The organism is Streptomyces sp. NPDC034103, assembly GCF_055575395.1.
In genome coordinates, this window is record NZ_JBVISS010000005.1 from 57,672 (window position 1) to 171,360 (window position 113,689).

Consider the following 113,689-nt stretch of genomic DNA (forward strand, 5'->3'; position numbering starts at 1 on the left):
TCGACCTCGGCTGCGGCCGGGCGATGACCTCGGTCTTCCTGGCCAGGGAGTACCACGCCCAGGTCACCGCGGCCGACCTGTGGGTCACGCCGGACGAGAACGCGCGGCGCGTCACCGAGGCCGGTTTCGCCGACCGGGTGCTGCCCGTGCACGCCGAGGCGCACGACCTGCCGTTCGCCGAGGGCGGCTTCGACGCGATCGTGAGCGTCGACGCCTACCAGTACTTCGGGACGAACGATCTGTATCTGCCCACCCTGACCCGGCTGCTGAAGCCGGGCGGGCGGATCGGGGTGGTCGTGCCGGCGCTGCGGGAGGAGCCGGCGGGGGTCGAACCGCCGGAGCACCTCAAGCCGTACTGGGACCCCGGTTACTGGGCGTTCCACTCCGCCGAGTGGTGGCGTCGCCACTGGACCCGCTCCGGGGCCGTGGAGGTCGAGGCCGCCGACTGGCAGGAGGACGGCTGGCGGGACTGGCTGCTGTGGTGCGACGTGATCGCCGAGGAGAGCCCGGAGGAGTTCCATCGCACCATGGCCCGCGAGGTCGGCGAGATGGTGCGCGTCGACCAGGGCCGCACGCTGGGGTTCGTACGGGTCGTAGGACGCCGTAAGTAGCGAACGCCACGGCCCCGGAGGGGATCCCTCCGGGGCCGTACGCGGGTGAGGGCTCAGCCCTCGCTGACGCCCAGCTTCTCCAGGATCAGTTCCTTGACGCGGGCCGCGTCGGCCTGACCGCGGGTCGCCTTCATGACGGCGCCGACCAGGGCGCCGGCCGCGGCGACCTTGCCGGAGCGGATCTTGTCGGCGATGCCCGGGTTGCCGGCGATGGCCTCGTCGACGGCGGTGCCCAGGGCGCCCTCGTCGGAGACGACCTTCAGACCGCGCTTGTCGACGACCTCGTCCGGGGTGCCCTCGCCCGCGAGGACGCCCTCGATGACCTGACGGGCCAGCTTGTCGTTGAGGTCACCCTTGGCGACGAGCTCGGTGACCCGGGCGACCTGCGCCGGGGTGATCGCCAGTTCGTCGAGCGCCTTGCCCGACTCGTTGGCGCTGCGGGCCAGTTCACCCATCCACCACTTGCGGGCGGAGGCCGCGTCGGCACCGGCGTCGATGGTGGCGACGATCAGGTCCAGCGCACCGGCGTTGAGGATCGCCTGCATGTCCAGGGCCGTGATGCCCCACTCCGCGACGAGCCGGTTGCGGCGCACCAGCGGCAGCTCGGGCAGAGCCGCCCTGATCTCCTCGACCCACTCGCGCGAGGGGGCCACCGGGACGAGGTCCGGCTCGGGGAAGTACCGGTAGTCCTCGGCCTCCTCCTTGACCCGGCCCGAGGTCGTGGACCCCGTGTCCTCGTGGAAGTGCCGGGTCTCCTGGACGATCGTCCCGCCGCTGCTCAGGACCGCGGCGTGCCGCTGGATCTCGAAGCGGGCCGCGCGCTCCACGGACCGCAGGGAGTTGACGTTCTTCGTCTCCGAGCGCGTGCCGAACTTCTCGCGGCCGTGCGGGCGCAGCGACAGGTTCACGTCGCAGCGCATCTGGCCCATCTCCATGCGGGCCTCGGAGACGCCGAGCGCCTTGATGACCTCGCGCAGCTCCCGGACGTACGCCTTGGCGACCTCGGGGGCGCGCTCGCCGGCGCCCTCGATCGGCTTGGTGACGATCTCGATGAGCGGGATGCCGGCGCGGTTGTAGTCCAGCAGGGAGTGGGACGCGCCGTGGATGCGGCCGGTGGCGCCGCCGACGTGGGTCGACTTGCCGGTGTCCTCCTCCATGTGGGCGCGCTCGATCTCCACGCGGAAGGTCTCCCCGTCCTCCAGCTGGACGTCGAGGTAGCCGTTGAAGGCGATCGGCTCGTCGTACTGGGAGGTCTGGAAGTTCTTCGGCATGTCCGGATAGAAGTAGTTCTTCCGGGCGAAGCGGCACCACTCGGCGATCTCGCAGTTCAGCGCGAGACCGATCTTGATCGCCGACTCCACGCCGGTCGCGTTGACGACCGGGAGCGCGCCGGGCAGGCCGAGGCAGACGGGACAGGTCTGCGTGTTGGCGTCCCTACCGAGTTCGGTCGAGCAGCCGCAGAACATCTTGGTCTTGGTGCCGAGTTCGACATGGACCTCAAGGCCCATGACGGGGTCGTACGACGCGAGTGCGTCCTCGTACGACACCAGGTCGGTCGTGGTGGTCACGGTGAAACTTCCCTCTCAGCCCAGCAGGACGTCGTCGTCGCCCAGCCGCTTCAGCTCGCGGTACAGGATGGCGAGGCCGGTGACGATCGCGACCGCGGAGACGGTGGCGTCGATCAGGACGAGCGTGTCCTTCTCGGCGCGGGCCTTCCTGAGCCGCTTGGCGACGCCGATCGCGCCGAACGCGGTTCCGGCGATGGACAGGTACGTACCGGACTTGGACTTCTTGAAGTCCTTCGCCTTGGTCAGCTTGCTCACAGCGACGGTGCCTCCTCCAGGAGCGGGTGCCCCCACTTTTCCACGAAGGCGGCCTCGACGGCGGCGCCGACCTTGTAGAGCCGGTCGTCCTTCAGGGCCGGGGCGATGATCTGGAGACCCACGGGCAGGTTGTCCTCGGGCGCCAGACCGCACGGCAGCGACATGGCCGCGTTGCCCGCCAGGTTGGTCGGGATGGTGCACAGGTCGGCGAGGTACATCGCCATCGGGTCGTCGGCGCGCTCACCGATCGGGAAGGCGGTGGTGGGTGTCGTGGGCGACACGATCACGTCCACCTGCTCGAACGCCTTCTCGAAGTCGCGCGTGATGAGCGTGCGGACCTTCTGCGCGGAGCCGTAGTAGGCGTCGTAGTACCCGCTCGACAGGGCGTACGTGCCGAGCATGATGCGGCGCTTGACCTCGGGGCCGAAGCCCGCCTCACGGGTGAGGGAGGTGACCTCCTCGGCCGAGTGGGTGCCGTCGTCGCCGGTCCGCCGGCCGTAGCGCAGGCCGTCGAAGCGGGCGAGGTTGGAGGAGCACTCGGAGGGCGCGATCAGGTAGTACGCGGAGAGCGCCAGGTCGAAGGACGGGCAGTCCAGCTCGACGATCTCGGCGCCCAGCTCCTTGAGGAGGGCGACCGACTCGTCGAAGCGCTGGATGACACCGGCCTGGTAGCCCTCGCCGCGGAACTGCTTCACGACACCGACGCGCATGCCCTCGACGCTGCCGTTGCGGGCGGCCTCGACGACCGGCGGGACCGGGGCGTCGATGGACGTGGAGTCGAGCGGGTCGTGCCCGGCGATGACCTCGTGCAGGAGCGCCGCGTCCAGGACCGTACGGGCGCAGGGCCCGCCCTGGTCGAGGGAGGAGGAGAAGGCGACCATGCCGTAGCGGGAGACCGCGCCGTACGTCGGCTTCACACCGACCGTGCCGGTGACCGCGGCCGGCTGGCGGATGGAGCCGCCGGTGTCGGTGCCGATGGCGAGGGGGGCCATGTGCGCGGCCAGCGCGGCGGAGGAACCGCCGCCGGAACCGCCGGGGATGCGGGTGAGGTCCCAGGGGTTGCCGGTCGGGCCGTAGGCGCTGTTCTCCGTCGAGGACCCCATGGCGAACTCGTCCATGTTGGTCTTGCCGAGGATGACCACGTCGGCGGCCTTCAGACGCTTGGTGAGGGTGGCGTCGTACGGCGGGATCCAGCCCTCGAGGATCTTCGAGCCGACGGTCGTCGGGATGCCCTCGGTGGTGAAGATGTCCTTCAGCGCGAGGGGCACACCGGCGAGCGGACCGAGCTTCTCGCCCCGCTCGCGCTTGTCGTCGACGGCGCGGGCCTGCGCGAGGGCGCCCTCGCGGTCGACGTGCAGGAAGGCGTGCACCTTCTCGTCGACGGCCTCGATACGGGCCAGGTGGGCCTCGGTGACCTGGACCGCGGTGAGCTCGCCGGAGGCGATCTTCTCGGCGGTCTCGGCGGCGGTGAGCTTGATGATGTCCGTCATGACTTCTTAGTCCTCCCCCAGGATCTGCGGCACCTTGAAACGCTGCTGCTCCTGGGCCGGGGCGCCGGAGAGCGCCTGCTCGGGTGTGAGCGACGGACGGACCTCGTCAGCCCGCATGACGTTCGTCAGCGGGAGCGGGTGCGAGGTCGGCGGTACGTCTTGGTCGGCGACCTCACTGACGCGTGCGACCGCGCCGATGATGTCGTCCAGCTGTCCCGCGAAGTGCTCGAGCTCTTCGGGCTTCAGCTCCAGACGCGCCAGCCGTGCGAGGTGGGCGACCTCCTCGCGCGTGATGCCAGGCATGCAGCGATCCTCTGGGTGAGTGCGTGTGGTTCGGGCGGGGCTAGCCGTGACGGCTGGTCCCAATCCTATGGGGCGCCGCTGTGTGCCCGTGAAACGGTTTCCCCGGGATCAGTGCCGCCCGTCCCAGGTCTCGCTCCTCAGGAAGTGGTTGTCGTAGAGCTCCTGGACCTCCAGCAGGCTCTCCGGACGGGCCTCGCCGAGGCGGATGCGCTGGAGGTGGCGGAAGTACTCGAAGCGTTCGACGCCCGGGGTGATCACGATCAGCAGGTCGGCGGTGGCGCCGGGGACGGCGGCGAAGGCGTGGGGTCTGCCCGGCGGGACGATGACCAGGTCACCGGCCTCGGCGGTGACGATGTCATCGCCGGACAGGAGCTCCGCCGCACCGTCGAGCAGGAAGAACATCTCGGCGGAGTGGTGGTGCAGATGCGGTTTCGCGCCGTCGGCCCCCTCGCCGAGGGTGACCCGCACGGTGGACAGCGCGCCGCCGGACGCACTGCTGTCGGCCAGCAGCTTCACGGCCACGGGAGCGCCGCCGAGGGTCTCGGCCTCGGCGTCCCGCACGATCACGGACTCGTCGAACTTCGGTACGAACAGCGACATCTGTCATCCCCCTGGTGACCGGTGCGGACTCGACGCCCACCACCAGGATCCCCGGAAGGTGCCGCCGGGTGCTACTCGTCGGCGGCGGCCGCCGGCAGCGCCGCCCTCGGCCGCTGCCACCCGCGCGAACCGCGCGCCCGCAGCCAGGCCGTCGCCTCCTCCGCGGGCATGGCCGCCGCGACCAGCCAGCCCTGTACGGCGTCACAGCCCAGGTCGCGCAGCCGCTCCCAGGTCTCGTCGTCCTCGACGCCCTCGGCGACGACGAGCAGGCCCAGCGAATGCGCGAGGTCGACCGTGCAGCGCACGATCGCGGCGTCCTCGGTGTCCACGGCCAGCCGGGCGACGAAGGAGCGGTCGATCTTCAGCTCGCTGACGGGCAGCCGCCGCAGATGGACCAGCGAGGAGTAGCCGGTACCGAAGTCGTCGAGGGACATCTTCACGCCGTGCCCGGTCAGGCCGGCGAGGGTGTCGGCGGCGCGCTGCGGGTCCTCCAGGAGCACGTGCTCGGTGATCTCCAGCTGGAGCGAGCCGGCGGGGACGCCGTGCCGGGCGAGCCGGGCGGCGACCGAGCCGGCGAAGCCGGGGGTGTGGACATCACGAGGGGAGACGTTCACGGCGACCGGGACGTACAGGCCCTGGGCCCGCCATACGGCGACCTGCGCGAGGGCGGTGTCGAGGACGTACTCCGTGAGGTGCGGCATCAGCCCGGAGGACTCGGCGATCGCGATGAACTCGTCCGGGGGCACCCTCCCGCGCTCCGGGTGCACCCAGCGCACCAGGGCCTCCAGGCCCGCCACCTGTCCGTCGAAGCGGACCTTGGGCTGGTAGTGCAGTTCGACCTCGTGCGCGTCGAGGGCCCGGCGCAGGTCGCCCAGGAGACCGAGGCGGTCCGGGGTGTTGGAGTCCCGCTTGGACTCGTAGACCTCGACGCCCGTACGGTCCCGCTTCGCCTGGTACATCGCCACGTCGGCCCGGCGCAGCAGCCCCTCGGCCTCCAGGGCGTGGTCGGGGAAGACGGCGACTCCGGCGCTGGCCTCCAGGACGAGGGTGAGCCCGTCCAGGTCGAGCGGTGAGCTGAGGGCCGCGACGAGGCTCCGGGCGACGCGGGTCGCGGACGTCGTGGAGTCGGCGACGGGAAGTAAGACGGCGAACTCGTCACCGCCGAGCCGCGCGGCCTCCGCTCCGCGCGGCAGGGCCCGCTGGAGCCGGTCGGCAATCTGGAGCAGCAGCCGGTCGCCGGCCAGGTGACCCAGGGTGTCGTTGACCGAGCGGAAGCGGTCGAGGTCGATGAGCATCAGGGCGGACCGGGCGCCAATGCGCTCGGCGTCGTCCAGGGCGCTCCAGGTGCGTTCCAGCAGCCACTGCCGGTTGGGGAGCCCGGTCAGCGGGTCGCGCAGTTGCTCCTCCGCCCGGGCCCGCGCTATCCACAGGGTGGAGTCGAGGGCGATGAGCGGGATCGCGAACAGCGGCAGCAGCACCGGTTTGGCGACGGCGACGACGCAGACCAGCGGTGCGATACCGAGCAGCGCGACCGCGACCAGGCCCTGTCTGACCAGGGCGGTACGGGCGACGGTGGGCACCGCGCCGGTGCGCGGCGCGTGCAGGTGCCACAGCAGGGTGCGGGTGACCGCGAGATAGGCGACCGCGACGAGGATCACCTCGGGGGCGGTGTAGAGCGACCAGCTGTCCGGGTTCCAGGGGGTCTCGACCGACGGGACACGGCCGAAGACGGCCAGCACCAGGGCCCCGGCACCGATGCCGAGGATGTCCACCGCGCCGTGCAGGACGCCCTGCCGCCAGCGGTGGCGTCTGGCTGTGCCGACCAGGACGACGACGGTGAGGCTGACCATGCCGGCCGGCACCCAGCCGTACAGCACCAGCACGGCGAGGGTGAGGGCGGCGCCCGAGCCGGTGCCGCCCCACCAGCGGGCACGGCCGAGCGCGACCAGGTGGCCGACGATGACGCCGGTCAGCACGGCCAGGGACCAGCCGACGGTGCCGGACGGGAAGAGCGCCTGGCTGCCGGTGAAGGCCCGGTAGAAGCCGGCGCCGAGGACGAACCCGGCGACCGCGACGACCGCCGTGGGCAGGGCGGGCCAGGACAGGTGCCGTTCGGGTCCGACGCCCGGGATACCGGAGACGTGCTCGGCGGTGGGCGGGGCGGGCGGGCGTTCGGCCACGGCGGTGTACGGTCCGGCGACGCGTGCCTCCTCGCCCGGACGTGTCACGGACCGCGGCGCTCGCCGGCTCCCCCGCCAGGCGCCGGTCATCCGGCGCAGCCGTGAGTCCGGGGCGGCGCTCTCGGTCGGTTCCATTCCCGTCCCTCTCACAGCCGGCGGTGCCCACGCCACACGGCCCGTTGCCCGACAAACCCGCTACGGCGCCGCGTTGGAAAACCCTTCCCTCTGCTCCTGAGGAGCAAAGGGATGCCCCCACCGCAGCTGGGCACGGCAGGCGCACATCTCAACAGTAGGCCGCAGAAGGCTTCCACGGGCAGCGGTCGTCGACGGTTGCCCGAATGCGCCCCGACCACCCGTATGCATCTGGTATGCGCCGATCGGGTGGCCTTCAACCGCTGCTCCGCCTGTTCGTCGACTGCTTCTCGCCTACTCCTGGATCGCCAGCGCGACGTCGGCGGCGGCCTCGGGACCCTGTTCCAGCAGGACGTCGAAGCCGTCCTCGTTCAGAACCGGCACCTTGAGCTGCATCGCCTTGTCGTACTTCGAGCCAGGATTGTCACCCACAACGACGAAAGACGTCTTCTTCGAAACCGAACCGGTCACTTTCGCCCCACGGCTTTGCAGGGCCTCCTTGGCGCCGTCGCGGGTGTAGCGCTCCAGGGTGCCGGTGACGACGACCGTGAGGCCTTCGAGCGGACGCGGCCCCTCGTCCTCGCCCGCGGTCTCCTCCTCCATGCGGACGCCGGCGGCCCGCCACTTGCGGAGGATCTCCTGGTGCCACTCCTCGGCGAACCACTCCTTGAGCGACTTCGCGATGATCCCGCCGACGCCGTCGGTGCCGGCCAGCTCCTCCTCCGTCGCCTGCTCGATGCGCTCGATCGAGCGGAACTCACGGGCCAGCGCCTCGGCCGCGACCGGGCCGACATGCCGGATCGACAGCCCGGTGAGAACACGGGCGAGCGGGCGCTCCTTGGCCGCGGCGATGTTCTCCAGCATCGCGACCGCGTTCTTCTTCGGCTCGCCCTGCTGGTTGGCGAAGACCGTGGCGATCTTCTCCTCGCCGGTCTTCGGGTCGCGCTTGGGCAGTCCGCTGTCCTGGTCGAGGACGTACGCCTTGATGGGGAGCAGCTGCTCGATGGTCAGGTCGAACAGGTCGCCCTCGTCCTTCAGCGGCGGCTCGGCGGGCTCCAGCGGCTTGGTGAGGGCCGCCGCGGCGACGTATCCGAAGTGCTCGATGTCCAGCGACTTGCGGCCGGCGAGGTAGAACAGACGCTCGCGCAACTGGGCGGGGCAGCCCTGCCCGTTGGGGCAGCGCAGATCGACGTCGCCCTCCTTCATCGGCCGCAGCGCCGTGCCGCACTCGGGGCACTCGCTCGGCATCACGAACTCGCGCTCGTCGCCGTCCCGCAGGTCCACGACCGGACCGAGGATCTCGGGGATGACGTCACCGGCCTTGCGGATCACCACGGTGTCGCCGATCAGCACGCCCTTGGCCTTGACGACGTCCTGGTTGTGCAGGGTGGCGAACTCCACCTCCGAGCCCGCGACCGTGACGGGTTCGACCTGGGCGTAGGGCGTGACCCGGCCCGTACGGCCCACGCCCACACGGATGTTGATGAGCTTGGTGTTGACCTCTTCGGGCGCGTACTTGTAGGCGATCGCCCAGCGCGGCGCGCGCGAGGTGGAGCCGAGGCGTCCCTGGAGCGGGATCTCGTCCAGCTTGACGACCGCGCCGTCGATCTCGTGCGCCACGGAGTGCCGGTGCTCGCCGAAGTACGCGATGAACTCCCGTACCCCGTCGAGGTCGTCGACGACCCTGTTGTGCTGGGCGGTGGGCAGGCCCCACTCCTTGAGCAGGTCGTAGGCCTGGGACAGACGGGTCATGCCGTCGAAGCCCTCCAGGGCGCCGATGCCGTGGACGACCATGTGCAGGGGCAGGGTCGCCGTGACCTTCGGGTCCTTCTGCCGCAGCGAACCCGAGGCGGAGTTGCGGGGGTTGGCGTACGGCTTCTCACCGGCCGCCAGGCGGCGGGCGTTGAGGCCCTCGAAGGCCTCCATCGGGAAGTAGACCTCGCCGCGGATCTCGACGAGGCTCGGCACCCGGTCGCCCTTCAACCGGTGCGGGATCTCGGCGATCGTCATCACATTGGGCGTGATGTCCTCGCCGATCCGCCCGGTGCCCCGCGTGGCCGCGCGGGTGAGCCTGCCGTTCTCGTAGGTCAGATTCACCGCCAGGCCGTCGATCTTGAGCTCGCACAGGAAGTGGTGGTCCGAGGTACCGACGTCCTTGTGGACGCGCTCGACCCATGCGGCGAGCCCCGCGTCGTCGAAGACGTTGTCGAGCGACAGCATGCGTTCGCGGTGCTCGACCTTGGCGAGGTCGGTCTCGAACTCGACGGCGACCTTCTGCGTCGGCGAGTCCGGTGTGCGCAGCTCGCTGTACTCCTCCTCCAGCGCCTCGAGCGACCGCAGGAGCTGGTCGAACTCCGCGTCGCTGACGACCGGAGCGTCCTGCACGTAGTACCGGAAGCGGTGCTCCTCGATCTGCTCAGCGAGCTTCGCGTGCTGCTCCCGTGCCTCGGCGGGCACCGTCGTCTCCGCTTGCTTGTCGCCGGCCACCGTGTGGTCCTCCCGTTACTCTGGGTTGTCCGCGAGGGATCTCGCCGCCTGGGCGCAGTGGGCGAGAGCCTCCCGCGCGTAGCTCGGGGAGGCGCCCGCGAGCCCGCACGCCGGAGTGATGGTGACCGCCTCCGCGAGAAGCCCGGGATGCAGCCCCAACCTGCGCCACAGCGTTCTGACACCCATGACGCTACCGGCAGGGTCTGACAATGCCGTGTCCGTGCCGGGTACGACACCGGTGAAGAGCCGGGTGCCGCTCTCGACCGCCTCACCGATCGCGTCGTCGTCACGCTCGGTGAGCAGACCGAGGTCGAAGGAGACGGCCGCCGCGCCCGCTCTGCGCAGCAGCGCGAACGGGACGTCCGGTGCGCACGAGTGGACCACGACGGGTCCGTCACCGTGAACCCCGACGACATCGCGGAGGGCGGCTTCGATGACCTGCCGGTCGACGGCGCGGTGGGTCCGGTAGCCGCTGGCGGTCCTCACCTGGCCGCGGAGCACCGCGACGAGGGAGGGCTCGTCGAGCTGGAGGACGACCTGGGCACCGGGTACCCGGCGCCGTACTTCCGCGAGGTGCTCACGCAGGCCCTCGGCGAGGGAATCGGCGAGGTCGCGGCAGGCGCCGAGGTCGGAGAGAGCGGACTCGCCGTTCCTGAGCTCCAGCGCGGCGGCGAGGGTCCAGGGACCGACGGCCTGCACCTTGAGCGGGCCCTCGTAGCCCTGGGTGAACTCCTCCAGCGCGTCCAGGTCTTCATTGAGCCAGGACCGGGCGCGCTTGGTGTCCCGGCCGGGCCGGTCCCCGATCCGCCAGCCGCTGGGCTCCACGCGCGCGAAGACCTCGACGAGCATCCCGGCGGTCCGCCCGATCATGTCCGCGCCGGGTCCGCGCGCGGGCAGCTCGGGCAGGAACGGGAAGTCCTCGAAGGACCCGGTGGCCGTCCTGGCGGCCTCCCTGGCGTCACCGCCGGGCAGGGAGCCGATGCCGGTGGCGGGGGCGAAGGTGAACTGACTGTCTGCACTCACCGGGACAGCGTATGCAACCCTCCGACCGGACCCGGTCGCCGGAGCACGGAAGGCCTCACCCCGGGTACGCGCCGTACCGTGTCAGGAAGTCCAGCAGCCGCTCGGGCTCGGCGACCTGGAGGTTGTTGCCGTAGTCCGCCCAGGAGACCTCGGTGCGGCCGTGGTAGCTGCCGCTGCCGATGAACTCGGCGTCGACGTCCAGCAGGGCGATGGTCAGGGAGCCGTGGCAGCGGCAGCGGTCGTCGAGGAAGTTCCCCGCCGTGGTGAGCGCCCGCAGCTCCCCGAGGTCCGCCGGGTCCATGACCTCGCCGAGCACCCGGCGCCCGGCGAGCGGACTGCCGTCGTCCCCGCCCTCCAGGATCAGCGCGGCCTCGGTGCGGTCCCACACCCGCGCCAGCCAGACCCGTATCTCGTCGCCGCCCGTCACCTCGGGCATCCACCACTGGGTCATCGGCCGGGGCGGACCGTCAGGTCGTTGATCTCCGCGTCGCGGGGCAGGTCCAGCGCGGTCAGGAGGGCCGTCGCGACCGACTCGGGGTCGATCCACCGCGAGGCGTCGTACTCCTTGCCCTCCTGCTGGTGGACCTTGGCCTGCATGGGGCTGGCGGTGCGGCCGGGGTAGACCGAGGTGACGCGGACCCCGTGCGCGTGCTCCTCGTGGCGCAGGGAGTCCGCGAGGGCCTTCAGGCCGTGCTTGGAGGCCGCGTACGCGGACCAGTCGGCGTGGGCGTTCAGTCCGGCGCCCGAGTTCACGAAGACCACATGGCCGCGCGCCGCGCGGAGTGGGGGCAGGAAGTGGCGGGTCAGCTCGGCGGGTGAGACCAGGTTCACGTTGAGCTGGTGCCGCCAGGACTTCGGGGTGAGGTCGCCGACCGGACCGAGGTCCACCACGCCGGCGATGTGCAGCAGGGAGTCGACCCGGTCGGGCAGCGACTGGTGGGAGAAGGCCCAGGACAGCTTGTCGGGGTCCGCCAGATCGCCGACGAGGGTCCGCGCGCCGGGGAACTGGGCCGCCAGTTCCTTCGCCCGGCCCGCGTCGCGCGCGTGCAGCACGAGGTCGTCCCCGCGCGCGTGGAGGCGGCGGGCGACGGCCGCGCCGATGCCGGAGCCCGCCCCGGTGATCACATGAGTAGCCATGGGCGTCATCGTCGCATCACGCGACGCCCTGGCTCTCCTCCAGATAGGCCAGCGCCCCCACCGGCTCCTCCGCGAAGAACACCAGCTCGGTCAGCGGGCGCGGCAGGAAGCCCTCGTCCTCCATGCGCCGGAACTGCTCCTTCAATCCGTCGTAGAAGCCCGCGGTGTTGAGCAGGACCACCGGCTTGTCGGTGTGACCGTGCTTCTTCAGCTCCAGGATCTCCGTGGCCTCGTCGAGCGTGCCCGTGCCGCCCACCATGATCACCACCGCGTCGGACTTCTCCAGGAGGAGCCTCTTGCGCTCGGCGAGGTCCTTGGCGATGACCATCGCGTCGACTCCCGGGCGGACCTTGGCGGACAGGAACTCCACGGAGACGCCGACGAGCCGGCCGCCCGCCTCCTGCACGCCGTCCGCGACGACCTTCATCAGCCCGACGTCCGAGCCGCCCCACACCAGCGTGTGGCCGCCCTTGCCGAGCAGTTCGGCGAACTCCCGCGCGGGTCGGGTGTACCGCTCGTCGAGGTCGGCGGCCGAGAGGAAGACGCAGATGTTCATGGGCCCACCGTACGGGCCCGGTCGGACATCGCGGTCAGCCGCATCCTGGACTGCCGGTGCGGCATCCGCTCCCAGTCGTCCATGAACCGCGCCTTCAGGCCGTGCCGGGCGGCGAGCGCGGTCAGGGTGCGGGTGCGGTAGGAGAAGTCCTCGCGGGGCACCTGGTGTTCGCGGCCCTCGGTGCGGTTGAAGGTGAAGTCGAAGAAGCCGCCGGGCGCGAGGATCCGGCCCACATGCGCGAAGCACTGCTCGATGACCGGCCGGGGCGAGTGCGAGAAGACGCTGTGCGCGTGGACGACGTCGAAGCACCCGGCGGGCAGGAAGCCGAAGGCCAGGTCGTCGACGAGCATCAGATGCGGCAGTTTGGCCTGTAGGCCTTCGCGGGCGAGGGTGTCCTGGGCGGCGCGCAGGACGGCGGGTGAGATGTCGATGCCGTAGTAGTGGCCGGGGTCACTGCCCCGGAGCCAGGCGTCCCGCGCGGCCCGCCGGGTGTGCGCGGGCACCCGCTCGGGGTGACGCAGGGCGTAGCGGAACCGGTGGACGAGGTGGTGCCGGTCCATGGACGGATCTGCCGCTCCCATGAGGACCTCCCCGGGAAGAACTCGGGCCCGGCGCGCGCTGCACCTTCCACAACGGCTACCCCTGAGGAGGCAGATCGTGACCCAAGGGCACCGCATCACCGTCGAGCGGAGCACCGAGCACGTGCGCGTGGTGCACGGCGACCATGTCCTCGCGGAGACCGACCGCCCGCTCGTCCTGCGCGAGACGGGCTGTCCGGCGCGCTACTACATCCCCGCCGAGGACGTCCGCCTGGATCTGCTGACCCCGTCCGACACGCACTCGTACTGCCCCTTCAAGGGCACGGCCTCCTACTGGTCGCTGCCTGACGCGCCCGACCTGGTGTGGGCGTACCCGGAGCCGAAGCCGGACGTGGCCGAGATCAAGGACCACCTGTGCTTCTACGAGGCGGAGGTCACCGGCTAGGGGCGGTTGCGGTCACCGGCCGGGCGGATCTCGAACGGCCGGCTCGGCCGGCGGCGGGCGACCGCGTCACGCCGTGGCGCCCGCCGTCGCGCGCGTGGTCGAGGCGATCGTCGCCGAGCCGACCACGCGCGTGCCGTCGTAGAGCACGATCGCCTGGCCGGGGGCGACCCCGCGGACGGGCTCCGTGAACGACACCCTCAGCTCGCCGTCCACCAGTTCCGCCCGGACCTCGGTCTCGCCGCCGTGGGCGCGCAGCTGGGCGGTGTAGGTGCCGGGACCGGTCGGGGCGGCGCCGCACCAGCGGGGCTTGATCGCGGTGAGCCCGCTGACGTCGAGGGAGGCGGCCGGACCGACGGTCACGGTGTTGTTCACCGGGGAGATGTCGAGGACGTAGCGCGGCTTGCCGTCGGCGGCCGGGGTGCCGATCCTGAGCCCCTTGCGCTGGCCGATGGTGAAGCCGTACGCGCCCTCGTGGGTGCCGATCCTGGCGCCGGACTCGTCGACGATGTCGCCCTCCGCCTTGCCGAGGCGGTTCGCCAGGAAGCCCTGGGTATCGCCGTCGGCGATGAAGCAGATGTCGTGGGAGTCGGGCTTCTTGGCCACCGCCAGGCCCCGGCGCTCGGCCTCCGCGCGGATCTCCTCCTTGGTCGTGACGGTGTCACCGAGCGGGAAGAGCGCGTGCGCGAGCTGCCGGTCGTCGAGGACGCCGAGGACGTACGACTGGTCCTTGGCCATGTCGGAGGCGCGGTGCAGCTCACGGGTGCCGTCCTCGCGGACGATCACCTGGGCGTAGTGGCCGGTGCAGACCGCGTCGAAGCCGAGCGCGAGGGCCTTGTCGAGCAGGGCGGCGAACTTGATCTTCTCGTTGCAGCGCAGGCACGGGTTGGGGGTGCGGCCGGCCTCGTACTCGGCGACGAAGTCCTCGACCACGTCCTCGCGGAAGCGGTCGGCGAGGTCCCAGACGTAGAAGGGGATGCCGATGACGTCGGCGGCGCGGCGGGCGTCGCGGGAGTCCTCGATGGTGCAACAGCCACGCGCGCCCGTGCGGAACGACTGCGGGTTCGCCGAGAGGGCGAGGTGGACGCCGGTCACGTCGTGGCCGGCTTCCGCGGCGCGGGCGGCGGCGACGGCGGAGTCCACGCCGCCGGACATGGCGGCGAGGACGCGGAGGGGGCGCTGCGTGGAGTTCGTCATAACCCTTCCAGGGTACGGGGGCGCGGGAACCGCAGCCGCCGGATATCCGTTGACGGTCACATGGGGGCGGGAACGGCATCCGAGGACGGCGACCGGCACATCGGCCGGCGCGCGCTGATCGTGGGCGGGGCGGCCGCCGCGGTGGGCACCGGTGTGCTGGCCCGCGACGAGCTGGCGCGCCTGTGGTGGCGCACGCCGGGCGTGGCGAAGCCCCGCAAGAAGGGCGAGGTCGACTACACCGGCGCGCGCTGGATCGCGGCCTCGGACGCCAACTGGCGGCGCGCGGACCGGCCCGACGACTACGGCATAGACATGGTGATCGTCCATGTCACCCAGGGCAGCTTCGCCAGCGCGGTCAAGGCCTTCCAGGACCCGGGGCACCGGGCGGCGGCGCACTACATCGTCGGCCAGGACGGCCGGGTCACGCAGATGATCCGAGAGCTGGACGTGGCGTACCACGCGGGCAACCGCGACTACAACGAGCGCAGTGTCGGCATCGAGCACGAGGGGTTCGTGGACCGGCCCGAGGACTTCACCGACGCGATGTACAAGGCCTCGGCGCGTCTGACGGCACGGATCTGCGCGCGCTACGACATCGCCGTGGACCGCGAGCACATCATCGGGCACGTGGAGGTGCCGGGGACGGACCACACGGATCCCGGCGAGCACTGGGACTGGGACCGGTACCTGCGCCTGGTGCGCGCGGCACGCACGAGAACCGCCTGACACCGGGCCGCCCGCCCGTCTCCCGTTACGTCAGTCCTGCCGCGCGGGCGCGTTCGACCGCCGGGCCGATCGCCCGGGCGAGGGCCTCCACGTCGGCCTCGGTGGAGGTGTGGCCGAGGGAGAAGCGCAGGGTGCCGCGGGCCAGGTCCGGGTCGGTGCCGGTGGCGAGCAGGACATGGCTGGGCTGGGCGACCCCGGCGGTGCAGGCGGAGCCGGTGGAGCACTCGATGCCCTGGGCGTCGAGGAGCAGCAGGAGGGAGTCGCCCTCGCAGCCGGGGAAGGTGAAGTGGGCGTTGGCGGGGAGCCGGCCCCCGGGCGCGGGGTCGCCGCCGAGGATCGCGTCCGGGACCGCCGTACGGACCGCCTCGACGAGGGCGTCGCGCAGGGCGCCGATCTCCCGGGCGAACCACGCGTGCTGCTCGGCGGCGAGGCGGCCGGCGACGGCGAAGGACGCGACGGCGGGGACGTCGAGGGTGCCGGAGCGGACATGGCGCTCCTGACCGCCGCCGTGCAGAACGGGGACGGGGGTGTACTCACGGCCGAGCAGCAGGGCCCCGATGCCGTAGGGGCCGCCGATCTTGTGGCCGGAGACGGTCATCGCGGCGAGTCCGGAGGCGGCGAAGTCGACGGGGACCTGGCCGTACGCCTGGACCGCGTCGGCGTGCAGGGGGATGCCGAACTCCCGTGCCACGTCGGCCAGTTCACGGACCGGCATGATCGTGCCGATCTCGTTGTTGGCCCACATCACGGTGGCGAGGGCGACGTCGTCGGGGTCGCGGGCGATGGCCTCGCGCAGGGCCTCGGGGTGGACGCGGCCGTGGGTGTCGACGGGGAGGTACTCGACCGTGGCGCCTTCGTGCTCGCCGAGCCAGTGCACGGCGTCGAGGACGGCGTGGTGCTCGACAGGGCTGGCCAGGACGCGGGTGCGGGCCGGGTCGGCGTCGCGGCGGGACCAGTACAGGCCCTTCACCGCGAGGTTGTCGGCCTCGGTGCCGCCGGAGGTGAGGACGACCTCGCTGGGGCGGGCGCCCAGGGACTCGGCAAGGGTCTCCCGGGCCTCCTCGACGGTGCGCCGGGCGCGGCGGCCGGATGCGTGGAGGGAGGAGGCGTTGCCGGTGACGGCCAGCTGTGCGGCGAGTGCCTCGACCGCCTCGGGAAGCATCGGGGTCGTCGCGGCGTGGTCGAGGTAAGCCATGGTGACCCGATTCTACGGGCCCGGCCGGTCGGCCTCGTGTGCGGTCCCGGCCTAGAAGCTCCAGGAGACGGTGCTGTCCATCTGCATGAAGGCGACCAGGACGAGCAGGTCGGCGACGCCGAGTCCGAGGCCGAGGAAGGCGCGGCCGCGGCGGGCGGTACCGCGCCACAGGGCCACCGAGGCCAGGGCGATGGCGACCGGGCCGAGGAAGACGTTCAGGACGAGGAGGCCGACGAGGCCGAGGATGAAGGAGGCCACGGCCATGCCGTCGGCGTCGCGGACTCCGGTGCGCTGGGTGGCCTGGGTGGCCGGGGCGGTGAGCTGCATGGTGATCAGTCCCCTGAGGTCGATGGGTCGGGCGGGCCGGCGGTCAGCGGGTCGACGCGTGGCGGCGGGAGTTCCGCTCGCGGAGCGCGAAGATGCCGAGCCAGGCGGCGATCACGGCGGCGGCGACAGCGGTGAAGGCGAACGGCGCGTGGGCGACGGTGCCCAGGACGGCGCCGAAGAGCAGGAGTGCGGCGACGAGGAACAGCATGGGATGAGATCCCCCTCCGAGATGCTTGCGTGGGTGCTTCTCGTGACAAGTCGGTGAACAGTTGTAGTAACAGTTGTTCACCGAGTGCCCAGTCTAGCGCTCCCGATGACTTCTCAATTCCAGAGAACAGTTGTTTACTGCATGGTATGAGTCACACCCTCGGCATCCGGCAGGCCCAGAAGCTCAAGACCCGACAGGCGCTCCTCGACGCCGCGTTGGGGTTGCTGGAGGAGCAGAGCCTGAGCAGTCTGGGTCTGCGCGAGGTCACGCGCGCCGTCGGCGTCGCGCCCACGGCCTTCTACCGGCACTTCCGCTCCACCGCCGACCTCGGCGTCGCCCTCGTCGAGGAGGCGCTGGGCAGCCTGCACCCGATGATCCGCACCACGGTCACGGTGGCCGACACCGCCGGCGAACGCATAGACCGCGCCGTCGAGTTGATCTCCCACCATGTCCGCACGCACCCCGCCCACGTCCGCTTCATCGCCCGGGAGCGGCACGGCGGCGTCCAGCCGGTGCGGGAGGCCATCCGCGGCCAACTGGCCCGGTTCGCGGAGGAGGTGAAGGAGGAACTCGCCAAGGACCCGGAGTCCGAGGGCTGGAGCGACGACGACCTGCTGATGCTGGCGCACCTCTACGTCGACCAGATGCTCATCACCGCCTCCCTGTTCCTGGAGGCGCTGGAGGCCCCGGAGGAGGAGCGGGAACGGGTCACACAGGTCGCCACCCGCCAGATGCGCCTCATCAGCATCGGCCGGGAACACTGGCGGGACTGACCGGCCGGCCGCGACCCTCCGGCCCCACACCGAGGGACGTCAGCTCCCGGTCGCCTCCGAGGTCGCCGCCCGGCTCGGGGTGTAGCGCTCCCTTGAGGACGCGCTGTCCCCTGCCTGTGCGCCGGGCAGAGGCCGCCTAAAGCGCCCCGTCCGACCTGCGGTTCTCCTCCGCGCCGCCTGCTGGTCGCTGGTACAGGTCCGTGACAGAGGCGGCCGCCCGGACCAGTTCCGCGCGCACCTCGGGCGGCGAGAGCACCTCGATCCGGTCGGAGAACTGCAGCAGTTGACGGGTCTCGCCGAGCACGCCGTACGACAGCCGGACCGTCACCCAGTCGTTGGGCCCCTCGTCCTCGGGGAGTTCGGCCAGATAGGGGGCGTTGAGGCGCAGGAAGAGGTCGAGGCGGTCACGCCGGACGCGTACGACGACGTCGATCCCGCCGGGGCGTTCCTCGACCTCGCGGCGCAAGGCCTCCCAGACCTCGGCGAGTTCGACGCCCCGCCGCCGTCGCACGGGCTCGTCGAGGACGGTCGCCGTACGCACCCGGTCCGCGCGGAACAGCTGTGGCCTCGCCCGCCGGTCGGCGACCAGGTACCAGACACCCGCCTTGGAGACGAGACCGTACGGGTCGACGGTGTACGTCCGCGGCTCGCGCCGCCCGCTGTGCCGGTAGCGCAACCGCAGCCGGCGGTCGGCGAAGACGGCGTCCTGGAGCACCTCCAGGTCGACGGCCGGCCGGGGCCCGCCCTTCCAGCGGGTGGCGTCGACCAGGATGCGGCGGGAGGCCACCTCGGCGGCGGGGCGGTGCGGGGCCGGAAGGGCGGCCATCACCTTGCGCAGGGCCGAGCCGAGGGCCGCGTCCAGGCCGAGCGCGGCGTGCGCGCCCTGCGCCGCCAGGATGAACAGGGCGCGGGACTCGTCCGCCGTCAGTCCGGTGACGTCCGTGCGGAAGCCCGCGAGGAGTTCGATGCCGCCGTGCCGCCCACGCTCGGCGTAGACGGGGACGCCCGAGGCGGAGAGTGCCTCGATGTCCCGGTAGATCGTGCGGACGGACACCTCGAGGCGGTCCGCGAGTTCGCGCGCCGGGACACGGCCGCGGGTCTGGAGGAGCAGCAGGATCGACAGCAGGCGGTCGGACTTCACCCCACCAGGATCCCCTCACCGGGGCGCCGTCCGTGCCGGGCGGGCGCCGCTCAGCCGAGCCGGGCGCGGGCGAGCTGGCGGGACTGGGCCACCAGACGGTCCGCGCTGTCCCAGACCTCGGCGTCCTCCTCCAGGAACCCGTGGGCGAGGTTGCGGGTGGTGATGGAGACGCGCAGGGGGCCCGGGGCGGGACGGCAACGGACGTGGACCGTCAGCTCGACCGTGGGCACCCAGCCCTTCAGGCCGATCTCGAAGGCGGTGGGCGGCAGCGCGTCCACCGCGAGAAGCAGCGAGAAGGGGTCCGGGTCGCGGCCGTCGGCCAGACCGAACCAGGCGCGCATCTCCCCCTTGCCGGAGGGGGCGCCGAGAGCCCAGCCGAGCGTGCTCGGGTCGAGCTTGAGCATCAGGCGCTCGGTGAGGGCGGAGCTGCCGTCGACGGGGGCCGGCCCGTCCTCGGGGCCGAAGCACTGGTCCATGGGCGGGATCGCGGGCGGCGTCGCCGTCGTACGGACGTCGTCGGGCAGCGCGTCCAAGTCGCCGTACGACGCCAGGACCCGGATCCGCTCGATCTCGTTGCCCTGCTCGTCGTACTGGAAGAGCGAGGCCTGGCCGGTGGAGAGGGTGCGGCCGGTGCGGGCGACGTCGGTGCGGACGACCGCGGGGCCGGGCTGGGACGCCGTCAGGTAGTGCGCGGAGATCGTGAACGGGTCGGTGTGCGGCAGGGCGTCGGCGAGGGCGCGGCCCAGCACGGCCAGAAGGTAGCCGCCGTTGACGGCACTGATGATCGTCCAGCCGGCGGACAGGTCGATGTCGTAGACACCGGGTGCGCGGCGGGTGAGTGCGGTGTCCCGGTCGAACTCGCTGTCGCCGATCGTGGCCTGCGTGGCGGTAGCTGCTTCTGGCATGGCTGAACGCTACAACAGATAACTACTAAGCGGTAGCTTTTCTCGGCCGGAGGGCGGTCGTCACTCCTCGCTCACGGTCGAACGCCGGTTCCAGGCCCGCGGCGCTCGCCAGTGGTATCGCATCGCCAGCAACCGCAGCACGAAGGCGGTGACGACCGCCAGTCCGCTGGTGACCGGATTGAGGGCGTCGTAGCGGATGCAGAGCACGACCAGGGTGGCGCCGACCATCGCCGGGACCGCGTACAGGTCGCGGTCCCAGCGCAGCAGTGACGGCACCTCGTTGGCGAGCACGTCCCGGAGCACACCCCCGCCGACCGCGGTGGCCAGTCCGAGGGTGGCCGACTGGGTGAGACCGAGCCCGTAGTCGTACGCCTTCGTCGTGCCCGTGACGCAGAAGAGGCCGAGGCCCGCCGCGTCGAAGACGTTCACGCCGAACTGGATGCGCTCCACCTGCGGGTGGAGGAAGAACACCAGGGCGGCGGCGAGCAGCGGGGTGATGAAGTACCCGAGATCGGTGAAGGCGGCGGGCGGGACGGCGCCGATGATCAGGTCGCGGAACAGTCCACCGCCCAGGGCCGTGACCTCGGCGAGGACGGCGATGCCGAAGACGTCGAAGTTCTTGCGGACGGCCAGCAGCGCACCGGAGATGGCGAAGACGAAGATGCCGACGAGATCGAGCGTGTGCTGGACGGAAGGGGTGAACAGGTTCTGGAGCACCCGTACATTCTCACCCAGCAGCGAGCCCCCACCTTGCAAATGAAGGCGGGGGCTCGCTGACAGGACCTACTGAGGGGCTTATGCGTCCTTCGACGGAGCCTCGGGCTCGTCGGTGGCCGCGGCGCTCTCAGCCGCTTCGGGAGCCTTGGGCGCTTCGGGAGCCTTGGGCGGCTTGGGCGCTTCGGCGGCCCCGACCTCCGCCGCCACCGCGGCCGACGTCTCCGCCGACTCCGCGAGCACCTCGTCCGCGACCAGTTCGGCCGCTTCCTTGGCGACCGTCAGCAGGACGGTGTCCTGCGGAGCCTGGTCCTCGAAGTTCTCCGGGTGGTGGCAGGCCACCTGCTGACCGGGCTTGAGCTCGGTGAGCTTCGGCTCGGTCGTCGTGCAGATCTGCGTCGCCTTCCAGCACCGGGTGTGGAAGCGGCAGCCGCTCGGCGGGGAGATCGGCGAGGGCACGTCGCCCTTGAGCAGGATGCGCTCGCTCTTGGCGTTCTTGCGCCGCGGGTCCGGGATCGGCACCGCCGACATGAGCGCCTTGGTGTACGGGTGCATCGGCGCCCTGTACAGCGACTCGCGGTCGGCCAGCTCGACGATCTTGCCGAGGTACATCACCGCGATCCGGTCCGAGACGTGCCGCACCACCGAGAGGTCGTGCGCGATGATCACGTACGTCAGACCGAGTTCCTGCTGGAGGTCGTCCAGCAGGTTCACGACCTGGGCCTGGATCGACACGTCGAGCGCGGAGACCGGCTCGTCGGCCACGACCAGCTTCGGGTTCAGGGCCAGCGCGCGGGCGATGCCGATGCGCTGGCGCTGACCGCCGGAGAACTCGTGCGGGTAGCGGTTGTAGTGCTCGGGGTTGAGACCGACCACCGACAGCAGCCGCTGGACCTCGGCCTTGATGCCCCCCTCGGGCGTGACGCCCTGGAGCTTGAAGGGGGCGCCGACGATCGTGCCGATGGTGTGGCGCGGGTTCAGCGACGAGTACGGGTCCTGGAAGATCATCTGCACATCGCGGCGCAGCGGACGCATGCCGCTCACCCCGAGGTGCGTGATGTCCTGGCCCTCGAACTCGACCGTGCCGGCCGTCGGCTCCAGCAGGCGGGTGATCAGCCGGCCCATCGTCGACTTGCCGCAGCCGGACTCGCCCACGACGCCGAGGGTCTCGCCGGACTTGACCTCGAAGTCGATGCCGTCGACCGCGCGCACCGCGCCGACCTGCCGCTGGAGCAGGCCCTTCCTGATCGGGAAGTGCTTCTGGAGCCCGGTCACCTTGAGCAGGGTCTCGCCGGGGGCGGCACCGCTCTTGGTGATCACCGTGCCTTCGCTCGGCGCAGGGATGCTCACTTTGTCCTCGCTCACAGCTTCGGCGCAATCTCTTCGGTCCAGATACGCTCCCGCTGCTCCTGGGTCATGTGGCAGGCGGCCCAGTGCTGGCTGCCGACCTCGGTCAGGTCGGGGCGGACCGTGCGGGTGACGTTGTCCTTGGGGACGTCCGCGTACGGGCAGCGCGGGTTGAAGGCGCAGCCGGACGGGATGTTGATCAGCGAGGGCGGGGAGCCCTTCACCGGGATGAGGCGCTCCTGCTGGTCGCGGTCGAGGCGCGGCATCGAACCGAGCAGACCCCAGGTGTAGGGGTGACGCGGCTCGTAGAACACCTTCTCCGCCGGACCGCGCTCGACGCAGCGGCCGCCGTACATCACCAGGATGTCGTCGGCCAGCTCGGCGACGACGCCCAGGTCGTGGGTGATGACGATGACCGCGGAGCCGAACTCCTTCTGCAGATCCCGGATGAGGTCGAGGATCTGCGCCTGGACGGTCACGTCCAGGGCGGTCGTCGGCTCGTCCGCGATGAGCAGTTCGGGGTTGTTGACCAGCGACATCGCGATCATCGCGCGCTGGCGCATACCGCCGGAGAACTCGTGCGGGTAGCTGTCCACCCGCTTGTCCGGCTGCGGGATGCCGACCCGGTCGAGCATCTCCACCGCGCGGCGCTTGGCGGTCTTCTTGTCCACGTTGTGGTGGATGCGGTACGCCTCCACGATCTGCTGCCCGATCGTGTAGTACGGGTGCAGCGCGGACAGCGGGTCCTGGAAGATCATCGCCATCTCGCGGCCACGCAGCTTGCGCACGTGGTCGGGGTCCGCGGAGAGCAGCTCGGTGCCGTCCAGCCAGATCTCGCCGGAGATCTGCGCCTTGCGCTTGCCGTACTGGCCGGCGGTGTGCAGGCCCATGATGCCGAGCGAGGTCACCGACTTGCCGGAGCCGGACTCGCCCACGATGCCGAGGGTCTTGCCCTTCTCCAGCTGGAAGCTGAGCCCGTCCACGGACTTGACCAGACCGTCGTCGGTCGGGAAGTGCACCTTCAGGTCGCGCACTTCCAGGAACGCGGTCGGCGCGGGCGAGGCGGGGGTGGGCTCGCCCACGGCCGCTCCGCTCTTGCTCAGTTCGGTCATGCGAGCCTCACTCGGGGGTCGATCACGGCGTACAGGACGTCCACCACGAGGTTGGCGATCAGCACAGCGACGGAGGTGATCAGGGTGACGCCCAGAATGATGGGCAGGTCCTGGTTCTTGATGCCGTTCAGCACGGCCTGGCCGAGGCCGGGGAGGCTGAACGTGGTCTCGGTCAGGATCGCGCCGCCGATGAGGGCGCCGAGGTCCATGCCGAGCATGGTCAGGATGGGGGTCATCGTCGAGCGCATGGCGTGCTTGCTGATGACGACCCGTTCCGTCAGGCCCTTGGCACGGGCCGTCCGGATGTAGTCCTCACCGAGGATCTCCAGCATGGTGGCGCGGGTGATCCGGGCGTACATCGCGGCGTAGAGGAACGCCAGGGTGATCCAGGGCAGGATCATGCCGCCGAGCCAGCCGGTGAAGCTGTCCTCCAGGGGCACGTACTGGCCGTCGATCCAACCCAGACCGTAGGAGAAGATCGCGAGGCTCAGCAGGCCGGTGAAGTAGATCGGGAGGGAGACACCCGACAGGGCCACGACCATCGCGCTGCGGTCCCACAGGCTGCCCCGCTTGAGCGCGGAGAGCACACCGGCGGCGACACCAAGGATCAGCCACAGCACGGCGGCACCGAGCGCGAGACCCAGGGTCACCGGGAAGCGGTCGGTCAGCACCGGCCAGACGGCCTGCTCGCTGCGGAAGGAGTAGCCGAAGCACGGCGCGGAGCAGTGCACGGTGTCGCCACCGCCCACGTAGGTGCGGCCCGCGAAGATGCCCTTGAAGAACTCCCAGACCTGGGCGTAGATCGGGTCGCTCAGACCCAGCTTCTGCCGCACGCCCTCGACGGCGGCGGGGTCGGCCTGCTTGCCCACGAAGCTCAAGGCGACGTCGACGCCCGCCCACTTGGGGACGAGGAAGAAGATGCCGAAGACCACCATGATGATGACCACGAGCATCACTGCGGCGGCGAACAGCCGCCTGATGAGGTAAGCGAGCACAGCTCTCGGCCCGCCGCGGACCGCGGGCCACCGGAGGTCTTCCGGTGGCCCGCGCTCACGCGTCGCCGGCCTTCACCTGCCTTTCGTGCCGTTCGGCGGGTGTGCCGGGGTTACTTCGAGGACTTCAGACCGAGGTTGACGAAGTCGTACATGCCGCTGTAGTTGTCCGACGTGTAGACGTTCGCCAGACGGCCACCGCGCCAGTTCACGAACTTCTCGAAGACGAAGGGCAGGTAGTAGCCGCCCTCCATCACCGCGTGGTTGATGTCCTTCGCGATGGCCAGCTTGCCCGCGTCGTCCTGCGTCTTGACGTAGGTGTCGAACAGCCCGTTGATCTTCTTGTCGTCGATCATCGCGAAGTTGTTGTTGCCGCTCTCCAGGATGTAGCTGCCGTCCCACAGCGGGAGACCGAAGCCCTGGACGGACGGGAAGTCGGCGCCCCAGCCCATGATGATGATGCCGTAGCCCTTCTTCTTCACGTTCGAGGGGCTACCGATGATGCCGGAGGTCTGCGAGCCGTCGTACTGGTCGATGTCGACGGTGATGCCGACCTTCTTCAGCGAGGCCTGGAGGGACTCGGCCGTGGCGACCTCGACCGGCTTGTTGTTACGCACCGCGATGGTGGTCTTGAAGCCGTTCGGCTTGCCGCAGGCCTTCAGCTCGTCCTTGGCCTTGGCGACGTTGCCGTTCTTGTTGGCACCGGCGAGCTCGTACGGGTCGTACTTCTGGCCCTCGGCACCGGGGACGGTCGGGGGCAGCATGTTGGTGCCGATGTCACCACCGGCGACCGGGCCACCACGCGCGGTCTGCAGCGAGACGTGGTCGGCGCCGTAGATCACGGCCTTGCGGCAGTGCTCGTTGTCGAACGGCTTCACCGTCTGCGGGAAGACCGCGTACCGGATGTAACCGGAGACCGGGTTGTCCAGGTTGGCCTTGTGCTCCTGGAGGGCGGAGGTGCGGCCCTGCGGCGACAGACCGGTCTGGTTGATGTCCAGGTCGTAGTCACCGGCGAGCAGACGGGCGTCCAGGTCGTTGGCGTTCGAGAAGAACTTGACCGAGATCTTGTCCGGGTAGGCCTTGCGGATCGGGTCCGAGGCCTGGCTCCACTTGTCGTTGCGGACCAGGACCAGGTCCTTGCCCGGGCTGTACGACTGGAACTTGTACGGGCCGGAGGAGAACGGCTTCAGGCCGTACTTGGACTTGGTGTCCTTGTCCTGGCGGACCGGGGAGGCCGAGACCAGGGCGAGGATCTCCTCGAAGTCGGCGTTGGCCGCCGGCAGGTGGAAGACGATCGTCTTGTCGTCCGGCGTGTCGATCGCCTTCAGACCGAGCTTGTCCGCGGACTTGTCCTTGTACGGGCCCTTGTACTCGCCCTTGGGGTCGAGGACGTCCTTGAGGTAGACCGGGCCGCCGGACAGCACGTCCTGCGCCCAGACACGCTCGATGCCGTACTTGACGTCCTTGGACGTGATCGGCTTGCCGTCCTCCCACGTGACGCCGTCACGCAGGGTGTACGTGTAGGTCTTGCCGTCGTCCGTGACCTTGCCGAGGCCGGTGGCCAGGTCCGGGGCGAGCTTCGTGCCTTCCTCGCCCGGCGCCGGGGTACCCGTGACGAGCTGACGGCTGTAGTAGCGCGCGAAGTTCCACATGAAGCCGTAGTAGCCACGCGTGGTGTCCCACGAGTCGGCGTCCTGGGCACCGGCGAACTTCAGCTCGCCGCCCTTCTTGGCCAGCGAGGCCTGGGCGACCTTGTTGTTCGCGGCGTTGAAGCCGGCCGCGCCGGTCGCCGAGCCCTTTTCACCGCCGTCGTCGTCGCCGCCGCCGCACGCCGCCGTGGTCAGCAGCGCGGCGACCGCGGCGACAGCGGCAAATGCCTGCTTCCGCCGCCCTGAGGTGCGTTGGGTAGTCACGATCTCGGATCCTCCGAATTTGATGAGAGACCCCGTGTCAGTGCCACGGGACGCTTTGGGTACGGCAGTTCAGCGGGAACCCTTCGGGTCCAGCGCGTCCCGCACGCCGTCGCCGAAGAGGTTGAAGGCAAGAACGGTGATGAAGATCGCTACACCGGGCACCACCATGTACGTGGGGTCCGACTTGTAGTAGTCGATCGCGTTCGAGAGCATCTGCCCCCAGGAGGCCGTGGGGGGCTTGACGCCCACGCCCAGGAAGCTGAGCGCCGCCTCGGTGAGGATGTTGGTGGGGATCATCATCGTCGTGTAGACGATGATCGGCGCGACCAGGTTGGGCAGCAGTTCCTTGAACAGGATGTAGAGCCGCCCGGCGCCGAGCGAGCGGGCCGCCTCGACGTATTCACGCTCCCGGAGCGAGAGCGTCTGGCCGCGCACCACGCGTCCGATGTAGGGCCAGCCGAAGAAGCCGATGACCAGGATCATCACGAACAGGCGGACGCCCGTGCCGGTGAGTCCGAGCATCTCGTTCGGCATGACGGAGACCAGCGCGATGATGAAGAGCAGCTGCGGGAAGGCCAGCAGGCCGTCCATCACGCGGCTGACGGCCGAGTCGATCCAGCCGCCGAAGAAGCCGGCCAGGATGCCGAGGACCGTGCCGATGACCACGGCGACGATCGCGGACAGGAAGCCGACGAGCAGGGAGATCCGGGCGCCGTAGACGACACGCGCGAAGATGTCGCGGCCGTTGACCGGCTCGACACCCAGCCAGTGGTCGCCGCTGATGCCGCCGAAGTCTCCCTTGGGGGTGCCGAACAGCGGGTCGATCAGGTCGGCGTCGTGGTAGGTGTTCGGGTCCTGCCCGTACAGGTTCGTGATCACCGGCGCGAGCAGCGCGACCGCGATCAGGAACAGCACGACGATTCCGCCCGTGAGGGCAAGCTTGTCCCGCTTCAGGCGCTCCCAGGCGATCCGCCCCAGGGAACGTCCCTGTACGGCCTTGGCGTCGGCGCTCACAACCGCCGCTTCTTCGGCCGCGCTCGGGGCCGCTTCCGCGGTCGGCTCGTGCAATGGTGCCGTCATCTGGCAGGGGCCCCTCTCAACCGGCGGTAGCCGGCCCTCACTTGCCGCTGTAGCGGCGTGATCAGTCCGTCGTACACAGGGGCGAACCCACCCCTGCTGCGGGAGTCTTCAACGCTTTGGTGATCTGTTGCCAGACTTGGCGGGGAAAGGATGCGTAAACGTGATGCGGGCTGGGGGGTTCCGTTATCCGGACGGCGGGTAACGACCGCCGGACGGGGACCAGTTGGGACATTCGGTGCCGCACAGGTACCTTCTGCCCACATCTACGCGCGCAGATACACTCCCGTAACAGAAGAGCCTGTGGCCGGTCGGGCTCAGTAACCGCCGGGCGCCGGAGGGTAGCCGTACCCGGCCGCGGGGGCCTGGGCGGGGGCCGCGGCGTGGGCCTCACGGTCGTAGAAGGGGCGGGCGCTCGCGCGCATCCACATCGCGATCGGGTCGTACTCGTCGGACATGGCGACGGTCGACACCGGCAGCCCGTCCGGGACCGCTCCGATCGACTGCTGCATCATGGCGCGCACCGAGTCCACCGCGGGCGGGCTGGTGTCGTACACGTCCAGGCCGATGGCGAGGTACGGCGCCCCGAGCGCGGGCTGCACCCAGGCGCGGCGCAGTGAGCGGACCGCCGGGGTGCGGTGGGCGTTGTGCGCGATCAGGGCGTAGAACTGCGGGATCTCGATGCCGGGCTCCGAGAGCCGGAGCGGGCCGGCGGGCTGGCGCTCCAGTCCGGTGGCGATCCGGCGCAGGTCGAGCCAGGGGATGCCGACACCGCCGCCGGGGGCGTGCGGGTTGAGCCAGAGGCCGAAGTGGTCGGGGTAGAGGGTGCGGGCCACGTCGACCCCGTCGACGACCTCGTAGGAGCGGTTCCAGCCACTGGCGCTGAGCTCCTGGGCCGAGGTGACACAGGGGGCGTAGCCGTAGCCGTCGACCTCCATGTTCCCGTACTGGGCGTCCGGCGACCCCGACTGTCCGTGCCACAGGAGCATCCAGACCTGGCCGGAGGAAGGGGCCGCGAGGGCACGGAGGAGTGCCTCGTAGGCGTCGTAGCGCCCGGGCGTCACCTGGCGCAGCATGTGCTCGACCGTGCCGGTCGCGGTGCCGGTGCCGCTGGCGCTCACGTCGTCCGCCCCTTCGGGAAATCTGCGTATTCGGAAACAGCTTAAGCGTTGGGAGCCCGGGGCTTGCGTGGTCTGCGGGGTGCGGGTCGTGGTGGGCCGGTCGCACGGTTTCCCGTGCCCTCAGGAGGTTGCGAAGCCCTGGGGGTAGAAGGGACGTACCTTTTGACGCATCCAGTGGCCCACCGGGTCGTCCGCCACGTCCAGCAGGACCAGGTTCACCGGCCACGGGACCGGTGTGCGGCCCAGGGCCCGGCCGAGGGCGTCCATCGGGAGGGTACGCAAGTCGCCCTCCCACCGGGAGAGCTCGACGCCCACGAACATCACGGGGTCGGCCGTCTCGATCGCGGCGAGGCAGCGGCGGGCCGTCAGGACCACGCCGGTCGCGGCGAACTCGGCGGAGGCGGTGGCGAGGAAGTCGACCGGGTCGTCCTTCCAGTCGGGCTCGTAGAGCTTGACGCGGCCACCGGTGTTGGGACCGTCCAGCGGGGTGCGGCCCATGCGGCACAGCTCGGCGACGGCGGCGGGCGGCAGCGGGACGCCGACCACGCCGTCCGGGTTCACGGCGATGCCGACCTGCGGGGGCAGGCCGCGGGCGAACTCCACGGCGGGCGCGACGGTGTACGCCATGTGCCCGCCGGCGACCTGCCGGAACTGTTCCTCGGAGCTGAAGACGGGGACGAACGCCTGGCCGCCGATCTCCATGGTGGGCAGGTCCAGGGGGCCGCTGTGCGGGCCGCCGCCGTTGGGCAGCGGGACCCAGACGAAGCTGCGGCCCAGGACCTCGATGATCCGGCCGCCCGCCGCGGGTATGCCGAGGGAGGCCGAGAGGACCTCCTCCAGCTCGTTGCCGGGCCAGCCGCTGCCGTGCGGATGGGGGTGTGCCTGTGCCGGGAATGCCATCTGTCCGTCCGCCTGCCGAGAACCGCCGCCTGGGGCCTGCCTGTGGCTGAAAAGGCTAGCGGGTACGCCGACCGCCGATGCCCGGCCGTACCCGCGAAGCCGCTGCGACGCCGGACCTCCGGTGCCTGACCGTGCCCGACCGTGGACCTCAGCCCCTGAAGCCGAAGCGGCGCCGGACCCACCAGTGCCCGACCGCGGCCTCAGCCCGTTTAAGCCGCTGCGGCGCCAGACCCGCCGGTGCCCGACCGCGGCCTCAACACCCGCTGGAGCCGAAGCGGGGCCGGACCGCCGGTGCCCGGCCGCGGCTCTCAGCCCGTGAAGCCGATGCGGCGCAGGGTGTTCGCCGCGTCTCGGTCGAGCAGTACCGCGGAACCCACGCCCTGGGGCAGGTCGCCCTCGGCCACGGAGCGGATCAGGCGGGCGGCGGCCGTGCGGTGGCGCAGGAAGGCGTACGTCGAGACGCCCCGGCCGCGCTCGCGCTGGCCGGCCAGCGCGGTGTCCGGGGTGACGTCGAGGAGCAGCAGGTGCAGGGTGCCGCCGCGGCGCCGGGCCGCGCGGGCCAGCCAGCCGCGCACCCAGGACTGCGTGCCGCAGTCGTGCACCACGACGCCCTCACCGGAGCGCAGGGCGCGGTACAGGCCGAGGTAGTGGGCGGCCCGGACGAGCGGGCGGTAGACGGCGTACGGCAGGAAGCGGGGCACCCGCTCGTCCCAGCGGTCGCGGGTGTCCTGGGAGTCGACGCGCAGGCCCTTGACCGCCCGCTTCATCAGGGTGGACTTGCCGCTGCCGGGCAGTCCGGTGATCACGACGAGGTCGGCCGGGGCGAAGAGCAGGGCATGCGGGCTGTGTCCGGCGCGCTCGCGCAGGTCGCGGACGACCGGCCGCGGTGCGCACGTCTCCCGGGCCGTCTCGCGGAGCGTCTCCGGGAGCGGGGCGGCCGGCTGCGCGGGCAGCGCGACGGCCGAGGTGCCGGCGTACGCAGAGGTCCTGTTCACCGTGATCGTCCTCCCCTGGAGTGGGTCACGAGTTCCCCTCCCCGTCGAGTGTAAAGAGAAGGTAATCCGCGACGCCTCCTGTTTCCGTCCGCTTCTCGCTACAGGCCTGCTACAGGGTGCCTTTCGTGTCCGTGGAGCCCGAGCGGCCCCCGGGGGGAGCCACCCCTGCCGCCCCGGACGGATGCGTGCAATGATGTCCGCGCCAACTGCATACCGGCCGTTTGAATCCGCGCGGGAGAGTTCCGGGCCGTACGTCCTCGTACGAGTGCCCGGGCGCCGAAGGAGCAAGTCCCTCCCTTGAATCTCTCAGGCCCCGTTACCGCGCGGGCGAGGCACATCTGAAAAGCGAGCCGCCCTCCGGCGGTTCCACCCAAGGTGCAAGTCATGTCCCCTACGGTCATGGCGAACCTCTCAGGTTCCGATGACAGATGGGGAGGAACGACCTCGCCTGTCATGCCTTGGGAGACATCCGTCCGATGAGCACTGAACCCCGCCTGACCGCGCTCGATGCCCTGCATCGCTCGCTCGGCGCGACGATGACCGACTTCGCCGGCTGGGACATGCCCCTGCGCTACGGCTCCGAGCGCGACGAGCACAACGCCGTGCGCACGAGGGCCGGTCTCTTCGACCTCTCCCACATGGGCGAGATCACGGTGACCGGACCGCAGGCCGCCGCCCTGCTGAACTACGCCCTGGTCGGCAACATCGCCTCCGTGGGCGTCGGCCGCGCCCGCTACACCATGATCTGCCGCGAGGACGGCGGCATCCTGGACGACCTGATCGTCTACCGGCTCGACGAGACCGAGTACATGGTCGTCGCCAACGCCTCCAACGCCCAGGTCGTCCTGGACGCGCTGGTCGAGCGCGCGGCCGGCTTCGACGCCGAGGTCCGCGACGACCGGGACGCGTACGCGCTGATCGCGGTCCAGGGCCCGGAGTCCCCCGGCATCGTGAAGTCCCTCACCGACGCCGACCTCGACGGCCTGAAGTACTACGCCGGCCTGCCCGGCACCGTCGCGGGCGTCCCGGCCCTGATCGCGCGCACCGGCTACACCGGCGAGGACGGCTTCGAGCTGTTCGTGAAGCCCGAGCACGCCGTGGAGCTGTGGCAGGCCCTCACCAAGGCGGGCGAGGGCGTCGGCCTGGTCCCCTGCGGACTGTCCTGCCGGGACACCCTGCGCCTGGAGGCGGGCATGCCGCTGTACGGGCACGAGCTGACGACCGAGCTGACGCCCTTCGACGCCGGGCTCGGCCGGGTGGTGAAGTTCGAGAAGGAGGGCGACTTCGTGGGCCGCGCGGCCCTGCGCGAGGCCGCCGAGGACTCCAACCACGATCCGCGCGTCCTCGTCGGCCTGGTCGCCGAGGGCCGCCGCGTCCCGCGCGCCGGGTACGCCGTGGTCGCGGACGGCGAGGTGATCGGCGAGGTCACCTCCGGCGCCCCCTCCCCGACGCTGGGCAAGCCGATCGCGATGGCCTACGTCGACGCCGCGCACGCCGCGCCGGGCACCCCCGGGGTCGGTGTGGACATCCGGGGCGCGCACGAGCCCTACGAGGTCGTGGCTCTCCCGTTCTACAAGCGCCAGAAGTAGACACTGGGCGCAGGGGCCCGCTCCCGCGTGACCCTGCGCACATTCGCGCTGCTCACGCGCGTTTTCCGCACTCCCCGGCATTCACCATCACCCGCGTACAGGAGAATTCAGGCCATGAGCAACCCCCAGCAGCTGCGGTACAGCAAGGAGCACGAGTGGCTGTCGGGCGCCGAGGACGGCGTCTCGACGGTCGGCATCACGGAGCACGCGGCCAACGCGCTCGGCGATGTGGTCTTCGTCCAGCTCCCGGAGGTCGGTGACTCGGTGTCCGCGGGCGAGACCTGCGGCGAGCTGGAGTCGACCAAGTCGGTCTCCGACCTGTACTCCCCCGTCTCCGGTGAGGTCACCGAGGTCAACGAGGACGTCGTCAACGACCCGTCGCTGGTGAACTCCGCCCCCTTCGAGGGCGGCTGGCTGTTCAAGGTACGTGTCACGGAGGAGCCGGCCGACCTGCTCTCCGCCGACGAGTACACCGCCTTTTCCGCCGGCTGAGGAGTCGTACACCTGATGTCCGCACTGAACACGCCCCTGCACGAGCTCGACCCGGAGATCGCCGCGGCGGTCGACGCCGAGCTGAACCGTCAGCAGTCCACGCTCGAGATGATCGCCTCGGAGAACTTCGCTCCGCTGGCGGTCATGGAGGCCCAGGGCTCGGTCCTGACCAACAAGTACGCCGAGGGCTACCCGGGCCGCCGCTACTACGGCGGCTGCGAGCACGTCGACGTCGCCGAGCAGATCGCCATCGACCGGATCAAGGAGCTGTTCGGCGCCGAGTACGCCAACGTCCAGCCCCACTCCGGTGCCTCCGCCAACCAGGCCGCGCTGTTCGCGCTGGCCCAGCCCGGCGACACCATCCTCGGCCTGGACCTGGCGCACGGCGGCCACCTCACGCACGGTATGCGGCTGAACTTCTCCGGCAAGCAGTTCAACGTGGTCGCCTACCACGTGGACGACGCCGGCCTGGTCGACATGGCCGAGGTCGAGCGGCTCGCCAAGGAGCATCGCCCGAAGGTGATCATCGCGGGCTGGTCGGCGTACCCCCGCCAGCTGGACTTCGCCGAGTTCCGCCGGATCGCCGACGAGGTCGAGGCGTACCTGTGGGTCGACATGGCGCACTTCGCCGGTCTGGTCGCGGCGGGGCTGCACCCGAACCCGGTGGAGCACGCGGACGTCGTCACCTCCACGACCCACAAGACCCTCGGCGGCCCGCGCGGCGGGATCATCCTGGCGCGGAAGGAGTTCGCGAAGAAGCTGAACTCCTCGGTCTTCCCGGGCTTCCAGGGCGGTCCGCTGGAGCACGTGATCGCGGCCAAGGCGGTCTCCTTCAAGGTCGCCGCGAGCGAGGAGTTCAAGGAGCGCCAGCGGCGTACTGTGGAGGGGGCGCGGATCCTCGCCGAGCGGCTGACGGCCGAGGACGCCCGTGCGGCCGGGGTGAACGTCCTGTCCGGCGGCACCGACGTGCACCTGATCCTGGTGGACCTGCGCGAGTCCGAGCTGGACGGCCAGCAGGCCGAGGACCGTCTCCACGAGGTCGGCATCACGGTCAACCGCAACGCCGTCCCGAACGACCCGCGTCCGCCGATGGTCACCTCGGGCCTGCGGATCGGCACGCCCGCCCTCGCCACCCGCGGCTTCACGGCCGAGGACTTCGCCGAGGTCGCGGACGTGATCGCGTCGGCACTGAAGCCGTCGTACGACGTCGAGGCCCTCAAGGCGCGGGTGACGGCGCTGGCCGACAAGCACCCGCTGTACCCCGGCCTGAACAAGTAGTTCCCCGGTGGGGGCACCCGACGACGTGTGCCCCCACCCCTCAGCAAGGAGTTCCCGTGGCCATCTCGGTCTTCGACCTGTTCTCGATCGGCATCGGCCCGTCGAGCTCGCACACGGTCGGCCCGATGCGTGCGGCCCGCATCTTCGCCCACCGACTGCGCAACGAGGGCCTGCTGCCCGCCGTCGCCTCGGTCCGCTCGGAGCTCTACGGCTCCCTGGGCGCGACCGGTCATGGTCACGGCACCCCGAAGGCGGTGCTGCTGGGACTTGAGGGAGCCTCCCCCCGCACGGTCGACGTAGAGGGGGCGGACGACCGGGTCGCGGCGATCAAGGACACGGGGCTGCTGAACCTGCTCGGCGAGCACGAGATCCCGTTCTCCTTCGACGACGACCTGGTCCTGCACCGCCGCAAGGCCCTGCCGTACCACGCCAACGGCATGACGCTGTGGGCGTACGACGCGGCCGGTGCCGAGCTGCTGTCGAAGACGTACTACTCGGTCGGCGGCGGCTTCGTCGTCGACGAGGACGCGGTCGGCGAGGACCGGATCAAGCTGGACGACACGGTCCTGAAGTACCCCTTCCGCACGGGCGACGAGCTGCTGCGTCTGACGAAGGAGACGGGCCTGTCGATCTCCGCGCTGATGCTGGAGAACGAGCGCGCCTGGCGCACCGAGGACGAGATCCGCGCCGGTCTGCTGGAGATCTGGCAGGTCATGCGGGCCTGCGTCTCGCGGGGCATGTCGCGCGAGGGCATCCTGCCGGGCGGCCTGCGGGTCAAGCGCCGCGCCGCCGTCACGGCCCGCCAACTGCGCGCGGAGGGCGACCCGTTGGCGCACGCGATGGAGTGGATCACGCTCTACGCGATGGCGGTGAACGAGGAGAACGCCGCGGGCGGCCGTGTCGTGACCGCCCCGACGAACGGCGCGGCGGGCATCATCCCGGCGGTCCTGCACTACTACATCAACTTCGTGCCCGGCGCCGACGAGGACGGCGTGGTCCGCTTCCTGCTGGCCGCCGGCGCGATCGGCATGCTCTTCAAGGAGAACGCCTCCATCTCCGGCGCCGAGGTCGGCTGCCAGGGCGAGGTGGGCTCGGCCTGCTCGATGGCGGCGGGCGCGCTGGCCGAGGTCCTCGGCGGCTCCCCCGAGCAGGTGGAGAACGCGGCCGAGATCGGCATGGAGCACAACCTGGGTCTGACGTGCGACCCCGTCGGCGGGCTCGTGCAGATCCCCTGCATCGAGCGCAACGGCATGGCCGCGGTGAAGGCGGTCACGGCGGCGCGGATGGCGATGCGCGGGGACGGCTCGCACAAGGTGTCCCTCGACAAGGTCATCAAGACCATGAAGGAGACCGGCGCGGACATGTCGGTGAAGTACAAGGAGACCGCGCGCGGCGGGCTCGCGGTGAACATCATCGAGTGCTGAGGGGCGCCGGGTTCACCGGCTCACCAGGGTGGCCAGCAGGGCCAGGAGGGTCGCCACCACCCCCAGGAACGCCGCGCCGGCCCGGCTGAGCGCGCCCGGCACGCCGGCACCGTCCAGCCGGGCCAGCGCCCCGGCGACGCAGGCCACCAGGAAGGCGACCACGAACACGGTCACCAGCACCAGCGCCACCAGCGTGTCCCTCGTCGTCAGCGTCACCGCGCGACCCCTCTTCTCACCGACCGTCCGACCCGGCTGACCCGGGCCGCCGGGTCACCTTCGCCGTTTCGATGTTCGGCGCGGTACGGACGGTCCAAGATGAACGTCTGCGAACGCTGCGGACGGAGATCTCGGTTGACCAAAGAGGAGGCGCTGGACCGGCTGTGCACCCTCCTGCGGGACACCCGGGCCAGGCGCCGGATGACCCTGATATCGGTGGCCCTGCGCTCCGGGCTCGGCCGGACCACGGTTAGCCAGGCGTTCAACGGCCGTACCGTCCCCAGCGAGGGCACCCTGGTCGCGCTCGCGGAGGCGCTCGGGCTCGACCCCGACGAGTTGCTGCGGCTGCGGCGCATGTGCCTCGGCCCGGTGAAGACGGCCCACACCGAGGGGCTCTCCCCGCAGGACATCGCCTTCGAGGCCCGCTACCGGAAGTACCTCAAGCAGCGCCACAGCAGCCTCACCGTGGTGGGCCTGGATCTGCGCGGTCCGGCTCAGGCCCGATGGCCCCTGGACGCCGCCTACTTGAGCCTGGAACTCGCCGAACGGGACGTCGGCTGGCACTTCGACGGCTTCGGCACCGCCCAGCAGCGGATCGAGCGGGCGGAACTCGCCCTGTCGGGTGCCCGGCGGACCCTGATCCGGGGCCTGGCCGGCAGCGGCAAGACGACGTTGCTCCAGTGGCTGGCCTGCACCACCGCCACCGGGCAACTCCCCGAGCCTCTGGCGGAGTTGCACTCCGCCATCGCGTTCGTGCTGCCGTTGCGCACCCTGGGGCGGCGTGGTGACCTGCCCGCGCCCGGGGAGTATCTGACGGCCGTCGGATGCCCGTTCCACGCCGCTCAGCCGGAGGGCTGGGCGGACCGGGTGCTGTCCTCGGGGCGCGGGCTGATCCTCGTGGACGGCCTGGACGAGGTGCCGAAGGCCATGCGGGAACGCACCGGGCAGTGGCTGCGGGGCCTGGTCGCGGCGTACGGGCGCTCCCGGATCGTCGTCACCACCCGCCCCAACGCGGTGCCCGACGCGTGGCTCGGGGACGCGCAGTTCCGCGAACTGACGGTCCGCCCGATGAGCCGTACCGATGTCGGTGTCTTCGTCTCCCGCTGGCACGCCGCCGCCAAGGCGGACGCCTCCACCACCGAGGTCCGGGCTCATCTGGACACGCTGGAGACGATGTTGCGGGACAAGGTGCGGGCCAAGCGGGATCTGGCGCTGCTCACCACGACACCGCTGCTGTGCGCCCTGGTGTGCGCGCTGCACCGGGACCGTCGCGGGCAACTCCCGCACGACAGGATGGAGTTGTACGCGGCGGCGTTGTCGATGCTGCTGATCCGGCGGGACCAGGAGCGCGAGGTGATCGCGCCCGAGGGGATCGAGCTGAGCGAGCGGCAGAGCATCCAGCTGCTCCAGAAGCTCGCCTACTGGCTCGTCCGCAACGGGCAGACCGAACTGGCCCGCACGACCGCCGAGTCACTGATCGCCGAAGCCCTCCCCCTCATGCCGTCGGTGCGCGAGCAGGGGGACGCGTCGGCCATCCTGAACCATCTGCTGGGCCGCACGGGTCTGTTGCGCGCGCCCACGCTGGACACGGTGGACTTCGTGCACCGCACCTTCCAGGACTATCTGGGCGCCAAGGCCGCCGTGGAGGCCAAGGACCTCCCGATGCTGGCCAACAACGCGCACGACGAGCAGTGGGAGGACGTCATCCGCATGGCGGTCGCGCACGCGCGGCCCGACGAACGGGCGGACCTGCTGAACCGGATCATGGACCGCTCGGACTCCGCGACCCGGTTCGGCACCCGGCTGACGCTGCTGGCCCTGGCCTGCCTCCAGCACGCGACCGAGTTGTCGGTGTCCGTGCGCACCGAGATCGAGGCCCGGGCCGACGACCACATCCCGCCGCGGTCCCTGCCCGAGGCGGACGCCCTCGCGCAGGTGGGTCCGGTCGTCCTCGACCTGCTGCCGGAGCCGGCCGCACTGGCCGAGGACGAACGGGAGCCGGCGATCTGGGCGGCGCAGCAGATCGGCGGCGACGCGGCACTCGCCTACCTGAAGGGGTTCGGCGCGCTCCCCGCGACCGCTGTCGGGCACCGGCTGGCCCTGAACTGGGCCCGCTTCGACCCGCACGAGTACGTGTCCGAGATCCTCCGGCCGCTCGCGGAGCCCTGTGAGCTGATCCAGGTCGACGACAGTCGTCAGGTGGAGGCGCTGGACGCCCTGGAGGTCACGGGGGTCCACTTCCGGGGTGCCCACAGCCGTGACGAGCTCGCCCGGTTCACGCATGCCCCGAAGCTCACCTCCCTCGTACTGGGCGGCGGTACGGCGATCACCGACTTCGGCTGGCTGTCGCGGTACGCGGGCCTGGAGGAGCTGACCCTCTACGGCCTGCCCCACATCACGCACCTCAACGGCCTCCAGGGCACCGGGGTGACCCACCTGGGCATCGAGGACATGTCGCCCCGGCTGGACTTCGGCGCGCTCGCCTGGCTGACCTCGCTGCGCAGCCTGTCGCTGAACACCGCGATCCCCTACCTCGACCTGGCCGGGCTGCTCGGCCATCACGGACTGCGCTCCCTCACCCTCGGCGGCCGGCTCGCGACGGAGGAGCCGATGAGCGGGCTCTCCCGCTGGTCGCAGCTGGAGCACCTCGGGCTGCCGGCCTCGTGGTTCCTGGCCGCGCTGGGCGAGGTGGCGAGCCTGCCGAGGCTGACGGAACTCCAGCTGAACCACGTGGACCTGCACGACCGGGACCTGGCCGACGCACGGAGCCTGGACCGTGTCACCCAGGCGTTCCTGACCCGGGTGACCGGCACCACGCTGGGGCCCGTCGGCCGGCTCCTGCCCGGTGTGCGCTCGCTCACCGTCAGCGCCGGAAGCCACGGCCAGGTGCTGGACGTGACGGCACTCGCCGACCACCCCGCCCTGCGCGTGCTCACCCTCACCGACTTCGCCCGTGTCGTCGGCGCCGAGGCGCTCTCGGACCGCGTGCTGCGGATCCGCCCGCGCTCGCGTCCCGCCCGGGCGCCGCGGGGACCGAGCCGTGCACCCTCCGCCCGGCGGCCCGAGGCCTAGGGTATGGGTGCTGCAACTCCTGTACCCCCACCGGCACTTCAGGGAGTCCCCATGCTGCGCGGCATCGACGTGAGCTCCTTCCAGCCCTCCTCCTACGACACCGACGGCCTGTCCTTCGTCTTCATCAAGGCGACGGAGGGCCGCACCTACACCAACCCCAGGCTGGCGGCCCAGACGAGGACGGCCCGTGACGCCGGTCTGGTCGTCGGCTTCTACCACTTCCTCTGGCCGGGCAACCTCACCGCCCAGGCGGAGTACTTCGTGGGCAAGGCCCCGGAGCGGGCGGGCGACATCCTCGCGGTGGACTGGGAGACGACCGGGGAGGGAACCCACGCGAGCAACGCCGAGAAGGACAGCTTCATACGCAAGGTGAAGGCGCTGCGCCCGAACCACCGGGTCCTGCTCTACTGCAACCGCAACTACTGGCTGGACATCGACAGGACGTCGTACGCCGGGGACGGTCTCTGGATCGCCGACTACGTGACGGCGGGCAAGCCCCGCATCAAGGCGGCGTGGCGCTTCCACCAGTACACGGACGACCCGGTGGACAAGGACGTGGCCGACTTCGCGAGCAGGGCCGCGCTGCGCGACTGGGCCGGGGGCAGCTGACCTCGCCCTCCTCGTCGTAAGCTCCGACCTGCGGCGCAGCAGCGGCCGCGTCGCAGAGGGGAGCTTCGTCATGGGTGGGTCGGTCGCCGCGGTCAGCAGCAGTGGGACGTACTCGTTCACCAAGCCGAACCGGGAGAGCATCACCCTGCTCGTCGGCCTCGGGGTGGAGGGGGACATACACGCCGGGCAGACGGTGAAGCATCGGTTCCGGATGCGGAAGGACCCTTCGCAGCCGAATCTGCGGCAGGTGCACCTCATCCACGAGGAGTTGTTCGAGGAGGTGCGTCAGGCCGGGTTCGAGGTCGGTGCCGGTGAGCTCGGGGAGAACGTCACCACGCGCGGGATCGATCTGCTGGGGCTGCCCGCCGGGACGCGGCTGCGCCTCGGCGAGCGGGCCGTGGTCGAGGTGACCGGGCTGCGGAACCCGTGTGCGCAGATCGACGGCTTCCAGAAGGGGCTGATGAAGCAGGTGGTCGGGCGGGACGCCGACGGCACGCCACGGTTCAGGTCCGGGATCATGAGCGTCGTCGTCGAGGGCGGCGTCGTGCGGCCCGGGGACGCCGTCGAGGTGGAGCTGCCCGACGGGCCGCACGTGCCGCTCGAGATCGTCTGACCTCGGGCGGGTCTCAGGCGCGGAACTCCGGTGTGCGCTCGGGGCTCGCCTGCGCCAGTGCCTTCGTGACCGCCTCGACGCCGTCCCGCAGCCCGTACACCGGTGTGTTCGGCTGCTGGCGCCAGGACTCGTCGAGGCCGCCCGCGTCGACGGTGTCGAAGCCGAGTTCGTCGATGAGGGCGCGGACCTTCGCCTTGGCGGCCTCGTCGTCGCCCGCGACCGGGAGCGCCTGGCGGTCGGGGGCACCGGCCGGGCGGTGCCGGTCCAGGATGTCCTGGGCGTAGGTGCCGTTGAAGGCCTTGATCACGGGGTGGCCGAGCCGGTGTTCGGTCCAGCGGCTCTCCGTGACCCCCTCGTCCTCGATCTCGTCGATCCGGCCGTCCCGCGTCGGGTAGTAGTTGCCGGTGTCGATCACCGCCGCGCCCTCGGCCGCCCCGTCGAGCACCCCCTTGGGCAGGTCCGGGATCGCCTTCAGCGGGATCGTGACGACGACCACCTCGGCGCCGCGCGCCGCCTCCTCGACCGGTACGGGCGTCGCGCCCGTCTCCCGCGCCAGCTCGGTGAGGGTGTGCGGGCCGCGTGAGTTGGCCACGGACACCTCGTGACCGAGTGCGGTGAGCCGCCGCGTGAGGTTGCCGCCGATGTTTCCCGCGCCGATGATGCCGATCTTCATGACAGGCCCTTCAGGTCGATGCATGTGCATACGTCTGAGGGTCACAACCGGGGCGCGCCGACGAATATTCCGGTCCACGGGTCCCGCACCGCGCCGGAGCCCGCGCCCCACCCGCCGGGCAGGACGAAGGGGGCGCCCCGGCCGAAACCCGGGCGCCCCCTTTCCGCGTACGTCACTTGCTGAGGTACGCCCAGAACTCCTCGAAGGACAGGACCTTGTCACCGTTCAGGTCACGGGTCTTGATGATGACCTCGGCGACCGAGTCGGTGACGTTCCAGTCGCCGGCCTGGGCCAGGGCGGTCTTGAACTCGGCAGCGGTGATGAACCCGTCACCGTCCGTATCGATCCGCTCGAACTCCTTGCGCGCTTCCTCGATGTTCGCCACCGGTCCGCCCCTTTTTCTCGTTCCTTGCCGTCTTGCTGACGGAGGTCAGATTAACCGGCGGCCCGAGCGCGCAGCGCGGCGACCACCCAGGCGAACTCCTCGGCGTACGAGGCCTGGGGTTCGAGGCCCTTCACCAGGGCCCACAGCTCCCGGTACCTGGCCACCCGCGGATGGCAGGCGGCCGTCACCCGGTCCCGTACGGCGGCCGGGTCGGCGTCGCCCAGCAGCCCTCGCAGCACCCGCGCGGCCTCCGGCGTCCCGGGGCCGACACCCCGCTCCCGCGCGTCGGCGGCGAGCCGGACCAGGCGGCTCATGAACCACAGCGAGGTGCCCGCGGGGGCGTCCGGGCCGCGGTCCGCCGCGTTGAACTCGAGCATCCCGCGCATGAGCGCGCGGAACCCCGGGTCCTGGATCATCTCGGCCATCTCGACCCAGGCGTCCACCTGCTCGGGCGTGGGATCGTCGGGCAGGTCCGCCGGGGCGAAGCGCAGCCGGGTCCGGAGGTCGGGGTCGGCGGTGTCCAGCCCGTGGAAGATCTCGGTCATGAAGTCGTCGACGATCCGCCCGCGTTCGGCCGCCGACAGCCGTGCCAGTCTGTTCATCAGGGTCATCTCCTGTGCGCTCGAGCCGCGTCGCGCGACGGTCGACAGCACCGCCCGGGTCAGCCGCAGCGACCGGATCTGCGCGTCCAGCGCCACCACGTGCGCCGCCGCGACCTCCGCCACGGTCCGCTCCCCGTCCAGCACCCTGCGCACGTCCCGCAGTCCGAGCCCCAGCTCGCGCAGCGTGCGGATCAGTTCCAGGCGGGCGGCGGACCGCGCGTCGTAGAGCCGGTAGCCGCCCGTGGAGCGGGCCACCGGCGCGAGGACGCCCTCGTCGGACCAGTAGCGGATGGTGCGCACGGTCAGTCCGGTGGTCCGGCCCAGCTCGCCGATGGTGAGAAGTCCGGTGCCGTCGTCGATCATGTCTGCGAGTCTGGGCCTTCCAGTGGGTGGAGACTCAAGGAGCACAGAGGTGGAGACCCTCCGGGACATTCTCGACGCGGCCGCCCGTGGCGTCTTCCCGCCGGCCGACGGCGGCACCACCGTCGTACGCCCGCACGCGCACCGGGACGCCGGCGTCATCGCGTTCACCGCGCACTCCGTGGTCTTCACGGACGAGGACCCGGACTGGGTGCGCGCGACCCTGCGTGGCCTCGACTGCGATCCGCTCGCCGCTGCGATGAACCCGCTGTTCCTCGCCGCGCTGATGCGGCGGACGGGCCGCAGGACCGAGACGATCGACGCGCTGCTGGTCGCCACCCCGCTGCCGGGCGAGCCGCCGCTCGCTCTGGAGGAGATCGAGGACGCCGGCCACGCGCGCGTGGCGTACGCGCGCGGGCGCCGGGACGGCGTACGGGCCTGGACCACCGACGGCGGGGTGCTGGTGACCGGGCGCGGGGTCGGTGGGCGGCTGGAGGTCTCGGTCGAGGTGGACGACGGCGTACGGCACCGGGGGCTGGGGCGGGAGCTGGTGACCGCCGCCCGGCATCTCGTCCAGGAACCGCTGTGGGCCCAGATCGCCCCGGGGAACGCCCGCAGCACGCGGGCGTTCCAGGCCGCCGGCTACCGTCCGGTGGGCGCGGAGGCACTGCTGCTCAGTGCCGAATCAGGCGGTGCGGGTGGCTCCGGCAGCCGCTCGTGACGCCGGTCAGCGGAAGATGCCGGTGTGGCCCAGCGAGTACCGCCCGGGCTGGGGGTAGACCGCGAGTCCGTGCGGGCCCCTGCCCACCGGGATCCGGGCCAGCTGGACGCCGGTGCGGGTGTCGATGGCGTACACCTCGGCGTCGTAACGCCCCGACAGCCACAGCACCTTGCCGTCCGCCGAGACGCCGCCCATGTCGGGGCTGCCGCCGTCGGGCAGGCGCCACTTCTTGGTGAGCTTGTCCTGGGTGAAGTCGAAGACGGAGACGGTGCCCTCGCCGCGGTTGGAGACGTACATCTCCCGCGAGTCGCGGCTGACGTAGAGGCCGTGGGTGCCCTTGCCGGTGGGCAGGAGCTTCGGCTTGCCGAACGTGTCGCCGTCGAGGACCCACATGCCGTCGGCCATCATGTCGGCGACGTAGAACCGCTTGCCGTCGGGCGAGATCTTCACGTCCTGCGGCATGGCCCCGTTGAAGGGGAGCTTCTGCTGGCCGACGACCTTCATCTTCTCGGTGTCGACCTTCAGCAGTTCGCCGCTGAACTCGCAGGAGACGATGAAGTACCGGCCGTCCAGCGAGAAGTCGGCGTGGTTGACGCCGTAGCAGCTGACCGGGACGGTCTTCTTGCGGTCCATGGTGTGCGGGTCGCGGAAGACGAGTTCGCGGTCGAGGGAGGCCATCACGACGGCGTACTTGCCGTTGGGCGTGAAGTAGAGGTTGTACGGGTCGTGCACCTCGACCGGCTTACCCGCCTTCCCGGTCCTCGGGTCGACGGGTGTGAGGGTGTGGCCGCGGTTGTTGTTGACCCAGAGGGTCTTCATGTCCCAGGAGGGCACGACGTGTTGGGGCTGCCGCCCGACCTTGATCGTCTCGATGATCTCGTACGTCTTCGGGTCGATCACGGAGACCGTGTCGGACTCGGTGTTGGGGACGTAGACCCGGGACGGGAAGTCCTTGACCACCGGGGAGAGCTTGTTCGGGCGATCGGCGGCGTACACGTCCTGCGGGTCGAGGACGGGCGGCATGCCGGGCAGTCCGTGAACGGGCTTCTTCTTCGGCGGGGCGGGAACCGCGGCCCTGGTGGTGCGTTGGTCGGTGGCCTGGTCACGGGCGTCGGTGCCACAGGCGGCGAGGGCGGTGAGGACGGCACTCGCGGCCAGGACGTGCTTCACAAGGCGGTGCATCAGCTGAACAGCTCCGTGGTCGTCACCGCGGCCAGGCCGCGGCGGTCGAGTTCTTCCAGTACGGCGGGGAGGGCGGCGACCGTGTCGGCGTACCCGAAGTGCAGGCTCACCACGGACCCGGCTCTGACCTCGCGGAGGACCGTGCGGGTGACCGCGGGGGCGCCGGGCGAGGTGAAGTCGAGGGAGTCGACGTCGTACGACAGGACGTGCGGGTAGCCGGTCTCGCGGGCCAGCCGCTCCACGAGCGGGGAGGCCCGGGCGGCGCGGGAGGGCCGGAACCAGCTGCCGATCGACCCGGTGAGCCGCCGCAGCCGCTCGGCGCAGCCGGTGATCTCGGCGCGGGCGTCGGCCTCGGACATGTCGTTGACGCCGAGGTGGTGGAGGGTGTGGTTGCCGAGGTCGTGGCCGCCGTCGAGGATCCGGCGGGCCAGTTCGGGGTGGTCGTCCAGCCAGGTGCCGACGGCGAGCACGGTGAGCCGGGCGCCGGATCGTTCGGCCTCGCCGAGGAGGGCGCGGGCGGTGGCGGGGTCGCCGTTGCCGTGGAAGGTGAGGGCCACCCGCGGGCGGCTGCGGGGGCCGTGGGTGAGCTGGGCGGGGAGGCCGGGGAGGCGGCGGGGGCCGGGGGCGGGTGAGGGCTTGGCCGGTGCGCGGGAGGGGGTGGCCGGTGCGTGGGAGGGGGTGGGGTGGGTGACGGCGCCACTGGTGGCACAGCCGGTGGTGAGGACGAGCCCCGTGCTGAGGCGGAGCAGCGTCCGACGATCGGTCCTGGTCACCCGCACCATTTAAGGGGGGTTACGGGCGAAAACCCCCGATTCACCCGTTCGATGGCGCTACCGGATCAGCGGTCCGCGACCCGCATCTCGAACCAGGTCGTCTTGCCGCGCGGCAGCAGGTCCACGCCCCATCGGTCGGACAGCTTGTCCACCAGGAACAGGCCCCGGCCGCTGAGGTCCATCTCCTGCACCGGCATCAGACAGGGCAGTCCGCGGGAGGGGTCACGCACCTCGACCCGGATCCAGCCGCGGCGGCGCCGCATCCGGAGCCCGAAGACCCGGGCGCCCGTGTGCCGTACGGCGTTCCCCACGAGTTCGGAGACGAGCAGGACGGCGTCCTCGGTCATCTTCGGGGTCAGTCCCCATTGCCGCAGGACCACCACCTGGGCCAACCGGCGGGCCGTGGCCGCGGATTCGGGGCGGCTGGGGAGCGGGACCTCCGCCTCCGTGGGGTTGCCGAACAACTCCAGCACCCTGAGCGCGTGTTCGTCCTCGACCGTGGGCGACCAGCGCGCCGCGGTCGCACGGCCGTGTCCCCGCGGCTGTTCGCTGCCCTCCAGCCCCGCCATGCCCCCATCATGGCCGCACCGGCTGCCCCGCGGGGTCGTCTCCGCGGAATACGCCCCCCGGAAGCCACCGTTCCGCTGGTTCCGATCGGCATGTGCCAGAGGCAGGTCGGAGCGTGTCGCAGCCTGGCTGACCTGCAGCGGAGGCTCGGCTGGAGGCAATCGACGGCTCCCTCGACAAGGCAGGGTTAAGGTTGCCTTAAGGCTCCCATAAACCGCCCCATCGAGGGACCCGGATCAGACATCCCGTCAACAGCAAGTGCCGCAGCGGTTTTTCTCGAGCGACCCTCGAACGACCTCAGACGAACTCGGACGACCTCAGGCGACCTCAGGCGAACTCGGACGACGTCAGAGGAACTTCGCCTTGCCGGGGCCTTCCTCGACGAAGCTGCGCATACCGGTCTCGCGGTCGGCGGTGGCGAACAGGCCCGCGAACCAGTTCCGTTCCACGGCCAGTCCGGTCTCGATGTCCGTCTCCAGGCCGGTGTCGATCGACTCCTTGGCCGCCCGCAGCGCGATCGCCGGACCCTGCGCGAGCTTCGCCGCCCAGGCGTGCGCCTCGGTGTAGACGTCGGCCGCGGGGACCACCCGGTCCACCAGCCCCAGCCGCTCCGCCTCCTCGGCCTTGACCATCCGGCCGGTGAAGATGAGGTCCTTCGCCTTGGACGGGCCCACCAGCCGGGCCAGGCGCTGGGTGCCACCGGCGCCCGGGATCAGACCGAGCAGGATCTCGGGCTGGCCCAGCTTGGCGTTGTCGGCGGCGATCCGGAAGTCCGCGCACAGGGCCAGCTCGCAGCCGCCGCCCAGCGCGTAGCCGGTGACGGCCGCGACGACCGGCTTGGGGATGCGGGCCACCGCCGTGAAGGAGTCCTGGAGGGCGCGGGCGCGCAGGACCATCGCGGTGTGGTCCATGGCCTGCATCTCCTTGATGTCCGCGCCCGCCGCGAACACCTTCTCCCCGCCGTAGATCACCACGGCCCGTACGTCCTCGCGGCGCGCGGCCTCCTCGGCGAGCTCCTTGAGGCGGTCCTGGATCGCGATGTCCAGCGCGTTCATGGGCGGGCGGTCCAGGCGCAGGGTGCCGACGCCGTCGGCCACTTCGAGAGTCACGGTCATGAGGGAAGGTTAACGGCCACTAACGGCACCGGCCCCGGTGCGGTAGCTCACACCGGGGCCGTCGCCGTCGTACGGACCGCTACTTCTTCCACTCCGCCCAGGACAGGTTCCAGCCGTTGAGTCCGTTGGCCGGGTCGACCGTCGGGTCGGTGGAGTTCTTCACCGTCACCACGTCACCGACCATGGAGTGGTTGAAGAACCAGGCGGCCGGCACCGACTTGTCGTAACCGCCGCGCACATCACGCAGGCCGATGCAGCCGTGGCTGGCGTTGTAGTTGCCGAAGGCTCCGCCGCCCCAGTAGTTGCCGTGCACGAAGGTGCCGGAGTTGGTCAGGCGCATCGCGTGCGGGACGTCCTTGATGTCGTACTCGCCGTCGTAGCCGACGGTGTCGCCGTTCATCCGGGTCACCGTGAACTTCTCGCTGATGACCATCTGGCCGTTCCAGGTGGCGTAGCCGGGCTTGCCGGTGGTGACCGGGATGGTCTTGTAGAGCTTCCCGTCCCGCATGACCTTCATCGTGTGCTTCTTGGCGTCCACGACGGAGACCTGGCTGCGGCCGATGGTGAAGGAGACGGTCTTGGTCTGCTCGCCGTAGACGCCCTCGCGGCCCTCGACACCGTCCAGGTTCAGCTCGACGGTGACCTTGGTGCCGGCCTTCCAGTACTTCTCGGGGCGGAAGTCCAGCCGGTCGTTGCCGAACCAGTGGCCCTCGACCTCGACGGCCGGCTCGGTCTTGACGGTGATGGCCTTCTCGACGTCCTCGGGGCTGGTGATGCCCCGGGTGAAACGGACGGAGAACGGCATGCCCACGCCGACGGTCGAGCCGTCCTCGGGCGTGAAGGTGCCGACGAAGGTGTTCTTCGGCGTGAGCGTGGTGAAGCTGGAGTCCTCGGCCGCCGTACGGCCCTCGGAGTCCTTCGCGACCGCGTGCACCGTGTACTTGGTGGCGGCGGCCAGATGGCTGGACGGCGTCCAGGAGGCGCCGTCCGCGGATATCTTGCCGGTGATCTTCTCGCCCTTGGAGTCCTTGACCTCGACCGTGGTCAGCTTGCCCTTGTCGGCGCTGACCTTCAGGGCCCCGCTGGTCCCGACGGACTTGGCGCCGTCCGCCGGCGCGATGGCCACCACGGCCACGGACTGCTTGCTCTCGGCCGAACCGCCGCCCTCGCCCTTGCCGGAGCCGGTCTCGGAACCGGAGCCCCCGTCACCTCCGCCGCACGCGGTGACGGCGGTCAGCATGACCCCCAGCAGCAGCGCCGCCATGCGCTTACGGCCACGCCCGTGTGCGTCAACCGACGCCCCCGATATCGGTCGCACGTTCAAGTCCTGTCTCCCCTCGCCGGGCCCGGTCACAGGCCCGCAACCCCCGCGCTCCCCGCGCGTCCGGTGATATTAACCGCAAGATCAGGCCCGTCGGCGGGGTGCGATTGTCACCGTTCGGTCCCAACCGTGCCCGCGCTTCGGGGCCCTGACCCGGCCCCCCACCTGGCTACTTCACCGCACTGCCCGTCTTCCAGGCCTTCCACCCCATATTCCACCCGCCGAGGCCGTTGTCAGGAGCGACCTTTTTGTCATTGCTGTGGACGACCTCGACGACGTCACCGATGAGGCTGCGGTCGAAGAACCAGCCCGCCGGGGTGTCCGAACCGCCGCCCTTGACGTCCCTGAGGCCCACGCAACCGTGGCTGACATTGACCTTGCCGGGGGCGTTCGGTGCCCAGTAGTTGCCGTGCAGGAAGGTGCCGGAGTCGGTGAGACGCATGGCGTGCGGGACGTCCGGGATGTCGTACTCGCCGCCGAAGCCGACCGTGCGGCTGTTCATGCGGGTCACCTCGAGCATCTCGGAGACGACCATCTTGCCGTTGTACGTCGTGGTCCTCGGGGCGCCCGCCGTGATCGGGACGGTCGCGAGGAGTGTGCCGTCCCGGCGGACCTGCATGGTGTGCTTCGCGGCGTCGACGAGGGAGACCTGGCTGCGGCCGACGGTGAAGGAGAACGTCTTGTACTGCAGGCCGTAGACCCCGGGCGCCCCCTCGACGTCCCGCAGCCGGAGCGCGACGGTGACCTGGGTGCCGGGCTTCCAGTAGTGCTCGGGGCGGAAGTCGAGGCGGCCCTTGCCGAACCAGTGCGGGCGGATCTCCACGGGCGGCTCGGCGCTGACGTGGACGGCGCGTTCGACCGCCGCGCGGTCCTCGATCTCCCGGTTGAACTCCAGGGAGACGATCATCCCGGTGCCGACCGTGGAACGGTTCTCGGGGGTGACGTAGCCGATGAACCGTTCGTCGGGGACGTAGGTCGTGAAGGTGGTGTGCCGTGCGGAGCGGCGGCCGTGGCCGTCCAGGGCGACCACGTCGACGGTGTACCGGGCGGCCAGCGCGAGCCGTGCCTCGTCGGGCTCCCAGCGCAGGCCGTCCTCGGAGATGTGGCCGGGCACCGGGGTGTCCTGCGCGTCCTGGGACTTGACGACCTCGACGGACTCCAGTCGTCCGCTGGGCACCCGGATCCGCAGCCGGCTGTCCTGCCGGACGCCCTTGCTGCCGTCGTCCGGCGAGACGCGGATGACGTCCTCGGGTGCGGGGGGTTTGCCGAGCCCGCCGAGATCGATCCCTCCCGGGGAGCCGGAGGTGCAGCCGGCCAGCAGTCCGGCCCATGTCAGTACGGCGGCCAGTGCGGTCCCCGCGCGCCGAACGCGCCGGTGTACGTGCCCTTGTAGGTGCCTCACGCCGGACCCAACGATCGGGCCCGCCCTGGGGAAACGTGAGTGCGACGCAAGCTCTGGGCAGAACAGTGGGGAGGACGACTGGAGGGGGTACCGCGGCCGGGATGCCGTACGCCCTTGTGCCGGTCGTTCCGCGAGCCGTGGGAGGCCACAGGTGTCCAGCGCAGCCGAGCAGAAGGCGGTGGCCGGGGAGCAGTCGCCGGCCGTCGTCGTCAATGGTGCGCGACCGGCGGCACCGCCGCCGCCCGTCCCTGTGTGGCCGGGTGCGTCGACGCCGCTGGGGGCCCGGTTCCGGGTAGGTCCCGACGGGGTCGCGGGCACCAACTTCGCGCTGTGGGCGGGCGGGGCGGAGGGCGTGGAGCTGTGCCTCTTCGACGAGCGCGGCAAGGAGACCCGGGCCCGGCTGACCGAGCTGACGCACGAGATCTGGCACGGCTTCGTGCCGGGGGTCATGCCCGGGCAGCGGTACGGCTACCGGGTGCACGGCCGCTGGGACCCGTGGACCGGCGGCCGCTGGAACCCGGCGAAGCTGCTCCTCGACCCGTACGCCCGTGCCGTCGACGGCGACTTCAGCCTGCCGCCCGAGGTGTACGGGCATGTCCGCGACTGGCCGCAGCAGCATGTCGCCGACACCGTGCGCGACGAGCGGGACTCGGCGCCGTACGTCCCGAAGGGGGTCGTCGTCCACGATGACGACGACTGGGCGGACGACCACCGGCCGAAGACGCCGTGGGCGGACTCCGTCATCTACGAACTGCACGTGCGCGGCTTCACCAAGCTGCACCCGGGGATCCCGGAGGAACTGCGCGGCACCTACGCCGGGTTGGCGCATCCGGCGGCGATCGAGCATCTCGTCGGGCTGGGTGTCACCGCGGTGGAGCTGCTGCCCGTGCACCAGTTCGCGCACGAGGACCATCTGCTGCGCCGCGGCCTGAAGAACTACTGGGGCTACAGCTCCGTCGGCTACTTCGCCCCGCACGCCGCGTACGCGGCCTCCGGTACGACGGGACAGCAGGTCGGCGAGTTCAAGCGGATGGTGCGCGCGCTGCACGAGGCCGGCATCGAGGTCATCCTCGACGTGGTCTACAACCACACCGCCGAGGCGGGCGAGTTGGGCCCCACGCTGTCGCTGAAGGGCATCGACAACCGGGGGTACTACCGGTTGCAGTCCGACGCGCGGCGGTACGCGGACTACACGGGCTGCGGCAACACCCTGCACGTGGTGCAGCCGCACGTCCTGCGGCTCATCACCGACTCGTTGCGCTACTGGGTCACCGAGATGGGCGTGGACGGCTTCCGCTTCGACCTGGCCGCCGCGCTGGCCCGCTCCATGCACGACGTCGACATGCTGTCCCCGTTCCTGGCGGTGATCGCCCAGGATCCGGTGCTGCGCCGGGTGAAGCTGATCGCCGAGCCGTGGGACGTGGGCTCGGGCGGCTACCAGGTCGGCGCCTTCCCGCCCCTGTGGACGGAGTGGAACGACCGGTACCGGGGCGCCGTCCGGGACTTCTGGCGGGGCGCGCTGCCGGACGTGCGGGACCTCGGCTACCGCCTGTCGGGGTCCAGCGACCTCTACGCCTGGGGCGGGCGCCGGCCGTACGCCTCGGTCAACTTCGTGACCGCGCACGACGGTTTCACGCTGCGGGACATGGTGTCCTACGAGCACAAGCACAACGAGGCCAACGGCGAGGGCAACCGGGACGGCTCGGACGACAACCGCTCGTGGAACTGCGGGGCGGAGGGCGAGACCGACGACGAGCGCGTACAGGGCCTCAGGCGCCGCCAGTTGCGCAACCTCCTGACCACCCTGCTGCTGTCCACGGGCGTGCCGATGCTGGTGGCCGGCGACGAGCTCGGGCGCACCCAGCGCGGCAACAACAACGCCTACTGCCAGGACAACGAGATCAGCTGGCTGGACTGGGGACTGCTGGAACAGCCCCGCTGGAAGGCCCTGTTCGACCTGACCGCACGGCTGATCGAGCTGCGGCACCGGCATCCGGTGCTGCGCCGCCGGGCCTTCTTCTCGGGGCGGGCGCACTCCGTGGACGGGCTGCGGGACCTGGCCTGGTTCACCGCGCGGGGCACCGAGATGACCGAACGCGACTGGTACGCCCCCGCCGCCACCCTCGGCATGTACCTCTCCGGCCGGGACATACCGGGCCGCGACGAGCGGGGCGCCCCGATCCTCGACGACAGCTTCCTCGCGGTCCTGCACGCCGGCGACCGCCCGACAAGCTTCGCCCTGCCCGGCCCGCCGTGGGCGGAACGGTACGAGGTCGTCGTGGACACCTCGCGGGAGGAGCAGCGGGAGGCACCGGGGGTGACCCACCGGGCGGGAACGGCGATCACGGTGCCGGCGCGGGCGGTGCTGCTGCTGAGGGTGGCGGCGTAGCCGGCCGACGGGGCCGCGGCTGCACCCCGGGAAGCCTTCGCGGCTCGGTCGGACCAGACCTGAGGCGGCCCGGGTCCGGCCTGCGGGCGGTTGTCCCGGGGAAGGTGGGCGCGCGCGGTGCCCGGCGTGCTCGGAGTGGTGTCGGACGGTCGGTCGGGGGCGTCGTACGGCTCCTCGAACGCGCAGGTCGTAGGAGCGTGGCCGGATCGGGGTGCGGCCAAAAGTCGGTCGTCGTCGTCAGTGCCGGTCCGTAGGCTCGCTGCTGATGCCCACGACACCCGCACCCGCCCAGAAACGTTCCGCCGTCCGCACCCTGCTGCGCCTGTGGCCCTATGTCCGGCCCGTCCGGGCCCGGTTGTCCACCGCCGCGTTCGTGGCGATCGTCGCCTCCTGCACGGGGCTGGTGATCCCGCTCGTCCTGAAGTGGATGGTGGACGGCCCCGTGGCCGGCCAGGACCCGGCGGGCGTCTGGCTCGGCGCGCTGTACCTGCTGCTGCTCGGGTGCGCGGAGGCGCTGCTGTTCGGGCTGCGGCGCTGGCTGGTGGCGCGGCCGCTGTCGCACGTCGAGGCCGAGATGCGGGCGGACCTGTACCGGCACCTCCAGCGGCTGCCGGTGTCCTTCCATGACCGGTGGTCGTCGGGGCAGCTGCTGTCCCGGGGCACCACCGATCTGATGCTGCTGCGCATGTTCCTCGCCTTCCCGCTGACGTTCCTGCTGGTCAACGGGATCACCATCCTCGTCGGCGTGATCATCATGCTGCTCCAGGACTGGACGCTCGGGCTGGTGATCCTCGGACCGGCGGTGCCGGTGATGATCACCTGTGTGCTCTTCGAGCGCCGGTACTTCAAGGTGTCGCGGCTCGCCCAGGACCAGGTCGGCGATCTGACCACGGTCGTCGAGGAGAGCGTGCTCGGCATCCGGATCATCAAGGGCTTCGGACGGCACCGGAGCCAGGCGCGGGCGTTCCGTGAGCTGTCGCAGACCCTGCGCGGCACGGAACTGCGCAAGGCCCGGCTGCTGGCGTCGATCTGGGGTGTCATCGTCACGCTCCCGGAGGTCGCCATCGGGGCGGCGCTGGTGCTGGGCTCCGTGCAGGTGGCGGACGGGGACCTGTCGGCGGGGACGCTGGTGGCGTTCTTGTCGACGGCTCTGGCACTGCGCTGGCCCATCGACTCCATCGGCTTCCTGCTGGCGATCAGCCAGGACGCGGCGAGCGCGACGCAGCGGTACTTCGAGGTGATGGACAAGGTGCCGGAGGACGAGACGGTGACCGCGGCCGGCAGCGGCCGCGGGGACAGCGGGCTGCGGTTCGACCAGGTCGTCTTCCGCTACCCCGACGCCCCGGAGGACTCCACCCCCGTCCTCGACGGCATCGACCTGCACATCCGCCCCGGCGAGTCCATGGCGCTGGTCGGCGCCACCGGCAGCGGCAAGACCACCCTCACCGCGCTCGTCCCCCGCCTCCACGAACTCACCTCGGGGCGGATCACGCTGGACGGCGAGGACATCACCGCCATGTCCCGCGAGGAGCTGCGCTCCAAGGTCGCGGTCGCCTTCGAGGAACCCACCCTCTTCTCCGCGACCGTCGGCGAGAACGTCCTGATGGGCGACGAGGCAGGGGACCTGGACCGGGCCCTGGCCGTCGCCCAGGCCGGCTTCGTGCACGACCTCCCCCAGGGCACCGCGACCCAGGTCGGCGAGCAGGGCCTCAGTCTCTCCGGCGGACAGCGGCAGCGGCTCGCCCTGGCCAGGGCGGTGGTCGGCCGGCCCCGCTTCCTCGTGCTCGACGACCCGCTGTCCGCGCTGGACGTGCACACCGAGGCCGCCGTGGAGGCCGCGCTGCGGGAGGTGCTCGCGGAGACGACCGCGCTGATCGTCGCGCACCGCCCCTCGACCGTGCTGCTCGCCGACCGGGTCGCCCTCCTCTCCGGCGGCCGGATCACCGCCGTGGGCACCCACCACGAACTGCTGCGCGCCAACGCCGAGTACGCCCACCTCATGGCGGGGGCCGGGGAAACGGAGGACGACCGATGACGGCGCCGACGAAGGCCGTGCCCGCCACCGCCGACGAGGAACCGGACGTCCGCGCGGCGAAGGGCGACCCCTTCGACCGTGACGTCCTGCCCACCCCGCCACGCGCCACCGCCGACCTGCTGCGCTCCCTGCTCGCACCGATGCGGGCGCGGGTCCTCGGCGCCGCGCTGCTGCTGCTGTTGCAGCAGGCGGCGGTGCAGGCGGGCCCGCTGCTGGTGGCCTACGCGATCGACCGCGCGGTGCCCGCGTTCCGCGAGGACCGGCACGGGCCGCTGGTCGCCGTGGGCGTCGGCTATCTGCTGTGCGCGCTGGCCGCGGGCGGGCTCCAGTACGCGTTCATCCTCGTCTCGGCCCGGGTCAACCAGGATGTGCTGCTCGACCTGCGCGGCCGGATCTTCCGGCACGCCCAGGCCCTCAGTGTCGACTTCCACGAGCGCTACACCTCGGGCCGGCTGATCTCCCGCTCCACGGCGGACGTGGAGTCGCTGCGTGAACTCCTCAGCGAGGGGCTCCAGGAGCTGGTGACGGTCGTCCTGTCCTTCGTGTTCATCGCGGCGCTGCTGCTCTGGCTGGATCTGGGCCTCGGCGCGGTGGCGGTGGCCTCCTTCGTGCCGCTCTACCTCCTGGTCCGCGTCTATCAGCGGCGCGCGGGCGAGGTGTACACCCGGCGCTCCACCGCCATCGCCGCCGTCATCGTGAAGTTCGTCGAGACGATGAACGGCATCCGCCCGGTGCGGGCCTTCCGCCGGGAGGCGGCCAACGACGCCGACTTCGCCGTGCTCAACCGGCGCCACGAGCGCAGCAACGGCGACGCGCTCATCGAGATGGCCCGCTACGTGGTCGGCTCCCGGCTGGTCGCCAACATCGCGGTCGCGCTGATCGTGCTGTGGGGCGCCTACCGGGTCGCGGGCGGCACGCTGGAGCTGGGTGTACTGGCGGCGGCGGTGCTGTATCTGCGACGGCTGTACGACCCGATCGACCGGCTCGGCATGTTCCTCAACTCGTACCAGTCGGCGGCGGCCTCCCTGGAGAAGATCGCGGGCCTGCTCGCGCAGACGCCGTCCGTGCCGGAGCCATCCGCTCCCGCCCAGTTGCCCGCCCTTCGGTCCGAGCACCCGGGCCGCGAGGTCGTCTTCGACGGTGTGCGGTTCGCCTACCGCACCGGCGGTGAGGTCCTGCCGCGCTTCGACCTCACCCTCCCCGCCGGGCAGACCGTCGCGGTGGTCGGCTCGACCGGCGCCGGCAAGTCGACCCTCGCCAAGCTCCTGGCCCGCTTCTACGACCCCTCCGAGGGCCGGGTCCTGCTCGACGGCGTCGACCTGCGCGACCTGGCCGTGCCCGAACTGCGGCGCGGGGTCGTCATGGTGACGCAGGAGGCCTTCCTGTTCTCCGGCACGGTCGCCGACAACATCGCCATCGGCCGCCCGGACGCGACCCGCGAGGAGATCGAGCAGGCGGCGAAGGCCATCGGCGCCCACGAGTTCATCAGCGCCCTGCCCGACGGCTACGACACGGACGTCCGCAAACGGGGTGGCCGGATCTCCGCCGGGCAGCGCCAACTCGTAGCGTTCGCGAGGGCGTTGCTGGCCGATCCGGCGGTGCTGATCCTGGACGAGGCGACCAGTTCGCTGGACATCCCGGGTGAACGGGCCGTGCAGCGTGCGATGTCGACGGTCCTGCACGGCCGTACCGCCGTGGTGATCGCCCACCGGCTCTCCACGGTCGAGATCGCCGACCGGGTGCTGGTGATGGAGCACGGCCGGATCGTCGAGGACGGCCCACCCGCCGAACTCGTCGCGGGGACGGGCAGGTTCGCGGATCTGCACCGGGCGTGGCGGGACAGCCTGGCGTAGGGGATCGGGGGAACGACAGGTGATCGACGCGTACGAGGATCCCGGCACGCCCGATGCGCGGGGCGGGTGGTGGTACCTGTGGTGGCTCGTGCGGTGCCAGGCGGGCCGGTCGGCGGCCGGGGCGCTGCTGGGCAGCGTGTGGATGGTGCTGCTGGCGGCGACGCCCTTCTTGATGGCCCGCGCCGTGGACGAGGGCCTCCAGAAGGACGACAGGGGCGCTCTCGCCCTGTGGACGGGGCTGCTGATCGTGGTCGGCGCGTTCAACGCCTGGCTGAGCATCATGCGGCACCGCACGATGACCCGGGTGCGGATGGACGCCAACTTCCGCACGGTCAAGGTCGTCGTGGGGCACGCGGTACGGCTCGGGGCCGCGCTGCCGCGGCAGGTCAGGGCCGGGGAGATCGTGACGATCGGGGTGGGGGACGTCGCCCAGATCAGTTCCGCGCTGACCGTGGTCGGCCCCGGCGTCGGCGCGGTAGCCGCCTACCTCGCGGTCAGCGCACTGCTGCTGACCGTCTCCGTCCGGCTCACCGTGGTGGTGCTGCTCGGGATGCCGTTGATCGCCCTGCTCGTCGGCCCTCTGTTGCGCCGGCTCCAGGACACCGAGGCGGAGTACCGGGAGCGCCAGGGCCTGCTCACGGCCCGCATCGGTGACCTCGCGGGCGGCCTGCGCGTCCTCAACGGCCTCGGTGGCAAGGGCCTGGTCGCCGACGCCTTCCGCCACGACTCGGCCCGCCTGCGCCGCCAGGGCTACCGGGTCGGCTCGGTCACCAGCTGGATGCAGGCCCTCGGAGTCGGCCTGCCGACCCTGTACCTCGCCGTGGTGACCTGGATGGCGGCCCGGATGGCGGCCCAGGGCAGCCTCACCGTGGGCGAGCTGGTCTCGGTGTACGGCTATGTCGCGGTCCTGGTGCGCCCGGTGTCGTACTTCGTGGACTGGGGCTACCAGCTCGGCCGCGGGGTGGTGGCCGCGCGCAGGGTCGTAACGCTCCTGCGCCTGGAACCGGAACCGGACACCGGGACCCGGGAGCCGCCCGCGGAACCCTCGGTCCTGTACGACCCCGCGTCGGGCGTGCGCGTCCTCCCGGGCCGTCTGACGGCCCTGGTCAGCGCCCGCCCGGCGGACGCGACGGCCGTGGTGGACCGCCTGGGGAGGTACGAGCGGTCGGGTGTCCTGTGGGGAGGCGTACCCCTGAGCGACATCCCCCTGCCCCAGGTACGGGCCCGCATCCTGGTGGCGGAGCACGAGGCGGACTTGTTCGCGGGAAGACTCTGGGAGGTGGTAGCGCCCCGAAGGGGCGCGGGGAACGGCGCGACCAGCCACAACAGACCCGCGCCCGCCGACGGACCACACGACGCACTCTCCGAGGCGCTCCACACCTCCGCAGCCGAGGACATAGTCCAAGCCCTCCCCGACGGCCTCGACTCCCTCCTCGACGCCCAGGCCCGCAACCTCTCCGGCGGCCAACGCCAACGCGTCCGCCTGGCCAGAGCCCTCCTCGCCGACCCGGAAGTACTCCTCGCCCTGGAACCCACCTCCGCCCTGGACGCGCACACCGAGGCCAGGGTGGCCGAAAGACTCGGAGAGGCCCGCACAGGCCGTACGACCGTGCTCACCACCACCTCCCCACTCCTGCTCGACCGCGTCGACACCGTGCACTACCTCGTCGACGGCAAGGTCGCGGCCACCGGCACCCACCGGCGCCTGCTCACCGAGGAACCCGGCTACCGCGCCCTTGTCGCCCGTGACTCCGAGGAGGTCCTGGGATGACCGGCGGCCGACTGCCGATCGCCGAACCCGCCGACGTGCGCAAGGCCTCCGTACGGCTGGTCCGTGCCGACGGCCGGGCCTTCCTCGGTGTCCTCGCCCTGAACGCGGCCGCCGCTGCCGCCGCTCTGGCCGGTCCCTGGCTGCTGGGCCGGATCATCGACCAGGTCCAGGCGGGAGCCGGCGCCGGCGCCGTGGACCGCGCGGCGCTCGGCATCCTGGTCTGCGCGGCGATCCAGCTGCTCCTCGCCCGCTGGGCCCGTTACGCGGGGCACCGCTTCGGCGAGCGCACCCTCGCGCGCATCCGTGAGGAGTTCGTCGACCGTGCCCTGGCGCTGCCCGCGTCGGTGGTGGAGCGGGCCGGGACCGGCGACCTGACGGCCCGGGGGACGGCCGACGTGGCCACCGTCGGCACCACGCTGCGCGACGCCGGGCCCGAGCTGCTCATCAACATCGTGCAGGCGTTGTTCCTGCTCGGCGCGGTCTTCCTGATCGACCCGCTGCTCGGCCTGATCGGGGTGTTCGGCCTCACACCGATCTGGTTCGTGCTGCGCTGGTACCTGCGGCGGGCCCGGGCCGCCTATCTCGCCGAGGGCGCCGCGAACTCGGAGGTGGCCGAGATCCTCGCGGCGACGGCCGCCGGCGCCCGCACGGTGGAGGCGTTCGGATTGCGGGAGCTGCGGGTCGCGGCCGGCCGGGAGGCCCTGGAGGAGTCGCGGCGCCGGCGATTCCACACGCTGTATCTGCGCTCGGTGTTCTTCCCGGTGGTCGAGGTGTCGTATCTCCTGCCGGTGGCGGGCGTGCTGCTGATCGGCGGGATCCTGCACGCGCACGGCGCGGTGAGTCTCGGGGCGGTCGTGGCGGCCGGGCTGTACCTCCGGCAGTTCGAGGGGCCACTGGACGAGATCCTGGTCCGGATCGAGCAACTCCAGAGCAGCGGCGCCTCGTTCGCCCGGGTGGAGGGTCTGGCACAGGCCCCGAGGAGCACCCGTGAGGACTCCCGCGCGCCGGTCGGGGACCGTATCGACGTGACCGGCGTGCGCTATTCCTACGGCCGGGGCCGTGACGTGCTGCACGGCGTCGACCTGACCGTACGGCCCGGGGAGCGGCTCGCCGTGGTGGGGCCGTCGGGTGCCGGGAAGACCACCCTGAGCCGGCTCATCGCGGGTGTCGACGCGCCCACGGAGGGCACCGTGACGGTGGGCGGGGTACCCGTGGTCGAGCTCGGCCCCGAGCAGCTGCGCCGCCAGGTCGTCCTCGTCACCCAGGAGCACCACGTCTTCCTGGGCTCGGTCCGGGACAACCTGCTGATCGCCGAACCGTCGGCCGGGGACGAGGAGGTGTGGTCGGCGCTGGCCGCGGTCGGGGCCGACGGCTGGGTGCGGGAGCTGCCGCAGGGGCTGGACACCGCGCTGGGCGAGGGCGGTCACCCCACCGACGGCTCGCAGGCCCAGCACCTCGCGCTGGCCCGGGTGGTCCTGGCCGATCCGCACACCCTGATCCTCGACGAGGCGACGGCGTTGCTCGACCCGACCACCGCCCGGCACACCGAGCGCGCGCTGGCCGCCGTGCTGGAGGGACGTACCGTCATCGCGATCGCGCACCGGCTGCACACCGCGCACGACGCGGACCGGGTGGCGGTGATGGAGGACGGCCTGCTGACCGAACTCGGCTCGCACGAGGAGCTGGTGGCGGCGGGCGGGGCGTACGCGGCGCTGTGGCACTCGTGGCACGGGGACCGGTCGCCCTGACCCCGGTGGCGAACCGCCCTGACGTCGAGGTGAATTGCCCGTATAACGAACATGACCATCCGGGCAACGGACGATTTCCGGCCAACTTCCTGACGCGGTCCTGACAGAAACCGCGAACTGCTGCCACTCTTCCCACGGTCACGACACAGCAACCCCACAGCACCCGCACAGTGCTGTGCCGTGACCGGACTTCCGCACGCGTACCGCCCGTTCTGCCCGGCCGGCCACACGCGCCGCCCGGTCTCCCCCGGCCGCGCGACCCGCGGCCCGCAGACGCAGGAGTCAGTGTTGAGAGAACGTTCCTCCCACAGACGCACCTCCCACACCACGCACCGCAAGGCCGCCGCCGTAGCCCTGGTCGGTGTGTCCGCCCTGATCGCCGCGGCCGTCCAGTCGGGCGCCGCGTCCGCAGCCCCGGAGAAGGCACCGTCGGCCGCGGGCAAGATCATTCCGGGCGCCGAGTCGGTCAGGCTCACGCCCGCCCAGCGCGCCGAACTGCTGCGCACGGCCAACGCCGCCAAGGCTGACACGGCCAGGGAACTGGGTCTGGGCGCCAAGGAGAAGCTGGTCGTCCGTGACGTCCTCAAGGACGGCAACGGCACCATCCACACCCGTTACGAGCGCACCTACGACGGCCTGCCCGTCCTCGGTGGCGACCTCGTCGTGGAGTCCACGAAGGCGGACGCCACCGAGGCCGTGATGAAGGCGACCCGCGCCGCCATCAAGCCGGCCACCACCACGGCCGCCGTGCCCGCCGCCAAGGCCAGGACCCAGGCCCTCGGCGCCGCGAAGGCCGAGGACGCCAAGAGCCCCGACGTCAACCGCGCCCCGCGCAAGGTGATCTGGGCCGCCGACGGCAAGCCGACGCTGGCGTACGAGACGGTCGTGGGCGGCTTCCAGCACGACGGCACCCCGCAGGAGCTGCACGTCGTCACCGACGCCGCCACGGGCGCGAAGCTGTACCAGTGGGAGGCGATCGAGACCGGCACCGGCAACACGGTGTACTCGGGCACGGTGAACCTCACCACCACGCAGTCGGGTTCGACGTACAACCTCACCGACGGCGCGCGCGGCGGTCACAAGACGTACAACCTCAACCGCGGCACCTCCGGCACCGGCACGCTGTTCTCCGGGCCGGACGACGTCTGGGGCAACGGCAGCCCGTCGAACCTGGAGTCGGCCGGCGCGGACGCCCACTACGGTGCCCAGCTGACCTGGGACTACTACAAGAACGTGCACGGGCGCAGCGGTATCCGCGGTGACGGCGTCGGGGCTTACTCCCGCGTCCACTACGGCAACAACTACGTCAACGCGTTCTGGTCCGACAGCTGCTTCTGCATGACGTACGGGGACGGCTCGGGCAACACCAACCCGCTGACGTCGATCGACGTGGCCGCGCACGAGATGACCCACGGGCTCACCTCCAACACGGCCGGGCTGAACTACAGCGGGGAGTCGGGTGGCCTGAACGAGGCGACCTCGGACATCTTCGGCTCGACCGTCGAGTTCTACGCCAACAACTCCTCCGACGTCGGTGACTACCTCATCGGCGAGGAGATCAACATCAACGGCGACGGCACGCCGCTGCGGTACATGGACAAGCCGAGCAAGGACGGCTCGTCCAAGGACAACTGGTACTCGGGGATCGGCTCCGTCGACGTGCACTACTCGTCGGGTCCCGCCAACCACTTCTTCTATCTGCTGAGCGAGGGCAGCGGCGCCAAGACCATCAACGGCGTCAGCTACAACTCGCCGACCGCGGACAACCTCCCGGTCACCGGCATCGGCCGGGACAAGGCGGAGAAGATCTGGTTCCGGGCGCTGACCACCAAGTTCACGTCCACGACCAACTACGCGGCGGCCCGTACCGGCACCCTCGCGGCGGCCGGTGAGCTGTACGGCACCACGAGCGCCGAGTACAAGGCCGTGCAGGACGCCTGGGCCGGTGTCGCGGTCGGTTCGCGCTCCGGTGGCGGCGGCGGTGGCGGCACCTCCTTCGAGAACACCGCCGACGTATCGATTCCGGACAACGGCGCCGCGGTGACGTCCTCCATCACCGTGTCGGGCCGTACCGGGAACGCGCCGTCGAACCTCGCGGTGGCGGTCGACATCGTGCACACCTACATAGGTGACCTCCAGGTCCAGCTGGTCGCGCCGGACGGCTCGGCGTACACGCTGAAGGCCTACGGCACCGGTGGCAGCGCCGACAACCTCAACACCACCTACACGGTGAACGCGTCCTCCGAAGTCGCCAACGGGACCTGGCAGTTGAGGGTCCAGGACAACGCGGCGGTCGACACCGGCTACATCAACAGCTGGAAGCTCACCTTCCCGTAGGCCGCACGGCCTACCGGCTTCCCTGGACAGGGCGCCGCCCCGGTGGTTCGACTCCCCGGGGCGGCGCCCTCTTTTTGCCATCTCCTTGCCCTTGCCGAGTTGGGCCTTTACCGAGGTCAGCCCGGTTAACACGGCCGCAATGTTCACCCACCCGCCGACTTTCGGCCAACATCACGTTGAGGTCATGACATGTACGCGGCGCAGATGTCACTCTTCCTCACACCCGCCGCACAACTTCACAACCACCCCGGGCCGGTTGCCCCACAACCTGGCCGGGCTCCCCCACTAAGGAGCTTGTGTGACCCCCGTCTACGCGCGTCGCAAGCACACCACTCTGGCCATCGCCACCGCCGTGGCGGCCGGAGCTCTCCTCACCACCGGCCTGACCAGCGGCAGCGCCGCGGCGCAGAGCCCGGCGGAAGCCACGAGCAAGGCCACCCTCGCCGCCGCCCCCCTCCAGCTGTCTCCCGCCGCGCGCACCACGCTCATCAAGCAGCAGCAGGCCGACGCCTCCGACACCGCCCGGGAGATAGGCCTCGGCGCCAAGGAGAAGCTGGTCGTCAAGGACGTCGTGAAGGACGCCGACGGCACCGTCCACACCCGTTACGAGCGCACCTACGCCGGTCTGCCGGTCCTCGGTGGCGACCTGGTCGTCCACGCGTCGAAGTCCGGCGCGGCCAAGGGCGTCTCCAAGGCGACGACCAAGACCATCAAGGTCGCCTCCCTGACCCCGAAGCTCACCGTCGCCAAGGCCGAGAAGCAGGCGCTGACCGCCGCCAAGGCCGCGGGCTCGGAGAAGACCGCCGCCGACGGCGCGCGCAAGGTGATCTGGGCCGGCTCGGGCACCCCCGTCCTCGCCTACGAGACGATCGTCGGCGGCTTCCAGGACGACGGCACTCCGAACCAGCTGCACGTCATCACGGACGCCGCCACCGGCAAGAAGCTCTTCGAGTACCAGGGCGTCGAGAACGCGACCGGCACCGGCAAAAGCCTGTACTCGGGCACGGTCAGCCTGACGACCACCCTGTCGGGCTCGACGTACCAGCTGACCGACGGCACGCGCGGCAGCCACAAGACGTACAACAAGGCCCACGGCACCAGCTCCTCCGCGGGCACGCTCTTCACGGACGCCGACAACACCTGGGGCACCGGAGCCGCCTCCAGCTCCACCACCGACCAGACCGCGGCCGTCGACGCCGCCTACGGCGCGGCGACCACCTGGGACTTCTACAAGTCCACCTTCGGCCGCTCCGGCATCAAGAACAACGGTGTGGCGGCCTACTCCCGGGTCCACTACGGCAACGCGTACGTCAACGCGTTCTGGGACGACAGCTGCTTCTGCATGACGTACGGCGACGGCGAGTCCAACACGCACCCGCTGACCTCGCTGGACGTGGCCGGCCACGAGATGAGCCACGGTGTCACCTCGAACACGGCCGGTCTGAACTACAGCGGCGAGTCCGGCGGCCTCAACGAGGCGACCTCGGACATCTTCGGCACGGGTGTCGAGTTCTACGCGGCCAACTCCAGCGACGTCGGTGACTACCTCATCGGCGAGGAGATCGACATCAACGGCGACGGCAGCCCGCTGCGCTACATGGACAAGCCCAGCAAGGACGGCGGCTCGGCGGACTCCTGGTCCTCGTCCGTCGGCAGCCTGGACGTCCACTACTCGTCCGGCGTCGCGAACCACTTCTTCTACCTCCTCTCGGAGGGCAGCGGCGCGAAGACGATCAACGGCGTGAGCTACAACTCGCCCACGTCCAACGGCTCCACGGTCACCGGCATCGGCCGCGCGAAGGCGCTCCAGATCTGGTACAAGGCACTGACGACGTACTTCACGTCGACGACCAACTACAAGGCGGCGCGCACGGGCACGCTCTCGGCGGCCTCCGCCCTGTACGGCTCCACCAGCACCGAGTACAAGGCGGTCGCCGCCGCCTGGTCCGCGGTCAACGTGAGCTAGCACGAGCAGGGCTCGCCGGGCGGCACCCGGGACGAAGGCATTCCGGGGTGCCGCCCTACCCTTGTCTCCCATGTCCTTCACGTACGACGACGTAGGCGCCACCCGGCGGAACGGTTTCTGCCCGCCCGGCTTCCGCCCCCTGCACGTCCGCACCCGCATCGGCGAGGGCGAGCAGGTCTTCCGCCGGGCCGCCGAGGCCGTGCTGACCTGGGAGATGCACCGCGCGATGGGCGTCGGCATCGACGCCGGCGCGGACCGCGCGGCACCCGACGTCGACGTCACGGTCACCCTCGCCGGACTCATCAAGGCCCCGTGCCGCGTGGTCTGGACGGTCGAGGAGCACCGCCGCGCGGGCTGGGCCTACGGCACGCTCGCCGGCCACCCCGAGTCCGGCGAGGAGGCGTTCGTCGTCGACCGGACCGGGGACGGGACGGTGTGGCTGACCGTGAACGCCTTCAGCCGCGCCGCCAAGTGGTACTCCAAGGCGGGCGGACCGGCGACCCGGGGGTTGCAGCACGCCTACGCGCGGCGGTGCGGGCTGGCGCTGCGGAAGCTGTGCGGCGAGGAGGACTGAGCCGGACCTTCCGCCGGCCCAGTCCGTCCGCGTCACCTCATCAGCACCCCCGCCGCCTCCACCACATCCTCCGAAGGCACCGCCAGCAGTCCCAGCTCCGCCCCGGACGCCAGCAGCCGGTGCGCCGGAAGGATGCGGACCGTGTATCCGAAGGGCCCCGTCCGGTCCAGTGACAGCGGCCCCTCGTACACCCACCGCCCCTCCGGGTCCGGGCCGCCCACAGGTTTCAAGGGGACCGTCATCGCGTCCGTGATCCGGTCCTCCTCGTCGACCCGCCCCGACACGGCCTGCACCTCGACGTCCTCGGAGCTCAGCTCACCGAGCCCCACCCGGACCCGGAGTCCGAGAGTGGAGCCGAGTTCCGCCGTGGTCGTCGCGACCGAGGTCTCGACGTGGTCCACGGTGACCGCCGACCAGGCGCCGCGCACCCGGGCCTTCCAGGCGGCCAGTTCGCGGGCCAGGTCCGGGGTCATCGCGCGGTGGGCGTGCGCGGCCGGGGTGTAGAGGCGCTCCACGTACTCGCGGACCATGCGGCCGGCCAGCACCTTCGGGCCGAGCAGCGTCAGCGTCTGGCGGACCATCTCGATCCAGCGGTCCGGCAGGCCGCTCTGGCCGCGCTCGTAGAAGCGCGGGGTCACCCGTTGTTCCAGCAGGTCGTACAGGGCGGCCGCCTCGACGTCGTCCCGGTGGTCGGCGTCGGTCCCGGTGCCGTCCGCCGTCGGGATCGCCCAGCCGAAGTCGGGCTGGAACCACTCGTCCCACCAGCCGTCCAGGACCGAGAGGTTGAGGCAGCCGTTGAGCGCCGCCTTCATCCCCGAGGTCCCGCACGCCTCCAGCGGCCGGAGCGGGTTGTTCAGCCAGATGTCGCAGCCGGGGTAGAGCTTCTGCGCCATCGCCATGCCGTAGTCCGGCAGGAACACGATCCGGTGGCGGACCCGCGGGTCGTCCGCGAACCGCACCAGCTCCTGCACCAGGCGCTTGCCGCCGTCGTCCGCCGGGTGCGCCTTGCCCGCGACGACGATCTGGATCGGCCGCTCGGGGTGCAGCAGCAGGTCCATCAGCCGGTCGCGGTCGCGGAGCATCAGCGTCAGCCGCTTGTACGACGGGACGCGGCGCGCGAACCCGATCGTGAGGACGTCCGGGTCGAGGACGCCGTCGATCCACCCCAGTTCGGCGGTCCCGGCACCTCGCTGGCGCCAGGAGACCCGGAGCCGTTCCCGTACCTCCGTCACCAGCTGCTCGCGCAGCACCCGGCGCAGTTCCCAGATGTCCTGGTCGGGTATCTCCCCCACCGCGTCCCAGCGGTCCGAGGCGCCTACCGTCAGCGCGTCCTCGGTGCGCTGGGCGCCGATCTGGCGGGCGCCGAGGCGGAGGACCTCCGGGGCCACCCAGGTCGGGGCGTGGACGCCGTTGGTCACAGAGGTGATGGGGACCTCGTCGGGGTCGAATCCCGGCCAGAGTCCGGCGAACATCTCGCGGCTGACCTGGCCGTGCAGGAGTGAGACGCCGTTCGCGCGCTGGCCCAGCCTCAAGCCCATGACGGCCATGTTGAAGAGGTTGGGTTCGCCTCCGGGGTAGGTCTCCATGCCGAGGTGCAGGACGCGTTCGACGTCGATGCGCGGCAACTCGGCGTCCGCCCCGAAGTGCCGGGCGACCAGCTCCCGGTCGAAGCGGTCGATGCCGGCCGGGACGGGGGTGTGGGTGGTGAAGACCGTCCCGGCCCGGACCGCCTCCAACCCGGCGTCGAAGTCGAGTCCGTCGGCGCACAGTTCGGCGATGCGCTCCAGGCCGAGGAAGCCCGCGTGGCCCTCGTTGGTGTGGAAGACCTCGGGGGCGGGGTGGCCGGTGAGCCGGCAGTAGGCGCGGACCGCGCGGACCCCGCCGATGCCGAGCAGCATCTCCTGGAGCAGGCGGTGCTCGCTGCCGCCGCCGTAGAGCCGGTCGGTGACGCCGCGTTCGCCGAGGTCGTTCTCCTCGACGTCGGAGTCGAGCATCAGCAGTGGGACGCGGCCGACCTGCGCGAGCCAGATGCGGGCGTGCAGCTGCCTGCCGCCGGGGAGGGCCAGGGAGACCTGCGCCGGGTCGCCGTCGGCCTCCCTCAGCAGGGCCACCGGCAGTTCGTGGGGGTCGAGGACGGGATAGTGCTCCTGCTGCCAGCCGTCCCGGGACAGGGACTGGCGGAAGTAGCCGTGCCGGTACAGCAGGCCCACACCGATGAGCGGGACGCCCAGGTCGCTGGCCGCCTTCAGATGGTCGCCGGCGAGGATGCCCAGACCGCCGGAGTACTGGGGCAGGGCAGCCGTGATGCCGAACTCGGGCGAGAAGTAGGCGACCGCGGCGGGGAGTTCGCCGGACTGGGCCTGGTACCAGCGCTCGCCGGAGACATAGTCGTGCAGATCGTCGGCGGCGGCCGTCAGACGGCTCAGGAAGCGGGGGTCCTCGGCCAGCTCCGCGAGCCGCCGGGGCGGTACGTCCCCCAGCAGCCGTACGGGATCGCAGCCGGAGGCCGCCCAGCACTCCGGGTCCACCGACTGGAACAGGTCACGGGTCTCCGCGTGCCAGGACCAGCGCAGGTTGCGCGCCAGATCGCTGAGCGGGCGGAGGGGGGCGGGCAGGACGGGTCGGACGGTGAAGCGACGGATAGCCTTCATTGCCACCCTCGTCAGGCGTGCGGAAACGGACGCACCGCGTTGTGCGTCCCGTCGTCACGGTCGACGGTATCGGTGCGAGGGCGTCGTAACCATGGCGCCGAACCGGCCCAGATCATCCAGAAGCTGCCGTAACCCGTACATACCCTCCATGGCCGGTATGGCCGGTTCCGCACCTGTGGGCGTCCGGGGCGACACCGCCGAGGCCGGCCGCCCGGGCACGTCGACGGCGCCGCCGCACGCGGCGGGAGCGGCCGCGCTCCCTCTCGCCGACCGTCCGAAGTGACACCCGCGCGGGTGTCAGCGGGTATCAAGGGCCGTGCCGCACAGGTGATTTCCGGCAAAATCTACGGCCGCGGTTCCTCTTCGCCGGACAAACTCCTCCAGGTTCCGGCGCCCTGAGGACGGAGTTCAGACACCGGGCCCCTCCGTCTCGAACAGGGTCAAACTTGTGTGCAGATATACGCGTGGGTAGTTAGCGAAGTGCCGGATTGCGCACCCGAATAGGGTGGGAAGGCTCCTGCGGTACAAGCCCAGCCAGATAAACGGGAACACCCCGCAGGACCCACTCCCCACAGCCATCCGCCCACCTACGTTGACGCGGACAGGAGCGGTCATGCCCGCCACGCACCACTCGTCAGCACCCCCGACGACCGGCATCGAGCCATCCCCCGAACGGCGCCCGGCCGCAGCCGGACCCCCGCCCCCGGAGCCACCCTCCACGGGCGACGGCATCGGGCGCATACCCGTCCTGGACGTCCGCCCGGTCGTCCAGAGAGGTCGCCGCCCCGCGAAGGCGGTCACCGGAGAGACCTTCGAGATCTCGGCCACCGTGTTCCGCGAGGGCCATGACGCGGTCGCTGCCAATGTCGTACTGAGAGACCCGGAAGGCCGGCCCGGCCCCTGGACCCCGATGCGTGAACTGGCCCCCGGCACCGACCGCTGGGGCGCCGACGTCACCCCCGACGCCGTGGGCCGGTGGACCTACCAGGTCGAGGCCTGGAGCGATCCGATCGCCACCTGGCGGCACCACGCCCAGATCAAGATCCCGGCCGGGATGGACACCGAACTCGTCCTGGAGGAGGGCGCGCGCCTGTACGAGCGGGCCGCCGCCGGTGTCCCCAAGGGCGAGGGCCTGCGCAAGGTGCTCCGGGCCGCCGTGGACGCCCTCCGGGACGAGACGCTGCCGGCCGCGGTACGGCTCGCGGGGGCGTTGTCGCCGGAGGTGGAGGCGGTGCTGGCCCGGTATCCGCTGCGGGAGCTGGTGACCGCTTCGGAGGTGCTGCCGCTTCTGGTGGAGCGGGAGCGGGCGTTGGTGGGGGCGTGGTACGAGTTCTTCCCCCGTTCGGAGGGCACGCCGGAGCGTCCGCACGGTACGTTCCGGACGGCGGCGCGGCGGTTCGAGGCGATCGCGGCGATGGGTTTCGACGTGGTGTATCTGCCGCCGGTCCATCCGATCGGGACGACGTTTCGCAAGGGGCCGAACAACACGCTGTCGGCGGGTCCGGAGGATCCCGGGGTGCCGTGGGCGATCGGTTCGCCCGAGGGCGGTCATGACGCGGTGCACCCGGATCTGGGCACGATCGAGGACTTCGACTGGTTCGTGGAGCAGGCCCGCCGGCACGATCTGGAGATCGCGCTGGACTTCGCGTTGCAGTGCTCGCCGGACCATCCGTGGGTGCACAAGCATCCGGAGTGGTTCCATCACCGCCCCGACGGGACGATCGCGTACGCGGAGAACCCGCCGAAGAAGTACCAGGACATCTACCCCATCGCCTTCGACGCCGACCTGGACGGGCTGGTCGCGGAGACGGTGCGGGTGCTGCGGTTCTGGATGGAGCACGGGGTGCGGATCTTCCGGGTGGACAACCCGCACACCAAGCCGGTCGTGTTCTGGCAGCGGGTGATCGCGGACGTCAACGCCGCCGACCCGGACGTGATCTTCCTGGCCGAGGCGTTCACCCGGCCGGCGATGATGCACACCCTGGCCCAGATCGGCTTCCAGCAGTCCTACACGTACTTCACCTGGCGCAACACCAAGGAAGAACTGACCGAGTACCTGACGGAGCTGTCGGGTGAGGCGGCCGCCTACATGCGGCCCAACTTCTTCGCCAACACCCCCGACATCCTGCACGCCTACCTCCAGCACGGCGGCCGTCCGGCCTTCGAGGTCCGCGCGGTCCTGGCCGCCACCCTCTCGCCGACCTGGGGCATCTACAGCGGCTACGAACTGTGCGAGAACACCCCCCTGCGCGCCGGCAGCGAGGAGTACCTGGACTCGGAGAAGTACCAACTCAGGCCCCGCGACTGGGACAACACCGAGGACAGCATCATCCCGCTGATCACCCGGCTCAACCAGGTCAGGCGCGCGAGCCCCGCCCTGCGGCAGCTGCGCGACCTCCACTTCCACCACACGGACCAGGAATCGGTGATCGCGTACTCGAAGCGGAGCGGCTCGAACACGGTTCTGGTGGTCGCCAACCTCGACCCTCACCACACCCAGGAGGCCACGGTCTCGTTGGACATGCCGCAACTCGGCCTGGACTGGCACGAGTCGGTGCCGGTGCGCGACGAGCTCACCGGCGAGACCTACCACTGGGGCAGGGCCAACTACGTGCGCCTGGAACCGGGCACTCGCCCCGCGCACATTCTGACCGTCCTGCGACCGTCCACCCCGCAGACCGGAGGGTCACCCACAACATGATCGTCAACGAGCCCGTCCACGACACCTTCGAGGACACCCCCGCCAAGGACCGGGACCCCGACTGGTTCAAGCGCGCCGTGTTCTACGAGGTGCTCGTCCGCTCCTTCCAGGACAGCAACGGCGACGGCGTCGGCGACCTGAAGGGCCTCACCGCCAAGCTCGACTACCTGCAATGGCTCGGCGTCGACTGCCTGTGGCTGCCGCCCTTCTTCAAGTCACCCCTGCGTGACGGCGGTTACGACGTCTCCGACTACACCGCCGTCCTGCCCGAGTTCGGCGACCTCGCCGACTTCGTGGAGTTCGTCGACGCCGCCCACCAGCGCGGCATGCGCGTGATCATCGACTTCGTCATGAATCACACCAGCGACCAGCACCCGTGGTTCCAGGAGTCCAGGCGCGACCCCGACGGCCCCTACGGCGACTACTACGTCTGGGCCGACGACGACAAGCAGTTCCAGGACGCGCGGATCATCTTCGTCGACACCGAGGCCTCCAACTGGACCTTCGACCCGGTCCGCAAGCAGTACTTCTGGCACCGCTTCTTCTCCCACCAGCCGGACCTCAACTACGAGAACCCCGCGGTCCAGGAGGAGATCATCTCCGCGCTGCGGTTCTGGCTGGACCTGGGCATCGACGGCTTCCGCCTCGACGCCGTGCCGTACCTGTACCAGCAGGAGGGCACCAACTGCGAAAACCTTCCGGCGACCCACGAGTTCCTCAAGCGGGTCCGCAAGGAGATCGACGCCTCCTACCCGGACACGGTGCTGCTGGCGGAGGCCAACCAGTGGCCCGAGGACGTCGTGGACTACTTCGGCGACTACTCCTCCGGCGGCGACGAGTGCCACATGGCGTTCCACTTCCCCGTCATGCCCCGCATCTTCATGGCCGTGCGCCGCGAATCGCGCTACCCCGTCTCCGAAATTCTCGCCAAGACCCCGGCCATCCCGTCCAGTTGCCAGTGGGGCATCTTCCTGCGCAACCACGACGAGCTGACCCTGGAGATGGTCACCGACGAGGAACGCGACTACATGTGGGCGGAGTACGCCAAGGACCCGCGGATGCGCGCCAACATCGGCATCCGGCGGCGGCTCGCCCCCCTGCTCGACAACGACCGCAACCAGATCGAGCTGTTCACCGCGCTGCTGCTGTCCCTGCCCGGCTCGCCGATCCTCTACTACGGCGACGAGATCGGCATGGGCGACAACATCTGGCTCGGCGACCGCGACGCGGTGCGCACGCCGATGCAGTGGACACCGGACCGTAACGCGGGGTTTTCCTCCTGTGACCCCGGGCGGCTCTATCTGCCGACCATCATGGACCCCGTCCACGGCTACCAGGTCACCAACGTCGAGGCGTCGATGGCGTCGCCCTCGTCGTTGCTGCACTGGACCCGCCGCATGATCGAGATCCGCAAGCAGAACGCCGCCTTCGGCCTGGGCTCCTACACCGAGCTCCAGTCCTCCAACCCGGCCGTGATCGCCTTCCTGAGGGAGTACGAGGACGACCTCGTGCTGTGCGTGCACAACTTCTCCCGCTTCGCACAGCCGACGGAGCTGGACCTGAGCCCGTTCAACGGACGGCACCCGGTCGAGCTCTTCGGCGGGGTGCGATTCCCGGCCATCGGGGATCTGCCGTACCTGCTGACGCTGGCAGGGCACGGCTTCTACTGGTTCCGGCTCCGCAAGGACGCCGTATAGAAGCCCGGCGGGACGGGATTCCTCGGTTTCTCCCGTCCCGCCCGGGGCACGCATCAGTAACACCCCGCCCACCCCGGGGAAAGGACGCGACCCCATGTCGGAAGCCGCCATACGCACTGCCACGGCAAGCCCCGCACTCCTCACGTCACTTGATCCACTGCTGCGGGAGTGGCTGCCGCGACAGCGCTGGTTCGCGGGCAAGGGGCGTCCGGTCACCGGGTTCTCGCTGGTCTCGGCCACCGAGCTGCTCCCCGTCGAGGGCCGGCTGGGCCTGTACCACCTGCTGGTGCGGGCCCACCAGCCCATGACGTCCGGTGACTGCTACCAGCTCCTCATAGGTGTGCGCGAGGCGCTGCCACCGCATCTGGCGCCCGCGCTCATCGGCCATGTGGAAGAGGGCCCGTTCGCCGGACGCACGGTGTACGAGGCCCTGCACGACCCCCGGCCCGCCGAGGTGCTCCTGGAGGCGCTGCGCGCCCGGGCCCGGATCGGCGCGCTGCGCTTCGAGCGGGACATGGACCAGGAGATCCGGACCGGTCTGGTGCCCCGGGTGATGACCGCCGAGCAGTCGAACTCGTCGATCGTCTATGGAGATACGTTCATCCTCAAGCTCCTCCGCCGGATCGTGCCCGGCGTCAACCCCGACCTGGAGCTGCCGCTCGCGCTGGCCCGAGAGGGCTGCCCGCGGGTGCCGGCCCCGACGGCGTGGCTGCACGCCGATCTCGACGACGCGGCCGGGGAGCCGTACGTCCTCGGTGTGCTCCAGCCCTTCGTCCAGGGCGCGACGGACGGCTGGGAGCTGGCGCTGCGCGAGCTGGCCAAGGGGGAGGACTTCACCGCGGAGGCGCGGGCGCTCGGGCGGGCCACCGCCGAGGTGCACACCGCGCTGGCCCGGGCGCTGCCCTCGGTGACCCTGGGCCACGCGCAACTGCGACTGCTGGCCGACGGCATGATCGAGCGCCTGGAGGCGGCCGTGCAGGCGGTGCCCTCGCTGCACCCGTACGCCCCCGGGCTGCGCTCGGCGTTCAGCGCGCTCGCGGACCTGGCCTCGGAGGGGCGCACCTGGACCGCGCAGCGGGTGCACGGCGATCTGCACCTCGGCCAGTGCCTGCGCTCGCCGGCCGGGCGGTGGTCGTTGATCGACTTCGAGGGCGAGCCGTCGAAACCGCTGGCCGAGCGGCGGATGCCGCAGCCGCCGGCCCGGGACGTGGCGGGCATGCTCCGCTCCTTCGACTACGCCGCCCTCTCGGCCGACCCGCCCGCACCCGGCTGGGCCCGGGCCTGCCGGGCCGCCTACTGCTCCGGTTACGCCGAGGTCGCCGGCGCCGACCCGCGCACCGACCCGGTGCTGCTGCGCGCGTACGAGACGGACAAGGCGATCTACGAGGTCGTCTACGAGGCCCGCCACCGCCCCGAGTGGCTCCCGGTACCGATGGCCGCGATCGAGCGGTACGCCACCACCGACCAGATCTGACCCGCACAGCCGAGGAGGCTCCACTCGTGACCCCCCGCCCCCCGTCCAGCGACTCGGATCCGAGGAAAGCGGCCGACAAGGTCGTGAAGAGCGTGAAAAGCGTGAAGAAGGCCGCGGAGAAGGCGGTCACGAAGAAGGCGGTCACGAAAAAGGCCGCGGAGAAGGCGGTCACGAAGAAGGCCGCCGCCAAGGAGGCCCCGGCGGTGAAGAAGGCCGCCGCGAAGAAGCCCGCTCCGCAGAAGGGCACCGCGAAGAAGGCCGCCGCGAAGAAGGTCACCGCGAGGACGAGCCCGGTTCAGAAGGTCGCCGTCAGGGAGGTGGCCGCCGTGGTGCCCGCGCCGCCGCCGGAGGCACCCGTCTCCCCCGCCCTGGACGCCCAGGACCGCGAGCGCCTGCTGTCGGCCACCCATCACGACCCGCACTCCGTCCTCGGCGGCCACCCGGTCCCCGGTGGTGTCGCCTTCCGCACCTTCAAGCCGTACGCGCGGTCCGTCACGGTCGTCGCGGGGACCCTGCGGGCGGAGCTGCACGACGACGGCGACGGCTTCTTCTCCGGCCTGGTGCCGCTGCGGGAGGTCCCGAAGTACCGGCTGCTCGTGGCGTACGAGGGGAGCGAGCAGGAGACCGAGGACGCCTACGGCTTCCTGCCCACGCTGGGCGATCTGGACCTGCATCTGATCGGTGAGGGCCGGCACGAGCAGCTGTGGCGGGCGCTCGGCGCCGAGCCGATGACCCACCAGGGTGTGTCCGGCACCCGCTTCACGGTGTGGGCGCCGAACGCGCGCGGGGTGCGCCTGGCCGGCACCTTCAACTTCTGGGACGGCACCGGCTGTCCGATGCGCTCGCTCGGCTCGTCCGGGGTCTGGGAGCTGTTCGTGCCCGGGATAGGCGAGGGCGAGCTGTACAAGTACGAGATCACCCGGCCCGACGGTTCGAAGACCCTGCGCGCCGACCCGATGGCCCGCCGTACCCAGGTCCCGCCGGAGACCTCCTCGATCGTGCACGCCTCGCGCCATGAGTGGGGGGACGCGGCCTGGCTGGAGCAGCGCGCGCAGACCCCGGCGCACGAGGGGCCGTTCTCGGTGTACGAGGTCCATCTGCCCTCCTGGCGGCCGGGGCTGACGTACCGTCAACTGGCCGAGCAGCTCCCGGCGTACGTGAAGGACCTGGGGTTCACGCATGTCGAGCTGATGCCGGTCGCCGAGCACCCCTTCGGCGGTTCCTGGGGCTACCAGGTGACCGGCTTCTACGCGCCGACGGCCCGGCTGGGCACGCCGGACGACTTCAAGATCCTGGTCGACGCCCTGCACCAGGCCGGTATCGGTGTGCTGATGGACTGGGTGCCGGCGCACTTCCCGCGCGACGACTGGGCGCTGGCCGAGTTCGACGGGCGGCCCCTGTACGAGCACGAGGACCCGCTGCGGTCCGCGCACCCGGACTGGGGGACGCTGGAGTTCGACTACGGCCGCCCCGAGGTGCGCAACTTCCTCGTCGCCAACGCGGTCTACTGGTGCGAGGAGTTCCACATCGACGGGCTGCGGGTGGACGCGGTCGCCTCGATGCTCTACCTGGACTACTCGCGCGAGCCGGGCCAGTGGGTGCCCAACGAGCACGGCGGCCGGGAGAACCTGGACGCGGTGGCGTTCCTCCAGGAGATGAACGCCACCGTCTACCGGCGGGTGCCGGGCGTGGTGACCATCGCCGAGGAGTCCACGGCCTGGGACGGCGTCACCCGGGCCACCCATCACATCGGCCCGGGCGGCTTCGGCGGGCTCGGTTTCGGGCTGAAGTGGAACATGGGCTGGATGCACGACTCGCTCGGCTACGTCCAGCACGATCCGATCCACCGCAGGTACCACCACCACGAGATGACCTTCTCGATGGTCTACGCGTACAGCGAGAACTACGTCCTGCCCATCTCCCACGACGAAGTCGTCCACGGCAAGCGGTCGTTGGTCTCCAAGATGCCCGGCGACTGGTGGCAGCAGCGCGCCACCCATCGCGCCTACCTCGGCTTCATGTGGGCCCACCCCGGCAAGCAACTCCTCTTCATGGGCCAGGAGTTCGCCCAGGGCGCCGAGTGGTCCGAGGCGCACGGCCCGGACTGGTGGCTGCTGGACCCGGCCTACGGCGCCGAGCCCGACCACCGCGGCGTGCGGGACCTGGTGCGCGATCTCAACACCGTCTACCGGCACACCCCGGCCCTGTGGCAGCGGGACACCGCCCCCGACGGCTTCCAGTGGATCGTGGGCGACGCCGCCGAGGACAACGTCTTCGCCTTCCTGCGCCTCGACGCCGAGGGCACACCGCTGCTCGCCGTCTCGAACTTCTCCCCCGTCGTCCGCCACGACTACCGCCTCGGCGTCCCCGACGACATCCCCGCCTGGCACGAGACCCTCAACACCGACCTCGCCCGGTACGGCGGGGGCGACATCGGCAACCCGGACGTGGTCAAACCCGAGCCGCAGGGCTGGCACGGCCGCCCGGCGAGCATCAGGCTCAACCTGCCGCCGCTGGCGACGCTCTGGCTGCGCCCCGCCTGACCGGGCAGGACCCTCTGTAGAGTGCCGCGGGTCGACGCCGGGCGCGCTCTGGGGAGTTGAGGCACATGCGGTCCTCGGGAAGAGGTGGGACGGGTGTGGCCGCCGTGCTCTGCGCGGTCGCCGTCCTGCTCCTCGGCGCGTGCGGGACACAGGTGGCCGGCCGGGAGAGCGCACCGTCGGCCACCGCCCTGTCGTGGACGCTGTCTGCGCCGATCCGGGTCACCGGCGCCGAACTCGCCGCGGACCAGCGGACGGTGACCATCGCCTCGGACGTGCCGAGCGGCCCGCGCCCGTGTGTGCGCGACCTCAAGGCGGTACTCACCGAGCCCGTCGCGAACACCGTGGGGGTCCAGGTCACCTTCACCTCGCCGTCCGGGGACCGGCGCTCCGGCTGCACGCGGACGACCACGGCGAAGGCACGGGTCAAGCTCCCCGAGCCGCTGGGAGACCGCGAGCTGGTGGTCGGCTACCCCGGCACCGTCTTCACCACCGAGGGCGCCGATCCGCCCGCGCTACGGCTCTGCGGCGACCTGGGCTGCACCCCGCCGGCCACCGGCTGCACCACCGACTCCTACGAACAGGCGCTCATAGCGGTCGGCGCCCCCGCGCACACCTACCGCGACGCCGAGCGCTGCGACGGCAGGTGGCTGGTCCTGGACATCTCCTGGCGCACCGGCCCGGTCTGCGGCGACCCGGCCGACGGCGCCTGTACGTCCCAGCTGGGCGACCGCTGGTTCTACCAGGCCGAGGAGGCGGGCTGGAAGCCGTTCTTCCGGACCGCGACAGGGGGCTGCCAGGCCGTGCAGGACCGGGAACCGTCGTTCCCGACCACCCTGTGCGCGTCCCTGGAGCCCCTGTCCCCGTCCCTGCACCCGACGCACTCCCCCTCGTCCTAGCCGGCCAGCGCCTTCGGCGGCCGCCCGGTGTGCAGCACGCCCAGTCGCTGGGTGGCCCGGGTCAGCGCCACGTACAGATCGCTCGTGCCGTACAGACCCGGCTCGACCACCAGCACGGAGTCGAACTCCAGGCCCTTGGACTGGCGCGGATCGAGGAGTACGACGGTCCGGGTCAGGTCGGGTTCGGTGTCCGCCGTGACCCCGTCCAGCCGTGCCGCGAGCCTCTGGTGCAGATGGCGCGGGGCGATCACCGCGAGCCGTCCCTCGGCCGGGGTCAGCTCCTCGACCGCCTCGGCCACGGCGCCGAGCAGGTCGTCGGTGGCGCGCACCCATGGCCGTACCCCCGTCGAACGGATCGAGCTCGGCGGTTCGAAGTCCGGGTTCTCGGCGCGTACGACGGCCGCCGCGAGGTCCATGATCTCGGCAGGGGTGCGGTAGTTGACGCCCAGGCGGGTGTGCTCCCAGCGGTCCTCGACATACGGTTCGAGGATCTTCTGCCAGGACCCGACGCCGGCCGCCTCCGCGGTCTGCGCCGGGTCGCCGACCAGGGTCATCGAGCGGGTCGGGCTGCGCCGCATGAGCAGCCGCCAGGCCATCGGCGACAGCTCCTGCGCCTCGTCGACGATGATGTGCCCGAAGGCCCAGGTGCGGTCGGCGGCCGCGCGCTCGGCGGCGCTGCGGTGGTCGTCCTCCTCCTGCCGCTCGGCGAACCGCTCGGCGTCGATGATGTCGTGCGCGGACAGCACCTCGGATTCCTCGTCGTCGATGTCCTCGAACTCGTAGGTCCGGGAGGCGTAGGAAACGTCCAGCACGCCCTGTGCGTAGGCGACCTGGGTCTCCCGCTCGCGCTCGGCCCGGGCCCGCGCCACCCGCTCGTCCACGCCGAGCAGTTCGGCGGCCTCGTCCAGCAGCGGTACGTCCGAGACGGTCCAGTGCCGGGTCACCGGGCGGCGGATCGCGGCCGCGTCCTCGTCGGGGAGGTAGCCCACCGGATCGGCGAGGAAGTCGGCGACCAGGCGCTGCGGGGTCAGCCGGGGCCACAACTGCTCGATGGCTGCCCAGACCTCACGGTTCTCGGCGATCTCGTCCCGGATCTGGGTGATGTCGCTCGCGTCGAGCAGGTTGGAGCCGTCGTAGGGGTCGGTGCCGACGCGCTCGGCGTACAACTCGGTGAGGGTGTTGAGGATGTGGCCCTCGAAGTGCTCACGGGCCACGTTGTGCGGCAGCCCGGCGGCGCGGGTGCGCTCCCGGGCGACCCGCACCAGGTCGTCGTCGAGCATGAGGATCTCGCGCTCGTGCTCGATCGCGATCACCGGATCGGGCAGCGACTGCCAGTCCCGTACGACCTCGGCGAGCACGTCCGCCATGTCGGCGCGGCCCTTCACCGCGGCCGCCGCCCGGCTGTCGGCGGCCTTGGCCTTCACACCGGGGAACAGCTCCCCGACGGTCGCGAGGAGCACGCCCGTCTCGCCGAGGGCGGGCAGCACCTCGCCGATGTAGCCGAGGAAGGCGGGGTTGGGTCCCACGATCAGGACGGCACGCTTGGCCAGCAACTCGCGGTGCTCGTACAGGAGATACGCGGCCCGGTGCAGGGCGACGGCCGTCTTGCCGGTGCCGGGGCCGCCCTCGACCACCAGCACGCCGCGGTGCGGGGCGCGGATGATCTCGTCCTGCTCGGCCTGGATGGTCTGCACGATGTCGTGCATACGGCCGGTGCGCGCGGCGTCCAGTGCGGCGAGCAGCACGGCGTCGCCGGTCGGGTCCTCGTGGCCGGTGCGCCGCTGGTCGCCGAGGTCGAGGAGCTCGTCGTGCAGGGCGGTCACCCGGCGGCCCTCGGTGCTGATGTGCCGGCGCCGCCGCAGGTCCATCGGGGTGTGCCCGGTGGCCAGGTAGAACGGCCGGGCCACGTCGGCCCGCCAGTCGATCAGGATCGGGGTGCGGTCGGCGTCGTCGGCGCGCAGACCGATGCGGCCGATGTGGTGGCTGGTCCCGGAGGTGAGGTCGATCCGGCCGAAGCACAGCGAGCCGTCCACCGCGTTGAGCGCGGCCAGCAGCCCCGAGCGCTCGGCGACCAGGATGTCCCGCTCCAGCCGGGCCTGCATGGGCGTGTTGCCCTGGGCGAGCGCGTCCGTGACGGCGGACTCGGTGTCGCCGCGCAGGGCGTCGACGTGCGCGTACAGGGTGTCGATGAATTCCTGCTCACCGCGAATTTCATCGCTGTTTGACAATTCCACTCCCACGCCGATATACTGTGCCTACTGAGCTTCTTCGCGACCTCATTCCCGTAAAGTCGCGAATCACTGATTCTAAGCAAAAGAATCCCCCCGGCGCAATTGCCGGGGGGATTCTTTGTGTGCGGGGAATCAGATCACGTCGGACAGTTCCTCCAGCAGGCGGCGCTTGGCGCGGGCGCCCACCATGGCCTTCACCGGCTCACCGTCGCGGAAGACCATGAAGGTGGGCATCGAGAGCACCTTGTAGGCATTCGTGGTCAGGGGATTCTGGTCGACGTTCAACTGCACGACCTTGAGGCGGTCGGCCTCCTCCGTGGCGAGGGCGCGCAGTACCGGTCCCATCTGCCGGCACGGCGGGCACCAGTCCGCTGTGAACTCGACCAGCACCGGCTTCTCCGATCCGATCACTTCCGTCGCGAAATCCGCGTCCGTCACATCGATCACAGCTCTTGCCCTCCCAGTTCGCACTTCGGTGGTTCGTCACCGGCCATGGCCGCCAGCCGGACGCCGATCTGCGCCCGCACCGCCTGGAGCTCGCCGATCAGCTCGTCCAGCTCCGTCAGCTTGCGCCGGTAGACGGCGATCGACGCCGGGCACGAGTCGCCCTCGGGGTGCCCGGAGCGCAGACACTCCACGAAGGGCCGGGTCTCCTCCAGGTCGAACCCGAAGTCCTGGAGCGTCCTGATCTGCCGCAGCAGCCTCAGATCGCTCTCGTCGTACGTCCGGTACCCGTTGCCGCCGCGCCGCGCGGGCAGCAGCCCGCGCGACTCGTAGTACCGCAGCGTCCGCGTGGTGGTCCCGGCCCGTGCGGCCAGCTCGCCGATTCGCATGTCCACGAACGTAAGCCTTGACCCCGACGTCAAGGCAACAGGGCTTTGCGCTCCACCGGGGAGGTCAGCACGATCGAGGTGGTCGTCCGCCCGAGCGCCGACACCCGCTCCAGGACCTCCTCCAGATGGACGGTGTCCCGGACGGCGGCCTTGAGGATCCAGCAGTCCTCGCCGACCACGTGGTGCACCTCGGTGATCTCCGGGCTCTCCATCAGCTCCAGCGTCCTCGGGTGCTTCAGGGTGTAGCCGCCGTGCGGGCTGACCCGGATGAACGCCTGGATGCCGTAGCCGAGCCGGCCCGGGACGACATGGGCCCCGTACCCGCTGATAACACCCGCCGCCTCCAGGCGCCGCACCCGTTCGGTGACCGCCGCCGGACTCAGCCGGACCCGGCGCCCGAGCTCGCTCAGCTTGATCCGGCCGTCGGTCTGGAGGAGCTCCAGAATCTGCCGGTCCAGCGTGTCGAAGGCCACCGAGGTTTCGTTGGTGGCCGGGCGAAACTGCCGATGTTCTTTTGGCACTCCGGCCGGGACTCCCATGGTTCCCCCTTCAGAACGTGGATGTACGCCGGGAGAATTATGGTCATGGAAAAGCCACGAGAGGTACTGGTCATCGGCGGCAACCGCTACTTCGGCAAGCGGCTCATCACGCGGCTGCTGGCCGCCGGGGACAGGGTGACGGTGCTCAACCGCGGCTCGTCCGGCCCGCCGCCCGGCGCGGCCCACCTCGTCGCCGACCGGAACGACGAGCGGGCCCTGGCCGCGGCGCTCGGTCCGCGCACGTTCGACGTCGTGGTCGACCAGGTCTGCTACACCCCACGGCAGGCGGAGATCGCCCGCCGGGTGTTCGCGGGGCGCACCGGACGCTATGTGATGACCTCGACGGTCGAGGTGTACGAGTACGAGGACTCCATCGCGCCGGTCCGGGAGGACGCCGTCGACCCGCTGACCGTGCCCGTCGACCTCGAACTCCCCTGGGACGAACCGGAGTTCCTGGACTCCCACTACGGCGAGGGCAAGCGGCAGGCCGAGGCGGTGTTCGCGGCCGCCCCGGACTTCCCGTACACGGCCGTCCGCGTGGCCCATGTGCTGGGCGGCGCCGACGACTTCACCGGCCGCCTCGACCACTACGCCACCCGCATCCGGGCCGCCGAGCCGATCGCGGTGCCCTTCGCCGACCAGCCCGCCACCTACATCCACGTCGAGGAGATCGCCGACTTCCTGGCGTGGACGGCCGGCGCGGAGTTCACGGGTCCCGTCAACGCCGCCTCCCACGGCTCGCTGACCACCGTCGACCTGTGCGAGGCGGTGGCCGCGCGGCTACCCGAGGGCAAGGTCGTGCTCCAGCTCGTCGAGGTCGGCGAGGTCTCCCCGTTCTCCTTCTTCCGTTCCTACGGCATGGACAACTCCCGTGCCACACGCCTCGGTTTCACTTTCGGCACCGCACGGCAGTGGTTGCCGACGGCGGTCACCGAGACCCTCGGGAAGGGCGACTGACATGCGGTACCGCACTCTCGGCCCGCTGAAGGTGGGCGCCGTCGGGCTCGGCGTGATGCCGCTGTCCCTGGAGGGCCGCCCGGACGAGCGGCGCGCGCTCGCCACGGTGCGCGCGGCGCTGGACGCGGGGGTCACCCTTCTGGACACGGCGGACTCCTACCACCTGCCCGGCGCCGCGCCCGGCCACAACGAACGGCTCGTGGCCCGAGCCGTCGCGGGCGCCCCCGACGAGGTGCTGGTGGCCACCAAGGGCGGCCGGGGCCGGACGGCCGACGGCGACTGGACGGTGAACGGCGACCCCGGTCATCTGAAGAGGGCCGCGGAGGCGTCCCTGAGACGGCTCGGTGTCGAGGCGATCGGCCTCTACCAGCTGCACAAGCCCGATCCCGCGGTCCCCTTCGAGGAGTCCGTCGGCGCGCTGCGCGAGCTGCTCGACGAGGGGAAGATCCGGCTGGCCGGCATCTCCAACACGGATGCCGGGCAGATCCGGGTGGCCCACGCGATCCTGGGCGACCGGCTGGTCTCGGTGCAGAACCGGTACTCCCCCGCGGTGCGCGACAGCGAGGCCGAACTGCGGCTGTGCGCGGAACTCAATCTGGCGTTCCTGCCGTGGAGTCCGCTCGGCGGCATCTCGCGCAGCTCGCTGGACGGACCGTCGCGACTGTCCCGGACGGGTCGCTTCGGCGCCTTCCACGAGGTGGCGGCCGAACGCGGGGTCAGCCCTCAACAGGTCTGCCTGGCCTGGCACTTGGCGCGCTCCCCGGGTGTGATCCCGATCCCGGGGGCAAGCCGACCGGAGTCGATCCGGGACTCGGCGGGGGCGGCGGAACTGGTGCTGAGCACCGAGGAGTTGAAGCGGTTGGGGGGTGGGCCGGGCGTGGGGACACCCTCGGGGGACAGGACCGCCACCGAGGGGACGTGACGAAGACCACCGCAACACGCGCGGCTCCGCCGGTCCCGGCCGATCAGCGTCCCCCGCCGCCTCCACCGACGTGCGTGCCGCGTCTGATGGGAACAGACGCGGCACGCTGGTAGCCGGGGGTGAGGGTTCGGTGGGTCAGCCGACCGGTTCCTTCTCCCGCTCGGGCTGCTCGACGGTCGCCTCGTCCTTCTTGCGCCCCGGCAGCAGCACCGCGACCAGCACCGTGCCGACGCCGAGGACCACCGCGCCGACCAGGCTGGTGTGCGCGACCGCGTCGGAGAAGGACGAGCCGACCGCGTCGGCCATCTGCCGGGCACCGGTGGCGAGTTGGTCGGCCTGCGCCTTCAACTGCTCGGCCTGCTGCGGGTCCGTGGCCTTCGCGGCCTGCCCGGCGACCTGCCGCGCCCGCTCGCCGATGCCCTGCGCGACCGCGTACCCGGCGCCCACCGAGTCCTGCGCGGTGTCGAGCGTCGACGCGGAGAGCTTGCTGCCGCTCGTGGCGTCGGCGAGGTGGCCGGAGTACGAGGTCGCCAGCAGCGAGCCGAGGATGGCGATGCCGAGCGAGCCGCCGAGCTCGATCGAGGTGTCGTTCACCGCGCCGCCGACGCCCAGCTCGGACTCGGGGAAGGCGCCCATGATCGCGTCCGTCGCGGGCGAGAGGGCGAGGCCGATCGCGAGGCCGAGCACGATCAGCGGCGCCACGAAGTCGCCGTACGACGAACTCGCGTCGACCTGGGTGAGCAGCGCGAGCGCCGCCGTGCCGCCGACCATGCCCGTGGTGACCGTCCACTTCATGCCGACCCGCGGGGTGAGGAAGCCGGTCAGGGCCGAGCCGACGAAGACCGCGCCGGCCAGCGGCAGCATGCGCAGGCCGGTCTCCAGGGCGCTGTAGCCGAGGACGAACTGCAGGTGCTGGGTGAGGTAGTAGAAGGCGCCGAAGACGGCGAGGAAGAACAGGGCGACGGCGAGGTTGGCACCGGCGAAGCCACGGTCGGTGAAGCGCCGGACGTCGACGACGGGGCGCGGGTGGCGCAGCTCCCAGACGACGAAGGCGACCAGTCCCGCACCCGCGACCACCGCGGCGGTGATCGCCCTGGCGTGCCAGCCGAAGTGCGGGCCCTCGATGATCATGTAGACGAGCGAGCCGATCCAGACCACGGACAGCAGGCCGCCGACGTAGTCGATCCGGCCCTTGGCCGTCGCCCTGGACGGCGGTACGAGCACCAGGGCGCCGACGATCGCGAGCGCGGCGACGGGGACGTTGATGAGGAACGTCGAGGTCCAGTCGTGGTTCTCCAGCAGCGCGCCGGCGACCAGCGGACCGGCGGCGATGGCGACGCCCGAGGTGGCGGTCCACGCGGTGATCGCCTTGGCGCGCTCGGCGCGCGGGAAGGTGGCGGCGAGCAGCGACAGGGTCGCCGGCATGATCATCGCGGCGCCGAGGCCCATCACCGCGCGGGCCGCGATGACCGTGGTGGCGCTGTCGGCGAAGTACCCGAAGACGGACCCGGCGCCGAACACGGCGAGGCCCAGCAGGAGGGCGCCGCGGCGGCTGTACTTGTCGCCGATCGCGCCGAGCAGCAGCATCAGGGCGGCGTACGGGACGGTGTAGCCGTCGATGACCCACTGGAGGTCCGCGCTGGACAGACCGAGGTCCTCGGTCATGGCGGGCGCGGCGACCGTGAGGGCGGTGTTCGCCATCACGATGATCAGCAGGCTCAGGCACAGGACCAGGAGCGCCCACCAACGCCGGGCGTAGGGGCGGTTCATCCTCTCGACCGGTTCGGTCATGACGAGTCGCATGGCAGGGGTGGCCTTCCTCAGCGGACTGGCTGTGTTCGACAACGGACTTGCACAACACTGTGCATTTGCCCAACGCTGTGCAATGTACGCCTGTTGCACAGCACTGTGCAAGTCGACGACCGAGAGGGCACAATGGCGTTCATGACCACGGGTAACACCAGCCGAGCCGACACCAACCGCCGCCGCATCCTCGAGGTGGCGCTCGCCGAGCTGCTGCGCGACCCCGACGCGTCCATGGACCAGATCGCGCGCGCCGCGGGTGTCGTACGGCGGACCGTCTACGGCCATTTCCCGAACCGCGAGGCGCTGGTCGGCACCCTCGTCGACGGTGCGGTGGAGGCGGTGGCGGCCGCACAGGAGGCCGGGCGGGCGGGCGCGGAGGACCCGGCGCGGGCGCTGGCCGGTGCCACGCTGGCGATCTGGGAGGTCGCCGACCGCTATCGCATCCTGGTCGCGCTGGCCCAGCGCAGCGTGACGATGCAGGGCATCAGGGAACGGCTCGCGCCGGTGCGCGAGGCCTGCGAGGAGCTGCTGGAGCGCGGGTTGGAGGAGGGCGTCTTCACCTCCCCGCTGCCCGCGCCGGCGCTGGCGTACGTCCACCAACAGCTGCTCTTCGCGGTGATGGAGGCGGTCAACGACGGCCTCCTGGCACCCGAGGAGGCGGGCCGCTCCGCCGCGGTCACCGTACTGACCGCGGCGGGCGTACCCGCCTCTCGTGCCACCGAGCTGGTGGCGAAGCAGAGCGATTGAGTTGTACCGCGGCGGGGTGGGGCCCGAGCCGCTGAGCGACCTGGTGCCGCGGCGCCAGGTGCTGCCCCGGCAGCGCGATCGCGTCGCGCCACGGCGGCGTGGGGCCCAGGCGGCTGCGCGACCTGGCTGACGGCCAGGCAGCGCGATCGCGTCGCGCCGCGGTGGGGTCTGGCCCGGGCGGCTGAGCGACGGGGGAGCTACTCAGCCGCCCGGAGTCTGTTTCCCCGGCGGGATCTAGGCCTTGGCGAGTTCCTTCTCGCCGCCCTGCTCCGGCACGTTCGCCGGGGCGGGCCCGTGGCCGTCGTCGAGGAGCGTCTTCTCGTCGAAGGGCAGATGACCGGCGAGGACCTGGTCGACGCGCTCGCGGTCGATCTCCTTGGTCCAGGTGCCGATCAGGACCGTGGCGACGGCGTTGCCCGCGAAGTTGGTGAGGGCGCGGGCCTCGCTCATGAAGCGGTCGATGCCGACGATGAGGCCGATACCGTCCACCAGGGCCGGCTTGTGCGACTGCAGACCACCGGCCAGCGTGGCCAGACCGGCACCGGTGACACCGGCGGCGCCCTTGGAGGCGACGAACAGGAAGAGCAGCAGCGGGATCTGCTCACCGAGCGACATCGGCGTACCCATGGCGTCGGCGATGAACAGGGAGGCCATGGTCATGTAGATCATGGTGCCGTCGAGGTTGAAGGAGTAGCCGGTCGGGACGGTGATGCCGACGACGGGCTTGCTGATGCCCAGGTGCTCCATCTTCGCGATGAGCCGCGGCAGCGCGGACTCGGAGGACGAGGTGGACAGGATCAGCAGGAACTCACGGCCGAGGTACTTGAAGAGCGTGAGGATGTTCAGGCCCGCGATCACCCGCAGCAGCGTGCCGAGCACGAGGAAGACGAACAGGAAACAGGTGGTGTAGAAGCCGAGCATCAGGATGGCGAGGTCCTTGAGCGCGTCCACGCCCGCGGAGCCGACCACGGCGGCCATGGCGCCGAAGGCACCGATCGGCGCGGCCCACATGATCATGGCGAGGATGCGGAAGACCAGGCGCTGGATGTGCTCGACACCGCGCAGGACCGGCGCCCCGGCGGAGCCCATGGCCTGGAGCGCGAACCCGGCGAGCAGCGCGATGAGCAGGGTCTGCAGGACCTCGCCCTCGGTGAACGCGGAGATCATCGTGGTGGGGATGATGCCGAGCAGGAACTCGGTGGTGTCCTTGGCCTCCGCGTCGACCTGCGCGTGCCCGGCGTCCTTGACCGCGTCGGTCACCGCGAGGCCGGTGCCCGGGTCCAGCAGGTTGCCGACGACCAGGCCGATGCCCAGCGCGACCAGCGACATGACCATGAAGTAGGCGAGCGCGATACCGCCGACCGCGCCGACCTTGGCGGCCTTCCGTACCGAGCCGATGCCGAGCACGATCGTGCAGAAGATGATCGGCGAGATCATCATCTTGATCAGGTTCACGAAGCCCGTACCGATGGGCTTCAGCTCGACGGCGAAGTCCGGCGCGACCATGCCGACCAGGATGCCGAGGGCGACCGCGACGATCACCGCGATGTACAGATAGTGGGTGCGGTCCCGCTTGGCGGGTGCGGCAGATGCGGGTGCGGGTGTGCTGGCGGCCACGGCTGCCCTCCTTTGACGTCTTCGTCGGTTGTCACCGGCGTGCGGCTCACGTCCGGGCTCTAGAGGAATGCCGTGACTATCTCCTGCCCTGTGAGGGCGGTCACCCTTCCGTTCATTTAGTTCACACTTACTGTCGGAGGCACACTGACGACATGCACATCCGCGTCCCGAGACCGCGCAGCCTGGCCGGTCAGCTGTTCGCCATGCAGGCCGTGCTCATCACGGTCCTCGTGGCCGGGTACGCGCTGTTCACCTACGTCAGCGACCGGGGCCAGGCCGAGGACGCGGCGGGCCGCCAGGCCATGGCGGTGGCGGGCGCGGTCGCGGACTCCCCCTCGGTCCGGGAGGCGATCCACACCTCGGACCCCTCGGCGAGACTCCAGCCGTACGCGCTGCGGGTGATGCACGACGCCGACGTCGACTTCGTGACGATCATGAACCCGGCCGGCATCCGCTGGACCCATCCCACCGAGTCGGAGATAGGGAAGAAGTTCCTCGGCCGCATCGGCCCCGCCCTCGCCGGCCACTCCTTCACCGAGACCTACACCGGCACCCTCGGCCGCTCGGTCCGCGCGGTCACCCCCATCGAGGAGGACGGCCGGGTCGTCGGCCTGGTCAGCGCCGGCATCAAGGTCGAGGCGATCAGCCAGCGGGTGCAGGGCCAGCTCACGGCCCTGCTGGGGGTCGCGGCGGGCGCCCTCGCGCTGGGCGCGATCGGGACGTACGCCGTCAACGCCCGGCTGCGCCGCCACACCCACGGGATGAACGCCACCGAGCTCAGCCACATGCACGACTACACGCAGGCCGCGCTGCACGCCGTACGCGAGGGACTGCTGATGCTGGACGGCCAGTACCGGGTGGCGCTGATCAACGACGGTGGCCGTGAGCTGCTGGGCGTGGCCGACGACGTGGTGGGCCGCTCGGTCGCGGAACTCGGCCTCCCCGCCCCCCTCACCGGCGCGCTCCTGGCCTCGGAACCGCGCGTGGACGAGGTCCACCTCACGGCGGACCGCGTGCTGGTGGTCAACACCTCCCCGGTGTCGGGAGGGGACCGCCGGGGCACGGTCGTCACACTCCGCGACGTGACGGAACTCCAGTCCCTGATGGGTGAGTTGAACTCCGAGCGCGGCTTCACCCAGGCGCTGCGCTCCCAGGCGCACGAGGCGGCGAACCGGCTGCACACGGTCGTCTCGCTGATCGAACTGGGCCGCGCCGAGCAGGCGGTGGACTTCGCCACGGCCGAACTGGAGCTGGCCCAGGCCCTGACCGACCAGGTCGTGGCCGCCGTGAGCGAACCGGTGCTGGCCGCCCTGCTCCTGGGCAAGACGGCCCAGGCGAACGAGCGGGGCGTGGAGCTGGTGGTGTCACAGGACAGCCGCCTGGACGACGGTCTGCTGCCGCCGTCCCTGCCGCCGCGGGACCTGGTGACGATCCTCGGCAACCTGATCGACAACGCGGTGGACGCGGCGCAGGGCAGCGTGGGCGCACGGGTGACGGTGACGGCCTACACGGGCGGCACCGACGAACTGGTCCTCCGCGTCTCCGACACGGGCGCGGGCGTGGCCCCCGCCCACGCCGAGGCGGTGTTCGAGCGCGGTTTCTCGACCAAACCGGCGGGGCCCGGCGGCCGCGGTCTGGGCCTGGCCCTCGTACGGCAGGCGGTGACCCGCCACGCGGGAACGCTGACGGTCGCGGAGGCCGCCGGGGGCGGGGCGGAGTTCGAGGTCCGGATGCCGTTGCGGGGCGGCGCCGCAGGGGCCGGATCTGCTGGTGAGGGGTCCGCCGAAGCCGGGTCCGTGGGGGCCGGGCGTGCGGTGGGCGACGGTGTGACCGAGGATGCGTCGACGACAGGTGCCGTGGCGGACGCAGCCGAACCGCCGGGCACCGGGCCCCGTGCCCCGCTGCCGGAGAGCGCCGGTACGCGAGGCACCGCTTCCGGAGGCGACGCATGACGACCCAGCCACAGCCGATCCGGGTCCTGGTCGTGGAGGACGACCCGGTCGCCGCGGACGCGCACGTCATGTACGTCAACCGGGTCCAGGGCTTCACCGCCGTGGGCAAGGCGCACACCGGCGCGGAGGCGCGACGCCTGCTGGACCGGACGCCGGTCGACCTCCTCCTGCTGGACCTGCACCTCCCGGATGTGCACGGCCTCCAGTTCGCCCGGTCGCTGCGCGCCGCCGGCCATCAGGCGGACGTGATAGCGGTGACGTCGGCGCGGGACCTGACGGTCGTACGCGAGGGAGTCTCACTGGGCGTCGTCCAGTACGTGCTGAAGCCGTTCACCTTCGCCACGCTGCGGGACCGGCTCGTGCGCTACGCCGAGTTCCACGCGGCGGCGGGCGAGGCGAGCGGCCAGGACGAGGTGGACCGCGCTCTGGCGACGCTCCGGGCCCCCGGCCCGGCGGCCCTGCCGAAGGGTCTGAGCGCCCCCACCCTGGAACGGGTGACCGTGGCCCTGCGGGACTCCGCGGGAGGCCTCACGGCCACCGGCCTGGCGGAGGTCGTGGGGATATCCAGGATCACCGCCCGGCGCTATCTGGAGCACCTGGTGGACGCGGGGCGGGCGGCGCGGGCCCCGCAGTACGGCACGGTGGGGCGACCGGAGTTGCAGTACCGGTGGGTCAAGGGGCCGTAGGCCCGAACGGCTGCGTGTACAGGACGACCTGGACCGCGAGCCCGAGGATACTGAGCGCCTCCACGAGCGACAGGACGACGAGCCCGGCACTGGTCCCGCCCGCCGCCCAGTAGACGGAGAGGCCGGCGAGGGGGACGGCGCAGAAGGCCAGGAGATCGACCCCGCACTGGATGACCTTGCGCTGACGGCGGCGCGAGTCGGAGCGGTGAACGGTCTCCCAGCTGAACGCGCGCTCGGCGCCGGCGAGTTGGGCGAGCCTCGGCCCCAGGTCGTGACGTACGTGCCTGCCGATCGCGGAGATCTTCTCGTCGTTGACGAGGTACGTCCACCCGAGCACGACGCACACCGGCGGCAGCGCGAGGAGCATGTCGGGGCGCTTGGCCTGGGCGGTGGCGGCGATGACCGCAGCGACGATGGTGAGGGTGACGTAGAGGAGGTTGTCGCGGAAGCCGATCCGGGTCTTCTGCTCGTCCTTGACGGTGTGGTACTCGGCGAGGAGCAGCTGCCCGACGGTGACGTCCTGAGGGTGCGTCATACGTCCTCCTTCGCAGGTCACTTGCCCCGTACCTTAGGGGAGCGACGCGGCCCGCGGTGGCGGCGCCGCCATCGCCGCTTCCGCTCCCGCCTGAACCACCCCTTCCTCCTGACGCTCCTCTTCGCGACGAGCCTGCCGATCACCGCGATCATGGTGCCGGCCCTAACCCACCCATCCCCCCGCCACCCCCACCCGCGGCAAAACCGCCCACATCCGGGTCCCACCCCCAGGCTCCCGAGCCTCCCCGAACCCCCACTCCCCCTGACAGGCCCGCACCACGCACCCCAACACCCGCAGCGCGGCCCGCCTCCGCCCATCGCACGCCTCCACGAGCCGAGGATGACTGTGCCGCGGATGCCCGTCATAGAGGCTGACCCGCAACGCCCCGTCCCGGAACCGCAGCGACACATACACATCGGCCCCGGGCGTGAACCGACAAGCGCAGGCGGCAAGTTCGGCAACGACCTGCACGGCGGCGTCGGCCATGTCCTCCAGCTCGTGCGCCTGAAGAACAACACGAGTCGCCGCCCGCGCAACGCTCGAACTCATCGGCCCAGCAGGCAACGTGAGGCTGTACGCAAGCGACTCGGGCGACGGCGGCGCGGCTTCCCGTACGTCGTCGGAGAGCGGGCAGGCGGAGAAGGACAGCACGGAGGACATGGCAACTCCCTTGATGACGGCGGGCATTGGACGGCTGACGCCCCACCCGGTGGCCTGTCGCACGAACCCGGGCAGGCTCGCGCGATGCACTTCCGGGCGCATCACGCCGTAAGCGACTCGTCACCGAATGTAGCGCATTGCGGGAGTACACGTACTACTCTCCCCGGGACTCCCGTTGGACCAACTCCTCGCCCCGAAGGCAGACTGACCCCGTCAACAGCCCGACCCGAGGGGACACATGCCGCCGAGGAGCACACCGACGGAACGCCAGCGGCGCCTCGGTGAGGAGCTGCGCAGGATGCGCATCGCGGCCGGAATGACAACCGAGCGCGCCGCCGGACTGCTGCACGTCCCCCGCACCAACGTGCCCAACATGGAGTCCGGCCGCTCCGGCATCAGCCCCGAGCGGGTACGCACACTCGCCGCCAACTACGGCTGCGCCGACGAAGCTTTCGTCGAGGCGCTCGTCGCCATGACAGGGAGCCGCGAGAAGAGCTGGTGGGAGGCGTACCGAGGTCAGCTCCGCGACGACTTCCTGGACATCGCCGAGCTGGAGTGGCACGCCACACGCCTACGCATCGCCACAACCGTGCACATGCCCGGGCTCCTCCAGACCGAGGAGCACGGCCGGGCCGTCTTCGCCGCCGTCATCCCTCCACTGCCCCAGGCGGAGATCGAACTGCGCGCGGCACACCGCATCGACCGGCAGCAGCTCCTCGACCGCTCCGAGCCGCAGCCCCCAGCCCTCGACGCGATCATCCACGAGGCCGCCCTCCGCATGGAGTTCGGCGGACCCTCGGTGGCCAGGGGGCAGTTGGAGCACCTGCTGCGCATGTCCGAGCGGGACTCCGTCACCGTACGGATCATCCCCTTCAAGGCGGGCGGATTCCCCGGCGCCGGACAGTCCGTGACCTACGCCGAGGCTGCCGTCCCCCGCCTCGACACCGTGCAGTTGGACAGCACGCACGGGCCGGAGTTCATCGACACGGAAGCCCAACTCGCCAAGTACCGAGCCCAACTCGACGCCGCCGAGGCTGTGGCACTCACCCCGGACGCCTCGCTCACCTTCATCCGCGCCCTCGCCAACGACCTCTAGGAGCCCTCATGCAAGCCGACATCACCTGGGAAGAACCCTTCTGCGGCGAGGGCGCCAACTGCTTCCGTATAGGCACCGACACCACCGGCAACGCCTATATAGCCATCGCCGGCCGCGAGGACGAACCTCTCACCGACACCCGCGAAGCCCTGGCCACCCTCATCCGGGACATCAAGGCGGGCAAAGCCGACCACCTCCTCTGACGCCCCCCCGCCCCGGCCCCCGCTACCGGCACCCCGACAGGCGATCTCAGCCACCCCGCCCGGGGCCGAAACCGTATGTTCCTACAATCCGTGATCCTGGCCGAACAGACCGTAGTCACAGCACCCGGACGCCCCTACGTTGTGCCCGTGCGCCGACCCCCAGCCCTCCCCAACCAGCCAGGCCCTCCCTTCAACGCCCCCGCCGCCCGCCGGCTCCGTGCCGCCCTGGGTATGGGGCCCGAGCATGTCGCCTACGGCCTGCGGGCCTCCTACGGGCTCCCCTACGTCACACCGGACCTCGTCATCGCCTGGGAACGGGGCGTGGCGAACCCCACCAGCCCCGAGCTGACCGCCCTCGCGGGCGTGCTGTGGTGTTCCCCGGGCGAGCTCATCGGCAAGCCGCGCACCCTGCGCGAGCACCGGATCAGCCAGAGCCTCGCCCCGGAGGACGTCGCCCACGCTCTCGGCCTCGAACTTCTCGCGTACCTGCGGATGGAGGAGAACAACGACTGGCGGGGCAACGACCGGCAGTCCGCCGCGCTCGCCGAGGTGCTCGACCTGGCCCTGCCGGACTTCGTCACCGTCACCGGGCGGGAGGCGCGGCTGGCGGACCACCTCCGCAGCGCCGTCACCACCCGCTGGCAGGCCTATGTCCGCCCGGTGAGCAAGATCGTGCCTCTGGACCGGCGGCTCCTGGAGGACGTCCTCCAGGAGCTGCACCAGGAGTACCAGGGGCAGATGGTCGCGACTCTGAGCTGGGGCGAGGGCAGCGCGGCGGGTGATTCCAGCCACTCGGGCCGCGACTTCCTCGACGGGATCGTCGACCGCTTCTGGACGAACGTCCAGGCCTTCACCGGCTAGCCGCCCGGCTAGAAGACCGACTCCGCCTCGTCCATCCGGTCCTTCGGCACCGTCTTCAGCTCGGTGACCGCCTCCGCGAGCGGCACCATCACGACGTCCGTCCCGCGCAGCGCCGTCATCCGGCCGAACTCGCCCCGGTGCGCGGCCTCCACCGCGTGCCAGCCGAAGCGGGTGGCGAGGACCCGGTCGTACGCCGTCGGTACGCCGCCGCGCTGGACGTGGCCGAGGATGACCGGCTTGGCCTCCTTGCCGAGGCGGCGCTCCAGCTCGTACGCCAATGCCGTGCCGATGCCCTGGAAGCGCTCGTGGCCGAACTGGTCGATCTCGCCCTTGCCGTAGTCCATGGAGCCCTCGGCGGGGTGCGCGCCCTCGGCGACGCAGATGACCGCGAACTTCTTGCCGCGCGCGAAGCGCTCCTCGACCATCTTGACCAGGTCGGCGGGGTCGAAGGGACGCTCGGGCAGGCAGATGCCGTGCGCGCCCGCCGCCATGCCGGACTCCAGCGCGATCCAGCCCGCGTGGCGGCCCATGACCTCCACGACCATCACCCGCTGGTGGGACTCGGCGGTCGTCTTCAGGCGGTCCATCGCCTCGGTCGCGACGCCGACGGCCGTGTCGAAGCCGAAGGTCCGGTCCGTGGAGGAGATGTCGTTGTCGATGGTCTTCGGGACGCCGACCACCGGCAGGCCCGCGTCGGACAGCATGCGGGCCGCCGTCAGGGTGCCCTCGCCGCCGATCGGGACCAGCGCGTCGATGCCGAACTCCGCAACCATGTCCTCGGCCCGGTCGCAGGCCTCGCGCAGGCGGTCGCGCTCCAGCCGGGAGGAGCCGAGGATGGTGCCGCCGCGGGCCAGGATGCCGCTCACGCTGTCGAGGTCGAGGGCGCGGTAACGGCCGTCCAGCAGGCCGGAGTAGCCGTCCTCGAAGCCGATGACCTCGTCGCCGTAGTTGTCGACCGCTCGGTGCACGACCGACCGGATCACTGCGTTCAGGCCGGGGCAGTCGCCGCCTGCGGTGAGAACTCCGATACGCATCGTGCTGTGTCTCCTGCTCGCTGTTGATACCGGTGAGCCAGTCCGATTGTTTCACGTCCCACACGGCACCGCCGCCCCCGCACCTGACGGGCGCCTTATCCAGCGCGAGAGGTATTGTCAAGAGGGTTCTGCTCACCTCGGTGGGCGATTTTTGTGCCCCTCGTGGGGGACCCTCCCGTTTGCGACCGACCCCTCATTGGAACGGAGAGCACGCGTGACCCGCAGCGTGTACGTGACCGGAATCGACCGCGGCGACGGCCGCCAGGTCGTCGAGCTGGGGGTCATGGAACTCCTGACCCGCCAGGTCGACCGGGTGGGTGTCTTCCGGCCGCTCGTCCACCACAGCCCCGATCGTCTGTTCGAACTGCTGCGCGCCCGTTACCGCCTCTCCCAGGACCCCACGACGGTCTACGGCATGGACTACCACGAGGCGTCCGCGCTCCAGGCCGAGCGGGGCACGGACGAGCTGGTCTCCACGCTGGTGGACCGGTTCCACCGCGTCGCCCGTGACTACGACGTCGTCCTCGTCCTGGGAACCGACTTCGCCGACACCCAGCTCCCCGACGAGCTGTCGCTGAACGCGCGGCTCGCCAACGAGTTCGGGGCGTCCGTGATCCCCGTCGTGGGCGGACGCCGGCAGAGCGCCGAGTCCGTGCTCGCCGAGACCCGCAACGCCTACCGCGCCTACGACGGCCTGGGCTGCGACGTCCTCGCCATGGTCGCCAACCGGGTGGCCCGCGAGGACCGGGACCTCATCGCCGAGCGGCTGGACTCCTCCCGGCTGCCCGTGCCCTGCTACGTGCTGCCCGACGAGCCCGCCCTGTCCGCGCCGACCGTCGCGCAGATCGGCCAGGCCCTCGGCGCCAAGGTGGTGCTCGGCGACGACTCCGGGCTCGCCCGGGACGCGCTCGGCTTCGTCTTCGGCGGCGCGATGCTGCCCAAGCTGCTGGGCGCGCTGACGCCGGGCTGTCTGGTCGTGACCCCGGGCGACCGCGCGGACCTGGTCGTCGGCTCGCTCGCCGCGCACAGCGCCGGCACCCCGCCGATCGCGGGCGTCCTGCTCACCCTCGACGAGGTGCCGAGCGACGACGTCCTCACCCTCGCCGCCCGCCTCGCCCCGGGCACCCCGGTCCTGTCGGTCCCGGGCATGAGCTTCCCGACGGCCGAGCAACTCGTCGCCCTGGAAGGCAAGCTGAACGCGGCAACGCCGCGCAAGGCGGAGACCGCGCTCGGCCTGTTCGAGCGGTACGTCGACACCGGCGACCTGCTCAAGCGGGTCTCCGCGCCCAGCAACGACCGCGTCACACCGATGATGTTCGAGCACAAGCTGCTGGAGCAGGCCCGCTCCGACAAGCGCCGCGTCGTCCTGCCCGAGGGCACCGAGGCCCGTGTCCTGCACGCCGCCGAGGTGCTGCTGCGCCGCGGGGTCTGCGAACTCACCCTGCTCGGCCCGGTCGACCAGATCCGCAAGAACGCCGCCGACCTCGGCATCGACCTCGGCCACGCCCAGCTGATCGACCCGGCCACCAGCGAGCTGCGGGACGCCTTCGCCGAGAAGTACGCGGCCCTGCGCGCCCACAAGGGCGTGACCGTGGAGCTGGCGTACGACGTGGTCAGCGACGTGAACTACTTCGGCACGCTGATGGTCCAGGAGGGACTCGCCGACGGCATGGTCTCCGGCTCGGTGCACTCCACCGCCGCGACCATCCGGCCCGCCTTCGAGATCATCAAGACCAAGCCGGACGCCGACATCGTCTCGTCGGTCTTCTTCATGTGCCTCGCCGACCGGGTGCTGGTGTACGGCGACTGCGCCGTGAACCCCGACCCGAACGCCGAGCAGCTGGCCGACATCGCCATCCAGGCGGCCGCCACCGCCGAGCAGTTCGGGGTGGACCCGCGGATCGCGATGCTGTCGTACTCCACGGGTACGTCGGGTTCGGGCGCCGACGTCGACAAGGTGCGCGAGGCGACCGAGCTGGTCCGGCTGCGGCGGCCCGACCTGCGGATCGAGGGGCCGATCCAGTACGACGCCGCCGTCGAGCCGACGGTCGCGGCGACCAAGCTGCCCGAGTCGGAGGTGGCCGGGCAGGCGACCGTGCTGATCTTCCCCGACCTCAACACCGGCAACAACACCTACAAGGCCGTGCAGCGGTCGGCCGGCGCGATCGCCGTCGGACCGGTCCTCCAGGGCCTGCGCAAGCCGGTCAACGACCTGTCCCGGGGCGCGCTCGTCCAGGACATCGTCAACACCGTCGCCATCACGGCGATCCAGGCCCAGTCCCCCGCCCCGACCCCCAGCGAGAAGGCGTCCCAGCAGTGAGCTCGTCCCGCGGCACCCGCGTCCTGGTCCTCAACTCCGGTTCCTCCTCGGTGAAGTACCAGCTGCTCGACATGAGCGACAGCAGCCGGCTGGCCGTGGGGCTCGTCGAGCGCATCGGCGAGCAGTCCTCCCGGCTCAAGCACACGCCCCTGGCCGGCGGCGGCCAGGCGCGGGAGTGGAGCGGCCCGATCGCCGATCACGACGCCGCGCTCAAGGCCGTGGCGGAAGAGCTGGCCAAGGACGGGCTCGGCCTCGACTCCCCCGAGCTGGCCGCCATCGGCCACCGGGTCGTGCACGGCGGGCAGACCTTCACCGCGCCGACGGTCGTCGACGAGGCGGTGCTCGCCGAGATCGAGCGGCTGATCCCGGTCGCCCCGCTGCACAACCCGGCCAACCTCACCGGCATCCGCACCGCCCAGGCACTGCGCCCCGACCTGCCGCAGGTCGCCGTCTTCGACACCGCGTTCCACACGACGATGCCGGAGTCGGCCGCCCGCTACGCGATCGACGTCGCCACCGCCGACGAGCACCGCATCCGGCGCTACGGCTTCCACGGCACCTCGCACGCGTACGTCTCCCGGGCCACCGCCGAGCTGCTGGGCAGGTCGCCGCAGGAGGTGAACGTCATCGTGCTGCACCTGGGCAACGGGGCGTCGGCCTCCGCCGTGCGCGGCGGTGTGTGCGTGGACACCTCCATGGGGCTGACGCCTTTGGAGGGGCTCGTGATGGGTACGCGATCCGGAGACGTGGATCCGGCCGTCATCTTCCATTTGACGCGCGTTGGCGGAATGTCCACGGACGAGATCGACACTCTTCTCAACAAGAAGAGCGGCTTGATCGGGCTGTGCGGGGACAACGACATGCGGGAGATCCGCCGCCGGGTGGACGAGGGTGACGAACAGGCGCAACTCGCCTTCGACATCTACATTCACCGTCTGAAGAAGTACATCGGCGCCTATTACGCGGTGCTCGGCCGGGTGGACGCGATCGCCTTCACAGCCGGAGTCGGGGAAAACGCGAGTCCCGTACGAGAGGCTGCGGTGGCGGGCCTGGAGGAGCTGGGGCTCGCGGTGGACGGCGAGCTCAACGCCGTACGGAGCGACGAGCCGCGGCTGATCTCCCCCGAGCACGCGCGCGTGGCCGTGGCCGTGGTGCCCACCGACGAAGAACTGGAGATCGCGACACAGACCTACGCGCTGGTCGAAAAGAGCACCTGAGCGAATATCGGAGCAGCTGAGCAATTACACGTCAGTAACACGCCTGAGCGCCCGGCCGCCCATTTGTCTCTTCCACCAGACGGAATATTCCGTAGCGAAACAAACCGATAGGATCGCCCCATGCGCCGTTCGAAAATCGTCTGTACTCTCGGCCCCGCGGTCGACTCCCACGAAATGCTCGTGTCCCTGATCGAAGCCGGCATGAACGTGGCCCGCTTCAACTTCAGCCACGGCACGCACGCCGAACACCAGGGGCGGTACGACCGCGTCCGGGCCGCCGCCAAGGAGACCGGCCGGGCCATCGGTGTCCTCGCCGACCTCCAGGGCCCGAAGATCCGTCTGGAGACCTTCGCCGAGGGCCCGGTGGAGCTGGAGCGCGGTGACGAGTTCGTCATCACGACCGAGGACGTCCCCGGTGACAAGCAGATCTGCGGGACCACCTACAAGGGCCTGCCGGGCGACGTCTCGCGCGGTGACCAGATCCTCATCAACGACGGCAACGTCGAGCTGAAGGTCCTGGACGTCGAGGGCCCCCGGGTCAAGTCGATCGTCATCGAGGGCGGTGTCGTCTCCGACCACAAGGGCATCAACCTGCCCGGCACCGCCGTCAACGTGCCGGCGCTGTCGGAGAAGGACGTCGAGGACCTCCGTTTCGCGCTGCGCATGGGCGCCGACATGATCGCGCTGTCCTTCGTCCGCGACGCCAAGGACGTGGCCGACGTCCACAAGGTGATGGACGAGGAGGGCCGCCGGGTCCCCGTCATCGCCAAGGTGGAGAAGCCGCAGGCGGTGGACAACATGGAGGACGTCGTGATGGCGTTCGACGCCGTCATGGTGGCCCGCGGTGACCTGGCCGTCGAGTACCCGCTCGAGAAGGTCCCGATGGTGCAGAAGCGCCTCATCGAGCTGTGCCGCCGCAACGCCAAGCCGGTGATCGTGGCGACCCAGATGATGGAGTCGATGATCACCAACTCCCGCCCCACCCGCGCCGAGGCCTCCGACGTGGCCAACGCGATCCTGGACGGCGCGGACGCGGTCATGCTGTCCGCCGAGTCGAGCGTGGGCGCCTACCCGATCGAGACCGTCAAGACGATGTCGAAGATCGTCGCCGCGGCCGAGCAGGAGCTGCTGAGCAAGGGCCTCCAGCCGCTCGTCCCCGGCAAGAAGCCGCGCACGCAGGGCGGTTCGATCGCCCGCGCCGCCTGCGAGATCGCCGACTTCCTGGGCGGCCGGGGCCTGGTGGCCTTCACGCAGTCCGGTGACACGGCCCGCCGGCTCTCCCGCTACCGCGCGTCCCAGCCGATCATCGCCTTCACCACCGACGAGAACACCCGCAACCAGCTGGCCCTCAGCTGGGGCGTCGAGTCGCACGTCGTGCCGTTCGTCAACAGCACCGACGAGATGGTCGACCTGGTGGACCAGGAGATCATCAAGCTCAACCGCTTCCACCCGGGCGAGATCGTCATCATCACCGCCGGTTCGCCCCCCGGCGTCCCCGGCACCACCAACATGGTCCGCGTCCACCACCTGGGCGGCGAGAAGTAGGGACACGGGCCCGCGAGGGCCCCTGTACGGCGCTGAGGGCGCCCCCTGGATCAGGGGGCGCCCTCAGGCGTTTCGCGGCTCCCGAACGGGCTTCGTGGGGCGCTCAGTCGGTGATGAAGTTGTGCAGCCCGGGCACGTGCAGGGTGCCGCCGAACTGGCCGGCCTGCACGACCGTCACCTTGGTGAAGTAGATCAGCGGGATGTTCAGCGGCGGCGGGCTCTTCGGGCTGAACGTCACCGGGATCAGCCCCAGCAGGTTGCCGGAGATGCTCTCGGTGTACATCACCGTGTCGCCGCCGCGGATGGTGGACGTCGAGCCCTTGGCCGCCTGCACGTGGTAGGTCTTGCCGGACTGCTTGTCCTTCACCGTCTGGTGCAGGTCGCCGATGTCGGTGCCGTCGGAGATGACGTACTTCAGCACCTCCTTGGTGGTGCCGTTGGCCGTCCTCACCTTGACGATGCCCTTGTAGTCGGCGCCCTTCAGCAGCAGCGAGCTGGCGTTCAGGGACCAGGGGTCGTCGGGCAGCGGGACGGTGTTGTCGACACCGCCCTCCTCGTCCGTGGCGACCGGGCAGTCGTCGACGTCCGTGGTGGAGCTGGGCGACGGGCTGGCGGTGGCCGCCTCGGCCGCCTTGTCGACCGCGTCCTTGGTGTCCTCGGCCGCCTCGGACGGCGTGCCGGTCGCGTCGGACGTGTCCTCGACCGTCTCCTCGGCCGTGTCGGTGACCTTGTCGGTGGTGTCCTTGACGGCGTCGGGGGCGTCGTCCCCGCTGTCCTCGGACGCGGAGGCCGAGGGCGACGGCGTCGGGCTGGCGCTCGCGGACGGCGTGGCGCCCTGACCGCCGGTGAAGATGTCCTCGATGGCGCCGCCGATCTCCTCCAGCACGTTTCCGCCGCTCTCGGAGGCCGAGGGCGAGGGCGTGGCGGTGGCGCCGGACTGGGAGCCACCGGAGGAGCTCTCCGAGGCCGAGGCGGAGGGCGTCGGCGTGGGCTCGGCGTCGTCGTCGGAACCTGAATCCGACGAGGAGCCGCCACCCGAGCCGGAGCCCGAGTCCGAGTCCGATCCCGAGTCCGCGTTCGAGGAGGACTCGGTCGCCGAGGGCGTCGCCTCCGCCTCGTCGTCCTCGGACTCGCTCGCGGACGGCGAGGGCGACGCGGACGCGTCGTCCTCCAGGGCCGCGACACAGTCCTTGTACTCGTCGGCCGTCAGGCTCTTGGAGGCGGGCTGGTCCTCGGCGTTGGCGAGCGTCGGCGTGAACCCCATCCCCATGAGGACCGCCGTCGGCATCGCCGCCAGGGCTATCGCCTTTCCGGCCGGCATGTGGAACCGGGTGAACAGCGGCTTCTTGGGCGCCGCATGGCGCGGCCCGGTTCTCGCACGGAACACCTCCACATCGGTTCCGTGGGTCACCTCGTCAGCCGGCACTGTGCCTCCCGTTCGCCCCGTTCGCCGGGCTCGTTCCTGACAGATCGTTCGGCTCACCGACGTCGTACGCGTCCTTGGAGAGCGTGGGGACCGCACCCGCGGGCGCGTTGCCCACGCCCGTGGTGTCCTGCTGGAGCGGCTCCTGCGCCGCCGGCTCGCCCGGCACCCAGGCCACGGCCATCGCGCCGCCGACGAGAGAGAGGAGGAAGCCGACGAGGAAGCCGCCGAGGTTGGACACGGGGATGGACACCAGGGCCAGCAGGATCGCCGCGACGCCCGCGAAGGTGCGCACGTGCTTCTGGAACCAGAGGCTGACGCCGAGGACGACCAGCAGCACGCCGATGATCAGCGAACCGGCGCCGGCGGTGGTGGCCATCGCCAGGGTCAGGTGACCGATCTGCAGGTGCGCGTAAGGGAAGTACGCGATGGGGATTCCGCCCAGGAGGACGAACAGGCCGGCCCAGAACGGCCGGTCGCCCCGCCAGGCGCGGAACTTCCGCTTGGCGACCCGGATGTAGTGCTCATCATTGCCGGGTACGGCAGGAGTCTCGGCGCTCATGGAAAACAGCTCCCTGGTGCGGCGTTGCTGTGGTGGTGAGGGGTACGGCACGTGAAGAACCGCGCTTCACAGTGGACGGGCGGGGGCGCCACCGGCTCCCCCGCCCGTCAGCGAGTGCTTAGTAGCACTCCTTGACACCGGACGACAGCGACATCTTCAGGCCGCTGAGCTTGAAGGTGCCGGCGGTGGTCGCCCACGCCGTCTGCTTCACGTCGCTCAGCGTGGCCTTGTCGGCCTGCTGGGCGAACCCGAAGGGGTTGGACTGCTCGTTGCCGCCCTTCATGCCCGGACCCTTGCTGGCGTCCTTGGCGGCCACACCGATGTCGATGTTCTCGAAGACCGCGTCGGCCTCGAGGTCCTGGACGTCGATGTACAGGTTCTCGGCCTGGACGGGAGTACCGCCGCCGCCCGCCTTCAGGATCAGGCTGACGGAACCGAGGACCGGGATGTTCGGCGTGACCACGGACTGGCACATGCCGGTGATCGAGGCCGACTTGAACGCCGAGACCGCGACGGGGTGAGCCGTCTTCTTGCCGTCGAGGGTGTACCCCGAGTCAAGGGCGCCGTACTGGGAGAAGCCCGTACCGACGAGCTTGTCCGCGGTCACCTTGAACGACTGGCCCGACACACTGAACGACGCGGCGAGAGCGCCCTGCGCGAGGGCGACACCTATCGCAGCCGTGGCGGCCACGCTGGGCACCATCACGACGGCGAACCGCTTCCATCTGGTCCCGCCACGCACCTGGGACTCCATATTTCCTCCTTCTCGGACGTACATCTCCTGGCCCTGACTACGCCTGTCGAACATGACGGCTCAGCCGGGCAGGGATGGGAGAAGCGCTACGTCCTCGGGAAGGGGAGCGCCCGTACTCGGAGGCGCGAACCGCGCACCGATCACCGGCGATCACCCCCGAGCGACAACCACTGGTCGCGCCTGAAGCACACATCACGCACAACCTTGCTGGACAGGCTTCACCGGAAGGCGAAGACCCCCCTGCCCAAGAGCCGGCACCACTGCTGCCGGCTCTGCTCGGTGGGGACCCAGGAGTTCCCGCGGCCCGACCGGCTGTCGGGGTACGGGAATGGACCGAGCGTCGCCGATCGTGGTGCATTCTCGCCGCCCGCACAAGGGGCTTCGTTACTCGGTAGTAACGGCGTGATAACCGAACAACGACCCGCCGGTCTCGGCCGACGACTGAGGGTGGCCCGAAGGGGGCGGACAAAGATGTTGATGATCGGACAGAATCCGACAGATCAACGTCCAAAACTTACTTGTAGTAACAGCGGCCGCGATTACCAAGATTTGGTAAAGCGCGGCCGCTGTGACGCCTCAAGGGCGGTTTCTTCACTCGGGCACCACAGGCCCGGACGTTTAGTGACTGGTCAGAACGGGGCTCCCGCCCCGCTCGCACACCGGGCTAGAACAGCGCCCGCGCCAGCGACCGACGCGCCGCGACCACCCGCGGATCATCGGCCCCGACCACCTCGAACAACTCCAGCAGCCGTACCCGTACGGCATCCCGGTCGTCACCGAACGTGCGCCGCACGGTGTCGATGAGCCGCCCGAAGGCGTCCTCGACATGACCGCCGACCAGATCCAGATCGGCCGCGGTGATCTGCGCCGCCACGTCGGACGGCTTCCCGGCGGCCTCCTCGCGCACCCGCTGCGGGTCCAGACCCTGCACGCGCTGGAGCAACTCGGCCTGGGCGAGGCCCAACTTGGCCTCCGAGTTGCCCGGGTCGTCGTTCAGCACGTTCTTGTACGCCTGCACCGCACCGCCGAAGTCCCCCGCGTCCAGGGCCTGTACGGCGGCCTCCAGCAGGGCGTCATGGGGTCCGGCCGGCACCGCGGGAGCCGCGGCCCGCTCGGCGCCCGGCGCGGCGTCCGGGTCCACCACGAGGCCGGTGAGGCCGAAGCGCTGCTCGGCGACCTGCACCAGCTGGTCCAGGGTCTGCCGGATCTGCGTCTCGTCGGCGGCCCCCTGGAAGAGGGGCAGCGCCTGCCCGGCGACGACGGCGAACACCGCCGGGATGCCCTGCACCCCGAACTGCTGCATCAGCATCTGGTTGGCGTCGACGTCGATCTTGGCAAGCAGGAAGCGCCCGTTGTACTCGACGGCGAGCCGCTCCAGCACCGGGCTCAGCTGCTTGCAGGGCTGGCACCACTCGGCCCAGAAGTCGATGACGACGGGCACCTCGGTGGAGCGCTGGAGGACGTCCTGCTCGAACCCCGCCTCGTCGACGTCGATGACGAGATCGGCTGGGGAGAGGGCTCCGGGGCCTCCGCCCTGCCGGGCCGCTTCGGCGCGCGCCTGCTCCGCCTTCGCCTTGGCCTCCTGGGCCGCCTTCACCGCGGCGAGGTCGACGACTCCGCTCATGGACATGTTCCGTGGCTGCATGCGTCTATCCTCCCCCGTCCGCGCGCCCCATGTGCCGCATACCCCCGGCCGGTGCTCATGCCGGGTCTGACCGTGTGCTGTTCGGCGCCGGGTCCCCACCCCACGCCAGTGGTTTCGCTACGAGTCGTAGCGTAATGGCACCGGGTGCCTTCCGGGTACCCGGTGCCGGTGATCTCTCTCACCCGGCCGCGGCGGAACCGGCGGTTATCGTCGTGGGATGCAGAGCCGCGCTCCCGCCCCACGGGCCTCCGGACGCCCCCGCAGCGCCACCGCGGACGCCGCGATCCTCGGGGCGACCCGTCAGGCACTGGTGGAGCTGGGCTGGTCCAAGCTCACGCTGGGGGACGTGGCGGCGCGGGCGGGCGTGGCGAAGACCACGCTCTACCGGCGCTGGCCGGGCAAGAACGAACTGGTCGTCGACGCGGTGGCGGAGCTCTTCGACGAGCTGGAACTCCCCGACCGCGGCACCCTCGCCGCCGACATCGAGGGCGTGGTGCTGCAGTTCGCGGCGATCCTCGCCCGCCCGGAGGCGAAGAGCGGCCTGATGGCGGTGGTGACCGAGTCGATCCGCGACGACGCGCTGCGCGAGCGCATCCGCTGCTCGATCGTGGAGCGGCAGAAGCGTCTGGTCCTGGAGGGCCGGGCGCGTGCCGAACGCCGGGGCGAACTCCCCCCGGACACCGACCCCGCGGAGTCCGCCCGGACCGTCGACCTGATCTTCGACGTGGTCGCCGGGGCGGTGGTGCACCGCACGCTGGTCAGCTCCGAACCGGCGGACGAGGAGTGGGTGCGCGGGTTCACCCGGGTGCTGGTGCTGGGGCTCGCCGGCGCCGCGGCGGACTGAGGCCGCCGCGGCCGCCCGTCGCGCTCAGAAGCCGGCCGGCTCCGTGTACACGCCCCACTCGTCGCGCAACACCCCGCAGATCTCGCCCAGGGTGGCCTCGGCGCGTACGGCGGTCAGCATGGGCTCGATCATGTTCGAGCCGTCCCGGGCGGCGGCGAGCATGGCGTCCAGGGCCCTGCGCACCGCGGCGTCGTCCCGGGCGGCCTTGCGCTCGCCCAGCATCCGCACCTGCTCGCGCTCGACCTCGTGGCTGACGCGCAGGATCTCCAGGTCGCCGGTGACGGACCCGTGGTGGACGTTGACGCCGACGACCCGCTTGTCGCCCTTCTCCAGGGCGCGTTGGTACTGGAACGCGGACTCGGCGATCTCGCCGGTGAACCAGCCGTCCTCGATCCCGCGCAGGATGCCGGAGGTGACGGGCCCGATGGGATGCCGCCCGTCGGGGTGGGCGCGCAGGCCCCGCTCCTTGATCTGCTCGAAGATCTTCTCCGCCTCGGCCTCGATACGGTCGGTGAGCTGCTCGACGTACCACGAACCGCCCAGCGGATCGGCCACGTTGGCGACCCCGGTCTCCTCCATGAGCACCTGCTGGGTCCGCAGCGCGATCTCGGCGGCCTGCTCGGAGGGGAGCGCGAGGGTCTCGTCGAGGGCGTTGGTGTGCAGGGAGTTGGTCCCGCCGAGCACCGCGGCGAGCGCCTCGACGGCGGTACGGACGACGTTGTTGTACGGCTGCTGGGCGGTCAGCGAGACCCCGGCGGTCTGCGTGTGGAAGCGCAGCCACTGCGCCTTCTCGGACCTGGCGCCGTACACGTCCCGCATCCACCGCGCCCAGATCCTGCGCGCCGCGCGGAACTTGGCGATCTCCTCGAAGAAGTCGACGTGGGCGTCGAAGAAGAAGGAGAGCCCGGGCGCGAAGACGTCGACGTCGAGCCCGCGGCTGAGCCCCAGCTCCACGTACCCGAACCCGTCGGCGAGGGTGTAGGCGAGCTCCTGCGCGGCGGTGGCCCCGGCCTCCCGGATGTGGTAGCCGGAGACGGAGAGCGGCTTGTAGGCGGGGATGCGGCGCGCGCAGTGCTCCATCAGGTCCCCGATGAGCCGCAGATGGGGCTCGGGCTGGAAGAGCCACTCCTTCTGGGCGATGTACTCCTTGAAGATGTCCGTCTGGAGCGTGCCGTTCAGCACCCCCGGATCGACCCCTTGCCGCTCGGCGGCGACGAGGTACATGCAGAAGACGGGAACGGCGGGCCCGCTGATGGTCATGGAGGTGGTGACGTCCCCGAGCGGGATGTCCTTGAACAGCACCTCCATGTCGGCGGCGGAGTCGATGGCGACCCCGCAGTGCCCGACCTCCCCGAGCGCGCGCGGATCGTCGGAGTCCCGCCCCATGAGCGTGGGCATGTCGAAGGCGACGGACAGTCCACCGCCCCCGTTGCCGAGGATCATCTTGTACCGCTCGTTGGTCTGCTCGGCGTTCCCGAACCCGGCGAACTGCCGGATGGTCCACGTACGCCCCCGGTACCCGGTCGCATACAGCCCCCGGGTGAAGGGGAACTCCCCCGGCCACCCGATCCGCTCGAACCCCTCGTACCGATCCCCCGCCCGGGGCCCGTACACCGGCTCCACGGCGTCCCCGGACAAGGTGGTGAAGTCGGCCTCCCGCTTGCGCGAGGCGTCATACCGGGCCTGCCACCGTCGGCGGCCCTCTTCAATGGCGTCAGCGTCCATGCTTCGAATTTACTAGGACGTCCTAGTAAAAGTCGACGGTGAACCGCCGCGAGCCCTATCGCGGCGGTGGTGTTACCGGGCGCTACGCCTTGGCGACGACCGCGCCGTCCACCGCCACCTGGGCCTCGAGCTCGCGCGTGACCTGGCGTTCCACGAAGAACGCGGCCGTCGGGACGGTGCCGGCGAGCAGCACCCAGAGCTGCTTCTTGACCGGCCACTTGGCCTTGGAGCCCAGATCGAAGGCGAAGACCAGGTAGATGACGTACAGCCATCCGTGGGCGATGCCGACGACACTCGTGAAGCTGTCCGCGCCGTCCATCTTGAGCAGGTACTTGGCGACGACACCGAGGGTCAGCAGGACGAGCAGCACGCCGGTGACATAGGCCATGACGCGGTAGCGGGTCAGCACGCTCTTTTTCATGGGTACGAGCGTAACCGCCGGTTTGAGACGATCTTCCGGCACCCCGGAGCGGCCCTCGACGCGCCCCCTCAGGCCTCGTCGAAGTCGTGGGCTGCCACTCGGAGGGGGCGCAGCATCGCGAAGAGTTCGGCGCATTCCTCCGCGTCGTAGACGCCGAGGCCGAAGTCCATGGCCATGAGGTCGCGGGTGGCGGACTCGACGACCTCGCGGCCCTTGTCGGTGATGACGGCGAGGGTGCCGCGGCCGTCGTTGGGGTTGGGCTTCTTGTCGACGAGGCCGGACTTGACCAGGCGGTCGACCGTGTTCGTGACCGACGTGGGGTGGACCATGAGGCGCTCGCCGATCTTGGACATGGTCAGCTCGCCGGCCTTGGAGAAGGTGAGCAGGACCAGGGCCTCGTAGCGCGCGAAGCTCAGTCCGTAGGGCTTGACCACCGCGTCGACCTCCGCGAGGAGGATCTGGTGGGCGCGCATGATCGAGGTGATCGCGGCCATCGACGGCACGTTTCCCCAGCGCTGTTTCCAGAGCTCGTCCGCTCGGGCGATGGGATCGAAGGGGAGACTGAGGGGCTTCGGCACGGCAACAGACCTTACCGGCCGGTCACATCGTGGTCAGCCCCGTCTTGTCATTCGGTCGCCCCACCGGTCCACCCCTCGGGCACCCCTGCGCGCGACCCCTCGCTCCGGCGGGCCGTCACCGCCAGCGCCGCACAGCACGCCGTCCCCAGCAGCCCCGCCCCCGCCACGGTCCACGCGACCCCCGCGAACTCCGCCGCGACCCCCGCCAGCGCCATCCCCACGCCCTGGATCGTCATCAGCCCGGCCGTCAGCAGCGTCATCGCCCGCCCCCGCAACTCCTCCGGCACAGCTCGCACGAACCACTGGTCAAGGCCGAGCGTGTACGCCGACCCCGCCCCCGACAGCAGCAGGAGCGCCAGGGAGACCGCGAGTCCGGGGTGGAGCAGATACGCCACGTACGGCAGGAGGGTCAGGGACACCAGCGGCAGCGCGATCCGTTCCCGTGCGGCCGGCTTCAGCCGTGCGCCCGCCCACAGCTCACCGGCGATCGTGCCCACCGGCAGCGCGCACATCAGCAGCCCGAGCCCCACCGAGCCCGCGCCCAGATCGTCGGCGTACGGCGCCGCCAGCGCCTCCGGCACCACCGAGAACATCGGCGGCACCCAGAACAACAGCAGCAGCACCCGCACCCTGCGGTTCGCCAGCACCTGCCGCGCGCCTCTCAGCGACTCCGTCACCAGCGCGCCCCCGGTCCGCGCCCGTGCCGGCCGCCGCAGCGTCCCGAAGCGCAGCAGCACCGCCGACACGCAGAACGTGCCCACCGTGATCAGCAGCGCGTGCCGCGGCGCGACGACCGTCAGCAGCAGCCCGCCCAGCCCGTACCCCACCAGCAGCGCGCTCTGCGACACGATCCTCAGCAGCGAGCGGCCCAGCACGAACAGGTCGCCGTCCCCGAGGATGTCGGCCAGCGTCGCCATCCGCGTCCCCTGGAACACCGGCGCCACCAGCGCCAGGGCGCACCGCAGGGCCAGCAGCGGCGCGATGCCCGCGCCCGGCGCCGCCATCGGCAACACGCACACCGCGCACACCAGGTCGCACACCACCAGAACCCGCCGCGCCGGGAAGCGGTCGGCGATCCCCGCGAGCAGGGTGCCGCCGACGACGTACGGCAGGAACCCGAGCGCGAACGCCAGCGCGCTCAGCAGGGGCGAGCCGGTCAGGTCGTAGACGAGGACCGACAGGGCGATCTCGCTGACGACCACGCCCAGCAGGGAGAGCAGGTGCGCCGCGAAGACCGCGCGGAACTCGCGCACGGCGAGAACGCGGGCGTAGCCGGTGGGCGGCGGGGCCGCGGTCACGGTGTCCGTCATGGGCAGCAGCGTGCCGAGCGGGCCGCCCCCGGCCTAGAGTTTCGGCCACAGCCGAATCTTCCCCGAATCCTCCCGACCCGCGCAGGCTCCCGCCCCCGGCCACCAGGACACCCATGCCGTCTCGACTGCACTTCGGTGAGGACGACTTCCTCCGCTGCCGCTTCGCGATCTCGCCGCTCTGGGAGACGCAGGAGGTCGTGCGCACCCTCAAGCGGCCCGACCGGCACGGCTATCACGCACCCTGGCTGCGCCGGGTCCGTACCGCCGCCGCCGCGCTGGACCTCACCCCGCTGTGGCTGCTGATGCCCCGGCGCGGCCACTCCCCGGACTGGCTGGGGCCGCCTCCGATCGGGCCCGCCGCCACCTTCGAGGAGGAGATCGCGGCCGTACGGGCGAGTGATCCCCTGGCCGCCCGCGCGGACACCGAGAAGTCGCTCGCGTGCACGCCCGGCGCGCTGGAGTCCGCGCACGCGCGGGCCTGGATGCGGGATCCGGTACGCATGGTCAGGGAGCTGTCGGACGCGGTGGAGGAGATCTGGCGCACCCTCGTCGCTCCGGACTGGCCGCGGCTGCGCGCCCTGCTGGAGGCGGACGTCGCCTTCCACTCGCGGCGGCTGGCAGAGGTGGGGCTCGGCGGACTGCTGCCGGAGATCAGCCGGCGGTTCGGCTGGGACGCCGGGACGCTGACCGTGGAGCACCGGGGCGCGCACGAGCGACGACTGCGGGGGCAGGGGCTGGTGCTGATGCCGAGCGTCTTCATCTGGCCGGACGTGGTCAGCACCTTCGACCCGCCCTGGCAGCCCACCCTCGTGTATCCGGCGCGGGGTGTCGGCGGGTTGTGGGCCGAGCCCGACGACCGTACGCCCGACGCGCTGCTACGACTGCTCGGACGCGGCCGGGCCGCCGTGCTCGCCGCGCTCGACGAGCCCGCCTCCACGACCGGCCTCGCCCACCGGCTCGGTCTCGCCCCCTCGTCGGTGTCCGCGCATCTGACCGTGCTGCGGGACGCGGGACTGCTGACCGCGCGACGGTACGGGCATCAGGTGCTGTACGAGCGGACGCCGCTCGGGATCGCGCTGGCGTCGGGGCCCGGTGTCGCGCCGGGGTCGGACATGTGATCCATGTGACGATGGGCGACAGACTGGAACATCACGGTCAAAACGACCCGCCGGTCGACCACGTGACCGTACGTCATCCCCTCGCGCAAGGGAGCAGCATGCCCCGGCTGATCCACACCCTCGCGGTCCTGGCGGCGCTCGGGCTCGCGGCGGGCTGTTCGTCCGCGTCCGACGTCGACGAGGCCTCCGTCGCCGGCGCGGCCGGCAGGCAGACGGCGTCGACGTCACCGTTCTGGGTCGACCCCGACAGCTCCGCCGTCCAGCAGATCCAGCTCTGGCAGCGCCAGGGCCGCGCCCAGGACGCGGCGCAGCTCCACAAGATCGCGGACCGGCCGGCCGCACTGTGGCCGGCCGGGGAGGTCGACCCGGGCCCGACGGTGCGGGCGGCCACCGCGTCGGCGACCGCCGAGGACCGTACGGCCGTGTTCGTCGCGTACAACATCCCGCACCGGGACTGCGGTCAGCACTCGGCCGGCGGGGCGGCGGACGCGGACGCCTACCGGCAGTGGATCGGGAAGTTCGCCGACGCCCTCGGCGACGCCAAGGCGCTCGTCGTCCTCGAACCGGACGCGGTCGCGCACATCGTGGACGGCTGCACACCCGGCGAGTACCACGCCGAGCGCGAGCAGTTGCTCGGCGAGGCGATCGACCGGCTCAAGCGGCAGCCGCACACCAAGGTGTACCTGGACGCGGGCAACCCGTCCTGGATCAAGGACCCCGGGAAGCTGGTCGAGCCGCTCGAGCGGGCGGGCGTCGCCGGGGCCGACGGGTTCTCGCTGAACGTCTCCAACTTCCAGACCGACGCCGTCACCAAGGAGTACGGGCGCCGGCTCGCCGCGGACCTCGGTGGCAAGCACTTCGTCATCGACAGCAGCCGCAACGGCAACGGGCCGCTGTCGGGCGTCTGGTGCAACCCGCCCGGCCGGGCGCTGGGTACCCCGCCGACGACGGACACCGGTGAGGCCGCCCTGGACGCCTATCTGTGGATCAAACGGCCCGGCGAGTCGGACGGCACCTGCGGCGGTGGCCCGGACGCCGGGCAGTGGTGGCCGGAGTACGCCCTCGGGCTGGCGCGCAACTCCTCGCGCTAGCCCGCTACTTCACGTGGATCCACCGGGCCTTCGACGGGGTGCCGTCCGCGTCCGTCACGAACAGCATGTACCAGCCGGGCGGCACCAGGCTCGTGTCCTTCGGCACCTCGAAGGTGACGGCCTTCGCGCTCTTGGTGACGCCGAGCTCGATCGAGCGCTGCTCGACGTCGGTCGTGTGCGTCACCGCGCTGGGTCGCATCAGCCGGGCCTCGGCGATCCGGTCCGGGTGCTCGGTGCGGAAGGTCACCCGGTGGCCCTGGTCGAGCTCGCGCGGTCCGTCCTTCAGCACGGGCCGGTCGTCGCCGGCGCGGTGCAGGGCGGGCGGCGTGAAGATCTCCATGCGCTGCTCGAAGTGGCCGAGCTTGGTGTTCTGCTGGTCGTCGAAGAGGGGGTCGGAGCCGAAGGTGGCGACCCGTCCGTCGGGCAGCAGCAGCGCCTCGGAGTGGTAGTTGCGGCCGACCGTCGGGGCCGCGGCCTCCCGGAAGACGTTGCCCTTGGTGTCGTAGAACTGCGCCTTGAGGATGTTGCTGGCGCTGCGGCCGCGGTAGTCCTCGGAGCCGTTGGCGGTGAAGACCGTGTCGTCCGGCATGATCACGCTGTTCAGGTACCGCGTGCCCTGCGGGAGGTTGGGGCCGGCCTCGAAGACCGGGTTGTCCTTCTTCAGGTCGACGACGGCCGTGCGCGGGGTCGACTTCCTCGACTCGCCCACGCCTCCGCCGCCGAGGATCATCACCCTCTGGTCCTGCGCGGGCGGCAGGAGCAGGGAGGCGGAGGTCTCGGTCTCGTCGGCGTCCCGCAGACCGGGTACCGGCTCGAAGGTGTTGTTCTTCAGGTCCCACAGCCCCGGTTCGCGTCCCGCCTCGGCGGGCCCGTAACCGGCGTTGGAGGCCGGGTAGAAGAGCTTGCCGCCCTGGGTGAGGAAGAGTGCGGGGTAGGTCGGGAAGTACCGCTTGGGCCCGCGTGACCACTTCTTGGTCCTCGGGTCGTAGATCTCGTTGTCGCCCGGGTCGATCACGCCCACGTCGTCCAGGCCGGAGACCGCCAGCACCCGGCCGTCGTCGAGGCCGACCAGGGTCGGGTACCAGCGGGCCTTGTCCATCGGGTCGACCGGGATGTACTTCTCGGCGACCGGGTCGAACTCGTAGGCGGCGCGGATGCCCTGGAAGTCCTGCTTGTCGAAGGTGATCTTCTCCGACAGCCCGTAGGTGTTGGCCGCGTCCTTCCCGGTCAGGCCCACCACCTCGTACTGGGCCCGGTTCTCGGTGACGGACATCGGGCCCTTCTCCACGGCCTCCACGAACACGCGCGCCTCGGCGGCCTTGACCCTCGTCTTCCAGGGCTGCATCACACCGCGGGCGTTGTACGTGACCTTGAAGGACTTCTTCGCCTTCGGGACGGTCACGTCGAAGCGGCTGACGTACTCGACGCCGGCGGGCGAGCGGAAGCGGGTGCCCTTCTTCAGGAACACCGCCTTGTCGGGGTTCTCGTTCTTGATCCGCATGCCGCCGCCGGCCCGGTCGATCTCACCGTCCAGCAGCTCGTAGCGGGCCGTACCGCCAGCCACCAGGAGCCTGCCGTCCGGGAGTTGGGCGTGCCCCGAGCAGAAGAAGTCGTCCGGCGTGGGAATCCTCTTGAAGGTGTTGGCGGCCGGGTCCCACAGGATCGTATCGAAGGAGCCCTCGTCGAACTTCTTCTGCTCGTTGCCGGATCCCGCGACGATCAGGACCTTTCCGGTGTGCAGGAGCGCCGCGTGGATGGCGTTGGTCCGGAACTCCTCCGGGATGTCGATCTGGCTCCAACTGCCGTACTTCGCCTTGTACTCGGGCTGCGCGATCTTGTACGCGTGGTACGTGTCACCGACGAAGTCGAGCGCGGCCGGAGCGTTCAGACCGACAAGGATCGCGATGCCGCCGATGCCGAGAACGGTCTTCTTGGTGCGCTGTGACGGCTGGTAGGCCATGACCTAGTTGCCTCCTGTCGTGGTGCTGGAGGTGGTGGCGAGGGCGGGCTCGGCGCCGTCCACGGGGCGGGGGGCGGCGGCCCGGGAGCGGAGGGCCTGGCGCTCCTTCACCCGCGTGGACAGCCACACCCCCACCGGGGCCAGCGACAGCGCCATGGCCAGGACCGCCCAGGTGCGCATCGCCACATGCGTGTGGTCCAGGACGACCGAGGCGACCAGCGAGGTCGCGAGCACGGCCGCCCAGAAGAGGTGGATGCGGAAGGTGAGCAGCCGGTCGGGACTGACGTCGCTGCCCTTGGGGGTGACGACGAAGCGGCTGGGGCGGCGGATCAGGGCCTCGCCGAGGGACTTGAGGTAGATGGGCGCGGAGAGCGCCGACATCGCCATGCCCGCGAGACCGCCGGAGCCCTGGGGTTCGTGCGGCGAGACGTTGTGCCGCCGGTTCCACAGGTAGAGGCCGATCTGGAGCGCGGCGGCGTCGCTGTAGAGCATCAGCCAGACCGAGGCCGCGACCTGGGTGCCGGACGCGCCGAACCAGAGGAAGAGGAAGCAACTGAGGATCCCGAGGAACCAGTTGACGGCCGTCATCGGGTAGTAGACCAGCATCAGCGTGTACGAGAAGAGCCGGCCCGGGGGCATCGTGAACGGGGCCTTCCAGTACTGCTTGAAGAGCGTCTCGTACGTCCCTCGCGACCAGCGCATCTGCTGGGTGAAGAAGTCCGTCCAGGAGGCCGGGCCCTCGCCCACGGCCAGCACGTCGGGCGTGTAGACGCTGCGCCAGTGGCGTCGTGTGGCGGGGTTGCGGTGGCGGTGCAGTTCGAAGCCGGTGGCCATGTCCTCGGTGATCGAGTCGTACAGGCCGCCGATCTGCTTGACGGCCGCGATCCGTACGACGTTGTTCGTGCCGACGAACATCGGGGAGCGGTAGCGGTTGCCGGCGCGCTGGATCAGTGCGTGGAAGAGGAACTGCTGGGACTCGGCCGCCTTCGTGACCGGGTTGTGGTAGTTCCCGTACACCTGCGGCCCCACGACGAAGGCGACGTCCGGGTCGCGGAAGTAACCCGTCATGCGCTCCAGGAAGTTGGGGAGCGGGACGTGGTCGGTGTCGACCGAGGCGAAGAGGTCGTAGTCGTCGCCGTGCATGGCGATCCAGGCGTTGTAGTTGCCATGCTTCGTGCGGGCCTTGTGGACACCCTTGGGGCGGTTCCACTCCGGGACGCCGTTGCGGGTGAAGTGGCGGACGCCGAGCTCGGCGCAGAGCGCCTTCGCCTGTTCGTCGTCGCCCTCGTCGAGGAGCCAGACGTCGAGGGGGCCGTCGTGGGTGATCCTCGTCGCGCCCTCGAGGGTCGCGCGGACCATCTCCAGGGGCTCCTTGCCCGGGACGTACGTCGTGAGGAAGGCGACGCGGACGCCGGCCTGCGGGGTGACCGGGACGGGGTCGCGGGCGACGAGGGTGGCGTGGGCCACGGAGGCGACGTTGACGACCATGAACAGCTCGATGAGGCCGATGGCTATGAGCATCGTGATGTCGAGGCCGACCATCCAGGTGTCGCCGCCCTCGCGCTCCACCCAGTGGGTGGGCCAGACGAGGTAGACGAGCAGGGCGCCGGTGAGGAGGGGCGCGAGGGTCATCAGCAGGATGGCGCGTATTCGGTGGGGCTCGGCGGCCAGGAGCGAGGTGTACTGCACTCGGTAGTTCGCGGCGGCCGGCTCGGTGAGCGGTCCGGCCAGTCGGCTGTGGGTGTCGTAGTCGTAGCCCTCCGGCCGCACAGCGTCCTCCAGTGATCGAACGTGCCGATATCCCCACAAAAGTGGAGATTCTTGGGCGTGTCGAACTGGGAGGGTCCAGGTGGGTGGGGGTGCGCGCCTGTGCCTGCGGCGGCCTGTGGCTTGTGGGTGGGGGTGCGCGTTGCGCCTCCGCGGTGCGTGGGGGGTCGGGGCCGCACCGGGGGGTGTCCGTCCTCGGTCGGGCGCAGCCGTGGGACCAAGCTGTGCCGTCGGTCGGACGCCCGACACTGCGGGCGGGCACCCCCCGGTACGTCCCCTTCCCGCCGTGGCGCCGGTGGCGGTACGTGGGACCGGCCGCACGTCTTTTTGAGCGATCGCTCAATCAGTGGGCGCGAGAAAACCCCGGTCCGCGCGGGACCGGGGTTCGTCGGCTTGCGGGGGGTCGGGCTACTCGGCCAGGTGTCGTTCCACCGTCGCCACCTTGGAGGTCAGGCCGTCCGTGACCGCGGGGCGGATGTCCGCCTTGAGCACCAGGGACACGCGCGGGGCCCGCGCCTCGACCGCGGCGACGGCGCGCTTGACGACGTCCATCACCTCGTCCCACTCACCCTCGATCGAGGTGAACATCGCGTCGGTACGGTTCGGCAGACCCGACGCGCGCACGACCCGGACCGCCTCGGCGACGTACTCCCCCACGTCCTCGCCGACCCCGAGCGGGGTGACGGAGAAGGCGACGATCACGAGGTCTTCACCGCCTGCTCCTGACGGGCGCGGGAGACGATGACGGCGTCCTCGGCCTCCCGCTTGAGCTTGCGCTCGGCGAAGAAGCCGCCGGTGGGCAGGACCGAGAGGACGAAGTAGAGGGCGGCGGTGCCGAGCGGCCACTTCGTGCGGTTCCAGGCGTCGGCCCAGAAGATCACGTACAGGACGAAGAGGACGCCGTGGACCATGCCCATCACGGGCACCGCGTTGAAGTCCGTGGTCCGCTTCAAAACTGAGCAGACGAGCAGGAGCAGGAACGAGACCGCCTCGGGGGCGGAGACGAGGCGGAGGCGGCGGAGGGCGCTGGCGGTCTTGAGGTCCACGGGTCACCTTCGGTGGAGGGGCGTCGACGCTTTGTGAATGCGTGCACAAACGTTTGTCCATTGTGGCAAACGGCTGACTGCCACCAGAGTGGGGGGTGGGTGACCGACTCGTCGAGGAGCGCGCGTGCGGGGCGTCCCCGCTGAGAGCCCCTAGGGGTGCGATCAGGGTCCGTCTCCACCCACAGGCCCTGTCGGCAACTGCTTTCGGCGAGCTACCTTCACAGCGTGGCGATGTTCCGACTTCAAGGCAGCAAGGTGCTCGCCGTCGAGATGACCGGGGACGCCGTGAAGGCGAAGAACGGCTCGATGGTCGCGTACGACGGACAGATGGCGTTCAAGAAGCTCAGCGGTGGCGGTGAGGGCATCCGGGGGATGGTGACCCGGCGGATCACCGGTGAGCAGATGACGGTGATGGAGGTGAGGGGGCAGGGGACCTGCTGGTTCGCCGATCGCGCGTCCGAGATCAACCTCGTCGGGCTCCAGGGGGACAAGCTGTACGTGGAGTCGAGCAATCTGCTCGCGACCGACGGCGGCCTGCGGACCGGCACGACGTTCACGGGCCTGCGTGGCGCGACCCAGGGCAACGGACTGTTCACGACGACCGTCGAGGGGCACGGCCAGGCCGCGATCACCTCGGACGGGCCGGCCGTGGTGCTGCGGGTCAGCCCGCAGTACCCGCTGAGCGTGGA

The 113,689-nt window shown here is 70.9% G+C and carries 99 protein-coding genes, 1 pseudogene and 2 riboswitches (2 of these 102 only partly in view); of the genes and pseudogenes, 42 read left to right on the top strand and 58 right to left on the bottom strand.

Annotation, left to right across the window (positions count from 1 at the left end; genetic code table 11):
• Window positions 1-611, top strand: the 3' portion of a protein-coding gene (locus tag ACZ56U_RS12020; protein WP_469083926.1) for an SAM-dependent methyltransferase. 196 nt of this gene lie to the left of the window's left edge; the window shows 611 of its 807 coding nt (coding positions 197-807); its start codon lies off the left edge, out of view; its stop codon occupies window positions 609-611.
• Between the two features lie 53 nt (window positions 612-664).
• Here the strand turns inward: ACZ56U_RS12020 and gatB are convergent, their stop codons facing one another.
• From gatB to ACZ56U_RS12080, 12 genes are all read right to left on the bottom strand, one after another.
• Entirely contained in the window at window positions 665-2,179 is a 1,515-nt protein-coding gene (gene gatB / locus ACZ56U_RS12025; RefSeq protein ID WP_469083927.1) for an Asp-tRNA(Asn)/Glu-tRNA(Gln) amidotransferase subunit GatB, read from the bottom strand.
• Between the two features lie 15 nt (window positions 2,180-2,194).
• The gene (locus ACZ56U_RS12030; RefSeq protein ID WP_391232590.1) at window positions 2,195-2,434 is read right to left on the bottom strand and encodes a hypothetical protein; all 240 of its coding nucleotides are present in this window, start codon (window positions 2,432-2,434) and stop codon (window positions 2,195-2,197) included.
• On the bottom strand, window positions 2,431-3,924 hold the full coding sequence (gatA, locus tag ACZ56U_RS12035; RefSeq protein WP_469083928.1) for an Asp-tRNA(Asn)/Glu-tRNA(Gln) amidotransferase subunit GatA: 1,494 nt from the start codon (window positions 3,922-3,924) through the stop codon (window positions 2,431-2,433). The genes ACZ56U_RS12030 and gatA overlap by 4 nt, the downstream gene beginning before the upstream one ends.
• Before the next feature lie 6 nt (window positions 3,925-3,930).
• Window positions 3,931-4,227 carry an Asp-tRNA(Asn)/Glu-tRNA(Gln) amidotransferase subunit GatC gene (gene gatC / locus ACZ56U_RS12040; RefSeq protein WP_007384860.1) on the bottom strand — a complete coding sequence of 99 codons (297 nt, stop codon included), beginning with the start codon at window positions 4,225-4,227 and terminating at the stop codon, window positions 3,931-3,933.
• 108 nt (window positions 4,228-4,335) lie between these two features.
• A complete protein-coding gene (locus ACZ56U_RS12045; RefSeq protein WP_469083929.1) occupies window positions 4,336-4,827 on the bottom strand; it encodes a cupin domain-containing protein in 492 nt (163 codons plus the stop codon).
• A gap of 71 nt (window positions 4,828-4,898) precedes the next feature.
• Window positions 4,899-7,142, bottom strand: a complete 2,244-nt coding sequence (locus ACZ56U_RS12050; protein ID WP_469083930.1) for a putative bifunctional diguanylate cyclase/phosphodiesterase — start codon at window positions 7,140-7,142, stop codon at window positions 4,899-4,901.
• Between the two features lie 291 nt (window positions 7,143-7,433).
• Window positions 7,434-9,626 carry an NAD-dependent DNA ligase LigA gene (ligA, locus tag ACZ56U_RS12055; RefSeq protein WP_469083931.1) on the bottom strand — a complete coding sequence of 731 codons (2,193 nt, stop codon included), beginning with the start codon at window positions 9,624-9,626 and terminating at the stop codon, window positions 7,434-7,436.
• 15 nt (window positions 9,627-9,641) lie between these two features.
• Window positions 9,642-10,649, bottom strand: coding sequence for a methionine synthase (locus ACZ56U_RS12060; protein WP_469083932.1), 1,008 nt, complete (start codon window positions 10,647-10,649; stop codon window positions 9,642-9,644).
• A 55-nt stretch (window positions 10,650-10,704) separates the two neighbouring features.
• Entirely contained in the window at window positions 10,705-11,085 is a 381-nt protein-coding gene (locus ACZ56U_RS12065) for a hypothetical protein (RefSeq protein WP_469083933.1), read from the bottom strand.
• 11 nt (window positions 11,086-11,096) lie between these two features.
• Window positions 11,097-11,795: an SDR family oxidoreductase gene (locus ACZ56U_RS12070; RefSeq protein WP_469083934.1), complete on the bottom strand. Its 699-nt coding sequence runs from the start codon at window positions 11,793-11,795 to the stop codon at window positions 11,097-11,099.
• 7 nt (window positions 11,796-11,802) lie between these two features.
• A complete protein-coding gene (locus ACZ56U_RS12075) occupies window positions 11,803-12,342 on the bottom strand; it encodes an LOG family protein (RefSeq protein WP_469083935.1) in 540 nt (179 codons plus the stop codon).
• Window positions 12,339-12,923, bottom strand: coding sequence for a class I SAM-dependent methyltransferase (locus ACZ56U_RS12080; protein WP_469083936.1), 585 nt, complete (start codon window positions 12,921-12,923; stop codon window positions 12,339-12,341). The genes ACZ56U_RS12075 and ACZ56U_RS12080 overlap by 4 nt, the downstream gene beginning before the upstream one ends.
• Before the next feature lie 76 nt (window positions 12,924-12,999).
• Between ACZ56U_RS12080 and ACZ56U_RS12085 the strand changes: the two genes are divergently transcribed.
• The gene (locus ACZ56U_RS12085; RefSeq protein WP_469083937.1) at window positions 13,000-13,326 is read left to right on the top strand and encodes a DUF427 domain-containing protein; all 327 of its coding nucleotides are present in this window, start codon (window positions 13,000-13,002) and stop codon (window positions 13,324-13,326) included.
• Window positions 13,327-13,392: 66 nt separating this feature from the next.
• Here the strand turns inward: ACZ56U_RS12085 and mnmA are convergent, their stop codons facing one another.
• Window positions 13,393-14,520, bottom strand: a complete 1,128-nt coding sequence (gene mnmA, locus ACZ56U_RS12090; protein ID WP_469083938.1) for a tRNA 2-thiouridine(34) synthase MnmA — start codon at window positions 14,518-14,520, stop codon at window positions 13,393-13,395.
• A 60-nt stretch (window positions 14,521-14,580) separates the two neighbouring features.
• Here mnmA and ACZ56U_RS12095 point away from each other — a divergent pair, with 60 nt between their 5' ends.
• Complete coding sequence (locus ACZ56U_RS12095; RefSeq protein WP_469083939.1) at window positions 14,581-15,246, top strand: N-acetylmuramoyl-L-alanine amidase; 666 nt, start codon at window positions 14,581-14,583, stop codon at window positions 15,244-15,246.
• A gap of 25 nt (window positions 15,247-15,271) precedes the next feature.
• Here the strand turns inward: ACZ56U_RS12095 and ACZ56U_RS12100 are convergent, their stop codons facing one another.
• Genes ACZ56U_RS12100 through ACZ56U_RS12110 form a run of 3 tightly spaced genes read right to left on the bottom strand, consistent with a single transcriptional unit; the run spans window position 15,272 to window position 16,976 of the window.
• The gene (locus ACZ56U_RS12100; protein WP_469083940.1) at window positions 15,272-16,441 is read right to left on the bottom strand and encodes a cysteine desulfurase family protein; all 1,170 of its coding nucleotides are present in this window, start codon (window positions 16,439-16,441) and stop codon (window positions 15,272-15,274) included.
• Between the two features lie 51 nt (window positions 16,442-16,492).
• The gene (locus tag ACZ56U_RS12105) at window positions 16,493-16,768 is read right to left on the bottom strand and encodes a DUF4190 domain-containing protein (protein ID WP_469083941.1); all 276 of its coding nucleotides are present in this window, start codon (window positions 16,766-16,768) and stop codon (window positions 16,493-16,495) included.
• Between the two features lie 43 nt (window positions 16,769-16,811).
• Window positions 16,812-16,976: a hypothetical protein gene (locus ACZ56U_RS12110; protein WP_469083942.1), complete on the bottom strand. Its 165-nt coding sequence runs from the start codon at window positions 16,974-16,976 to the stop codon at window positions 16,812-16,814.
• Window positions 16,977-17,122: 146 nt separating this feature from the next.
• Between ACZ56U_RS12110 and ACZ56U_RS12115 the strand changes: the two genes are divergently transcribed.
• Window positions 17,123-17,749: a TetR family transcriptional regulator gene (locus tag ACZ56U_RS12115; RefSeq protein ID WP_391232612.1), complete on the top strand. Its 627-nt coding sequence runs from the start codon at window positions 17,123-17,125 to the stop codon at window positions 17,747-17,749.
• 136 nt (window positions 17,750-17,885) lie between these two features.
• Here ACZ56U_RS12115 and ACZ56U_RS12120 read toward each other — a convergent pair whose 3' ends face one another.
• The 11 genes from ACZ56U_RS12120 to ACZ56U_RS12170 all read right to left on the bottom strand — a co-directional run bounded on the left by ACZ56U_RS12120 (window position 17,886) and on the right by ACZ56U_RS12170 (window position 29,966).
• Window positions 17,886-18,890 carry a helix-turn-helix transcriptional regulator gene (locus ACZ56U_RS12120; RefSeq protein WP_469083943.1) on the bottom strand — a complete coding sequence of 335 codons (1,005 nt, stop codon included), beginning with the start codon at window positions 18,888-18,890 and terminating at the stop codon, window positions 17,886-17,888.
• 50 nt (window positions 18,891-18,940) lie between these two features.
• The gene (locus tag ACZ56U_RS12125) at window positions 18,941-19,795 is read right to left on the bottom strand and encodes a thioesterase family protein (protein WP_469083944.1); all 855 of its coding nucleotides are present in this window, start codon (window positions 19,793-19,795) and stop codon (window positions 18,941-18,943) included.
• Window positions 19,796-19,855: 60 nt separating this feature from the next.
• Window positions 19,856-20,512, bottom strand: coding sequence for a trimeric intracellular cation channel family protein (locus ACZ56U_RS12130; protein WP_469083945.1), 657 nt, complete (start codon window positions 20,510-20,512; stop codon window positions 19,856-19,858).
• A 78-nt stretch (window positions 20,513-20,590) separates the two neighbouring features.
• Window positions 20,591-21,859: an ABC transporter ATP-binding protein gene (locus tag ACZ56U_RS12135; protein ID WP_469083946.1), complete on the bottom strand. Its 1,269-nt coding sequence runs from the start codon at window positions 21,857-21,859 to the stop codon at window positions 20,591-20,593.
• 11 nt (window positions 21,860-21,870) lie between these two features.
• Window positions 21,871-22,968, bottom strand: coding sequence for an ABC transporter ATP-binding protein (locus ACZ56U_RS12140; RefSeq protein ID WP_391232620.1), 1,098 nt, complete (start codon window positions 22,966-22,968; stop codon window positions 21,871-21,873).
• On the bottom strand, window positions 22,965-23,963 hold the full coding sequence (locus tag ACZ56U_RS12145) for an ABC transporter permease (protein ID WP_469083947.1): 999 nt from the start codon (window positions 23,961-23,963) through the stop codon (window positions 22,965-22,967). The genes ACZ56U_RS12140 and ACZ56U_RS12145 overlap by 4 nt, the downstream gene beginning before the upstream one ends.
• Before the next feature lie 110 nt (window positions 23,964-24,073).
• The gene (locus tag ACZ56U_RS12150; RefSeq protein WP_469083948.1) at window positions 24,074-25,873 is read right to left on the bottom strand and encodes an ABC transporter substrate-binding protein; all 1,800 of its coding nucleotides are present in this window, start codon (window positions 25,871-25,873) and stop codon (window positions 24,074-24,076) included.
• A gap of 69 nt (window positions 25,874-25,942) precedes the next feature.
• The gene (locus ACZ56U_RS12155) at window positions 25,943-26,953 is read right to left on the bottom strand and encodes an ABC transporter permease (protein WP_469083949.1); all 1,011 of its coding nucleotides are present in this window, start codon (window positions 26,951-26,953) and stop codon (window positions 25,943-25,945) included.
• A gap of 314 nt (window positions 26,954-27,267) precedes the next feature.
• Window positions 27,268-28,071 carry an enhanced serine sensitivity protein SseB C-terminal domain-containing protein gene (locus ACZ56U_RS12160; protein ID WP_469083950.1) on the bottom strand — a complete coding sequence of 268 codons (804 nt, stop codon included), beginning with the start codon at window positions 28,069-28,071 and terminating at the stop codon, window positions 27,268-27,270.
• Window positions 28,072-28,191: 120 nt separating this feature from the next.
• Entirely contained in the window at window positions 28,192-28,971 is a 780-nt protein-coding gene (locus ACZ56U_RS12165; protein ID WP_469083951.1) for an enhanced serine sensitivity protein SseB, read from the bottom strand.
• Window positions 28,972-29,279: 308 nt separating this feature from the next.
• The gene (locus ACZ56U_RS12170; protein ID WP_469083952.1) at window positions 29,280-29,966 is read right to left on the bottom strand and encodes an AAA family ATPase; all 687 of its coding nucleotides are present in this window, start codon (window positions 29,964-29,966) and stop codon (window positions 29,280-29,282) included.
• A gap of 222 nt (window positions 29,967-30,188) precedes the next feature.
• Window positions 30,189-30,298: riboswitch (glycine riboswitch) on the top strand.
• Window positions 30,299-30,404, top strand: a riboswitch (glycine riboswitch).
• Window positions 30,405-30,442: 38 nt separating this feature from the next.
• Between ACZ56U_RS12170 and gcvT the strand changes: the two genes are divergently transcribed.
• The 4 genes from gcvT to ACZ56U_RS12190 all read left to right on the top strand — a co-directional run bounded on the left by gcvT (window position 30,443) and on the right by ACZ56U_RS12190 (window position 34,749).
• Window positions 30,443-31,555, top strand: a complete 1,113-nt coding sequence (gene gcvT / locus ACZ56U_RS12175) for a glycine cleavage system aminomethyltransferase GcvT (RefSeq protein WP_469083953.1) — start codon at window positions 30,443-30,445, stop codon at window positions 31,553-31,555.
• Window positions 31,556-31,669: 114 nt separating this feature from the next.
• A complete protein-coding gene (gene gcvH, locus ACZ56U_RS12180; RefSeq protein ID WP_391232631.1) occupies window positions 31,670-32,047 on the top strand; it encodes a glycine cleavage system protein GcvH in 378 nt (125 codons plus the stop codon).
• A gap of 15 nt (window positions 32,048-32,062) precedes the next feature.
• Window positions 32,063-33,325, top strand: a complete 1,263-nt coding sequence (glyA, locus tag ACZ56U_RS12185; RefSeq protein WP_398838100.1) for a serine hydroxymethyltransferase — start codon at window positions 32,063-32,065, stop codon at window positions 33,323-33,325.
• Window positions 33,326-33,381: 56 nt separating this feature from the next.
• Entirely contained in the window at window positions 33,382-34,749 is a 1,368-nt protein-coding gene (locus tag ACZ56U_RS12190; protein WP_469083954.1) for an L-serine ammonia-lyase, read from the top strand.
• A gap of 12 nt (window positions 34,750-34,761) precedes the next feature.
• On the opposite strand, the gene ACZ56U_RS12195 is transcribed toward ACZ56U_RS12190, so the two are convergent.
• The gene (locus tag ACZ56U_RS12195; RefSeq protein ID WP_469083955.1) at window positions 34,762-34,965 is read right to left on the bottom strand and encodes a hypothetical protein; all 204 of its coding nucleotides are present in this window, start codon (window positions 34,963-34,965) and stop codon (window positions 34,762-34,764) included.
• Between the two features lie 135 nt (window positions 34,966-35,100).
• Between ACZ56U_RS12195 and ACZ56U_RS12200 the strand changes: the two genes are divergently transcribed.
• The 3 genes from ACZ56U_RS12200 to ACZ56U_RS12210 all read left to right on the top strand — a co-directional run bounded on the left by ACZ56U_RS12200 (window position 35,101) and on the right by ACZ56U_RS12210 (window position 39,259).
• Window positions 35,101-38,037, top strand: a complete 2,937-nt coding sequence (locus tag ACZ56U_RS12200) for an NACHT domain-containing protein (protein ID WP_469083956.1) — start codon at window positions 35,101-35,103, stop codon at window positions 38,035-38,037.
• A 51-nt stretch (window positions 38,038-38,088) separates the two neighbouring features.
• Window positions 38,089-38,646 carry a glycoside hydrolase family 25 protein gene (locus ACZ56U_RS12205; RefSeq protein WP_469083957.1) on the top strand — a complete coding sequence of 186 codons (558 nt, stop codon included), beginning with the start codon at window positions 38,089-38,091 and terminating at the stop codon, window positions 38,644-38,646.
• 70 nt (window positions 38,647-38,716) lie between these two features.
• Window positions 38,717-39,259, top strand: a complete 543-nt coding sequence (locus tag ACZ56U_RS12210; RefSeq protein ID WP_469083958.1) for an MOSC domain-containing protein — start codon at window positions 38,717-38,719, stop codon at window positions 39,257-39,259.
• A gap of 13 nt (window positions 39,260-39,272) precedes the next feature.
• Here the strand turns inward: ACZ56U_RS12210 and ACZ56U_RS12215 are convergent, their stop codons facing one another.
• The 3 genes from ACZ56U_RS12215 to ACZ56U_RS12225 all read right to left on the bottom strand — a co-directional run bounded on the left by ACZ56U_RS12215 (window position 39,273) and on the right by ACZ56U_RS12225 (window position 41,282).
• Window positions 39,273-39,956: an NADPH-dependent F420 reductase gene (locus ACZ56U_RS12215; RefSeq protein ID WP_469084274.1), complete on the bottom strand. Its 684-nt coding sequence runs from the start codon at window positions 39,954-39,956 to the stop codon at window positions 39,273-39,275.
• Window positions 39,957-40,104: 148 nt separating this feature from the next.
• Entirely contained in the window at window positions 40,105-40,317 is a 213-nt protein-coding gene (locus ACZ56U_RS12220; protein WP_391232638.1) for an EF-hand domain-containing protein, read from the bottom strand.
• A gap of 50 nt (window positions 40,318-40,367) precedes the next feature.
• The gene (locus ACZ56U_RS12225; protein WP_469083959.1) at window positions 40,368-41,282 is read right to left on the bottom strand and encodes a MerR family transcriptional regulator; all 915 of its coding nucleotides are present in this window, start codon (window positions 41,280-41,282) and stop codon (window positions 40,368-40,370) included.
• Between the two features lie 49 nt (window positions 41,283-41,331).
• Between ACZ56U_RS12225 and ACZ56U_RS12230 the strand changes: the two genes are divergently transcribed.
• On the top strand, window positions 41,332-42,000 hold the full coding sequence (locus tag ACZ56U_RS12230; protein ID WP_469083960.1) for a GNAT family N-acetyltransferase: 669 nt from the start codon (window positions 41,332-41,334) through the stop codon (window positions 41,998-42,000).
• A gap of 6 nt (window positions 42,001-42,006) precedes the next feature.
• Here the strand turns inward: ACZ56U_RS12230 and ACZ56U_RS12235 are convergent, their stop codons facing one another.
• The 6 genes from ACZ56U_RS12235 to ACZ56U_RS12260 all read right to left on the bottom strand — a co-directional run bounded on the left by ACZ56U_RS12235 (window position 42,007) and on the right by ACZ56U_RS12260 (window position 48,360).
• On the bottom strand, window positions 42,007-43,182 hold the full coding sequence (locus ACZ56U_RS12235; RefSeq protein WP_469083961.1) for a YncE family protein: 1,176 nt from the start codon (window positions 43,180-43,182) through the stop codon (window positions 42,007-42,009).
• On the bottom strand, window positions 43,182-43,964 hold the full coding sequence (locus ACZ56U_RS12240; protein WP_469083962.1) for a polysaccharide deacetylase family protein: 783 nt from the start codon (window positions 43,962-43,964) through the stop codon (window positions 43,182-43,184). Before ACZ56U_RS12240 ends, ACZ56U_RS12235 begins: the two co-directional genes overlap by 1 nt.
• Window positions 43,965-44,020: 56 nt before the next feature.
• Window positions 44,021-44,524 carry an ATP-binding protein gene (locus tag ACZ56U_RS12245; RefSeq protein ID WP_469083963.1) on the bottom strand — a complete coding sequence of 168 codons (504 nt, stop codon included), beginning with the start codon at window positions 44,522-44,524 and terminating at the stop codon, window positions 44,021-44,023.
• 345 nt (window positions 44,525-44,869) lie between these two features.
• A complete protein-coding gene (locus tag ACZ56U_RS12250) occupies window positions 44,870-45,637 on the bottom strand; it encodes an enoyl-CoA hydratase/isomerase family protein (RefSeq protein WP_391232648.1) in 768 nt (255 codons plus the stop codon).
• Window positions 45,638-45,716: 79 nt separating this feature from the next.
• Window positions 45,717-46,901, bottom strand: coding sequence for a L,D-transpeptidase (locus tag ACZ56U_RS12255; protein ID WP_469083964.1), 1,185 nt, complete (start codon window positions 46,899-46,901; stop codon window positions 45,717-45,719).
• Between the two features lie 226 nt (window positions 46,902-47,127).
• Window positions 47,128-48,360, bottom strand: a complete 1,233-nt coding sequence (locus ACZ56U_RS12260; RefSeq protein ID WP_469083965.1) for a L,D-transpeptidase — start codon at window positions 48,358-48,360, stop codon at window positions 47,128-47,130.
• Between the two features lie 151 nt (window positions 48,361-48,511).
• Between ACZ56U_RS12260 and glgX the strand changes: the two genes are divergently transcribed.
• The 8 genes from glgX to ACZ56U_RS12300 all read left to right on the top strand — a co-directional run bounded on the left by glgX (window position 48,512) and on the right by ACZ56U_RS12300 (window position 63,033).
• Window positions 48,512-50,749 carry a glycogen debranching protein GlgX gene (gene glgX, locus ACZ56U_RS12265; RefSeq protein WP_469083966.1) on the top strand — a complete coding sequence of 746 codons (2,238 nt, stop codon included), beginning with the start codon at window positions 48,512-48,514 and terminating at the stop codon, window positions 50,747-50,749.
• A 265-nt stretch (window positions 50,750-51,014) separates the two neighbouring features.
• Entirely contained in the window at window positions 51,015-52,784 is a 1,770-nt protein-coding gene (locus ACZ56U_RS12270) for an ABC transporter ATP-binding protein (RefSeq protein WP_469083967.1), read from the top strand.
• Window positions 52,781-54,637 carry an ABC transporter ATP-binding protein gene (locus ACZ56U_RS12275; protein WP_469083968.1) on the top strand — a complete coding sequence of 619 codons (1,857 nt, stop codon included), beginning with the start codon at window positions 52,781-52,783 and terminating at the stop codon, window positions 54,635-54,637. The genes ACZ56U_RS12270 and ACZ56U_RS12275 overlap by 4 nt, the downstream gene beginning before the upstream one ends.
• A gap of 19 nt (window positions 54,638-54,656) precedes the next feature.
• Window positions 54,657-56,408, top strand: coding sequence for an ABC transporter ATP-binding protein (locus ACZ56U_RS12280; protein ID WP_469083969.1), 1,752 nt, complete (start codon window positions 54,657-54,659; stop codon window positions 56,406-56,408).
• Complete coding sequence (locus tag ACZ56U_RS12285; RefSeq protein ID WP_469083970.1) at window positions 56,405-58,156, top strand: ABC transporter ATP-binding protein; 1,752 nt, start codon at window positions 56,405-56,407, stop codon at window positions 58,154-58,156. Before ACZ56U_RS12280 ends, ACZ56U_RS12285 begins: the two co-directional genes overlap by 4 nt.
• Before the next feature lie 288 nt (window positions 58,157-58,444).
• Window positions 58,445-60,493, top strand: coding sequence for a M4 family metallopeptidase (locus ACZ56U_RS12290; protein WP_469083971.1), 2,049 nt, complete (start codon window positions 58,445-58,447; stop codon window positions 60,491-60,493).
• A gap of 298 nt (window positions 60,494-60,791) precedes the next feature.
• Complete coding sequence (locus ACZ56U_RS12295; RefSeq protein WP_469083972.1) at window positions 60,792-62,459, top strand: M4 family metallopeptidase; 1,668 nt, start codon at window positions 60,792-60,794, stop codon at window positions 62,457-62,459.
• Between the two features lie 70 nt (window positions 62,460-62,529).
• Entirely contained in the window at window positions 62,530-63,033 is a 504-nt protein-coding gene (locus ACZ56U_RS12300; RefSeq protein ID WP_469083973.1) for a DUF1990 family protein, read from the top strand.
• 32 nt (window positions 63,034-63,065) lie between these two features.
• Here the strand turns inward: ACZ56U_RS12300 and ACZ56U_RS12305 are convergent, their stop codons facing one another.
• Window positions 63,066-65,684 (bottom strand): glycosyltransferase family 1 protein, encoded by a 2,619-nt coding sequence (locus ACZ56U_RS12305; protein ID WP_469083974.1) that lies wholly within the window; start codon window positions 65,682-65,684, stop codon window positions 63,066-63,068.
• 148 nt (window positions 65,685-65,832) lie between these two features.
• Here ACZ56U_RS12305 and ACZ56U_RS12310 point away from each other — a divergent pair, with 148 nt between their 5' ends.
• The 6 genes from ACZ56U_RS12310 (at window position 65,833) to ACZ56U_RS12335 (ending at window position 74,995) form a co-directional block, all read left to right on the top strand.
• Window positions 65,833-65,967: a hypothetical protein gene (locus tag ACZ56U_RS12310; RefSeq protein ID WP_469083975.1), complete on the top strand. Its 135-nt coding sequence runs from the start codon at window positions 65,833-65,835 to the stop codon at window positions 65,965-65,967.
• Window positions 65,968-66,297: 330 nt separating this feature from the next.
• Window positions 66,298-68,385 (top strand): alpha-1,4-glucan--maltose-1-phosphate maltosyltransferase, encoded by a 2,088-nt coding sequence (locus tag ACZ56U_RS12315; protein ID WP_469083976.1) that lies wholly within the window; start codon window positions 66,298-66,300, stop codon window positions 68,383-68,385.
• Window positions 68,382-70,082, top strand: coding sequence for a maltose alpha-D-glucosyltransferase (treS, locus tag ACZ56U_RS12320; RefSeq protein WP_469083977.1), 1,701 nt, complete (start codon window positions 68,382-68,384; stop codon window positions 70,080-70,082). Before ACZ56U_RS12315 ends, treS begins: the two co-directional genes overlap by 4 nt.
• 94 nt (window positions 70,083-70,176) lie before the next feature.
• Window positions 70,177-71,556 carry a maltokinase N-terminal cap-like domain-containing protein gene (locus tag ACZ56U_RS12325; protein WP_469083978.1) on the top strand — a complete coding sequence of 460 codons (1,380 nt, stop codon included), beginning with the start codon at window positions 70,177-70,179 and terminating at the stop codon, window positions 71,554-71,556.
• Window positions 71,557-71,639: 83 nt separating this feature from the next.
• The gene (gene glgB / locus ACZ56U_RS12330; RefSeq protein WP_469084275.1) at window positions 71,640-74,099 is read left to right on the top strand and encodes a 1,4-alpha-glucan branching enzyme; all 2,460 of its coding nucleotides are present in this window, start codon (window positions 71,640-71,642) and stop codon (window positions 74,097-74,099) included.
• 95 nt (window positions 74,100-74,194) lie between these two features.
• Window positions 74,195-74,995, top strand: a complete 801-nt coding sequence (locus ACZ56U_RS12335) for a hypothetical protein (RefSeq protein ID WP_469083979.1) — start codon at window positions 74,195-74,197, stop codon at window positions 74,993-74,995.
• Here ACZ56U_RS12335 and ACZ56U_RS12340 read toward each other — a convergent pair.
• From ACZ56U_RS12340 to ACZ56U_RS12355, 4 genes are all read right to left on the bottom strand, one after another.
• Window positions 74,992-77,205 (bottom strand): HelD family protein, encoded by a 2,214-nt coding sequence (locus tag ACZ56U_RS12340; protein ID WP_469084276.1) that lies wholly within the window; start codon window positions 77,203-77,205, stop codon window positions 74,992-74,994. The two genes, ACZ56U_RS12335 and ACZ56U_RS12340, sit on opposite strands and share 4 nt — an antisense overlap.
• 153 nt (window positions 77,206-77,358) lie before the next feature.
• On the bottom strand, window positions 77,359-77,673 hold the full coding sequence (locus ACZ56U_RS12345; protein WP_391232675.1) for a thioredoxin family protein: 315 nt from the start codon (window positions 77,671-77,673) through the stop codon (window positions 77,359-77,361).
• Complete coding sequence (locus ACZ56U_RS12350) at window positions 77,670-78,059, bottom strand: MerR family transcriptional regulator (RefSeq protein ID WP_469083980.1); 390 nt, start codon at window positions 78,057-78,059, stop codon at window positions 77,670-77,672. Before ACZ56U_RS12350 ends, ACZ56U_RS12345 begins: the two co-directional genes overlap by 4 nt.
• A 29-nt stretch (window positions 78,060-78,088) precedes the next feature.
• Window positions 78,089-78,532 carry an Lrp/AsnC family transcriptional regulator gene (locus ACZ56U_RS12355; protein WP_469083981.1) on the bottom strand — a complete coding sequence of 148 codons (444 nt, stop codon included), beginning with the start codon at window positions 78,530-78,532 and terminating at the stop codon, window positions 78,089-78,091.
• Between the two features lie 111 nt (window positions 78,533-78,643).
• Here ACZ56U_RS12355 and ACZ56U_RS12360 point away from each other — a divergent pair, with 111 nt between their 5' ends.
• Together ACZ56U_RS12360 and ACZ56U_RS12365 are read left to right on the top strand one after the other, a co-directional pair.
• Entirely contained in the window at window positions 78,644-79,555 is a 912-nt protein-coding gene (locus ACZ56U_RS12360; RefSeq protein ID WP_469083982.1) for an NAD-dependent epimerase/dehydratase family protein, read from the top strand.
• 1 nt (window position 79,556) lies between these two features.
• Window positions 79,557-80,477: an aldo/keto reductase gene (locus ACZ56U_RS12365; protein ID WP_469083983.1), complete on the top strand. Its 921-nt coding sequence runs from the start codon at window positions 79,557-79,559 to the stop codon at window positions 80,475-80,477.
• Between the two features lie 135 nt (window positions 80,478-80,612).
• Here the strand turns inward: ACZ56U_RS12365 and ACZ56U_RS12370 are convergent, their stop codons facing one another.
• A complete protein-coding gene (locus ACZ56U_RS12370; RefSeq protein ID WP_469083984.1) occupies window positions 80,613-82,280 on the bottom strand; it encodes an MFS transporter in 1,668 nt (555 codons plus the stop codon).
• 132 nt (window positions 82,281-82,412) lie between these two features.
• On the opposite strand from ACZ56U_RS12370, the gene ACZ56U_RS12375 reads away from it, so the two are divergent.
• Window positions 82,413-83,030, top strand: a complete 618-nt coding sequence (locus ACZ56U_RS12375; RefSeq protein WP_469083985.1) for a TetR/AcrR family transcriptional regulator — start codon at window positions 82,413-82,415, stop codon at window positions 83,028-83,030.
• Window positions 83,031-83,264: 234 nt separating this feature from the next.
• On the opposite strand, the gene ACZ56U_RS12380 is transcribed toward ACZ56U_RS12375, so the two are convergent.
• Window positions 83,265-84,647 carry a cation:dicarboxylate symporter family transporter gene (locus tag ACZ56U_RS12380; RefSeq protein WP_469083986.1) on the bottom strand — a complete coding sequence of 461 codons (1,383 nt, stop codon included), beginning with the start codon at window positions 84,645-84,647 and terminating at the stop codon, window positions 83,265-83,267.
• A 152-nt stretch (window positions 84,648-84,799) separates the two neighbouring features.
• Here ACZ56U_RS12380 and ACZ56U_RS12385 point away from each other — a divergent pair, with 152 nt between their 5' ends.
• Entirely contained in the window at window positions 84,800-86,599 is a 1,800-nt protein-coding gene (locus ACZ56U_RS12385) for a sensor histidine kinase (protein ID WP_469083987.1), read from the top strand.
• The gene (locus ACZ56U_RS12390) at window positions 86,596-87,285 is read left to right on the top strand and encodes a response regulator (RefSeq protein WP_469083988.1); all 690 of its coding nucleotides are present in this window, start codon (window positions 86,596-86,598) and stop codon (window positions 87,283-87,285) included. The genes ACZ56U_RS12385 and ACZ56U_RS12390 overlap by 4 nt, the downstream gene beginning before the upstream one ends.
• Here ACZ56U_RS12390 and ACZ56U_RS12395 read toward each other — a convergent pair.
• Window positions 87,272-87,820, bottom strand: a complete 549-nt coding sequence (locus ACZ56U_RS12395; protein ID WP_469083989.1) for a hypothetical protein — start codon at window positions 87,818-87,820, stop codon at window positions 87,272-87,274. The two genes, ACZ56U_RS12390 and ACZ56U_RS12395, sit on opposite strands and share 14 nt — an antisense overlap.
• Before the next feature lie 75 nt (window positions 87,821-87,895).
• Here ACZ56U_RS12395 and ACZ56U_RS12400 point away from each other — a divergent pair.
• From ACZ56U_RS12400 to ACZ56U_RS12415, 4 genes and pseudogenes are all read left to right on the top strand, one after another.
• Window positions 87,896-87,979: pseudogene (locus tag ACZ56U_RS12400) on the top strand (carbohydrate ABC transporter permease); the annotation flags it as partial.
• 739 nt (window positions 87,980-88,718) lie between these two features.
• The gene (locus tag ACZ56U_RS12405; RefSeq protein WP_469083990.1) at window positions 88,719-89,576 is read left to right on the top strand and encodes a helix-turn-helix domain-containing protein; all 858 of its coding nucleotides are present in this window, start codon (window positions 88,719-88,721) and stop codon (window positions 89,574-89,576) included.
• Window positions 89,577-89,584: 8 nt separating this feature from the next.
• Window positions 89,585-89,779 (top strand): hypothetical protein, encoded by a 195-nt coding sequence (locus tag ACZ56U_RS12410; protein WP_469083991.1) that lies wholly within the window; start codon window positions 89,585-89,587, stop codon window positions 89,777-89,779.
• Between the two features lie 147 nt (window positions 89,780-89,926).
• The gene (locus ACZ56U_RS12415) at window positions 89,927-90,640 is read left to right on the top strand and encodes an XRE family transcriptional regulator (RefSeq protein ID WP_469083992.1); all 714 of its coding nucleotides are present in this window, start codon (window positions 89,927-89,929) and stop codon (window positions 90,638-90,640) included.
• Between the two features lie 8 nt (window positions 90,641-90,648).
• Here the strand turns inward: ACZ56U_RS12415 and ACZ56U_RS12420 are convergent, their stop codons facing one another.
• Window positions 90,649-91,674, bottom strand: a complete 1,026-nt coding sequence (locus ACZ56U_RS12420) for an ATP-dependent 6-phosphofructokinase (protein ID WP_469083993.1) — start codon at window positions 91,672-91,674, stop codon at window positions 90,649-90,651.
• Between the two features lie 214 nt (window positions 91,675-91,888).
• On the opposite strand from ACZ56U_RS12420, the gene pta reads away from it, so the two are divergent.
• The 3 genes from pta (at window position 91,889) to pyk (ending at window position 96,756) form a co-directional block, all read left to right on the top strand.
• Entirely contained in the window at window positions 91,889-93,994 is a 2,106-nt protein-coding gene (pta, locus tag ACZ56U_RS12425; protein WP_469083994.1) for a phosphate acetyltransferase, read from the top strand.
• Window positions 93,991-95,211 (top strand): acetate kinase, encoded by a 1,221-nt coding sequence (locus ACZ56U_RS12430; RefSeq protein WP_469083995.1) that lies wholly within the window; start codon window positions 93,991-93,993, stop codon window positions 95,209-95,211. The genes pta and ACZ56U_RS12430 overlap by 4 nt, the downstream gene beginning before the upstream one ends.
• 120 nt (window positions 95,212-95,331) lie before the next feature.
• Entirely contained in the window at window positions 95,332-96,756 is a 1,425-nt protein-coding gene (gene pyk, locus ACZ56U_RS12435; protein WP_391232698.1) for a pyruvate kinase, read from the top strand.
• Between the two features lie 103 nt (window positions 96,757-96,859).
• On the opposite strand, the gene ACZ56U_RS12440 is transcribed toward pyk, so the two are convergent.
• The 4 genes from ACZ56U_RS12440 to ACZ56U_RS12455 form a co-directional block, all read right to left on the bottom strand.
• Window positions 96,860-98,182, bottom strand: coding sequence for a hypothetical protein (locus ACZ56U_RS12440; RefSeq protein ID WP_469083996.1), 1,323 nt, complete (start codon window positions 98,180-98,182; stop codon window positions 96,860-96,862).
• Window positions 98,172-98,741 carry a DUF6114 domain-containing protein gene (locus ACZ56U_RS12445; RefSeq protein ID WP_469083997.1) on the bottom strand — a complete coding sequence of 190 codons (570 nt, stop codon included), beginning with the start codon at window positions 98,739-98,741 and terminating at the stop codon, window positions 98,172-98,174. The genes ACZ56U_RS12440 and ACZ56U_RS12445 overlap by 11 nt, the downstream gene beginning before the upstream one ends.
• Window positions 98,742-98,859: 118 nt before the next feature.
• A complete protein-coding gene (locus tag ACZ56U_RS12450; protein WP_469083998.1) occupies window positions 98,860-99,495 on the bottom strand; it encodes a DUF6230 family protein in 636 nt (211 codons plus the stop codon).
• Between the two features lie 664 nt (window positions 99,496-100,159).
• Window positions 100,160-101,140, bottom strand: a complete 981-nt coding sequence (locus ACZ56U_RS12455) for a tetratricopeptide repeat protein (protein ID WP_469083999.1) — start codon at window positions 101,138-101,140, stop codon at window positions 100,160-100,162.
• A 217-nt stretch (window positions 101,141-101,357) separates the two neighbouring features.
• Here ACZ56U_RS12455 and ACZ56U_RS12460 point away from each other — a divergent pair, with 217 nt between their 5' ends.
• The gene (locus ACZ56U_RS12460) at window positions 101,358-101,984 is read left to right on the top strand and encodes a TetR/AcrR family transcriptional regulator (RefSeq protein ID WP_469084000.1); all 627 of its coding nucleotides are present in this window, start codon (window positions 101,358-101,360) and stop codon (window positions 101,982-101,984) included.
• A gap of 24 nt (window positions 101,985-102,008) precedes the next feature.
• Here the strand turns inward: ACZ56U_RS12460 and ACZ56U_RS12465 are convergent, their stop codons facing one another.
• The 4 genes from ACZ56U_RS12465 to ACZ56U_RS12480 form a co-directional block, all read right to left on the bottom strand.
• Window positions 102,009-103,709 (bottom strand): acyl-CoA mutase large subunit family protein, encoded by a 1,701-nt coding sequence (locus ACZ56U_RS12465; protein WP_469084001.1) that lies wholly within the window; start codon window positions 103,707-103,709, stop codon window positions 102,009-102,011.
• Between the two features lie 82 nt (window positions 103,710-103,791).
• A complete protein-coding gene (locus ACZ56U_RS12470) occupies window positions 103,792-104,130 on the bottom strand; it encodes a DUF3817 domain-containing protein (RefSeq protein ID WP_469084002.1) in 339 nt (112 codons plus the stop codon).
• A gap of 68 nt (window positions 104,131-104,198) precedes the next feature.
• Entirely contained in the window at window positions 104,199-104,708 is a 510-nt protein-coding gene (locus tag ACZ56U_RS12475) for a MarR family winged helix-turn-helix transcriptional regulator (RefSeq protein WP_469084003.1), read from the bottom strand.
• A gap of 47 nt (window positions 104,709-104,755) precedes the next feature.
• Complete coding sequence (locus tag ACZ56U_RS12480) at window positions 104,756-106,018, bottom strand: MFS transporter (protein WP_469084004.1); 1,263 nt, start codon at window positions 106,016-106,018, stop codon at window positions 104,756-104,758.
• Window positions 106,019-106,131: 113 nt separating this feature from the next.
• On the opposite strand from ACZ56U_RS12480, the gene ACZ56U_RS12485 reads away from it, so the two are divergent.
• Together ACZ56U_RS12485 and ACZ56U_RS12490 are read left to right on the top strand one after the other, a co-directional pair.
• Window positions 106,132-107,136, top strand: a complete 1,005-nt coding sequence (locus ACZ56U_RS12485; RefSeq protein WP_469084005.1) for an ArsR/SmtB family transcription factor — start codon at window positions 106,132-106,134, stop codon at window positions 107,134-107,136.
• A 98-nt stretch (window positions 107,137-107,234) separates the two neighbouring features.
• Window positions 107,235-108,227, top strand: coding sequence for a glycoside hydrolase family 6 protein (locus tag ACZ56U_RS12490; RefSeq protein ID WP_469084006.1), 993 nt, complete (start codon window positions 107,235-107,237; stop codon window positions 108,225-108,227).
• A 4-nt stretch (window positions 108,228-108,231) separates the two neighbouring features.
• Here the strand turns inward: ACZ56U_RS12490 and glxA are convergent, their stop codons facing one another.
• The 4 genes from glxA to ACZ56U_RS12510 all read right to left on the bottom strand — a co-directional run bounded on the left by glxA (window position 108,232) and on the right by ACZ56U_RS12510 (window position 113,000).
• Window positions 108,232-110,187: a radical copper oxidase GlxA gene (gene glxA, locus ACZ56U_RS12495; RefSeq protein ID WP_469084007.1), complete on the bottom strand. Its 1,956-nt coding sequence runs from the start codon at window positions 110,185-110,187 to the stop codon at window positions 108,232-108,234.
• Between the two features lie 3 nt (window positions 110,188-110,190).
• The gene (locus tag ACZ56U_RS12500) at window positions 110,191-111,957 is read right to left on the bottom strand and encodes a glycosyltransferase family 2 protein (RefSeq protein ID WP_469084008.1); all 1,767 of its coding nucleotides are present in this window, start codon (window positions 111,955-111,957) and stop codon (window positions 110,191-110,193) included.
• A gap of 405 nt (window positions 111,958-112,362) precedes the next feature.
• Window positions 112,363-112,656 carry an MTH1187 family thiamine-binding protein gene (locus ACZ56U_RS12505; RefSeq protein ID WP_469084009.1) on the bottom strand — a complete coding sequence of 98 codons (294 nt, stop codon included), beginning with the start codon at window positions 112,654-112,656 and terminating at the stop codon, window positions 112,363-112,365.
• The gene (locus ACZ56U_RS12510; RefSeq protein WP_469084010.1) at window positions 112,653-113,000 is read right to left on the bottom strand and encodes a DUF3817 domain-containing protein; all 348 of its coding nucleotides are present in this window, start codon (window positions 112,998-113,000) and stop codon (window positions 112,653-112,655) included. Before ACZ56U_RS12510 ends, ACZ56U_RS12505 begins: the two co-directional genes overlap by 4 nt.
• A gap of 231 nt (window positions 113,001-113,231) precedes the next feature.
• On the opposite strand from ACZ56U_RS12510, the gene ACZ56U_RS12515 reads away from it, so the two are divergent.
• Window positions 113,232-113,689, top strand: the 5' portion of a protein-coding gene (locus ACZ56U_RS12515; protein WP_469084277.1) for an AIM24 family protein. The gene runs 175 nt beyond the window's last position; the window shows 458 of its 633 coding nt (coding positions 1-458); it begins with the start codon at window positions 113,232-113,234; its stop codon lies beyond the right edge, outside the window.

What these genes read in the sequence shown, in the direction of transcription:
- gatA (WP_469083928.1), bottom strand. Translation starts at nt 3,924, where the DNA reads ATGACGGACATCATCAAGCTCACCGCCGCCGAGACCGCCGAGAAGATC.
- gatC (WP_007384860.1), bottom strand. Translation starts at nt 4,227, where the DNA reads ATGCCTGGCATCACGCGCGAGGAGGTCGCCCACCTCGCACGGCTGGCG.
- ACZ56U_RS12045 (WP_469083929.1), bottom strand. Translation starts at nt 4,827, where the DNA reads ATGTCGCTGTTCGTACCGAAGTTCGACGAGTCCGTGATCGTGCGGGAC.
- ACZ56U_RS12050 (WP_469083930.1), bottom strand. Translation starts at nt 7,142, where the DNA reads ATGGAACCGACCGAGAGCGCCGCCCCGGACTCACGGCTGCGCCGGATG.
- ACZ56U_RS12065 (WP_469083933.1), bottom strand. Translation starts at nt 11,085, where the DNA reads ATGCCCGAGGTGACGGGCGGCGACGAGATACGGGTCTGGCTGGCGCGG.
- ACZ56U_RS12070 (WP_469083934.1), bottom strand. Translation starts at nt 11,795, where the DNA reads ATGACGCCCATGGCTACTCATGTGATCACCGGGGCGGGCTCCGGCATC.
- ACZ56U_RS12075 (WP_469083935.1), bottom strand. Translation starts at nt 12,342, where the DNA reads ATGAACATCTGCGTCTTCCTCTCGGCCGCCGACCTCGACGAGCGGTAC.
- ACZ56U_RS12080 (WP_469083936.1), bottom strand. Translation starts at nt 12,923, where the DNA reads ATGGGAGCGGCAGATCCGTCCATGGACCGGCACCACCTCGTCCACCGG.
- mnmA (WP_469083938.1), bottom strand. Translation starts at nt 14,520, where the DNA reads ATGACGAACTCCACGCAGCGCCCCCTCCGCGTCCTCGCCGCCATGTCC.
- ACZ56U_RS12095 (WP_469083939.1), top strand. Translation starts at nt 14,581, where the DNA reads ATGGGGGCGGGAACGGCATCCGAGGACGGCGACCGGCACATCGGCCGG.
- ACZ56U_RS12100 (WP_469083940.1), bottom strand. Translation starts at nt 16,441, where the DNA reads ATGGCTTACCTCGACCACGCCGCGACGACCCCGATGCTTCCCGAGGCG.
- ACZ56U_RS12105 (WP_469083941.1), bottom strand. Translation starts at nt 16,768, where the DNA reads ATGCAGCTCACCGCCCCGGCCACCCAGGCCACCCAGCGCACCGGAGTC.
- ACZ56U_RS12110 (WP_469083942.1), bottom strand. Translation starts at nt 16,976, where the DNA reads ATGCTGTTCCTCGTCGCCGCACTCCTGCTCTTCGGCGCCGTCCTGGGC.
- ACZ56U_RS12115 (WP_391232612.1), top strand. Translation starts at nt 17,123, where the DNA reads ATGAGTCACACCCTCGGCATCCGGCAGGCCCAGAAGCTCAAGACCCGA.
- ACZ56U_RS12125 (WP_469083944.1), bottom strand. Translation starts at nt 19,795, where the DNA reads ATGCCAGAAGCAGCTACCGCCACGCAGGCCACGATCGGCGACAGCGAG.
- ACZ56U_RS12140 (WP_391232620.1), bottom strand. Translation starts at nt 22,968, where the DNA reads ATGACCGAACTGAGCAAGAGCGGAGCGGCCGTGGGCGAGCCCACCCCC.
- ACZ56U_RS12155 (WP_469083949.1), bottom strand. Translation starts at nt 26,953, where the DNA reads ATGACGGCACCATTGCACGAGCCGACCGCGGAAGCGGCCCCGAGCGCG.
- ACZ56U_RS12165 (WP_469083951.1), bottom strand. Translation starts at nt 28,971, where the DNA reads ATGGCATTCCCGGCACAGGCACACCCCCATCCGCACGGCAGCGGCTGG.
- gcvT (WP_469083953.1), top strand. Translation starts at nt 30,443, where the DNA reads ATGAGCACTGAACCCCGCCTGACCGCGCTCGATGCCCTGCATCGCTCG.
- gcvH (WP_391232631.1), top strand. Translation starts at nt 31,670, where the DNA reads ATGAGCAACCCCCAGCAGCTGCGGTACAGCAAGGAGCACGAGTGGCTG.
- glyA (WP_398838100.1), top strand. Translation starts at nt 32,063, where the DNA reads ATGTCCGCACTGAACACGCCCCTGCACGAGCTCGACCCGGAGATCGCC.
- ACZ56U_RS12205 (WP_469083957.1), top strand. Translation starts at nt 38,089, where the DNA reads ATGCTGCGCGGCATCGACGTGAGCTCCTTCCAGCCCTCCTCCTACGAC.
- ACZ56U_RS12210 (WP_469083958.1), top strand. Translation starts at nt 38,717, where the DNA reads ATGGGTGGGTCGGTCGCCGCGGTCAGCAGCAGTGGGACGTACTCGTTC.
- ACZ56U_RS12215 (WP_469084274.1), bottom strand. Translation starts at nt 39,956, where the DNA reads ATGCATCGACCTGAAGGGCCTGTCATGAAGATCGGCATCATCGGCGCG.
- ACZ56U_RS12225 (WP_469083959.1), bottom strand. Translation starts at nt 41,282, where the DNA reads ATGATCGACGACGGCACCGGACTTCTCACCATCGGCGAGCTGGGCCGG.
- ACZ56U_RS12235 (WP_469083961.1), bottom strand. Translation starts at nt 43,182, where the DNA reads ATGCACCGCCTTGTGAAGCACGTCCTGGCCGCGAGTGCCGTCCTCACC.
- ACZ56U_RS12240 (WP_469083962.1), bottom strand. Translation starts at nt 43,964, where the DNA reads ATGGTGCGGGTGACCAGGACCGATCGTCGGACGCTGCTCCGCCTCAGC.
- ACZ56U_RS12245 (WP_469083963.1), bottom strand. Translation starts at nt 44,524, where the DNA reads ATGGCGGGGCTGGAGGGCAGCGAACAGCCGCGGGGACACGGCCGTGCG.
- ACZ56U_RS12250 (WP_391232648.1), bottom strand. Translation starts at nt 45,637, where the DNA reads ATGACCGTGACTCTCGAAGTGGCCGACGGCGTCGGCACCCTGCGCCTG.
- ACZ56U_RS12255 (WP_469083964.1), bottom strand. Translation starts at nt 46,901, where the DNA reads ATGGCGGCGCTGCTGCTGGGGGTCATGCTGACCGCCGTCACCGCGTGC.
- ACZ56U_RS12270 (WP_469083967.1), top strand. Translation starts at nt 51,015, where the DNA reads ATGCCCACGACACCCGCACCCGCCCAGAAACGTTCCGCCGTCCGCACC.
- ACZ56U_RS12275 (WP_469083968.1), top strand. Translation starts at nt 52,781, where the DNA reads ATGACGGCGCCGACGAAGGCCGTGCCCGCCACCGCCGACGAGGAACCG.
- ACZ56U_RS12285 (WP_469083970.1), top strand. Translation starts at nt 56,405, where the DNA reads ATGACCGGCGGCCGACTGCCGATCGCCGAACCCGCCGACGTGCGCAAG.
- ACZ56U_RS12300 (WP_469083973.1), top strand. Translation starts at nt 62,530, where the DNA reads ATGTCCTTCACGTACGACGACGTAGGCGCCACCCGGCGGAACGGTTTC.
- ACZ56U_RS12305 (WP_469083974.1), bottom strand. Translation starts at nt 65,684, where the DNA reads ATGAAGGCTATCCGTCGCTTCACCGTCCGACCCGTCCTGCCCGCCCCC.
- ACZ56U_RS12310 (WP_469083975.1), top strand. Translation starts at nt 65,833, where the DNA reads ATGGCCGGTATGGCCGGTTCCGCACCTGTGGGCGTCCGGGGCGACACC.
- ACZ56U_RS12315 (WP_469083976.1), top strand. Translation starts at nt 66,298, where the DNA reads ATGCCCGCCACGCACCACTCGTCAGCACCCCCGACGACCGGCATCGAG.
- treS (WP_469083977.1), top strand. Translation starts at nt 68,382, where the DNA reads ATGATCGTCAACGAGCCCGTCCACGACACCTTCGAGGACACCCCCGCC.
- ACZ56U_RS12325 (WP_469083978.1), top strand. Translation starts at nt 70,177, where the DNA reads ATGTCGGAAGCCGCCATACGCACTGCCACGGCAAGCCCCGCACTCCTC.
- ACZ56U_RS12350 (WP_469083980.1), bottom strand. Translation starts at nt 78,059, where the DNA reads ATGCGAATCGGCGAGCTGGCCGCACGGGCCGGGACCACCACGCGGACG.
- ACZ56U_RS12360 (WP_469083982.1), top strand. Translation starts at nt 78,644, where the DNA reads ATGGAAAAGCCACGAGAGGTACTGGTCATCGGCGGCAACCGCTACTTC.
- ACZ56U_RS12365 (WP_469083983.1), top strand. Translation starts at nt 79,557, where the DNA reads ATGCGGTACCGCACTCTCGGCCCGCTGAAGGTGGGCGCCGTCGGGCTC.
- ACZ56U_RS12370 (WP_469083984.1), bottom strand. Translation starts at nt 82,280, where the DNA reads ATGCGACTCGTCATGACCGAACCGGTCGAGAGGATGAACCGCCCCTAC.
- ACZ56U_RS12375 (WP_469083985.1), top strand. Translation starts at nt 82,413, where the DNA reads ATGGCGTTCATGACCACGGGTAACACCAGCCGAGCCGACACCAACCGC.
- ACZ56U_RS12385 (WP_469083987.1), top strand. Translation starts at nt 84,800, where the DNA reads ATGCACATCCGCGTCCCGAGACCGCGCAGCCTGGCCGGTCAGCTGTTC.
- ACZ56U_RS12390 (WP_469083988.1), top strand. Translation starts at nt 86,596, where the DNA reads ATGACGACCCAGCCACAGCCGATCCGGGTCCTGGTCGTGGAGGACGAC.
- ACZ56U_RS12395 (WP_469083989.1), bottom strand. Translation starts at nt 87,820, where the DNA reads ATGACGCACCCTCAGGACGTCACCGTCGGGCAGCTGCTCCTCGCCGAG.
- ACZ56U_RS12405 (WP_469083990.1), top strand. Translation starts at nt 88,719, where the DNA reads ATGCCGCCGAGGAGCACACCGACGGAACGCCAGCGGCGCCTCGGTGAG.
- ACZ56U_RS12410 (WP_469083991.1), top strand. Translation starts at nt 89,585, where the DNA reads ATGCAAGCCGACATCACCTGGGAAGAACCCTTCTGCGGCGAGGGCGCC.
- ACZ56U_RS12420 (WP_469083993.1), bottom strand. Translation starts at nt 91,674, where the DNA reads ATGCGTATCGGAGTTCTCACCGCAGGCGGCGACTGCCCCGGCCTGAAC.
- pyk (WP_391232698.1), top strand. Translation starts at nt 95,332, where the DNA reads ATGCGCCGTTCGAAAATCGTCTGTACTCTCGGCCCCGCGGTCGACTCC.
- ACZ56U_RS12445 (WP_469083997.1), bottom strand. Translation starts at nt 98,741, where the DNA reads ATGAGCGCCGAGACTCCTGCCGTACCCGGCAATGATGAGCACTACATC.
- ACZ56U_RS12450 (WP_469083998.1), bottom strand. Translation starts at nt 99,495, where the DNA reads ATGGAGTCCCAGGTGCGTGGCGGGACCAGATGGAAGCGGTTCGCCGTC.
- ACZ56U_RS12455 (WP_469083999.1), bottom strand. Translation starts at nt 101,140, where the DNA reads ATGCAGCCACGGAACATGTCCATGAGCGGAGTCGTCGACCTCGCCGCG.
- ACZ56U_RS12460 (WP_469084000.1), top strand. Translation starts at nt 101,358, where the DNA reads ATGCAGAGCCGCGCTCCCGCCCCACGGGCCTCCGGACGCCCCCGCAGC.
- ACZ56U_RS12465 (WP_469084001.1), bottom strand. Translation starts at nt 103,709, where the DNA reads ATGGACGCTGACGCCATTGAAGAGGGCCGCCGACGGTGGCAGGCCCGG.
- ACZ56U_RS12470 (WP_469084002.1), bottom strand. Translation starts at nt 104,130, where the DNA reads ATGAAAAAGAGCGTGCTGACCCGCTACCGCGTCATGGCCTATGTCACC.
- ACZ56U_RS12480 (WP_469084004.1), bottom strand. Translation starts at nt 106,018, where the DNA reads ATGACGGACACCGTGACCGCGGCCCCGCCGCCCACCGGCTACGCCCGC.
- ACZ56U_RS12485 (WP_469084005.1), top strand. Translation starts at nt 106,132, where the DNA reads ATGCCGTCTCGACTGCACTTCGGTGAGGACGACTTCCTCCGCTGCCGC.
- ACZ56U_RS12490 (WP_469084006.1), top strand. Translation starts at nt 107,235, where the DNA reads ATGCCCCGGCTGATCCACACCCTCGCGGTCCTGGCGGCGCTCGGGCTC.
- glxA (WP_469084007.1), bottom strand. Translation starts at nt 110,187, where the DNA reads ATGGCCTACCAGCCGTCACAGCGCACCAAGAAGACCGTTCTCGGCATC.